The following is a 114,210-nucleotide window of genomic DNA, read 5'->3' as shown; positions in this document are numbered from 1 at the left end:
CTGGCGCCGCGCAAGCACTGACCGCTTTGTGAGAATCGACAGCATGTACAAACTCGAAGTCCAAGACCTGCACAAGCGCTACGGCAGCCATGAAGTGCTCAAGGGCGTGTCCCTGTCGGCCAAGGCAGGCGATGTCATCAGCATCATCGGCTCCAGCGGTTCGGGCAAGTCGACCTTCCTGCGCTGCATCAATCTGCTGGAGCAGCCGCACGCGGGCAAGATCCTGCTCAACAGCGAAGAACTCAAGCTGGTACCGGGCAAGGACGGTGCGCTCAAGGCCGCCGACCCGCGTCAGTTGCAGCGCATGCGCTCGCGCCTGTCGATGGTGTTCCAGCATTTCAACCTGTGGTCGCACATGACTGCGCTGGAGAACATCATCGAAGCGCCGGTGCACGTGCTGGGGGTGAACCGCAAGGAAGCCCTGGAAAAGGCCGAGCACTACCTGGCCAAGGTCGGTGTCGCGCACCGCAAGGACGCCTTCCCCGGGCACATGTCCGGCGGCGAGCAGCAGCGTGTGGCCATTGCCCGGGCGCTGGCGATGGAGCCGGAAGTGATGCTGTTCGATGAGCCGACGTCGGCACTCGACCCGGAGCTGGTGGGTGATGTGCTCAAGGTCATGCAGGCGCTGGCCCAGGAAGGCCGGACCATGGTGGTGGTAACCCATGAAATGGGCTTTGCCCGCGAGGTGTCGAACCAGCTGGTGTTCCTGCACAAGGGCCTGGTCGAAGAAACCGGCTGCCCGCGCCAGGTGCTGGCCAATCCGCAGTCGGAGCGGCTCAAGCAGTTCCTCTCCGGTAGCCTGAAGTAAAAGCTGCATTTTTGCACCATAATAGGGCATGCTGCGCGGCGAGCGCAGCCTGACCCGGCGCACAGACTCGAACGACCTCAGGTTTCGGACCGTACCCTATGACCACCCAGCGAATCGGTTTTCTCATCTGGCCCACTACCAGGCCATTGACCCTGGCGCTGGCCGAGGAGGTGTTGCAGGTGGCGCAGCGGGTGCACCCGGAGGTGGTCTACGAGCTGCAGTTCCTGCAGGCAGAGCCGGCGCAGGAAGGCAGTTGGCGCCTGCCGGGCGAGCCGTGGAACGGTCGTCTTGACGGTTGCCAGAAGCTGTTCCTGGTGGCTGACGAGCCGCCGGCGACGGTGGCGGGCCCCCTGGTGGCCGCACTCAAGCAGCTGGCGCGCAGCGGCTGCATGATCGGCGGGCTGTCGGCCGGGGTCTATCCCCTGGCGATGCTGGGCCTGCTCGATGGATACCGGGCGGCGGTGCATTGGCGTTGGCAGGATGATTTTGCCGAGCGTTTCCCCAAGGTCATCGCCACCAGCCACCTGTTCGACTGGGACCGTGATCGCCTGACCGCCTGTGGGGGCATGGCGGTGACCGACCTGCTGTTGGCGGTGCTGGCACGTGATCACGGTGCCGAGTTGGCCGGGGCGGTGTCGGAGGAACTGGTGGTCGAGCGCATCCGCGAGGGGGGGGAGCGCCAGCGCATTCCGTTGCAGAATCGCCTGGGCTCCAGCCACCCCAAGCTGACCCAGGCGGTGCTGCTGATGGAAGCGAATATCGAAGAGCCGCTGACCACCGACGAAATTGCCCAGCATGTGTGCGTGTCACGCCGGCAGCTGGAGCGCATCTTCAAGCAGTACCTCAACCGCGTGCCGAGCCAGTACTACCTGGAACTGCGGCTGAACAAGGCGCGGCAAATGCTGATGCAGACCAGCAAGTCGATCATTCAGATCGGCCTGTCCTGCGGCTTCTCCTCGGGCCCGCACTTCTCCAGTGCGTATCGCAATTTCTTTGGTGCGACACCGCGGGAAGACCGTAACCAGCGGCGCAACAGCAGCCCGTTCGAATTGAGCTCGGCGCCTGCCGAAAAAGGCTGATTTCTCCTCCGTCTGTATCGGCCTCGCGGGTAAACCCGCTCCCACAGGATCTCCACCGGCCTTGAGAGCCGTGCATGCCTGTGGGAGCGGGTTTACCCGCGAAGAGGTCGGTACAGGCGCCATCCCTTCTTATGTGAACACCCGTTCACCCAGCCCCCTCTCTCCCGTACACTGCGCGATTGCGACAGTGTTTGTCGCATTGCCGAAAACCTTGTGCAAACAGGGTTTTGCGCTGTAACAAGTTGTCGCTTGGCCGCAAGGACAGGCGTGGATCAGTCCTTACAATCCCCCCATCGCTCGCCACTTCCAGGCCAGCGTTCCTCATCAGGAGACTCAGATGTCCGTTGAGCAAGCCCCGGTGCAACGTGCCGATTTCGACCAGGTCATGGTCCCCAACTATTCCCCGGCGGCCTTCATTCCTGTGCGAGGCGAGGGCTCCCGTGTCTGGGACCAGTCGGGTCGCGAGCTGATCGACTTTGCCGGTGGCATCGCGGTCAACGCCCTGGGCCACTGCCACCCGGCACTGGTCAAGGCCCTGACCGAGCAGGCCAACACCCTCTGGCACGTATCCAACGTATTCACCAACGAGCCGGCCCTGCGCCTGGCCCACAAGCTGGTGGATGCCACCTTTGCCGACCGTGCATTCTTCTGCAACTCCGGCGCCGAGGCCAACGAGGCTGCCTTCAAGCTGGCCCGGCGCGTTGCCCATGACCGCTTCGGCCCGGACAAGCACGAAATCATTGCCACCGTGAACAGCTTCCACGGCCGTACCCTGTTTACCGTCAGCGTCGGCGGCCAGCCGAAGTATTCCGACGGCTTCGGCCCGAAGATCACCGGTATCAGCCATGTGCCCTACAACAACCTGGAAGCACTGAAGGCACAGATCTCCGACAAGACCTGCGCCGTGGTGATCGAGCCGATCCAGGGCGAGAGCGGCGTGGTGCCGGCCGACCAGGCCTACCTGGAAGGCGCACGCAAACTGTGCGACGAGCACAACGCCCTGCTGATCTTCGACGAAGTGCAGACAGGCGTGGGCCGTACCGGTTCGCTGTATGCGTACCAGCACTACGGTGTGACCCCGGACATCCTGACCAGCGCCAAGAGCCTGGGCGGTGGCTTCCCGATCGGCGCCATGCTGACCACCACCGAGCTGGCCAAGCACCTGGCCGTCGGCACCCACGGCACCACCTACGGCGGCAACCCGCTGGGTTGCGCGGTGGCCTGCGCGGTGCTGGACGTGGTCAACACCCCGGCAACCCTGGCCGGCATCAAGGCCAAGCACGAGCGCTTCAAGGTGCGCCTGGAACAGATCGGCCAGAAGTACCAGCTGTTCACCCAGGTGCGTGGCGTTGGCCTGTTGCTGGGCTGCGTGCTGGCTGATGCCTGGAAAGGCAAGGCCAAGGACGTGCTCAACGCCGCCGAGAAGGAAGGCGTGATGGTGCTTCAGGCCGGCCCGGATGTGGTCCGCTTTGCCCCAAGCCTGGTGGTTGAAGACGCCGACATCGATGAAGGCCTGGATCGCTTCGAGCGCGCCGTGGCCACCCTGACCCAGGGCTGAGCAGCCTGAGGTCCTATCGCCGGCAACGATGACTGAGCCGCGCCGGCGATACCCGATTCCCGTGCAGGTGCCGGTGCACCTGCCGTTTTTTCGTGCCGCCATGAGCGGCCCGTATTCCAAAGGAGTGACACCATGCTGGTGATGCGCCCCGCGCAAATGGCTGATCTGAACGAAGTGCAGCGCATGGCTGCAGACAGCCCCATTGGTGTCACCTCGCTGCCGGACGACACTGCTCGCCTGGGCGACAAGATCGCCGCTTCCGAGACTTCCTTCGCCGCGGAGGTCAGCTTCAACGGTGAAGAAAGCTACTTCTTCGTCCTTGAAGACAGCGAAACCGGCAAGCTGGCAGGCTGCTCGGCGATCGTCGCTTCGGCCGGCTACTCCGAGCCTTTCTACAGCTTTCGTAATGAAACCTTCGTGCACGCTTCGCGCGAGCTGAAGATCCACAACAAGATCCACGTGCTGTCGTTGTGCCATGACCTGACCGGCAACAGCCTGCTGACCAGCTTCTATGTCCTGCCGGAGCTGGTGAACAGTGGTTGGGCCGAGCTCAATTCGCGTGGTCGCCTGTTGTTCATGGCCTCGCACCCGGAGCGTTTCGCCGATTCGGTGGTGACCGAGATCGTCGGCTACAGCGACGAGCAGGGTGAATCGCCGTTCTGGGATGCCATCGGTCGCAATTTCTTCGACCTCAACTACGCCGACGCCGAGCGCCTGTGCGGCCTGAAGAGCCGTACCTTCCTCGCCGAGCTGATGCCGCACTACCCGATCTACGTGCCGCTGCTGCCTGACCTGGCGCAGGAAGCGATGGGCCAGGTGCATCCGCGGGCACAGATCACCTTCGACATCCTCATGCGCGAAGGCTTCGAAACCGAGCACTACATCGACATCTTCGATGGTGGCCCGACCCTGCATGCGCGTACTTCGGGCATCCGTTCGATCGCCCAGAGCCGGGTGGTGCCGGTGAAGCTCGAGGACGCCCCGGTCAAGGGCGGGCGCCCGTACCTGGTGTGCAACGGCCTGCTGCAGGACTACCGCGCGGTGCTGCTGGACCTGGACTGGGTGCCCGGCAAACCGGTCAGCCTGAGCCTGGCAGCCGCCGATGCGCTGGGGGTGGGCGAGGGGGCCAGCGTGCGTCTGGTTGCGGTCTGAGGTCTGGCAACAGACGTTTGCGGATTGATGCGTTAGCAGAGTTTCGCGCCGGCCGCCGCCGTCGCACAAGGAGATAGCATGATCGTTCGTCCTGTACGCAGCAGCGATTTGCCTGCGTTGATCGAATTGGCACGCAGCACCGGAACCACCGGGCTGACCACGCTGCCGGCCAACGAAGAGCGCCTGGGGCATCGCGTTGGCTGGGCGGAAAAAAGCTTCCGTGGCGAAGCCGAGCGCGCCGACACCGACTACCTGTTCGTGCTGGAAAACGACGAAGGCCTGGTGGTGGGCATCAGTGCCATTGCCGGTGCCGTCGGCCTGCGCGAGCCCTGGTACAACTACCGGGTCGGGTTGACCGTCAGCGCCTCGCAGGAGCTGAAGATCTACCGCGAAATCCCCACCCTGTTCCTGGCCAACGACCTGACCGGCAATTCCGAGCTGTGCTCGCTGTTCCTGCGCAGCGACTACCGCTCGGGCCTCAATGGCCGCCTGCTGTCGCGGGCGCGCATGCTGTTCATGGCCGAATTCCCCGAGCTGTTCGGCAAGAAGATCATCGCCGAAATGCGCGGCATGTCCGACGAGCAGGGGCGTTCGCCGTTCTGGGAAAGCTTGGGCCGGCACTTCTTCAAGATGGAGTTCAGCCAGGCTGACTACCTCACCGGCGTGGGCAACAAGTCGTTCATCGCCGAGCTGATGCCGAAGTTCCCGCTGTACACCTGCTTCCTGTCCGAGGCGGCACGCAACGTGATCGGCCGCGTGCACAAGGACACCGAGCCGGCGCTGGCGATGCTCAAGCAGGAAGGTTTCAACTACCAGGGCTACGTCGACATTTTCGACGCCGGCCCTGCTATCGAATGCGATACCGACAAGATCCGCGCCGTGCGCGAAAGCCAGACCCTGGTGCTGGCCGTGGGTACGCCGGGCGATGACGCCACCCCTTACATCATTCACAACCGCAAGCGCGACGACTGCCGCATCACGGCCGCACCTGCGCGGCTGGCCGCCGGTACCCTGGTGGTCGACCCCTTGACGGCCAAGCGCCTGCGCATGGGTGCCGGCGACAATGTACGCGCGGTGCCGCTGTCGGCAAGCCGGGAGGCCAAATAAATGACCACGCATTACATCGCCGGCAACTGGCAGGCCGGCCAGGGCGAAACCCTGCAGTCGCTCAACCCGGTCACGCAGTCCGTCATCTGGCAAGGCCAGGGCGCTGACGCCAGCCAGGTGGATGCCGCCGTACAGGCCGCCCGCCAGGCCTTTCCGGCCTGGGCACAACTGAGCCTGGAAGCGCGTATCGACGTGCTGGAGAAATTTGCCGAGCAGCTCAGGACGCATGCCGAAGCGCTGGCCCAGTGCATCGGCGAGGAAACCGGCAAGCCCCTGTGGGAGTCGGCCACCGAAGTCACCAGCATGGTCAACAAGGTGGCGATCTCGGTGCAGAGCTACCGCGAGCGCACCGGTGAGAAGAGTGGCCCGCTGGCCGATGCCACGGCAGTGCTGCGGCACAAGCCCCACGGTGTGGTGGCGGTGTTCGGCCCATACAACTTCCCCGGCCACCTGCCCAACGGTCATATCGTGCCAGCACTGCTGGCGGGTAACTGCGTGGTGTTCAAGCCTAGCGAGCTGACCCCCAAGGTCGCCGAGCTGACCGTCAACTGCTGGATCGCCGCCGGGCTGCCGGCGGGTGTGCTGAACCTGGTGCAGGGTGCGCGTGAAACCGGCGTGGCGCTGGCCGCCAACCCGGGTATCGACGGCCTGTTCTTCACCGGCTCCAGCCGTACCGGCAACCTGCTGCACCAGCAGTTCGCCGGCCGCCCGGACAAGATCCTGGCCCTGGAAATGGGGGGCAACAACCCGCTGCTGGTAGACGAGGTCAAGGACCTTGACGCAGCGGTGTACACCATCATCCAGTCGGCGTTCATTTCCGCCGGCCAGCGCTGCACCTGTGCCCGCCGCCTGCTGGTGCCGCAAGGCGCCTGGGGGGACAGGTTGATCGCGCGCCTGGTCGAGGTGTGCAAGACCATCACGGTGGGTGCGTTCGACCAGCAGCCGGCGCCGTTCATGGGCTCGGTCATTTCGCTACAGGCGGCGCGGGCGTTGCTGGCGGCCCAGGCCGAGCTGGTTGCCAAGGGCGCCGTGCAGCTGCTGGAAATGACCCAGCCGCAGGCCGATGCCGCGCTGCTGACCCCGGGTATCCTCGACGTCAGTGCCGTCAGCGAGCGGCCGGACGAAGAATTCTTCGGCCCGCTGCTGCAGGTGATTCGCTACGCCGACTTCGATGCCGCCATCGAAGAAGCCAACAACACCCAGTACGGCCTGGCCGCCGGGTTGCTGTCCGACTCCCGCGCCCGCTACCAGTACTTCTGGCTGCGCAGCCGCGCCGGCATCGTCAACTGGAACAAACAGCTGACCGGCGCCGCCAGCAGCGCGCCGTTCGGTGGTGTCGGCGCCAGTGGCAACCATCGCGCCAGCGCCTATTACGCCGCTGATTACTGCGCCTACCCCGTGGCCTCGCTGGAGACCGCCAGCCTTGCCCTGCCGGCGACCCTCACGCCGGGCGTCACCCTATAACAACAGGTCTCGGAGCCTAGCCGATGAAATCCTATGAAGTGAATTTTGATGGCCTGGTGGGGCCTACCCACAATTACGGCGGCCTGTCCTACGGTAACGTGGCTTCGCAGAGCAACAGCCAGCAGGGGTCCAACCCGCGCGAAGCCGCGCGCCAGGGCTTGGCGAAGATGAAAGCGCTGGCCGACATGGGCTTCAAGCAGGGCGTGCTCGCGCCGCAGGAGCGCCCCGATGTGGCGGCGCTGCGCCGCCTGGGCTTCAGCGGCAGCGATGCCGAAGTGATCCAGCGCGCTGCCAGGGAAGCCATGCCACTGCTGGTGGCCAGTTGCTCGGCCTCGAGCATGTGGGTGGCCAACGCCGCCACGGTCAGTCCCAGTGCCGACACCGCCGATGGCCGCGTGCACTTCACCGCCGCCAACCTCAACTGCAAGTACCACCGCAGCATCGAGCACCCGACCACCAGCCGCGTGCTGGGGGCCATGTTCAGCGATGAGCAGCATTTTGCCCACCATGCGGCGTTGCCTGCCGTGGCCCAGTTCGGCGACGAAGGCGCGGCCAACCACACGCGTTTCTGCCGTAGCTATGGCGAGGCTGGCGTGGAGTTCTTCGTCTATGGCCGCAGTGCGTTCGACAGCCGCTACCCGGCACCGCAGAAATACCCGGCCCGGCAAACCCTGGAAGCCTCGCAGGCGGTGGCCAGGCTGCATGGCCTGAGCGACGATGGCGTGGTCTACGCTCAACAGAACCCGGCCGTGATCGACCAAGGCGTGTTCCACAACGATGTGATCTCGGTGGGCAACGGCGAAGTGCTGTTCTATCACGAGGATGCTTTCCTCCAGACCGACACGGTACTTGGCCAACTGCGAGCTAAACTGGCCAGCAAGGGGGGCAACTTCCAGGCCATCTGCGTGCCACGCGCAGCGGTGACGGTGGAGGACGCGGTGCGTTCCTACCTGTTCAACAGCCAGCTGCTCAGCCGTGAGGACGGCTCCATGCTGCTGGTGGTGCCGGAAGAGTGCCGCAACAATGAGCGGGTCTGGGCCTACCTGGGCCAGCTGACCAGCCAGGGTGGCCCGGTGAAGGAGGTCAAGGTGTTCGACCTCAAGCAGAGCATGCAGAACGGTGGTGGCCCGGCTTGCCTGCGTTTGCGCGTGGCGTTGAAGGAATCGGAACTGGCAGCGGTCAACCAAGGCGTTATCATGACCGCCCCGCTGTACGACACCCTGGTGCAGTGGGTCGACAAGCACTACCGCGACCGCCTTGGCGAAGCGGACCTGGCCGACCCGCAGCTGTTGCTGGAATGTCGTACGGCACTGGACGAACTGACCCAGATCCTGAAGTTGGGCTCGGTGTATCCGTTCCAACGCCAACCTTGAAGAGAGACTTTGCAATGACCGACGCCCTGCGCCTGATCCTCGAAGATGAAGACGGCACCCAGCTGGAGACTTCCTGCACCCGCTTTGCCGTGGTCTGGCAAGGCAAGGAAGTGTGGATTCAGCAGGATGGCCGTGGCCAGCTGCTGATCGGCGTGGATGTCGAGGAAGACGACACCGAGTATGCCAACCTGTTGCTGCGGCCGATGGCCACCAACCTGGTCAGCCTGCAACTGGAAATGGAGCCGGCGGAGCTTGGCGAAGACGACGATCACGTCCATGGCCCCGACTGCGGCCACCACCACTAAGGAAGTCCCTATGCTCGCCCTTGGCAAATTGCTTGAGCTGACCCTCACCGATCACGAACCGGCCGAGAAGACCCAAGTGACTCCCAAGGGCGTGCGTTTGCGCTGGCTAGGGGAGGGCGCGCTGGAAGTGCGCCCGGCCGAAAGCGACGATTGCGGGCTCGACTTGCTGTTGTCCGCCGGTATCCATGGCAACGAGACGGCGCCGATCGAGCTGCTCGAGCGCCTGCTGCACGGCGTGGCCAACGGCAAGATCATTCCCAGGGCGCGGGTGCTGTTCCTGTTCGGTAATCCTGCAGCGATCCGCAAGGGTGAGCGCTTCATCGAGCAGGACATCAACCGCCTGTTCAACGGCCGTCACGAGCTGTCCAGTGGCTTCGAGGCCTTGCGTGCAGCGGAGCTGGAGCAGTTCGCCCGGGTGTTTTTCAGCAAGCCGGGGCGCAGCCGCCTGCATTACGACCTGCATACGGCCATCCGCGGCTCGAAGATCGAGCAGTTCGCCTTGTATCCCTTCAAGGAGGGACGCAAGCATTCCCGCCGCGAGCTGGCACGCCTGGCGGCAGCGGGCATGCAGGCCGTGCTGTTGCAGAGCAAGTCGTCCATCACCTTCAGTGCCTTCACCTATGAGCAACTGGAGGCCGAAGCCTTTACCCTGGAGTTGGGCAAGGCCCGCCCGTTCGGCCAGAACGAGCTGGTCAACCTCGACAAGCTGGAACAGCGCCTGATCCAGATCATCGAAGACGCCGAGCCGGAAGGCGAAGGTTCGCTGGATGGCTTGCAGCTGTTCAGCGTTTCCCGCGAGATCATCAAGCACAGCGACAGCTTCCACCTGCATCTGCCGGCGGATATCGAAAACTTCTCCGAGCTGAGCAAGGGCTACCTGTTGGCCGAGGACCTGGCGGAAACCCGCTGGGTGGTGGAAGAGGAGGGGGCGCGGATCATCTTCCCCAACCCCAAGGTCAGGAACGGCTTGCGCGCCGGCATCCTGATCGTGCCCGATTCAGGGCAGCGGTTGGGGTGATTGGCAGTCAGCCTGTCCCGGCGTCAACGCCGGGACAGGCTGAAATCGTCCGCGGTTTGCCCATGAAACGCCTTTAATTCACCGCCTGTTCCATTTTCCCTCCCCCTGAGCGGTAATTGGCTTGCCAGTGGCGAAAGGCAGGCTTTAGCATCCGGCCATGTCGTTTTCGTTTGCATAACCCGAAAAACCGTCCAAACGATGGTTTCTATCGTATAAACACACTGCATCGAGACCGCAGGACCGATATAATGCGGCCCTTTGCCGTCGTTTCGTCGACGCGTTTGCCCAACAGGGCTGCCGTTTCCGTGGAAGAACCTATGAAAAGCGCAGAAATCCGTGAAGCCTTCCTTCGCTTCTTCGAAGAGCAGGGACATACCCGAGTCGCCTCCAGTTCGCTGATCCCGAACAACGACCCGACCCTGCTGTTCACCAATGCCGGCATGAACCAGTTCAAGGACTGCTTCCTCGGTGCGGAGAAGCGTGCCTACACCCGTGCCGTCAGCAGCCAGAAGTGCGTGCGCGCCGGTGGCAAGCACAACGACCTGGAAAACGTCGGTTACACCGCGCGTCACCACACCTTCTTCGAAATGCTGGGCAACTTCAGCTTCGGCGACTATTTCAAGCGCGACGCCATCACCTTCGCCTGGACCTTCCTGACCTCGGAAAAGTGGCTGAACCTGCCCAAGGAAAAGCTCTGGGTAACGGTCTACGCCACTGACGACGAAGCCTACGACATCTGGACCAAGGAAGTCGGCGTGCCAGCCGAGCGCATGGTGCGCATCGGCGACAATAAAGGCGCCCCGTACGCCTCCGACAACTTCTGGACCATGGGCGACACCGGCCCGTGTGGCCCGTGCACCGAGATCTTCTACGACCACGGCCCGGACATCTGGGGTGGCCCACCCGGCTCGCCGGAAGAAGACGGCGACCGCTACATCGAGATCTGGAACAACGTCTTCATGCAGTTCAACCGCACCGCCGATGGCGTGCTGCACCCGCTGCCAGCGCCGTCGGTGGACACCGGCATGGGCCTGGAGCGTGTCAGCGCCGTGTTGCAGCACGTGCATTCGAACTACGAGATCGACCTGTTCCAGAACCTGCTGGCCGCCGCGGCCAAGGCCATCGGCTGCAGCAATGACGGCCAGGCTTCGCTGAAAGTGGTGGCCGACCATATCCGTTCGTGCGGCTTCCTGATCGCCGACGGCGTGCTGCCGTCCAACGAAGGCCGTGGCTACGTGCTGCGCCGCATCATTCGCCGCGCCTGCCGCCACGGCAACAAGCTGGGTGCCAAGGGCAGCTTCTTCTACCAGATCGTGGCCGCGCTGGTCGCCGAAATGGGCGCAGCCTTCCCGGAACTGAACAGCCAGCAGGCGCACATCGAGCGCGTGCTCAAGGCCGAAGAAGAGCAGTTCGCCAAGACCCTGGAGCAGGGCCTGCGTATCCTCGAGCAGGACCTGGCGCAGTTGAAAGGCGACGTGGTACCGGGCGACGTGGTGTTCAAGCTGTACGACACCTATGGCTTCCCGATGGACCTGACTGCCGACATCGCCCGCGAGCGCGAACTGACCATCGACGAAGCCGGCTTCGAGCGTGAAATGGACGCCCAGCGTGAGCGTGCCCGCTCGGCCAGCGCCTTTGGCATGGACTACAACAGCCTGGTCAAGGTCGACAGCGCCACCGAGTTCCTCGGCTACGACGCTACCGAAGGCCAGGGCAAGGTCATTGCCCTGTACAAGGACGGCCAGGCCGTCGACCAGCTGGGTGAAGGTGAGCAGGGCGTGGTCGTGCTCGACCGCACGCCGTTCTACGCCGAATCCGGTGGCCAGGTGGGCGACACCGGCTACCTGCAGGCTGGCGCTGCACGTTTCGACGTGCGCGACACCACCAAGACTGGCGGCGCCTTCCTGCACCACGGCGTGGTCGCCAGCGGTGCGCTGCTGATCGGTTCGTCGGTCGAGGCCAAGGTCGATGCCGAGGTGCAGCACGCCACCTCGCTGAACCACTCGGCCACCCACCTGCTGCACGAAGCACTGCGCCAGGTGCTGGGCGAGCACGTACAGCAGAAGGGCTCGCTGGTCGACAGCCAGCGCCTGCGTTTCGACTTCAGCCACTTCGAGGCGGTGAAACCGGAGCAGATCAAGGCCCTGGAAGACATCGTCAACCGCGAAGTGCGCAAGAACACTGCGGTGGAAACCGAGCTGACCGACATCGAAACCGCCAAGGCCAAGGGTGCCATGGCGCTGTTCGGTGAGAAGTACGGCGACACCGTGCGTGTGCTGAGCATGGGCGGCGATTTCTCGGTGGAGCTGTGTGGCGGTATCCACGCCAAGCGCACCGGTGACATCAGCCTGTTCAAGATCATCAGCGAAGGCGGCGTAGCCTCTGGCGTGCGCCGTATCGAAGCGGTCACCGGCGCTGCGGCGCTGGCCTACCTGAACGCTGCCGAAGAGCAGGTCAAGGAAGCCGCGCAACTGGTGAAAGGCAACCGTGACAACCTGATCGACAAGCTGTCGGCTGTGCTCGAGCGCAACCGCCAGCTGGAGAAGCAGCTGGAACAGCTGCAGGCCAAGGCCGCCAGCGCCGCCGGGGATGATCTCTCCAACGCGGCCGTTGAGGTCAAGGGCGCCAAGGTGCTCGCCGCCCGCCTCGACGGGCAGGACGGCAAGGCCTTGCTGGCGCTGGTCGATCAACTGAAGAACAAGCTCGGCCACGCAGTGATCCTGCTGGGCAGCGAGCATGAGGGCAAGGTCGTGCTGGTGGCCGGTGTGACCAAGGACCTCTCCAGCCAACTCAAGGCTGGCGATCTGATGAAACAAGCCGCTGCGGCGGTGGGTGGCAAGGGCGGTGGCCGTCCGGACATGGCCCAGGGTGGCGGCGTCGACGTCGCTGCGCTGGACCAGGCCCTGGCGCTGGCCGTGCCATTCGCAGAGCAGGGACTTTGAGATGGGTCGGCCAGTGGTCTAGTCACTGGCCGACCCATGTTGGATTGTTTTTTGGGGCCCTGTATGGGCTGAGGCACCATTGAAATGGCGTTGATCGTACAGAAATTTGGCGGCACCTCTGTCGGTTCCATCGAGCGGATCGAGCAGGTAGCCGATAAGGTCAAGAAACACCGTGAGGCGGGCGATGACCTGGTGGTTGTGTTGTCGGCCATGAGCGGTGAAACCAATCGCCTGATCGACCTGGCCAAGCAGATCAGCGATCAGCCGGTTCCACGCGAGCTGGACGTGATCGTGTCGACCGGCGAGCAGGTCACCATTGCCCTGCTGGCCATGGCTCTGATCAAGCGCGGTGTGCCAGCGGTGTCCTACACCGGCAACCAGGTGCGCATCCTCACCGACAGTGCGCACAACAAGGCGCGCATCCTGCAGATCGACGACCAGAAGATCCGTGCCGACCTCAAGCAAGGCCGCGTGGTCGTGGTAGCGGGCTTCCAGGGCGTCGACGAGCACGGCAACATCACCACCCTGGGCCGTGGCGGCTCCGACACCACCGGCGTTGCCCTGGCGGCAGCGCTGAAGGCCGACGAGTGCCAGATCTACACCGACGTCGATGGCGTCTACACCACCGACCCGCGCGTCGTGCCACAGGCCCGGCGCCTGGAGAAGATCACCTTCGAAGAGATGCTGGAAATGGCCAGCCTCGGTTCCAAGGTGCTGCAGATCCGTTCGGTGGAGTTCGCCGGCAAGTACAACGTTCCGCTGCGCGTGCTGCACAGCTTCAAGGAGGGTCCGGGTACCCTCATTACCATTGATGAAGAGGAATCCATGGAACAGCCGATCATTTCCGGTATCGCCTTCAACCGTGATGAAGCCAAGCTGACCATTCGCGGCGTGCCGGACACCCCGGGCGTGGCTTTCAAGATCCTCGGCCCGATCAGCGCCTCGAACATCGAGGTCGACATGATCGTGCAGAACGTTGCCCACGATAACACCACCGACTTCACCTTCACCGTGCACCGCAACGAGTACGAGAAGGCGCAGAGCGTGCTGGAGAACACCGCGCGTGAAATCGGTGCCCGTGAAGTGATCGGCGACACCAAGATCGCCAAGGTCTCGATCGTTGGCGTCGGCATGCGTTCGCACGCCGGTGTTGCCAGCCGCATGTTCGAAGCCCTGGCCAAGGAGGGCATCAACATCCAGATGATCTCCACCTCCGAGATCAAGGTTTCGGTCGTGATCGAAGAGAAGTACCTGGAGCTGGCCGTACGCGCGCTGCACACCGCGTTCGAGCTCGACGCTCCGGCACGACAGAGCGAGTAAATCGCTGCCTGGAAGGGCGCGGCTTGCCGCGCCCTTCGCGTTTCTGCTTGCCACGCAGGTCCTGTCCAACCCTGCGTGGCGGGCAACCGAGGCCCGAGTCGTCGTCCACGGCCTGGCCGCGATACCCAAGACTGTTACCCCTGTATGTTTCGCGTAAGGAGAAAGCTATGTTGATTCTGACTCGTCGGTGCGCCGAGAGCCTGATCATTGGAGACGGCGAGATCACCGTGACGGTGCTCGGTGTCAAAGGCAACCAGGTGCGTATTGGCGTCAGCGCCCCGAAAGAAGTGGCCGTTCACCGCGAGGAAATCTACCTGCGGATCAAGAAGGAGAAGGACGAGGAGCCAAGCCTTTAATTTTTTTGAAGTTTTTTTCAAAAAAAGGGTTGCAAACGAGGAAGGCTGTGTTTAATATTCGCCTCGTGTTGCGGTGAGGTGGCCGAGTGGCCGAAGGCGCTCCCCTGCTAAGGGAGTATACCTCATAAGGGTATCGGGGGTTCGAATCCCCCCTTCACCGCCATTATTCGCTTAGGGCGCTGTAAACAGTAAGAACGCTAAGTAGTTGATTTTAAACGAAAAAGTTCTTGCAAAAATGTTTCAGCGACCTATAATGCGCGGCAAGACACGGACTCATAGCTCAGCTGGATAGAGTACTCGGCTACGAACCGAGCGGTCGGAGGTTCGAATCCTCCTGAGTCCGCCACTTTTGAAGTGGCTTTGTTTGCAAGGCTGCTTCAAACCACCAGTGGTAACCTGGTCTAAAAATACCAACCACGGACTCATAGCTCAGCTGGATAGAGTACTCGGCTACGAACCGAGCGGTCGGAGGTTCGAATCCTCCTGAGTCCGCCACTTTTGAAGTGGCTCTGCTTGCAAAGCGACTTCAACCAACCAGTGGTAACCTGGTCTAAAAATACCACCACGGACTCATAGCTCAGCTGGATAGAGTACTCGGCTACGAACCGAGCGGTCGGAGGTTCGAATCCTCCTGAGTCCGCCATACCCCATCAAGAAGCCCGCTCGATTGAGCGGGCTTTTTGTTTTCTTCGCCAATGAATTGTTGGTGATGTCGATCTAAGCTCTCCTGTAGATGTGGCGTTTGGCTTTGGGGCCGGGGCAGGGCCCGAGACCAACCCCCTCAGGCATGCACATCCAGGCACAACACATGTGCTTTAACCGCCAGACCCGCCGTCGCACTGATAGCTTCGAGCGTTGTCCCAGCTTTATCACGCAAACGATTGTTCTGGCCAAAATTTTCAGCGATCTGACAGCTTTAGCAGTGTATGATTGCGCCCGTCAGCCCCGCCGGGGCTTGTGGAAAACCACCATGGACTTACCCAGTAGTTACTCGCTAACAAGATTCGTACAGAAAGATCTGACCGATTGATTCTCCTGGCGTGCTCCGCTGCTGGGAGTGGAGTTCGCCTATGACTGAAGTAGAAGTAAAAAAAGCGCAGGAAAGCCTGCAAGACCGCCTGGCCCAGGTAGTCGAGCTGCTGCAACGCCAGCGCGTGGTCGAAGACCTGACGCACCGTCAGGAAGGTGCCCACCACGACCTGGTGGAAAACCTGGTCCACCGCCAGAACCTTGTCGAGCTGCAGCGCAAGCTCGATGACCTGCACCCTGCCGACATCGCCTACATCCTCGAAGCCTTGCCGCTGGAAGACCGCCTGACGGTCTGGCAGCTGGTGCGCTCGGATCGCGACGGCGACATCCTCCTGGAAGTTTCCGACGCCGTGCGGCAGTCGCTGATCGCCGACATGGACGATCACGAGCTGCTCGCCGCCGCCAAGGAAATGGACGCCGACGAGCTCGCCGACCTGGCGCCCGAGCTGCCGCGTGACGTTATCCACGAGTTGATGGAAACCCTCGATGCCCAGCAGCGCGAGCGCGTGCGTTCGGCGTTGAGCTACGACGAGGAACAGGTCGGTGCGTTGATGGACTTCGAGATGGTCACCATCCGCGAAGACGTCAGCCTGGAAGTGGTGCTGCGCTACCTGCGCCGCCTGAAAGAACTGCCGAACCACACCGACAAGCTGTTCGTGGTCGACTATGACGGCATTCTCAAGGGCGTGTTGCCGATCAAGCGGCTGCTGGTCAACGACCCGGAGAAGAAGGTGGCGGAGGTCATGGCGACCGACCCCGTGTCCTTCCACCCCGAGGAAGATGCCTATGATGCGGCGCAAGCCTTCGAACGTTATGACCTGGTGTCTGCGCCGGTGGTGGACAAGAACGAGCGCCTGATTGGCCGTCTGACCATCGACGAGATGGTCGACCTGATTCGTGAAGAAAGCGAAAGCGAAGTGCTGAACATGGCCGGTCTGCGCGAGGAGGAGGACATCTTTGCCTCGGTCTGGCGTTCGCTGCGCAACCGCTGGGCCTGGCTGGCCATCAACCTGATTACCGCTTTTGTCGCTTCGCGGGTGATCGGCCTGTTCGAAGGCTCGATCGAGAAGCTGGTGGCCCTGGCGGCCCTGATGCCGATCGTGGCAGGTATCGGTGGTAACTCCGGCAACCAGACCATCACCATGATCGTGCGCGCCATGGCGCTGGACCAGGTATCGCCAGGCAACACCAGCCGGCTGATGCGCAAGGAGCTGGCGGTATCGCTGCTCAACGGCCTGATCTGGGGCGGGGTGATCGGGGTGGTGGCGTTCTGGCTGTATGGCAGCTGGTCGCTGGGCCTGGTGATGACTGCGGCAATGACCTTGAACCTGCTGCTAGCGGCCTTGATGGGTGTGCTGATTCCGATGACCTTGACGCGCCTGGGCCGCGACCCGGCAATGGGCTCCAGTGTGATGATCACTGCGGTTACCGACAGTGGCGGCTTCTTCATCTTCCTCGGCCTGGCCACGCTGTTCCTGCTGTAACCCGGCTTCTTGCGCCTACGCGATCCCCGTGGGAGCGCGTTTGTTGCAGGATTATCCGCCCATAAAAAAAGCCAGCTTGCGCTGGCTTTTTCATGTTCGCTGAACGCCTCAGGAGGCGTCGGCGGCCATTTCCACATCGTGAGCGATGAGGGCGACCAGTGCGTTCTGCTGGCGGTGGGACAGCTGGCGGAAGCGTTGCAGCAGCTCGCGCTCATGCAGGGACAGTTCAGGGCTGTCCATGCGCATGCTCAGCTCGTCGCCCAACGCACCTTCCTGGATGAGGCTCTGCTCCAGGCGGGCGATGATCTCGGAGTTCATGCTGCGGTGATGGTTGCGCGCTACCTCGGCAATGCGCTCACGCATCCCGTCTGGCAGGCGGACGACGAACTTGTCAGCAGTGCGGCTCGAATAAATAGCCTGTTTCATTGGGCGCATATAAATTGACCGGATTTTGGTTCAGGGGAAGCGGTTCTCAAATTGGCCGCACGGGGTGGTAGTACGACCGTGGCGACGACAAAATGTTCAACCGCCAGTGAAAAATGGATGTTCATCTTGCCTCATGGTCGCCGTTTCCTTGGCGTCAATTCTGTGACAAATAGTGATCTGGATAAAGGCTTTGTGCCAGTACCAATTATCAGAAATGAGCACTGGTTTGAAAAGTTTTACATGCGCCGGCTGATGAAACTGTCAGTCTTTTTCCGTCAAAAACTGGTAAAACGCAACAAAAGTCCGAGAAAAGCCCTAAAATGCGCCGGTTTCCTTCCATAGAGCATAGTGGCTATGCAACATGACGCAAGCGACCGCCGATCAGGGACAGGCCGGTTGATATACCTGGTAGGACCGTCGGGCTCAGGGAAAGATTCCCTGATCGACGCTTCACGTGAGCGACTTGCAGCCGCCGGGGTGGAAATTGCCCGCCGCGTGATTACCCGCTCGGCCGAAGCCAAGGGCGAAGCTGCCCATGGCGTCACGGCCGAACAGTTCGAGGCGCTGCGTGCGCACGGTGCGTTTGCCATGCACTGGTGCGCCAATGGCCTGGATTACGGTATTCCCCGGCAGGTTGACCACTGGCTGGCGGAGGGCAGGGCAGTACTGGTGAATGGCTCGCGGGCTTATCTGGCCGAAGCGCGCAAGCGCTACCCCAATCTTCTGGCGGTGCGGGTCCAGGTCAGGCCCGAAGTACTGCGCCAACGCTTGCACGCACGTGGCCGGGAAACCGCGGACGAAATCGAGCAGCGCCTGGCCCGTAATGAGTACTTGCAGGCGATGGCCGACCCGACGGTGCACGTGCTGGACAACTCCACGACCCTGGAGACAGCGGTCGAAAGCCTGTTCGCGCTGCTGCGTGATGAAGGTGTGCTGGCGCGGGTGTAGCATTGGTAGAAAAGGATTACGCGAAAAAGCCTGGTTGAGGCATGACAAACGCCAGCATGCTGGTTAACATGCTGGCCGTCCCGCTGTGCAGCGCTCGCTGCCGGTGCCAGCGTCTCAGTAGCTCAATTGGATAGAGCATCCCCCTCCTAAGGGGAAGGTTGCAGGTTCAATTCCTGCCTGGGACGCCATTTCACCTTCCCCCTTTCCATGTCTCCAGGCCCGACTTCGGCTGAGTTGGCACGCCAGTTGTCAATATCGAAAAAATGAGCCTGGCCGCTATTCCGATGGCGGCACGCTGGGCATATGCTTGCCCGTCAGGAAATGATCTTGCCACCTGCGGCATTTACCACCTTGTCGGCAGCCCCTTGATCGGAGCGCAGTTGCTGGGCATCAGGGAGAGGGCCATGAGTCAGCAAACCGCGCCGGTACCTGCCGGCTTCAGTGACCAGCAACTGCATACCTTGTTCGATCTGATCAGCGACGGTATCTGGGACTGGAATGCCAACACCGGCTACGTCTACCGCAACCCCGGCTGGTACGCCATGCTCGGCTACCCCAGCCATTCGCTGGCCAATTCGGTGCTCACCTGGGAAAGCGTGATTCACCCGGAAGACTACCCTCGGGTAATGGCGCATTTCGAGGCATACCTCAACCAGCGCAACGAGCGTTATCTGGTTGAATACCGCTGCCGCTGTCACGACGGCAGCTACCTGTGGGTCGAAGACAGTGGCTACATCATTGCCCGTAACGAAGATGGCTCGGTGGCGCGCATGCTTGGCGCCCACCGCAACATCGATGCCGGCAAGCGCCTGGTGGCGCAGCTGGAGCAGAAGAATCTGTCGCTGGAAGGCCTGGTGGCCGAACGCACCCGCGAGCTGTCCTGGGTGAACGAGCAGTTGCAGCGCCAGTTGGAGGAAAACCGCGAGTTGGCAGAGCGCGATGCGTTGACGCGCATTGCCAACCGTTATCGGCTGGAGAAGGCCTTGAACCGGGAATGCGAGCGCGCGCAGCGTTTCCGCCAGCCATTGGCGCTGATTGCCATGGACCTGGACGACTTCAAGCCGATCAATGACCGCTACGGCCATGCTCAGGGCGATGCGGCACTGGTGCGGGTGGCCGACAGCCTGCGCACCTGCCTGCGTGAGCCGGACGTGCTGGCGCGTCTGGGCGGTGACGAGTTCATCCTGGTGCTGCCGCAGACCTCGCTGGATGAAGCGCTGGAGGTGGCGGCGCGATTGCGCCAGGTGATGGCTGCGGTGGAGCCGGTGGGCGAGTGCCGGCTGACCATGAGCTATGGCGTGGTGCAATGGCAGCCGGGGGAAGACCAGCATGCCCTGCTGACGCGTGCCGACCAGGCGTTGTACCGGGCCAAGGATGCCGGCAAGAACGCCATAGCCGGCTAGGCAGGCGCTCCCGCACCGACCGCGCCGGGCTCCGGATTGTCGCCAGGATGAAAAAGGGCCCGCGGCGCTTTGGGCGCAGCGGGCCAAGTCGGCCTTGGCCGCTTCAGTATCAGATGTGCAGGGCGTGGCCCAGGGCGCGCAGCGCCGCTTCCTGTACTGCTTCGCCCAGCGTCGGGTGGGCATGGATGGTACCGGCCACATCTTCCAGGCAGGCGCCCATCTCCAGCGACTGGGCAAACGCCGTCGACAGCTCGGATACTGCCACGCCAACGGCCTGCCAACCGAGGATCAGGTGGTTGTCACGGCGCGCTACCACACGCACGAAACCGCTTTTCGCTTCCAGGCTCATGGCCCGGCCGTTGGCGGCGAACGGGAACTGCGCGACGATGCAGTCCAGCCCTTGCTGGCTGGCCTGTTCCGGGGTCTTGCCGACCACCACCACTTCCGGGTCGGTGAAGCACACCGCAGCAATCGCGCTGGGCTCGAAGCGGCGGGCCTTGCCGGCAATGATCTCGGCGACCATCTCGCCCTGGGCCATGGCCCGGTGCGCCAGCATCGGTTCGCCCGCCACGTCGCCGATGGCCCAGACATTACGCATGCTGGTCTGGCAGCGCTCGTCGATGGCGATCGCCGCGCCGTTCATCTTCAGGTCCAGGCATTCCAGGTTGAAGCCTTGCGTGCGCGGTCGGCGGCCGACGGCCACCAGCACCTGGTCGGCCTCCAGGCGCAGTTGCCCGCCCTGGCCATCCCGGGCCAGCAGGCAGCCACCTTCGTAGCCTTCAACGCTATGGCCCAGGTGCAACGCGATGCCCAGCTTCTTCAGCGACTCGGCAACCGGTGCAGTCAATTCGCTGTCGTAGGTTGGCAGGATACGCTCACGCGCTTCCACCACGCTGACCCGTACGCCCAGCTTGCGGTAGGCAATGCCCAGTTCCAGGCCGATATAGCCACCGCCTACCACCACCAGGTGCTGCGGCAGGGTTTTCGGTGCCAGGGCCTCGGTCGAGGAAATGATCGGCCCGCCCAGCGGCAGCATCGGCAGTTCGACGCTGCTGGAGCCGGTGGCCAGCAGCAGGTGCTCGCACTGGATACGCTGGCCATCGACCTCCACCTGCTTGCCGTCGAGGATCTTCGCCCAGCCATGGATCACCTTGACGCCGTGCTTCTTCAGCAGGGCGGCCACACCCGTGGTCAGGCGGTCGACGATGCCGTCCTTCCAGGCCACGCTCTGGCCGATGTCCAGGCGTGGCGATGTGACGCTGATGCCCAGTTCCGAAGGCCCGGCGAAGCGTGAGGTCTGGTGAAACTGTTCAGCTACATGAATCAACGCCTTGGACGGGATGCAGCCGATGTTCAGGCAGGTACCGCCCAACGCCTGGCCTTCCACCAGCACGGTGGGGATGCCCAGTTGCCCGGCGCGGATGGCAGCCACGTAGCCGCCAGGGCCGCCGCCGATGATCAACAGGGTAGTCTGGATAGTCTGTTGCATGCTCACTCCACGAACAGGCAGGCGGGTTGTTCGAGCAGGCCGCGCACGGCCTGGATGAACAGCGCGGCGTCCATGCCATCGACCACGCGGTGGTCGAACGAGCTGGACAGGTTCATCATCTTGCGCACGACGATCTGGCCGTCGATCACCACCGGCCGCTCGACCATGCGGTTGACGCCGACAATCGCCACTTCCGGGGTGTTCACCACCGGCGTGCTGACGATGCCGCCGAGGGCGCCCAGGCTGGTCAGGGTGATGGTCGAACCGGACAGTTCCTCGCGGCTGGCCTTGTTGTTGCGCGCAGCGTTGGCCAGGCGCGCAATCTCGCTGGCATTGGCCCACAGGCTGCCCGCTTCGGCATGGCGCAATACCGGGACCATCAGGCCGTTGTCGCCTTGGGTGGCAATGCCCACATGCACCGCGCCATGGCGGGTGATGACCTGGGCTTCGTCGTCATAGGTGGCGTTGATCTGCGGGAAGTCGCGCAGTGCCACGACCAGCGCGCGCACCAGGAACGGCAGCAGGGTCAGCTTGCCACGGCTGTCGCCATGCTTGCTGTTGAGTTGCTGGCGCAGGGCTTCCAGCGCGGTGACGTCGATTTCTTCCACATAGCTGAAGTGCGCGACGCGGCGCTTGGCGTCCTGCATGCGCTGGGCGATCTTGCGGCGCAGGCCGATCACCGGCACCTGTTCGCTGTCGGTGCGCTTGGCATAGCCATTCGGCGCTTGCCCGGCAGCGCTCTGCGGCTTGCTCATGAAGGCATCGAGGTCTTCGTGCAGAATGCGCCCGGCCGGGCCGCTGCCATGCACATAACGCAGTTCGATACCGGCATCCAGGGCGCGCTTGCGCACTGCCGGCGAGGCCAGCGGCTTGTCGCCTGGCTGGCGCGGCACGATCGGGGCTGCCTCGTGATGGACAGGCGCCTGGTACGCTGCCGGCCTGGTTTCCTGCTGCGGTTCCGGCTTGCTGCACACCGGGGCGGCGGGGGCTTCGAGCGGTTTTGCCTGTGGCACATCCACATGGTTGCCACTACCTTCCACCTCGATGCGGATCAGCTCGCTGCCGACCGCCATCACTTCGCCCGGCTGGCCGCCCAGGGCCAGCACCTTGCCGCTGACCGGCGAGGGAATTTCCACCGTGGCCTTGTCGGTCATGACGTCGGCCACCACCTGGTCCTCGGTGATCATGTCACCGACTTTCACGAACCATTCCACCAACTCGACCTGCGCGATGCCTTCGCCAATGTCCGGCATCTTGATGACGTGCGTGCCCATTCAGACCTCCATGACCTTTTTCAATGCCGCACCTACCCGCGATGGCCCTGGGAAGTAGGCCCATTCCTGCGCGTGAGGGTAGGGGGTGTCCCAACCGGTGACGCGCTCGATCGGCGCCTCCAGGTGGTGGAAGCAGTGTTCCTGCACCAGCGACACCAGTTCGGCACCGAAGCCACAGGTGCGGGTGGCCTCGTGTACCACCACGCAGCGGCCAGTCTTCTTGACCGACTCGACGATGGTATCGAGGTCCAGCGGCCACAGGCTGCGCAGGTCGATCACTTCGGCATCGACGCCGGTTTCTTCGGCGGCCACCTGGGCCACGTATACCGTGGTGCCATAGGTCAGCACGGTCACGTCGTTGCCGGGGCGGGTAATGGCGGCCTTGTCCAGCGGCACGCTGTAGTAACCATCGGGCACGGCGCTTTGCGGGTGTTTCGACCAAGGGGTGACAGGGCGGTCGTGGTGGCCGTCGAACGGGCCGTTGTACAGGCGCTTGGGCTCGAGGAAGATGACCGGATCGTCGCATTCGATCGAGGCGATCAGCAGGCCTTTGGCGTCATAGGGGTTGGACGGCATCACGGTGCGCAGGCCGCACACCTGGGTGAACATCGCTTCAGGGCTCTGGCTGTGGGTCTGGCCGCCATAGATACCGCCACCGCAGGGCATGCGCAGGGTCAGCGGGGCGATGAACTCGCCGGCCGAACGGTAACGCAGGCGCGCCATTTCCGAGACGATCTGGTCGGAGGCCGGGTAGAAATAGTCGGCGAACTGGATTTCCACCACCGGGCGCAGGCCGTAGGCACCCATGCCCACGGCGGTGCCGACGATACCGCTCTCGGAGATCGGCGCGTCGAACACGCGGGACTTGCCGTACTTGTTCTGCAGCCCTTCGGTGCAGCGGAACACCCCGCCGAAATAACCGACATCCTGGCCGTAGATCACCACATTGTCGTCGCGCTCGAGCATGACATCCATGGCCGAGCGCAGGGCCTGGATCATGGTCATGGTAGTGGTGGCCATGGCGGTTTCCGGTTTGATGCTGTTGTTATGGTCGTTCATCTCAAACCCCCAGTTCCTGGCGCTGGCGGCGCAGGTGGTCGGGCATTTCCTTGTACACGTCCTCGAACATCGAGGCGGCACTCGGGATATGGCCGTTGGCCAGGGTGCCGTACTGCTCGGCTTCTTTCTGCGCAGCTATGACTGCGGCTTCGAGTTCGGCAGTGGTGGCCTGGTGTTCTTCCTCGGACCAGTGGCCGATCTTGATCAGGTGCTGCTTCAGGCGGGCGATCGGGTCACCCAGCGGGAAGTGGCTCCAGTCATCGGCAGGGCGGTACTTGGACGGGTCGTCCGAGGTCGAGTGCGGGCCGGCGCGGTAGGTGACCCACTCGATCAGGCTCGGGCCCAGGCCACGGCGGGCGCGCTCGGCGGCCCAGCGCGAGGCGGCGTAGACAGCGACGAAGTCGTTGCCGTCAACCCGCAGCGAGGCGATGCCGCAGCCTACGCCACGGCCGGCAAAGGTGGTCGACTCGCCACCGGCAATGGCCTGGAAGGTGGAGATCGCCCACTGGTTGTTGACCACGTTGAGGATCACCGGGGCGCGGTATACGTGGGCGAAGGTCAGGGCGGTGTGGAAGTCCGATTCGGCAGTGGCGCCGTCGCCGATCCATGCCGAGGCGATCTTGGTGTCGCCTTTGATCGCCGAGGCCATGGCCCAGCCGACCGCCTGCACGAACTGAGTCGCCAGGTTGCCGCTGATGGTGAAGAAGCCGGCATCGCGCACCGAGTACATGATCGGCAGTTGGCGGCCCTTGAGCGGGTCGCGTTCGTTGGACAGCAACTGGCAGATCATGTCGACCAGCGATACGTCGCGGGCCATCAGGATGCTTTGCTGGCGGTAGGTAGGGAAGCACATGTCGGAGCGGTGCAGCGCCAGGGCCTGGGCGCTGCCGATGGCTTCTTCACCCAGGCTCTGCATGTAGAAAGACATTTTCTTCTGGCGCTGGGCAACCACCATGCGGCTGTCGAAGATCCGTGTCTTGAGCATGGCGCGCATGCCCTGACGAAGGACTTGCGGGTCGATGTCTTCAGCCCATGGGCCTTGCGCGTTGCCTTGCTCATCGAGCACGCGGATCAGGCTGTAGGAAAGATCGGCGGTGTCGGCAGCGTCGACATCGACAGGTGGTTTACGGACTTGGCCTGCATCGTTCAGGCGCAGGTAGGAAAAATCGGTCTGGCAGCCTGGCCGGCCGGTAGGCTCGGGCACATGCAAACGCAGGGGGGCGTACTCGTTCATGCTTTTTACGCTCGCTCGGGTATTTGTTTTTGTGAGCTCTGAAGCGGCCGCCGCTGAGTACCGGCTTGTGACTGGTAAGTCAGCGTCCCCTACATCTTAGTGGTCCCGCAGGAGAATTTTTCTCTCATGTTGGTTGCCTTTGCCAGGCAGGGGAGATAAACATTCCGCATAAACACAAAAAACCGGTGATTTTGTCTCATGCGCAAACTCGATCGTACCGATATCGGCATTCTCAACAGCCTGCAGGAAAACGCCCGCATCACCAACGCCGAACTGGCACGCTCGGTGAACCTGTCGCCGACGCCCTGTTTCAACCGGGTGCGGGCCATGGAAGAACTGGGGGTGATCCGCCAGCAGGTGACGTTGCTGTCGCCCGAGGTGTTGGGGCTGGACGTCAACGTGTTCATCCATGTGAGCCTGGAAAAGCAGGTAGAGCAGGCGTTGCACCGCTTCGAGGAAGAAATTGCCGAACGGCCCGAGGTGATGGAGTGCTACCTGATGACCGGTGACCCGGACTACCTGCTGCGCGTGCTGTTGCCCAGTATCCAGGCGCTGGAGCGGTTTCTCGATTACCTGACGCGGTTGCCGGGGGTGGCGAACATCCGTTCCAGCTTTGCCTTGAAACAGGTTCGCTACAAGACAGCTCTGCCATTGCCCGCCAATGGTCTGACGCTACGCGAGTAGCAGGGGGCGCTGATATTTGCTGAGCGGCACGCAAGTGCGATGCCGTCAGCAATCATCAGGCCCAAGGCGATGCGCGTGTCAGTCCAGCTGAATGTTGCGCAGCCGGAACTTCAGCACCTCGCCCGGCAGCTCGCCGGCATTGAGGAAATGGCCGTAACTGAGGGCGAAGGTATCCACTGGCGGCCGGGTGTGCGCTACCCGATGTCCGTACTTGTCGCGCAGGTAAAAGGCAATGCTTTCGGCGCTCTGCAGCTCGCCATCCCAAGGCGACAGCGTTTGTATCTTCCAGTATTGCCTGGCACTGAACAGGTTCACCGGGTTCACGCTGTCGATAACCCTTCCGAGCACATGTGTTCCATAGAGCCCCAGCCACCCATCGCTGTTGCGTTCGAGTCGCGCGCCCGCGTAATCCCAGTGTTCAGCGCTGCTGATGTAGTAATGCGTACGCTTTTCGTCATGCTTGATGAACGAAAAATGGAATCGCACCGGTTTGAACTCGTTTCGCCCATCACGGCTACGCGCAGCCTCGGTGCTCAACCAACCGTCCTCGTCGGCACTGGTGAAAGGGTGCGTGGAAAACGATGTGTCTGCGATGACGACCTGGCCATGGCGGCAATGCAGTTCCGCAGTGAAATTGGCGTGAATCATGAAAGCTCCAGCTCGAAGGAATGAGCTGCCACCCTAAGCCGGCGATCGCTGGAAAAGCGTCTGGAAGCGCTTGCTTAAGGCCTGGTTGTTTCTGCCAGCCCCGGCTGGGCACCTGCATGTGCGGTGGTGGTCGGCCGCGGGTGCGACAAGCAATGTGCTTGATATTTTAAACACCCGCAGCCAATGTGGGTGCCAGCCTGTTACAACAAGGACAAGCGTCATGAGTACCGCCTCCCACCACTCGGCTGCCGAACGCCTTCAAGGCATCGAGCAGATCGAATGCGTCACCCCCGACCTCAATGGCGTTCCGCGCGGCAAGGTGATGACCGCTGCGGGCTTTCGCGAAGGCCGTCGCCTGCAGATGGCCCGGGGGGTACTGTTGCAATGCATCATGGGTGGCTACCCGCCGGCCAGGTACTATGGCAGTGACGATGGCGACCTGGTGCTGGTGGCCGACCCCAGCCAGGTCCACCGCCTGCCGTGGAGCGACGATGGCCACGCCCTGGCCATTTGCGATGCCAACGAACTGGACGGTCGGCCTTCGGCATTGTCCACTCGCGGCCAGCTCAAGGCAGTGCTCGCCCGCTATGCAGCGCTGGGTCTGGCGCCAGTGGTGGCGACCGAGCTTGAATTCTTCGTCTTCGCGCCCAACCCCGATCCGCAGCAGCCGTTCCAGCCACCGATCGGCAGCGATGGCCGCCGCGAACTTGGCCATTCGGCATTCAGTGTCAGTTCCAGCAACGGCCTGCGGCCGTTCTTCAAGGAGGTTGACCAGTGCATGGTCGCGCTGGGCCTGCCGCGTGACACCTTCATGCACGAAATGGGCGTCAGCCAGTTCGAGATCAACCTGCTGCACGGCGACCCGCTGCTGCTGGCCGACCAGACCATGCTGTTCAAGCACCTGCTCAAGGAGGTGGCGCTCAAGCACGGCCTGACCGTGGTGTGCATGGCCAAGCCGCTGGCGCGCACGCCGGGCAGTTCCATGCATATTCACCAGAGCCTGGTGGAAGTGGCCAGCGGGCGTAACGTGTTCAGCGATGAGCAAGGCCTGCCGAGCGAGACCTTCCAGCACTTCATCGCTGGCCTGCAGGCGTGCATGGCCGACTTCACCGCGCTGTTCGCGCCCAACGTCAATTCCTACCAGCGTCTGTGTCACCCCTACGCTTCGCCGAACAATGCCTGCTGGTCCGAAGACAACCGCGCCGCAGGCCTGCGCATTCCGGCCAGCGCACCGGCAGCGCGGCGGGTGGAAAACCGCCTGCCCGGCGCCGATGCCAACCCGTACCTGGCCATCGCCGCCAGCCTGGCCGCCGGGCTGCATGGCATCCAGCAGCGCCTGCAACCAGCGCCAGCTATCCAGGGCGAGTTCGAGGTGCCGGAGCACCTGGCCCTGCCGTGCACCTTGCATGCCGCACTGGAGCGGCTCAAGCGCAGTGCGTTGGCGCGGGAACTGTTCGGCAGCGAGTTCATCGAAGGCTACATTGCCAGCAAAGCACTGGAGCTGGCTGATTTCCTCGATGAGATCACCCCGTGGGAACGCCGCGTGCTGGCGGCACAGGCCTGAGCGCGACACAACCTGCTCCGGGTACGCCCTTCGCGCCCTGAATCGCTAACGGGGGGCCTGCATCCGAACTTGTTTGCCCTTATGCTGCTAGTACCCCGCCACCTGATCAGGGAGCTTCACGGGACGTATGCGAAATATATGGAAGCCGTTTCAGTCGTTGTATTTCGCCGCGCTGATGATGTTGATCGGCTCGGGCCTGCTCAGTACCTACCTGGCCTTGCGCCTGGCGGCTGACCATGTCGACAGTTTGTGGGTAGGTGCGTTGATGGCGGCCAACTACTTTGGCCTGGCGGTCGGCGGCAAGGTCGGCCACCGCCTGATTGGCCGGGTTGGGCACATCCGTGCCTATGCCACCTGCGCCGGTATTGTCGGCGCGGCAGTGCTCGGCCACGGCCTGACCAACTGGTTGCCGGCCTGGGTCGGGCTGCGGATGATCGTCGGCCTGGGCATGATGTGCCAGTACATGGTCATCGAAAGCTGGCTCAACGAACAGGCCGATGTGAAGCACCGCGGCGCGGTCTTCAGCGGCTACATGATCGCTTCGTACCTGGGGTTGGTGCTCGGCCAACTGATCCTGGTGGTGCACCCGCAGTTGGGCCCCGAACTGCTGATGCTGGTGGCCATGTGTTTCGCCCTGTGCCTGGTGCCGGTGGCAATGACCCGGCGTATCCACCCGGCGCCCTTGCGCCCGGCACCGATGGAGCCGAAGTTCTTCCTCAAGCGGGTGCCGCAGTCGCTCAGCACGGTGCTGGGCTCGGGCCTGATCGTCGGTTCGTTCTATGGCCTGGCGCCTTTGTATGCTTCGAGCCAGGGGCTGAGCACCGAGCAGATCGGCCTGTTCATGGGTAGCTGCATATTCGCCGGCCTGCTGGTGCAGTGGCCGCTGGGCTGGCTGTCGGACCGTTACGACCGGGCGGTACTGATCCGTAGCGTGGCAGTGGGCCTGGCGCTGGCTTCGGCGCCGCTGGCGATATTGCCCAGCGTGCCGCTGGAGTTGCTGTTTGGCGTGGGCTTCCTGATCTCGTTGCTGCAGTTCTGCCTGTATCCCCTGGCGGTGGCGTTTTCCAACGACCATGTGGAGAGCGAGCGGCGGGTGTCGCTGACCGCGATGCTGCTGGTGACCTATGGCGTGGGCGCGTGCATCGGCCCGTTGGCGGCGGGTGTACTGATGAAGGTGCTGGGGGCGCAGATGCTGTACGCCTTCTTCGTGTTCTTCGCGCTGGTACTGGTATGGCGCATCCGGCCTAAAGCGGTGACCGGGCTGCACCAGGTGCAGGACGCGCCGTTGGGCCACGTGGCGATGCCGGCGGCCGGTTCGCCGTTGTCGGCGGCACTCGACCCACGGGTGGATGAGCAGACCGTGCAGGACGTGATGCAGGCACCGGTGGCCGCGGAGGACACCGAGGCGGAAGAGAAGGGGACCGGGCAACCGGCGGCTGAGCCGCAAGAGGTCAGCAAGTCGGTGTAAGCCTGTGCCGGCCTCTTCGCGGGCATGCCCGCTCCCACAAGGACCGCATCAAGCCTGAGGGCTGCGCCTTCCCGGTGGGAGCGGGCGCGCCCGCGAAGAGGCCGGCACTGTAAGAACACAAATGAAAACGCCACCTCGAAAGGTGGCGTTGTCTTGCAGCCGACGATCAATAGTCGTCCTTGTCGAACCGCCGCGCTTCACGCTGCAACTGGTACACGAAGCTTTCGACCTTGCGCTGCGCCTGGCCGCTGAGGTTATGGAAGCGCACGCCGGCGAACGTGGTATTGATCCGCTCTTCATAATGCAGGTGGCGCAGCTCGACCATGGTATCGACCAGGCCCAGTGGGTTGCCTGCCTTGAAGCGCTCGTATACCTGACCCAGTTGCAGGCGATCCTCGACATTGCCGTCGAAGCGCAGTTTGCAGCCGGTGGCAGAAATATCCAGCAGCTTGCCGCGCAGGGCGCCATTGCCCTTGAGGTGGGCGCCATCGAGGATGATGTCGACCAGCTGCGACAGTTTCAGCGCTGCGCGGAAAGCATTGCGGCGTTGGTGATAGGTCATTTCCAGGGGCATGGCGCCGCGGTAGCAGCGGTGGCCATCGACCTCGCTGATCCGCAGCGCGTGGTTGCACTCCCAGGCAATGCGCACGCCATCGTGAAAACCTTCGACGCGGAAGTGCTCGCCGTTCTCGATGTACTTCTCACCGTCGCGGGGGATCATTTCGTCCAGCGCCAGAGTATTGCTCTCACGGTCCACATGCACCACATAGCTCTGGAAGCGCTGGCTGCGGTCATGGAAGGTGATGATCAGAGGGTCATGGCTTTCCTGCAGCTGCCGCAAGTTGGCCGCAATCTCCAAAGGGGTGTTCAGTACCTTTGGCGGCTGCGGGGCATCGGATTCATTGAACACGGCTTTATGATTCTCCAGGCAAAAGCGACACACGCAATTAACGGCATTTTGCCAGTATGTTCCGTGCCTTGATAGAAAAAATCAAACCTGGCTGAGCGCCCGTGGCTTGACCAGCGGCGACGTGCTGCCGCGGCTGTCGTAGAGCGACGGCGAGTCGCCACCCATGAGGATGCGGATCTGGTTGTTGGTGACGTTTTGCTGCACCTGGATGATCCGCCCGTTGGTCTCGTTGAGCTGCTGGCAGGCTTGCATCAACTGGCTGATGACGTCGAGTTGCTGCAGCAGCAGTTCACCGTTCGGTGATTGTGCCGCCACCGCCTCCACCCCGGCGCGATTGGCGCTCAGGCCCAGGCTGGTGAGCAGGTTGTTGCGCCGCGTGCCTTGCTGCTCCAGCAGCACGATCAAGGACTGCTTGCGGGCCAGGATGGTTTCCAGCAGCGCCATGTCACGCCCATGCAGAGCAACGGCCTCCTTCTGCAAGAGGTCGAGCAATTCCTGCATCGGTGCGATGTCGTCTTCGATCAGTTGCAGCAAGGTGGTGTCGTGCATGGCTAACTCTTGGCTGTTTGGGCGTCCGTGAAGTCAGCGCGCCGAACGGTCAGCGCTGGGCTTCGAAATCGAGCAGTTTGCTGGCGACCCGGCCTGCATCGACCTGGTAGCTGCCGTCGGCGATCGCCTGTTTCAACTGGGCCACACGGGCGCTGTTGACCACCGGCTCGTCGCGCAGCTTGTCGCTGATCTTCTGCAACTGCTGTGCCTCCTGGCTGAGGTGTACCGCTTCTCCGCTGGCGCTGGTGGTGGCTTCCTGGCTGGCTGCCGGTTTTTCGGCGCTGCCGGATGCGCTGTTGCCGCGCACGCCGCCCGTAACGGACGGAGAATTATTTACACGACTGAAGTCGATGACCATGATCAGAAACCTCTGGGTATTTGGACGCTTGCCTTGTTTTCGGCCAATCCGAAAGAAACTTTAGGCACAAATGCGTAGCCGCCTGTCGGCAAGCTTGCGAACCCGTTTTCTGACACAGTTTAAGAGCAGCGGTTCCTCACCGCCAGCGCAATGTCGGCTGGCTACATGCTCACCTCGACCTGGCCCGGGCCGGTGACCCTGGCCTTGACCACCCGTTTGGAATTGAGGTTACGCACCCGGATCTGCTCGCTCAGGCCACCCTTGCCCAGCGCTTCGCCGGGCATGCGTACGCTCAGGCTGCCGCTGCGGGCGATGATCACCACGTGGTCGCCCTTGCGCACCACCTCGGCCTGTTCCAGGTGCTGCGGGGTGAGCACCTGGTCGATCACCGTGGGGCGCAGCATCTTCATGCCGACCGCTTGCTCCAGTTCGGTCAGGAAGCCTTGCCCCAGGGTGCCGACATCGCGCTCGCGCAGGGCCACGTCGCCTTCGCCCACCACGTTGTCGCGCTTCAGCGGGCGGGTCGCCACCACTACTTCGCGGAACAGCCGCACGGTGGCCGGTACGAACACGGTCCACGGCGCTGCGCTGTCGCAACGCACCTTCACCGTAACCCGGCCCAGCGGTTGCGCCGGGCTTTCCAGCGAGGCGTCCAGCTGCTGGCTGCACAGCGGCATGCGCAGGCGTGGGTCCAGCGGGTTGACCTGGATTTCGTAGCGGCCGGCGGTCTGGGTGGTGGCCAGGTAATCTTCCACGCTGAATTCAAGAAACCCTTGGGTGACACCGATAAGCTGTTCAGGCAAGGTAAACGCGTCCGCTACCGTGCGAACGCCAGGCGTCAGCAGGCACAGCACGGTCAGCGAGCCAGTCAGCAGGCGCGTCAATCGTCGGAAAAATGTCGTTTTCGTGTACATGACGCTCAAAAAAGCAAAGCCCGTGCCGACTTGCTAGGTGAGTGGCACCGAAAGGCTCAAAGGTAGAGGAGACTGGCATGGCAGGTGTTATGGATTCGGTCAACCAGCGCACGCAGCTGGTCGGGCAGAACCGCCTGGAATTGCTGCTGTTCCGCCTCAATGGCGAACAGCTATACGGCATCAACGTGTTCAAGGTCAGGGAAGTGCTGCAATGCCCTGCACTGACCTTGCTGCCCAAGGCGCACCCGGTGGTGCGCGGCGTTGCCAACATTCGCGGGGCGACCATCCCGATCCTCGACCTGTCGATGGCCACCGGGCTGCGGCCGCTGCAGGAAGACACGCGCAACAGCTTCGTGATCATTACCGAGTACAACACCAAGACCCAGGGCTTCCTGGTGCATTCGGTGGAACGTATCGTCAACATGAACTGGGAAGAAATCCATCCGCCACCCAAGGGCACCGGCCGCGACCACTACCTGACCGCAGTCACCCGGGTGGACAACCGCATGGTCGAGATCATCGACGTGGAGAAGGTGCTGGCCGAAGTGGCGCCATCGTCCGAGTCGGTGTCGGCCGGGGTTGTCGATGCCGAGGTGCAGGACAAGGCCGTGCTGCTGCGGGTGCTCACCGTCGACGATTCGTCGGTGGCGCGCAAGCAGGTCAGCCGCTGCCTGCAGACGGTAGGGGTCGAGGTGGTGGCGCTCAATGACGGTCGCCAGGCCCTGAACTACCTGCGTCAGCTGGTGGACGAGGGCAAGAAGCCGGAAGAAGAGTTCCTGATGATGATCTCGGACATTGAAATGCCGGAAATGGATGGCTACACGCTGACCGCGGAGATCCGCAGTGATCCACGCATGCAAAAACTGCATATCTGCCTGCATACTTCGCTTTCCGGGGTGTTCAACCAGGCAATGGTGAAGAAAGTCGGGGCGGATGACTTCCTGGCCAAGTTCAAGCCGGACGACCTTGCCCAGCGGGTGGTCGACCGGATCAAGGCAGCACATTGAAAGCGCCGGGGGCAAGCCCCCGGCACCAGTGATTGAAAAGAGGCGGCAGAAGTGTCTACGGGTAATTTGGATTTCGAACAGTTCCGGGTCTTCCTGGAGAAAGCCTGTGGCATCCTGCTGGGGGATAACAAGCAGTACCTGGTTTCCAGCCGTCTCAACAAGCTGATGGAACAACAGGGCATCAAGAACCTGGGTGAGCTGGTACAGCGCATCCAGGCCCAGCCGCGAGGTGGCTTGCGCGAGCAGGTGGTCGATGCCATGACCACCAACGAGACCCTGTGGTTTCGCGACACCTACCCGTTCGAAGTGCTGAAGAACAAGGTGATTCCGGAGTTCATCCGCAACAACCCCGGGCAGCGCCTGCGCATGTGGTCGGCGGCCTGTTCATCGGGGCAGGAGCCGTACTCCATCTCGATGGCCATCGACGAGTTCGAACGCAGCAACCTGGGGCAGTTGAAGATGGGCGCGCAGATCGTCGCCACCGATTTGTCCGGCAGCATGCTGACCAACTGCAAGACTGGCGAGTACGACAGCCTGGCGATTGCCCGCGGCTTGTCCCAGGAGCGCCTGCAGCGCTACTTCGATACCAAGGGGCCGGGGCGCTGGGCGGTCAAGCCGGCGATTCGCAGCCGTGTCGAGTTCCGCTCGTTCAACCTGCTCGACAGCTATGCCAGCCTGGGCAAGTTCGACGTGGTGTTCTGCCGTAACGTGCTGATCTACTTCTCGGCGCAGGTGAAGAAGGACATCCTGATGCGCATCCATGGCACCCTGAAACCGGGTGGCTACCTGTTCCTTGGCGCTTCCGAGGCGCTGAACGGACTGCCGGACCATTACCAGATGGTGCAGTGCAGCCCGGGGATCATCTACCAGGCCAAGTAAGCACAGAAGGCCGGCAGCGAAAGTTGCCGGCCTTTTTGTTTGTCTGCTCTGGCCGCTTCGCGGGCGCGTCGGCGAGAAGCCAGCGCAGGAAAAGCTGACGTCAATTTTTTGTTTTGCCGCTTTTGCCGCCTGGCAATTGCCGCTTTCGCCGCTCCGGGCGGAAGGCCTTTGCCGCTTTTCTGGCATCACTCTGACAGCACTTCGCCGTGGAAGCCCGTATTTGCAGGCTTTCAGTTGGTTGGCACAGCCCTTGCTATAGCTTGGCCAACGATATTCCGGTCAACCTTCGAAGGTTTCCCCGACATGAGCATCAGTTTCGACAAGGCGCTTGGCATCCATGAAAAGGCCCTGGGCTTCCGCGCCCAGCGCGCCGAAGTGCTGGCCAACAACATCGCCAACGCCGACACGCCCAACTACAAGGCGCGCGACATGGACTTCGCTTCGGTGCTCGCCGCCGAAAGCGACAAGCAGCAGAGCGGCCGTTTCAGCCTCGACCGCACCAACAGCCGGCACATCGAGGCCGAAGGCCTGGCCATGGCCGACGATACCCTGAAGTACCGCACCCCGCTGCAGCCGTCGATCGACCAGAACACCGTGGACGCGCAGATCGAGCAATCGAACTACACCGAAAACGCGGTCGGCTTCCAGGCCAGCTTCACCTTGCTCAACAGTAAATTCAAAGGGCTGGTATCGGCCCTGCGGGGAGAATGACCATGTCCCTTTCCAGTGTCTTCAACATTGCCGGTAGCGGCATGAGTGCGCAGAACACGCGCCTGAACACCGTTGCTTCGAACATTGCCAACGCCGAGACCGTTTCCTCGAGCATCGACCAGACCTACCGCGCTCGCCACCCGGTGTTCGCCACGACCTTCCAGGATGCCCAGGCCGGCAGCAGCCAGTCGCTGTTCGAAGACCAGGGCGAAGCCGGGCAAGGCGTGCAGGTAAAAGGCATCGTCGAGGACCAGAGCAACCTCGAAGCCCGCTACGAGCCGAACCACCCGGCGGCGAACAAGGACGGCTATGTCTACTACCCGAACGTCAACGTGGTCGAGGAAATGGCCGACATGATTTCCGCCAGCCGGGCGTTCCAGACCAACGCCGAGCTGATGAACACGGCCAAGAGCATGATGCAGAAGGTCCTGACCCTGGGTCAGTGATAAGGAAACCAGACCATGGCAATCGATACTACCGGCGTGAATCTCAACGAAGTGCTTGCGGCGTCGGGTGTGGGTACCAACACCAAGAAGACCGTGGACACCGCATCCAAGACCGGCACCGACTCGCTCGGCAAGGATGCCTTCCTGCAGTTGCTGGTGACCCAGATGCAGCACCAGAACCCGCTGGACCCGCAGGACAACGGTGAATTCGTTGCCCAGTTGGCGCAGTTCAGCAGCCTCGAAGGTATCACCTCGCTGAACGAGTCGGTCAGTGCCATTACCAGTGCCATGGCCTCGTCCCAGGCACTGCAGGCGTCGTCGCTGGTCGGTCGCTCGGTGGTGGTGCAGAACGACAAGGCTATCGTCGATACCAGCGAAAGCTTCAACGCGCAGTTCGTGGTGCCGCAAGCCATCGGCGAAGCGAAGATCACCATCAAGGACAAGGACGGCAACACCGTCAAGACCATCGAACTGGGTGAGCAGAAGGCCGGTTACGCCGACTTCATCTGGGACGGTACCAACAATAGCGGCGCGAAAGTCGACCCGGGTACGTACACCTTCACCGCCAGCACCACGGTGGATGGCAAGGCCGTGCAGATGAACACGCTGTTGCCGGCCAAGGTGACCAGCGTCAGCTTCAGTTCCGCCGGCGAAATGGTGCTCAACCTCGCTGGCGTTGGCAAAGTGTCCCTCTCCGACGTGCAAACCATCGGTATCTAAGGCCCATTAGTGCGGCAAAAGGAGCGAATTCATGTCTTTCAATATCGGCCTTAGCGGTCTGTACGCAGCAAACAAGCAGCTGGATGTCACCGGCAACAACATTGCCAACGTCAACACCACCGGTTTCAAGTCGTCGCGCGCCGAGTTCGCGGATGTCTATGCCGGTGCCAACCGCCTGGGCGTGGGCAAGAACCAGGTCGGTAATGGTGTGCGTCTGGCGGCCGTTTCCCAGCAGTTTACCCAGGGTGATGTCAACAACACCGGCAACGTGCTGGACATGGGTATCCAGGGGCAGGGCTTCTTCGTGCTGTCCGATAACGGCTCGCGCGTCTATACCCGTGCCGGTGCCTTCCAGGCCAGCAAGGACAACTTCGTGGTGACCTCGGACGGCCTGCGCCTGCAGGGTTATGCCGCTGACTCGACCGGCAAGATCCAGAAGGGCATACTGACCGACCTGCAGATCGATACCTCGGCACTGCAGCCCAAGGCCACTTCCCTGATTGACCAGGGCATCAACCTGAACTCTTCGGCCGCTGACATCCCGCTGGAAGTCGACGATGGTACCGGTGCGATGGTGCCGAACCTGCCGTTCGACCCTGCTGACCAGAAGACCTACACCAAGTCCTTCCCGACCAAGGTGTACGACAGCCAGGGCAACGAGCACACCATGGAGCAGTTCTATCGCAAGACCGGCACCAATGAGTGGACCATGTACACCCTGGTTGACGGGCGCAACCCGTTCGACCCGTCCTCCACTGCACCGCTGACCGGCACCATCAGCTTCAACAGCGACGGCTCGGTCAAGGGCATGACGGCTGACAACACCGGCCACCCGGCGGGCTCGTCGTTCACCGTGACCAACAACACCTTCACCATGACCGGTTGGGTGCCAGCGGTGGAAGATTCGGCGGGTAACTGGATCGCCAATGGTGCGGCGGGCAATGCCGACGGCATGCGCCTGTCGATGAACAGCACCACCTCGTACAACACCGAGACCGCGCGCATGTCGCAGTCCCAGGATGGTTATGCGACCGGCATCCTGTCGAGCCTGAGCATCGACTCGACCGGCGTACTGTTCGCCAGCTTCAGCAACCAGCAGTCGCGTGCCATCGGCCAGGTCGCGCTGGCCAGCTTCGCCAACGAGCAGGGCCTGCAGCAGATCGGCGGTACCCGCTGGACCGAGACCTACACCTCCGGCATTCCGGGCATCGATGCGCCGAAGACCGGTACCCTGGGTAGCGTCGAATCCAACTCGCTGGAAGCCTCCAACGTCAACCTGACCCAGGAACTGGTCGAGCTGATCAAGGCGCAGAGCAATTACCAGGCGAACGCCAAGACCATCTCCACCGAAAGCACCATCATGCAGACCGTCATCCAGATGGCCTGATGGTTGCTGGTTGAGCGTGTCAGGACGAACCCCTTTGTCGTGAAGGGGTTCGTCGTTTTTGAGGGGGGCGTCATGAAAAAACTGCTTGTCGCACTGGTTGCTGCAGCGTGCCTGTACCAGGCTCAGGCCGGCACCGCGCCGTGGTGGCGCTGGGAAAGCCAGGTGGATGGGCGCCTGGTCTGTTCGCAATGGCCGCCGGGGGAGGGCTGGAAGAAGTTTGCCGGGCCCTTCACCAATGGCGCTTGCCGCGAGCCTTGAACGAGCCCGCGAAGAGCCCGGTACAGTTTTCCGTCACCGGCAAGCAAGCGCCGGATAACCGGCGTTCAATACACCGGCGGCACCCTTGAAAGCCCGTATTCACGGGCTTTTTCCTGATTCTGAAAAGTTGGTTCGGAACTTGCTTTAGAGCCTGTACAGCAACGGCGAGCGGCAAGCGATCGCCAGTGCAGCGGAGGATGACTGTGGACAAGATGCTTTACGTGGCCATGACCGGCGCCAGCCAGAACGCGCTGGCGCAGAAGGCCCACGCCAACAACCTGGCGAACATTTCCACCAACGGTTTTCAGCGTGACCTGGAGCAGGCGCGCTCGATGCCGGTGTTCGGCGACAGCTTTCCGGCGCGGGCCTTTGCCATGACCGAGCGCCCGGCCACCGACTTCAGCGAAGGCCCGATGATCGAAACCGGGCGCGACCTGGATGTGACGGTGACCGGCAAAGGTTTCATCGCCGTACAGGCGCCCGATGGCAGCGAAGCCTATGTGCGTACCGGCAGCCTGAACATCGACGCCCTGGGCGTGCTGCGTGCCGGCAACGGCATGCCGGTGATCGGCAATGGCGGCCCCATCGCCATTCCGCCAGAGCAGAAGGTTGAAGTCGGCGCCGACGGCACCATCAGCATCCGTTCCATGGGTGAAGACCCGCGGGTAATGGCCGAGGTCGACCGTATCAAGCTGGTCAACCCGGACAGCAAAGGCCTGACCAAAGGCCTGGATGGGCTGATCCATACCCGGGACGGCCAGCCAGCCGCCGCCGATGTCAATGTGCGGGTGGTGTCAGGCTTCCTGGAGGGCAGCAACGTCAACGCCGTGGAAGAAATGACGTCGGTGCTGGCGCTGTCCCGTCAATTCGAACTGCACGTCAAGATGATGAACGCGGCCAAGGAAGGCGACGAAGCCATGGCGCGTGTTTTGCAAATCGGCTAATCACATTTGAACGGGTGCCGTAAAACAGGCGCACGAGGAGAACTTACATGCTTCCGGCTCTTTGGGTCGCTAAAACCGGCCTGTCCGCCCAGGACACCAACCTGACGGTCATCTCCAACAACCTGGCCAACGTCTCGACCACCGGCTTCAAGCGTGATCGCGCCGAGTTCCAGGACTTGCTGTACCAGATCAAGCGCCAGCCAGGTGCGCAGTCCACCCAGGACAGCGAACTGCCTTCCGGCCTGCAGGTCGGTACCGGTGTGCGCATTGTCGGCACGCAGAAGAACTTCCAGACCGGCAGCCTGCAGACCACGGAAAACCCGCTGGACATGGCGGTCAACGGCCGTGGCTTCTTCCAGGTGTTGCAGCCCGATGGCACGGTTTCGTACACCCGTGACGGTACCTTCCACCTGAACTCCGACGGCCAGATCGTCACCGCCCAGGGTTTTGCCCTGGAGCCTGCGATCGTGGTGCCGAATGACGCCCAGACCTTCACCGTCGGCCAGGACGGCACCGTGTCGATCACCACCGCCGGCAACCCGGCAGCGCAGGTGATCGGCAATATCCAGACCGCCGATTTCATCAACCCGGCCGGCCTGCAGGCGATCGGCGACAACCTGTTCCTGGAGACCGCAGCCAGCGGCGCGCCGCAAGTTGGCACCCCGGGCCTGAACGGTTTCGGTACCACGCTGCAACAGACCTTGGAGAACTCCAACGTCAGCACCGTGGAAGAACTGGTGAACATGATCACCACCCAGCGTGCCTACGAGATGAACTCCAAGGTCATCTCCACCGCCGACCAGATGCTGTCCTTCGTTACCCAGCAGCTCTAAGCCCTAGTGCAGGTTCCACTCCCGTTACACCGTGAGGTAAGTGTCATGAAGCGTTTGTTGTCTGTGTTCGCCCTGGGGGGGGCGGTCGTGCTGGCAGGTTGCGTCGCGCCGACGCCCAAGCCGAACGACCCGTATTATGCGCCGGTCCTGCCGCGCACCCCGCTGCCGGCTGCAGCCAACAACGGTTCGATCTACCAGGCCGGTTTCGAGCAGAGCCTGTACACCGACCGCAAGGCGTTCCGCGTGGGTGACATCATCACCATCACCCTCAACGAGCGCACTTCGGCAAGCAAAAACGCAGGGTCGCAGATCCAGAAGAACAGCAACGCCAACATCGGCCTTACCTCGTTGTTCGGCAGCACGCCGAACACCAATAACCCGTTTGGCGGCGGAGACCTGTCGCTGGAAGCCGGCTATAACGGCGAGCGCACCACCAAGGGCGACAGCAAGGCCACCCAGGGCAACACCCTGACCGGCTCCATCACCGTGACCGTGGCCGAGGTGCTGCCCAACGGCATCGTCGCCGTGCGCGGCGAGAAGTGGATGACCCTGAACACCGGCGAGGAGCTGGTGCGTATCGCCGGCCTGATCCGGGCGGACGACATCGCTACCGACAACACCGTACCGTCCACCCGCGTGGCCGATGCGCGCATCACCTATTCGGGCACCGGCTCGTTCGCCGATGCCAGCCAGCCCGGTTGGCTGGATCGCTTCTTCATGAGCCCGCTTTGGCCCTTCTGAGTACGGATGAACATGTTCAACGTAAGGCAGCTGATTGCCGCGACCCTGCTCCTGTCCTGCGCGTTCGGTGCCCAAGCCGAGCGCCTGAAGGACATCGCCAGCATTTCTGGCGTGCGTTCCAACCAGTTGATCGGTTATGGCCTGGTGGTGGGGCTCAACGGTACGGGTGACCAGACCACCCAGACACCGTTCACCCTGCAGACTTTCAACAACATGCTGTCGCAGTTCGGCATCAAGGTACCGGCCGGCTCCGGCAACGTGCAGTTGAAGAATGTCGCGGCGGTGTCGGTGCATGCCGACCTGCCAGCGTTCGCCAAGCCGGGCCAGGTGGTGGACATTACCGTGTCCTCCATCGGTAACTCCAAGAGCCTGCGCGGTGGCAGCCTGCTGATGACGCCACTCAAGGGTATCGACGGTAACGTCTATGCCGTGGCCCAGGGCAACCTGGTGGTGGGTGGCTTCGATGCCGAAGGCCGTGACGGTTCCAAGATCACCGTCAACGTTCCGTCGGCCGGGCGCATCCCGGGCGGTGCCACGGTCGAACGGGCGGTGCCGAGCGGCTTCAACCAGGGCAACAGCCTGACCCTGAACCTCAACCGCCCCGACTTCACCACTGCCAAGCGCATCGTCGACAAGGTCAACGACCTGCTCGGCCCTGGCGTGGCCCAGGCCGTGGACGGTGGTTCGGTACGGGTCACCGCGCCAATGGACCCGAGCCAGCGTGTGGATTACCTGTCGATCCTGGAGAACCTCGAGATCGACCCGGGCCAGGCCGTGGCCAAGGTCATCATCAACTCGCGTACCGGTACCATCGTCATCGGCCAGAACGTCAAGGTGTCGCCGGCGGCGGTGACCCATGGCAGCCTGACCGTGACCATCACCGAAGACCCGATCGTCAGCCAGCCGGGGCCGTTCTCCAATGGCCAGACCGCCGTGGTGCCGCGCTCGCGGGTCAATGCCGAGCAGGAAGCCAAGCCGATGTTCAAGTTCGGCCCGGGCACCACGTTGGATGAAATCGTCCGTGCGGTCAACCAGGTGGGGGCCGCGCCCAGCGACCTGATGGCGATCCTCGAAGCCCTGAAACAGGCCGGCGCCTTGCAGGCCGACCTGATCGTGATCTGAGGACGGCGCGGATGAACAGTAAAAGCCTGGTTTCCGGCAGCGCCGACAGTGGTGCCTACACCGACCTCAACCGTCTGAGTTCGCTCAAGCACGGCGACCGCGACAGCGACGCCAATGTGCGCAAGGTGGCCCAGGAATTCGAGTCGCTGTTCATCAGCGAAATGCTCAAGGCCTCGCGCAAGGCCAGCGACGTGCTGGCCGACGACAACCCGATGAACACCGAGACGGTGAAGCAGTACTGTGACATGTACGACCAGCAGCTGGCCGTGAGCATGTCCCGCGAAGGCGGCGGTATCGGCCTGCAGGACGTGCTGGTACGCCAGCTGTCCAAGAACAAGAGCGCGCCGGCCAACACCAGCCCGTTCCCGCGCATCGAGGGCAGCGCCCCGGCGCTGTGGGGCAGCAAGGTGGCCGAGCCGGTGCATGCCACCCAGGCGAGCGCCAGCCGCAGTGACGTGGCCGCGCTCAATTCGCGGCGTCTGGCGCTGCCGAGCAGGCTCACCGATCGCCTGCTGGCCGGCATCGTGCCGTCGGCCGCCACCACCAACAACGCTGCCGTGCCGGCCCGCGACGGCCAACAGGTGGCCAAGACCTTTGCCGTGCCGGACAACGGCCTGCGCATCCTCGGGCGCGCTGTGGCCCAGCCACCGCTGGCACCGAAAAAGGCCTTCGCCGACAGCGACGAATTCGTTGCCACCATGCTGCCGATGGCCGAACAGGCGGCCAAGCGCATCGGCATCGACCCGCGCTACCTAGTGGCACAGGCGGCGCTGGAAACCGGCTGGGGCAAGTCGGTCATGCGCAACAGCGATGGCAGCAGCAGCCACAACCTGTTCGGCATCAAGGCCAGCGGCAACTGGGAAGGCGACTCGGCGCGGGCGATCACCAGCGAGTTCCGCGATGGCCAGTTCGTCAAGGAGACGGCGGCGTTCCGTTCCTACGACTCGTACCAGGACAGCTTCCACGACCTGGTCAGCCTGTTGCAGAACAATGCCCGCTATCAAGATGCGGTGAAATCTGCCGATAACCCAGAACAATTCGCGCGCGAACTGCAGAAGGCCGGGTACGCCACCGACCCGAACTACGCCAGCAAGATCTCGCAGATCGCAAAACAGATGAAGTCGTACGAGCACTACGCAATGCTCGGTACTGCAACGAAACTTTAAGGGCATGGAACCATGGCGAGTCTGATCAACATTGGTATGTCGGGGCTTGGCGCCGCGCAATCGGGGATGTACACCCTCGGTAACAACATTGCCAACGCCGATGTCGAAAGCTACTCACGCCAGCAGAACGTGCAGAAGACCAAGGGCGGGCAGCAAGTCGGCCAGGTCTTCATCGGAAGCGGCACCACGTTGGCCGATGTGCGCCGGGTGTACAACGCGTTTCTGGAAAACCAGCTGCGCAGCACCACTTCCTTGAGCAGCGATGCCTCCACGTACCTGAACCAGATCACGCCGCTGGATACCGCCCTGTCCAGCAGCGATACCGGCATCACCGCTGCGCTGCAAAGCTTCTTCGGTGCCCTGCAGGATGCCGCGGCCAAGCCGACCGAGGACGCCTCGCGGCAACTGCTGCTGACCAGCGCGCAGTCGCTGGCCAAGCGCTTCAACACCCTGTCGGCGCAGTTCAACCAGCAGAACAGCGACATCAACGCCAACATGGCGTCGCTCGCCGATCAGGTGAACAACCTGACCAAGAGCATCGCAGACCTCAACGACCAGATTTCTCGCGTCGCGTCCATCTCCGGCCAGCCCAACGACCTGCTCGACCAGCGCGATGGCGCGGTGCGCGAGCTGAGCAAACTGGTCGGTGCCGATGTGGTGGAGCGCGACGGCAACTACGACGTCTACCTGAAAAATGGCCAGGCCCTGGTCCTCGGCAAGACCACCCAGACCCTGGGCGTGGAACCGAGCGCGACCGACCCGACCCGGATGAGCCTGATTCTCAACCGTGGCTCGACCAAGATGGACATCACCGGCACCACCAGCGGTGGCGAGCTGGGTGGCCTGATCCGCTACCGCAAGGAAACCCTCGATCCTGCCGTCAACGAGCTGGGCCGCGTGGCCCTGGTGGTGGCGGATGCAATCAACAGCCAGCTGGCCCAGGGTATCGACAAGAACGGTAACTTCGGCGCCACCCTGTTCGGCGACATCAACAGCGCCGCGGCCGTCAGCCAGCGCAGTATTGCCAAGGCCGGCAACAGCGCCGGCTCCGGCAACCTTGACGTGACCATCAAGGACACCGGCAAACTGTCCACCAGCGATTACCAGGTGACCTTCACCAGCGCCACCGGCTACAGCGTGCGCAAGCTGCCGGAAGGCACCGACATGGGCAGTTTCGACCTCGGCGACACGCCGCCGCCGGTCATCGACGGCTTCACCCTGTCGCTCAACGGTGGCGGCCTGAGTGCCGGCGACAGCTTCAAGATCACCCCGACCCGCAACGCTGCGGCCGGCATCGACACCGTGCTCACCGACCCCAAGCGCCTGGCCCTGGCCGCGCCGCTGACCGCTACCAGCGGGGCGGGTAACAAGGGCACCGGCGTGATCACCCAGCCGACTTTGACCTCCGAGCTGGACATCTACGATGCCGCTCAGCGTTCGCAGCTGCAGGCCGGCCTGAAGTACTCCACCCCGGTCAAGCTGGTATTCGGTGACGACACCACCTCGCCCCAGGCCTACAAGATGTACGACGCCAAGGGCACCGAGATCGGCAGCGGCACCATTCTGCCGGGCCAGGAGAACAAGCTGCAGCTGTCGGTGCCGATGGTCGATGGCAACGGCAATTCGCTGGGCGCCAGCTTCAACTTCGAGATGAGTGTTTCCGGCGCCCCGAAAAACGGTGACAGCTACACCGTGGCGCTGACTGGCGCGGGCTCGGCGGACAACCGCAATGGCCAGTCGGTGCTCGACCTGCAGACCCGGTCCACGGTCGAGGTCGGCGCCAACGGCAAGGGCATCAGCTTCACCGATGCCTATGCCAAGCTGGTTTCCAACGTCGGCGGCAAGGCCGGCCAGGCGCAGATGGACAGCGATGCCACCTCGGCCCTGCATACATCTGCGCTGGACAGCCGCAACGGCCTGTCGGGGGTGTCGGTCGACGAAGAGACCGGCAACCTGATCAAGTTCCAGCAGTACTACACCGCGTCGTCGCAGATCATCAAGGCGGCCCAGGAAACCTTCGCCACCCTGATCAACAGTCTTTAAGGAGCCGTAGATCGTGAGCGTACGCATCTCCACTTCGCAGTTCTACAACACCAACCAGGCCAACTACCAGCGCAACTTCGCCAACACGGTGAAGACCCAGCAGGAAGCCTCCGATGGCATCCGCGTGCGTTCGGCCAAGGACGACCCGGTTGGCGCGGCTCGCCTGCTGCAGCTGGAGCAGCAGCAGAACCTGCTGAAGCAGTACTCGGGCAACATCACCAGCGTGCGCAACGCGCTGGGCACTGCCGAAAGCACGCTGAACTCGATCGGCACCATCCTGCAGCGGGTCAACGAGCTGGCGGTAAGCTCCGGCAACGGTTCGATGACCGACGCCGATCGCAAGGCCAATGCCGACGAACTCGCCTCGCTCGAAGACCAGCTGTTCACCCTGATGAACAGTAGGGACGAAAATGGCAAGTACATCTTCTCCGGCTCCAAGGGCGATACGCCGCCTTATGTGCGCAACGCAGATGGCACCTACAGCTACCAGGGCGACCAGGGCAAGCTGAGCCTGCAGGTTGGCGACATGCTCACCCTGGCGGCCAACGAGACCGGCTACGATGCCTTCGAGCAGGCGCTCAATACCAGCCGCAGCCAGACCGCGCTGACTGCACCCGCCACCGATGATGGCCGGGTCAGCCTGTCCAACGGCCAGGTATCGGGCAGCGCGACCTACAACGACCGGTTCCGTGGCGGCGAGCCGTACACCATCGAGTTCATCAGCAGCACTGAATACAAGATCACTGACGCCAACAACAATGACGTCACGCTCGAAGCCAGCCAGGGCGGCAAGTTCGACCCCAACGGCGACAACACCACCATCAGTTTCCGTGGCGTCGACCTGCGCCTGGACATCAGTTTCCAGGCTGGCGACAAGGGCAACGAAGACGCGGTCATCGCCGGCCACACCTTTACCCTTAGCTCCCGTGCGGATGAAGTGTCCGGGACCCGCAGCCCGGGTAACAGCTCTTCGGAGCAGGTTACCGGTGCGACCATCACCGATCAGGCTGCCTACGATGCAGCATTCCCTTCCGGTGGTGCGGTGCTCAAGTTCACCGGCAGCAACAGCTTCGAGTTGTATGCGGCACCCGTGACTGCCGATAGCCGGCCGGTGGCCTCCGGTGTCCTCGGCGGCGCAGGCGGCACCACTGCGACAGCGGCAGGTGTCAGCTTCGAGTTGTCGGGCGCCCCGAACGCCGGTGATTCGTTCGCGATCAAGGTCGACACCCATCAGACCCAGAATGTGCTGGATACCATCGGCAAGCTGCGCGCCGCGCTGAACAGCCCGGTGGATGGCGACCCGGTGGCCCGGCAGCAGTTCCGGGCATCCCTGGATGCAGCCATCGGCAACATTGCCAGTGCCACCAACCAGGTGTCGGCGTCGGTCAGCGCCATTGGTGGCCGCGGTCAGGCACTGGACGTGCAGTCCGAGACCAACGAAGCGCTGAATACCGAAAATGCCAAGACCCAGAGCTCGATTCGCGAAAGCGACCCGGCCGAGGTGATGCTGCGCCTGCAAATGCAGACCAACATGCTGCAGGCTTCGTTGCAGGCCTATGCCAAGGTCGCCGGGCTGTCCTTGGTCAACTACATCTGATACCTCTCCTGGCGTCATTTGCGGGCCAGCCCAGGCGGTGCTGGCCACGCCGTTCTTCAAGGTCATTACCGTGAGCCAACAGCCTCTCGTCAGCATCGCCATCCCGGCCTTCAACCCCGAGTTCTTTCGCGCCACCCTGCTCAGTGCGCTGGAACAGGATTACCCGATGCTCGAGGTGCTGGTCTGCGACGACAGCCGCGGCCCGGAAATTGCGGCAATCGTCGATGCGGTGATGAGCGAAACCGGCAAGCCGGTGCGCTACGTACGCAACCCGCAGACCCTGGGGTTCGCCCGTAACCTGATGGTGTGCCTGGAGCATGCCCGGGGGCCGTTGCTCAAGTTTCTCTGTGATGATGACCGCCTGTTCCCCGAATGCGTCGGCTTGCAGGCCAGGCTCATGGCGCAGCATGCCGATGTCAGCATGACCATCTGCCAGCGCATGCTGTGCGCGGCAGACGACGCCTTGTTGCCGCCGCGCATGCTCAACGCGGTGATGTGCCCGGAGGACGCGGTGGTCAAGGGCAGTGACCTGCTCGAAGCGCTGGAGACCAACGCGCCCAACCTGTTCGGCGGGCTGAGCCACGCGCTGCTGCGCCGCGACCTGGTGGCCGAGTTCCTGCCAGCGCTGGTGCAGGACGGTAGTGGCTTCGTCGCGCGCCTGGACATGGCGCTGTACATCTGCCTCATGCGTCGTGGCAACCTCGGCCACCTGTCACGCTTCCTCAGCATGGAGCGCCTGCACCCTGCGCGCCTCAGTCACCAGGCCGGCATGACCATGGCGTTCCCCATCGAGACCGACTGGCTCAAGGCGATGCTGGCGGCACGGGCGAGCGAGGCCGCGCCGGCCAGTGGCTGGGTACGCTACCTGCCGCTGGAGCGTTACCAGGGTGAGGCTGGGGCGCAATGGGAAGAATACGAGCTGAACCGGCTGTATAGCGCGCAGCAGGCGCGCCAGGGGCAGCAGGTGGGCACCGATTGCCTGTCTTTCGAAGAGGTGTATGCCCAATGGCTGGAATGCCGCAGCTTGTCCGAGGCCCAGCAGCGGGCGCTGCCCAAGCGCATCGAACAATGGGGCTGGCAGCCGCGCATCGTCCCGGTGATCTGGGCTGAAGCGGGGGAAGAACAGGCTTTGCGCGCGACCCTCGACAGCCTGGCCGCGCAGTCCTATGGCGCGGCCCGCTGCTGGCTGCTGGCGCCTGCGGCGCTGGAGCTGGCCGACGCGGTCGGGGTCGAGCGCATGCTCGTGCAGGGTAATGGCCTGGCCCAGGTGCAGGCGCGCCTGGCGCGGGCCGATGATGCCGACTGGGTCTTGCTGTTGCGCGCTGGTGACCGCCTGGTGCCACATGCCCTGGCGATCATGGGTGAGCGCATGGCGCTGCGCGAACGGGCCTGTATCTATGTCGACGAAGGCAGCCACGACAGCCTGCGCCCGACAACGCCGATCTTCAAGCCAGACTTCAACCTCGACCTGATGCGCAGCCTGCCCTATGTCGGGCGTGTCCTGGCCTTCAACTGTGAAGCGCTGCGCCAGGTCGGTGGCTTCGACCCGGATTTCGACCTGCTCGCGCCTCACGATCTGCTCTGGCGCTTGGCCGAAAGCCAGGGTTTGCAGGCAATCGAACATATCGACGAACTGCTGGTGCACTGCCAATGGGACTATGGCCAGTGGTTGCACGACCCGCGCTGCGTGCAGCAGGCGCCACGCGTGGTGCGCGCCCACCTGCAGCGGCTGGGTGTCGACGCCGAGGTGGTCGGTGCCGAAGGCGTGCCATTGTGCCGGGTGGCGTACCAGCACCCGGCGCCAGCCAGGGTTTCGATCCTGTTGGCGCTCGGTGACCACCTTGGCACGGCAATGCGTTGTGTCGAGTCGCTGTTCGAACACACCCAGTATGGCCACTTCGAGGTGCTGCTGATTGCCTCGCCGGAAACACCGGCCGACCTGCGCCAGTGGCTGGAGGCCATGCAGGGGCTTGGCAGCGATCAGTTGCGTGTCGTCGAGGTCGCCAGCGGCAGCCAGGTGCTGCAGCTGAACCAGGCCAGCGAGGCTGCCCGTGGCGAGTACTTGCTGATGCTCGACAGTGCCTGCCTCGCCTTCGACCGGCCATGGCTGGGCGAGATGATGGCCCACGCCCAGCGCCCGGAGGTCGGTGTGGTTGCGCCCAAGCTGTGTACCCACACCGGCGAGGTCTTTGGCGCCGGGCTGGTGCTGGGGCTGCATGGTGGCGTCAGCAGCCCGTTCGTCGGCATGCCGGCTGACAGCGGTGGCTACATGCTCCGGCTCAAAGCCGTGCAGAACTGGAGTGCGCTGAGCCTCGACTGCCTGCTGGTGCGCCGCGACCTGTTCGCTACGCTGGGTGGTTTCGATGTGCAGGGCCTGAAGGGGGGGCTGCAGGACGCCGACCTCTGCCTGCGCATCCGCGAACAAGGTTACCTGGCGGTGTGGACGCCCCATGCGCTACTCGGCCGCTTCGCTTCGACCCGCGATGTAGCGGTGGACAGCCAGCGCAAGCTGCTGGACAAAGACATCTTCCATGAACGCTGGCTGGCCAAGGTTGCCCGAGACCCGGCCTACAACCGTAACCTGAGCCTGAAAATGGCCAGCTTCAACCTCGACGCCGGGCAACGCCGTGGCTGGGACCCGTTCATCAGCCGTGTGCTGCCGTCGGTGCTGGCATTGCCGATCAATACATCCGCGGTCGGACACTACCGGGTGGCGCAGCCGTTTACCGAACTGGAGCGCGCCGGCTGGATCCAGGGGCGGCTTGATTTCAGTACGCCCGAGATGATCGAGATCGAGCGTGAGAAGCCCGACGTGATGATCTTGCAGTGCCGCTACACGAGCAACTCGATCGATGAAATGACGCGCTTCAAGCGCCTGTCGAGCGCCCGGCGCATCTACGAGATCGATGACTACATCATCGACGTGCCGAAAAAGAACGCCCACTCACGCAACATGCCGGCCAACATGCGTGAGCTGGTCACCCAGGGTATTGCCCTGTGTGACCGGGTGGTGGTGTCGACCCAGCCGCTGGCCGATGCCTTGTCGGGCATGCACCACGATATCCGGGTAGTGCCCAACATGCTCGCCGCAAAGCTGTGGGCCGGGCTTGCCAGCGAGCGCCAGAGCAGCGCGCGGCCGCGCGTGGGCTGGGCAGGCGGGACCAGCCATCGGGGCGATCTGGAGCTATTGCTGGACGTGGTCAGGGCACTGGCCGACGAGGTCGACTGGGTGTTCTTCGGCATGTGCCCGGATGTCCTGCAGCCCTACGTGAAGGAGTTCCACAAAGGCGTGCCCTTGGCGTTGTACCCGCAGAAGCTGGCCAGCCTCAACCTCGACCTGGCATTGGCACCGCTCGAGCAGAACCTGTTCAACGACTGCAAGAGCAACCTGCGCCTGCTTGAGTATGGCGCCTGCGGCTTCCCGGTGATCTGCACCGATACCAAGGCCTATGACGGCTACCTGCCGTGCACTCGGGTGCGCAACAACACCTCCGAACAGTGGCTGGAGGCGATCCGCATGCACCTGGCCGACCCCCAGGCCAGCTACCGCCAGGGCGACGCCCTGCGCGAAGCGGTACTGCGTGACTACGTGCTGATGCCACAGCACTTGCAACAATGGGCCAATGCCTGGCTCGCGGACTGAACAACCTGTCGCTTGCCATTGGTGGGCTTCAGACCAACAACATGAACAGGTGCCCTATGGCCGAAACCGCAATCGGGTCGCACGACCAAGTGACCGTCGTCCTGCTCGGGCATGAACAGCCGGACCATCGTGCCCGTGCCGTCTACTACTATCGCCAGGCTGGCATTCCCTGCCTGGTCCTGGAGCCGCTGCGGGCAGGTACGTCGGGTGAGCAGTGCAGCGCGCGCCTGGCCCAGGCCCTGCAGCAGGTTGCCACGCCGTTCGTGACCTTGGCCCTGGATGCCGATTTCGTGTTGGCGTCGGCCTTGCAGCAGGCCGCTGCCTGCTTGCACGCGCAACCCCAGGCTCAAGGGGCTCAGGGTTATGCGTTAGCCTATGCGCCGGGTAATGCGCAGATGGCCTACCACAAGATCGGCTCGGCTTTCGAAGCTGCAGCCGATTCCCACCCACGTGCACGCTTGCGCCAGTACGCCATGGCCGGGCAGCAGGCGTGGCGCGCGGTGCTGCGGGTCGGGGCGTTGCAGGCAGCGCTCGATACCTTGCCCGGCGGACTGGACTTCGCTGCCTGGCGCGTGGCCTTGTCCTATGCCCTGGTCGCTGCTGGCGACATCGCGCAATTGGCCCAGACCGATGTGGTCTGTGAGTTCGCACCGAGCGCGCTGACCCCGGTGGCCCGCGACGAGCAGTTGACCCGTACCGTGCGCCTGCTGCGTGAATGGAATGGCGAGCTGAGCAATGACGATGCCGGTTTTGCCGTGCTCAATCGCTTTGTGCGGGCGACTTACGACCAGGGCGAGGCCCCTTTGCTGTTCACCTCGCCATGGGGCACCGTGATCGGCGAGCCGGAGCGCGTCTTCGAGCCGCGACAGTATGTCGAGCTGCCTTACTACAATGGCGCGCTGTTCACGTGCCTGACCGCGCTGGAATTCCTTTGCCATGCCTGGCCAACCGGGCAAACCCACCGCGAGGCATTGGAGGGCACCTGGGTACGCCAGCGTGAATTGTTGCAGGTACACCCCAATGACACCGCCGAAACCTTGCAGCAGCGTTACTGGAAAGCCTTGGCACTGGGCCTGTTCAACCTGGAGGTCTGCCAGCGCCTGGTGCCGACCCTTACCGGCAAGGACGATGGCGAGCGCGCCCGCGAACTGGGCGCCTGGCTCGCGCGCCTGGAGGCGGTACCGGGTATCGATGGCGCCGGCTGGCTGCGCAGTACGGTTTCTGGCCAGGTGCTTGAGGCACTGGCCGCTGCCACACCGGACAAGGCTACCCAACAGCGCCTGTCGGCTCAGCTGAACAAGCGTGCGAAGGCGCAGATCACCTTCATGGTGACCGACCTCGCCGACGACGACCTGGCGTTGCAGGCCACCTTCGACAGCCTGCTGGCCAGTGGCCTGCGCCAATTCAAGCTGGTGGTGCTCAAGGGCGGCAAGCCGCCGGCAATCACGACCGCACGCGACACCTTGCATTTCGTGCAGGTCAACGAAAGCAACTGGGTCACGCACCTCAACCAGCAAGTGCGGCAGCTCGACAGCGATTGGCTGATGTTGCTGCAAGCGGGCGATGCCTTGGTCAGCGGTGGCTTGTTGCGTCTGCAGCAGGAGTTGGCCGAGGCGGCGGGCTGTCAGGCGGTGTGTGCCAACGAAGTGCAGCGTGACAGCGAGGGCCGCCTGCATGGCGTGGTCCGCCCAGGCAGCAACCTGGACCTGCTGCGTGCACAGCCAGGGCTGATGTCACGGCATTGGTGCCTGCGCCGCGAGACTGTGGTGGAGTTGGGTGGTTACAGCGAAACCTGCCGCCATGCGCTGGAATTCGACTTGCTGTTGCGCCTGGTCGAGCAGCATGGACAGGGCGGTCTGGCACACATGGACGAGTACCTGGTGGTGGGCAGCCAGGCGACAGCGGCACTGCAAGCCGACGCGCTGTTGACGCTCAAGCGGCACCTGACACTGCTGGGTTATCGCGGCGAAGTGCATGACCAGGGCGAGGCTGGCCTGGTGGTGGATTTCCGCCACTCGGCAACACCACTGGTGAGCATCCTGGTGGCCGCCGAAGGTGACCTGCAGCGCCTGCAGGCGTGCCTGACCAGCGTCCTGCAGCGCACCCGTTACCCGCGCTACGAGTTGCGGGTTGCCTGCAATTCCGAGCACGCCGAAACCACCGCTGCCGCGCTGCAAGGGTTTGGCCAGCGGGTCGTGTTGCTGGCAGGCGCTGTGAGCGGGCGTGACGCGTTGCTCAACCTGGCGGCGGAGCAGGCTGGCGGTGAGTACCTGCTGCTGCTCGGCGAGCATTGCGAAGTGATTTCGCCAGCCTGGATCGAAGGCTTGCTCAACGAGGGGCTCAGGCCGGAAGTAGGGGTAGTCGGTGCGCGGCTACTCGCCCGTGAGGGTACGGTCGTGCATGCGGGCTTTGACCTGTTGCGGGGGCCAGTGGCGTACCAGCCTTGGCAGGGCTTGTCGGCAGGTGAGTGCATCAAGGCGCGTTGGCCGATGGCTGTGCGCAGTTGCGCCGCAGTGTCCGCTGACTGCATGTTGCTGCGTCGTGAGCTGTTCGACCACTGCGGCGGTCTGCAGCAACTGCAAGCGTTCGATCTGGACATATGTCTGTCGGCAGCGACAGCGGGCTTGATGGTGCTCTGGACACCGGTGGCGCAGTTGTTTGTCGATCCACCTCGTGTAGTCGATCAGGCTGCCCTCGAGGTGTTGCAGGCGCGTTGGCCGACTGCATTCAGCAGTAGATGGGCCAGTGATGCGTTGAGCCCTGCCCGTGGCTAGATGCGCCAGCATGCACCGGGCATAGAGCGACAGCCATTTGAACCCTGTGCTCGGTTAAGTTCGCTACCCCCCATACGCAAGCGAAGCCTGTGCTTCGCTTTGCCACGTTCAACCGAAGATTCCTTTGGCCTCCAGCATCAACGGAAGGAAAGGAAAATGCGCAAAATATGCATAAATGCATTGAAAACATATTCATTGATGCATAGAATGGTCATGTCCACGGCTTAAACGGTATACGTGGACAGTGGCTGGTCGGTTTTTGCGGCAAGCCCAATCGGCAATTGCACAAGGTTGCCTTCATAGGTAGTGCGCAGCGTGTGTCCTCTCATCACGGAACTCGCGCGAAAAAGAAAGGACTGGAAAATGCACAAAATATCTTCGCAACATTACTCTTGGCACTTGGGGCCTTGACACTTCCTGCCGTGGCAGAAGAAACCCCATTGGGCTTGTGGAAGCTATCCACCTACAAAGTGCCCAGCGGGGCTGCGGCAACCGTCCAGGTCGTATGCTTCAAGTCTGACAGGACTTGGTATTCGACGACCGAGGCAAACTGGAACGGAGCCTGGTTCATGAATGGAAGTGAACTGCAGTGGTATGGCAGCGTGCCGATCAGTGGGGTGGGTAACGTGGCTACTATCGGCATGGGCGAAATACTGGCCGATCAAAGTATGTCTGGTAAATATGCGGAATGGGTGGCCCCGGGAAGCGCACCTTTCAGTTTCGACAGGCACTACACGTACACGCTGAAGTACCAGCAGGCCGACTGTCCTCCACCGAAACGTTGATACCTGACGCCAGATGGGTGCACCCGATGCCATATTCGGCATCGGGTGCACAGCTTCGTCTGATCTCTGGTTCCTCAGCATCGCTGAGCTGTATCAACCTTCAGGAGCGCGGCCGTCAGGGTAACCAGCTGGCGAGACAGGTATCTCGGTAATCGGCATCCATGAAGCTTGAGCTCTGTGCCTGTTCACGTAACCGATGACCTTTTACCGCCGCGCTTTGGACGCTAGCGAGGCAATCGTCCAGGGCTGTAAGCCAATGGTCAGGTGTGTCGTCCACCATCGTCATTGGCCATTCTTCGAAGCGAACCTGATGGTCGTTGCTGATGACAGCATAACCACATGCGGCATAGCGCATTGGCGCAAGGCCGTCGCTCGTATGCCCCGCCGTGCTTGCCGGATGCAGCGCAATGTCCAGGCCAAGCCCCGATAGCACATCGGGCGCTGAGCCGAGGTCACGGCAGTAGACTTCCGTGGCCAGCGCCGCGAGGTGTGCGGGTACCTCTCCCCACAACACCCAGTCAGCCTGATTGGCACGCGCGCGCAGCAGCGGATCGATGATGTGCAGGGTCTCGAGACTGAGGTGGCAGCCGATGCGCGGTTTGACATTCGCCGTTACCGGTGTCGGTAGCGCTTGCCAATCCATGCTCAGTCGGGATTCTCTGACCCGGATGTCGCCATGCAGCCCGTCTAGCGCTGCTGCCAATTCCGCGCTAGCGACGACGACCCGGTCGACGCAGGCGATGGCGTCATGCAGCAGTTCCCATGCCCTTTGGCCAACGGGCAGGTCAACTACCTCAAGCACCTTGAAGGCTTGGCTGAGGTGATAGTGCTGGGCCATGGCCTGAATGCGCAGCGGGTCGGCTACGTGCTGGAAGATGATCGCATCGGGTTGCAAGCGATTGAGTTCCACAGGCGTGAGCAAGGCGTTGCTCAAGTAGCCGTCGATCTGTGCGTGTTCCAGCAATTGCTGGAAGGCGGCCGTGCAGCGCTCGGGGTTTTCCCGATCGGGATGGACCAGCACGACCGGCAGCGGGCGCCAGTTCAACGGGCGCCAGGTCAGGCCATGCAGTGCTGGCAGCTCATGACCGCGGCCGCGCAGCGAAAGGTTCTTGTTGTAAGCGGGATCGCGGGTCAGGGCGGCGAGCCATTTGCTGTAGAGGTTCTGCTCATCCTGCTGGGCGCGTTGCTGTTGGGCGGGGGCACGCATTACATTGCCCCAGCCTTTGCCATGCTCGTTGGCCACCAGCGCATGAGCAGTCCAGACGTTCAGCAGGCCTTCGGCAGAGACGCGCAGGCACAAGTCGATGTCGGCGTGACGCAACGCGAATGCATCTTCATCCAACCCACCCAGCCCTAGATAAAGCTCCCTGCGGATCATCAGGCAGGAACTGCTGATGGCGCTTACGTCACGGTCCACGCGCAAGCATTGCAGGTAACCCGAATCGCTGTTTGGCAACCCTGCCGCCGGGCTCGCTGCTGTGCCAGCGAGGCCCAGCACCCAGCCAGCGTGGGCGATGTTGCCGTTGATATCCAGTTGCTTTGCGCCTACAACGCCTACCTCGGGTCGCTGGGCGTGGTTGAGCAGGCGCTGGAGCCAATCCTCCTGGAAAATCACTGTGTCGTTGTCGAGCAGCACGAGGAAGTCGCCAATAGCCTGAGCGGTAGCCAGGTTATACATGGCACTCAGGTTCAATGGGCGGTCGTCGCGCAGGACTTTGATCGTCCCTTCGCCCGCGATTACCAACTGCTCCAGCCATTCCAGCAAGGCCGGGTTGCTGCTGGCGTGATCGACCAGCAGCAACTCGAAGAACGCGTAGCTGGTTTTGGAAAGCACACTTTCGACACAGCGCTGCACCAACTCCAATTGATCGTGCACCGGAATCACGATGGAAACAGAAGGTTGCTGCTGATGGCCATAGTCGATCTGGTAATGCCGGGCCGGCTCCTCACGTACCACTGCTTGGGTATAGCCGCGCACTGACAGGTGGCGTTCGATAACGGCCAGCTCGTCGGGGTTGCTGGCCATGTCCGGGCTGTCGCAGATCACCAGGGGTTCGTCCAGATGGCCGATGCCATCGAGGCCTTCCGCTTCGATCAGGCGCAAGATCATGTCCAGTTCGAGCGCCTCGGGGAATTGACTGTCGAAACCGCCCGCGGCGAGTACCAGCTCGCGACGCAATAACCAGTGGCGCCCCATTATCACGGGGAGCGACAACAGGTAGTCGAGGTTCATATCGGGGCGGAAGATCGGGCTCGAGCCTGACGCGGCGCGATAATACTCGTCACAGTAGAGCATTCGGCATGCTTGGGCACCCGGTAGCTCCAGATCGACCATCAGGCTGCCGCTGGGCAGGATCTCATCACCGGCAGCAAGCAGCAGCAGCCAGTCGCTGTCGTCCTGCTGGATGATCTGGTTGAGTATCGCTGTGCCAGGGGTGGAGTTCAGCCAGTATACGTTGCTGGGCAGACTGGCCTGGGGCGGTTGTTGGCTGACAACGTGGGTACGTAGCCCAAGCGGGCTGTTCGCACTCCACAGCAACAGGCTTTCAAGCGTGAAGGACAATGCCTGTGCATCGCCTTCGTGGTCGGTTACCACAATGGCCAGGCGGGTTTGGTTGCGCAATGCCATGCGGCGTTCCTCGGCCAACCTTTGCTGGACCGGCGTCAACATGCGGTTCAACAGCCAGTCGCGCACACTGGGATGTCGATTGGCGTCGAGATAGTCGGCGGCGCTGCGCTGAGTGCGTTGGATGAAATGCTCCAGCTGCGGCCAGAATTCATCTTCCATGTGCAGTAGGCGTTGACGAGCCAGCCCGACCGACTGCCGAGCCCGTTCGAGGCCGCCCGGTTCTTCAAGCATGGTCGTGCCGGCATTGCCGATGTGCTCGGTGAAGGGCAGTGTCTTTACGTGCCCGCCACTCAGGTATACCACCGGGCAGCCGCACAGCAGCGCCATGGTGCAGGTTGCCGAAATCTCGTAGGAGTACAGCGCCTCTGCGGTCTGGAAGAGTTCGGCCAGTTGCGGTAGCGTGCGTGGATTGCTCAGGCTCAGTACCTGAATATCGGGCGGTAGCAGGCCGTAGTCCACCTGGTCGGCGTCGAAACGATGCAGGTAGAGATAATTGCCGCGGCGGACCACCGGCTCCGGGCGCGGAGCAAACAGGCTGGAGTCGATCATCGGCAGCGTGAGCATGTCTTTCTGGCGTTTGCCCTCACCGAAGTCGTGAGCGTAGTAGAAGAACAAGTCGCTTTCTTGCGCAGCCACGTGCAGGCCGTTGATGAAACCGTCCCGGTTGAGCATGTAACGGACCACAACCGGGCAGTTCAGCGGGTTGCCGCTGAGCACTTCCGGGTATACCGCGATCGGTGCTGCCCCGATAGTCTTGTGCAGCTGGATGACGGCATCTGTCAGCACTGGTGTGCGCAGTTTCGGATTGGTTATCTTGCAGCCGATGACATAGGCTTCTTGGCCGCTGATATTGAGGGCATGGCAGAGGTAGTGCATGACGCATACACCTGACGAGGTGTCGCGGTAATCGGGCGCATAGAGGTAGTAAGGGTTGCTTGTCTTCCCATGCAGCGATGACATCTTCATGTGTATTTCCCGGGTGCGGCCCGCCTGCATGTGATAGTCGGTGCCGTGCAAGGTGAATGTTCGGGTCTTCAGGTTGTGGCCAGGAGAGTGCTCACTCGGTCGGCGAGCCGTTCCATGTGCGTTGCGTCGTAGCGTTGATCGATCGGCAAGGGCAGCAGGCAGCTCGCCAGTTGCTTCTCTACGTTCGGGCTGTCTGGCTCACCAACCACTTCCTGCCAGTAGCAGGGGATAAAAATTCTCTCGGCCAACAGGCGTTGACGGATGGCCTGGGCCTGAGCGGGTGTATGCAGGAGCAAGGGGTAGCAGAGCGCTGCTGTCGGCATGGCTGGCAGGATATCCAGCTGGTTGCGCGAGCCCAGCGATTGTTCCAGCAAGGCCAGGTTGGCCTCGCGGCGGGCGCTGATCGCGGGATAATCCAGGCTGTCGAGCACGCGCCGTGTGCTGTTCGACATGGCGGTTGCAGGGGCTTGATCAAGCTGCGTTTCAACATTCTGGAACGCAGCGTAATACTGCTCGGGTGCGCCTTCGAGCCGCCCCAGCAGGGCACCGAAATGCGCCGTCGACTGACTCTGCGGCAACTGCCACTCGCCGGGCGGTGCGTTGGCCAGCCAACCGCCGTCGGGCACTCCGACGAACTTGCGTGGTGAGTAGAGGGTCTTGATGCCAGGGAGCGGCGCGCTGAACAGCCCTTGTGAGTTGTCGACCACCAGTCGGTCACGGTAATGCGGTGCCAGCACATCACTTATGTAGCGATCCTTCAGGCCGAAGTAGTTCACGTACAGCAACAGCTCGTCAGGTTGCAGTTCCGGAAGTTGTTCCAGCTCGAGCTGCAGGTTGATTGCATAACGAGCTACGTGCGCGCCAGCGGCGTGCGCGGCGTCAGGTACTGCACGGCAAATGTAATGAGGCAGGTGCAGGCGCCGCGCGCCGATGTTGCGCAGCAGGACCTTGAGCGCGGAGCGCGCGGAGTTGAAGCCCAGTGCCTGCTCATACAGGCTGTAGCCCTGGCGCAGCTCCAGTTCGAAGTAGCCGCCAATAGCGTCAGGCATGCATCACTCTCCCTTGTCTGGCCCACTCGCCGAGCACTTCGGGCGGGTTGAACATCAGCGCATCGAGCAGCGACAACCCTGGCACGAATTCTGGCCCTTGCTGAGGGTAGGGCGTTAACTCGGCGTGCAGCAGCTCCAGCTCGATACCGGCTTTGGCGAATTCCCCGGCCTCGTACAGAAAAGCGCCTGCGGCCGGATTCAGGTAGTGGGTCGCCCCTGTGGCCGCCATCAGTTCAAGCACTCGTGCCTGCCCGCCGACGCCTGCGCCCGCGGGAAGTGCGCTGGCTGCGATGATGGGGGTGTCGAGCCCGATCAATGCACAACTTGCCCGCAATACCCTGAGGTTGAGCTCGGCGATGCTGGCTGCTGGCTGCTCCAGCAGTTGTGCCAGCCATGGCAGCACCCGGTGTGCATACGGTGCTGTGCGGTAGGCGTGCTTGAGCTTTCCAATCACCTGCTGGTACTGAAAGCCCTGACTGATCCGTTTTTCATGAATAGGCAGCTTATGGCTGCTCTTCTCCAAGGCAACGCCGAACCACTTCGGTTCGCCATCAAGCAGGTAGCGGTTGCGCTCGATCCAGCCGTTCTTGATGAACTGGGCGGTGTCGTAGCTGATGAACAGGTCCGCTGCGCCCAATAGCTGGTAGTAACCCAGATAAGGCAGGAAGTAGGGCTGCATGAGCACCACCCGCTTGCCGTGCGGGCGGCCCGTGCGAGAGGGTGTCGTCAGCACGTGTGATAGACCCCCAGCCAGGAACTGGTAGCCCCCAGTTGGCCATCGGTAAGCCGCCAGGCGAGGTCGAAGCCTTTGTTCAGCACACGGGTGAACGGGGAGAGCGGGGTATCCTGAACATAGAAGGAACGCCACAAGCGTGTGCGCCAAGGGTCGCGGAAAAAGTAAATGTCCTTGAGCACGATGCGCTCATTGGCGCCGAATGACAGAGGCGAACTGGACTGGCCGAAGGCATGCCGAATGCTTTGCGGGTAGTAGGGGCGCACATGGGAGAAATCGTGAAAGAAGCGTTCGCCCAGGACCGGGCTGATCATGACCAGCCGGCCCTGCGGTGCGAGCAGGGCGATCAGGCGGTCGAGCAGGTGCAGCAGTTGGTTGGGGTCCAGGTGTTCGATCAGGTGACTGAGGAAAATGACGTCGAATCGTTTGCCCAGCGCTTCCAGCTCTGACTCGTGCAAGGCCTCGAAGCCGGCGGCCCGGGCTTGTTCGATGTATTGCGGGTTGATATCCACGCCGGTGGCTTGCAACCCTAGCTCACGAAATATGCGCAAGTATTTGCCATGGCCCATGCCATAGTCCAGGACCGAAACAGGTGCTGCGCTGCCAGCACTCCATTGCTCGAATAGTTGTTTCACTTTCCGCGTTTCGAGGGTCTGGTAATGGGCCGGGAAGCGTTCGGCATGCAGCAGTTCAAACATGGCTCGCCTCGGTCAGCTTGAGCATGACAGCGTGGCCATTGAGGTTTCGCAACAGGAAGTACTCTGGGTGGTCAGCCAGGTCTTCCACCAGCCTGGCCACGCCTTCGCAGCCCCAGAAACCGTAGTCATCGAAGACGATGACGCCATGTCGGTTCAGGCGCGGCGTAACCCACTCGAAGATGTCCTTGGCCGATTGGTAGGTGTCCACGTCGATATGGCAGAACGAGAAACGACGCGCCTCGGCCTCGCTGCCGGTCTGCTCTGGGAAAATCCCTTGCAGCAGTGTGGCGCGGTCCTTCAGTTGTTCACCTTCGAGCAGTGCGGCCACGCTCTCCAGGCTGGTGTCAGCGTGCTCGCCGCCTTGGTAAAGCGTGTCGTTGGCGCCGGCTTTCACCACGCCACAGAAAGTGTCACAGAGGAGCAGATGCTTGGTGCTTTCAAGTTGCGCCAGGCGCTTGGCGGCGAGCAGCCCGGTGCCACCTTTCCACACGCCGACTTCGATGACATCGCCTGCGACGTTGGCGGTTTGCCGAAGCAGATCCCACAACTCATGGCAACGGTAGATATCGACCAAAGTAAGGCCCTGAATGCGTTCGAACACCTCCATGAATGCGGCATCGGCATACCATGGCGAATAGGTCGCCCGGGAAATAAGTGCCGAATGCGGAAAATCCTTGTCCAGCGGCTCGATCCTGGTGTCCCGCAGGTGGCGCATGACCAGGCGGCGGTTATGGTCGGACTTGACGGTTTTCACGAAAGAAACTCCAGAGCATCAACATCGAAGACGGGTATGGCGCAATGGGTGGCGACATCCAGGCGCTCAGGGAAATGGTTGTCAATGAAGATCGAATTGCCACGAATGAATTCGGATTTCGCTCGACCGTCAGTGATATGAATGATCTCGTCGAACAATTCGACGGCAATGCGGGCCTTGCGCAAGGTATCGCGTGGGTCGCTCGCGTGCCGGGTAAGCAGGATCAGGCGCTTGCCTTTGCACTGCATGCGATAGAGGAAGTACAGCGTTGAGGGTATGGCGCGGCCGTCGCGGATGACGGTTTCGTCGAAGTCGATGTAGACCGTGTCGAAGGGCCAGTCCAGCTGCGCAACAGTCAGGATGCGCCGTTCGATCAGGTTGACTGCGGCTTGCGGCAAGGGCGTGACGCGGCGTTGCAGGTGGTCATGGATAGCCATCAGTGGCAGGTTCACACCCAGGGCACGCTGGGCCACCATTGACCCCGCCACCCGGCAACTTATTTCCAGCAGCTTCCAGCGTTGCTGGCGGTCGCGCTTGAGCTGGAAGAACCAGGGGCCGCGAAGGCGCAGGCGCTTGTTCAGGGTTGCAGCGATGGCATCTATGGACGGGTCCGGGGCAGGAAATGTGCTGCGCATGGAAATACCGGCACGCACCCGCTCGCGGTTGCGCGGCCCCACCCAGCGCAGTTCGTGTTGGAAATCGCTGAAGCAATCAACCGTGATTTCCTCCCCTGGTAGGTATTCGACCAACAACGGCAGGTGAGTTCGCTCAAGCGCGGCGCGTGCATGCTGTGCGTTGGCTACCCGCTCGAACCCCTGGCCGCCCTGGCCGAGATCTGGCTTTACCACTGCGGGCCACTGCTCAACGTCTTCCGGGCTTGCATAGACGGCAGGTACCCAAGGCTGGTCGGCGAACGCTGCGTAGGTCGATGACTTGCGCCTGGCAAGCGCACAGGTTTCTGGGTCGCCATTGACCAGTGCCACACCGAAGCGCTCGATGCGTTCGCTGAGGTAGGCCTGGATAGTGTCATGCGTGGCAAACACCAGTTCGATCTGCCATTCATCGAGCAAGGCGGAAAATGCCTGATCGAAGCGCTCGTCATCAATGCGCGGCAACTGGCCGTTGTAAGTGTCGAAAAGCTGGCGGCCATGGTCGTCGACGCTGGAGGCGCCGAACAGCTTGACGTGGACAGAGTGCATCAGTGCCTGGTGTATCTCTGAAGCATTTTCCGAACCGCAGGGAAATACCAATACATTGATGGCCATTGATCAGGCACCTTGTCCTTCGATGATGATGGACAAGATGCGATCTTGGGTCGCGTCGTCCAGATCTGGATAGATCGGCAGGCAAAGCACCTGACGCGAGACTTGCTGGGCAATGCGCAGCTTGTCCAGATTGGCGCTTTCCAGCCCGCGATACATGGGGAACTCGCAGATCAGCGGATAGAAATAACGACGTACCAGAATGTCGACAGCGCGGAAGCGCTCGTACAGTTCGTCGCGGCTGATGCCAAAGCGCTCGCCGTTGACCATGATCGGGCAGTAGGCGTAATTCCACTCGACATTGGCGGGCGGGCTCATCAGGCTTATGCCTGGTACCGCTGCCAGGCGATCGTAGTAGCGTTCGTAGATCGTGCGGCGGCGAGATAACGCACCCTCTATATGACGCAGCTGCAGCAGGCCGAATGCTGCCTGCAATTCATTCATCTTGCCGTTGATGCCCGGGGCTATGACCGTGACCTCGTCGGCGAAACCGAAGTTCTTCAGGTAATCGATGCGCCGCTTGGTCTTCTCGTCCTGACAGACGATCGCACCACCCTCGAAGGTGTTGAATACCTTGGTTGCGTGGAAACTCAGTACCGAAAGGTCACCATGGTTGAGGAGGCTCTGCCCGTTGAGGCGTACGCCAAACGAATGGGCGGCATCGTAGATGACCTTCAGGCCATAGGTGTCGGCCACCGACTGTATGCCCTCCACATCGCAAGGGATGCCATAGCAATGCACCGGCATGATTGCGGTGGTTGCCGGGGTGATCGCCTCTACAATGCGTTGCGGATCGAGGTTGTTGCTGTGTGGGTCGATATCGACGAACACAGGTTTGAGGCTGTTCCAAAGCAGTGAGTGGGCGGTGGCGACAAACGAATACGGCGTGGTGATCACCTCGCCGGTTATGCGCAAGGCCTGCAGCGCGGTGACCAGCGCTAGCGTGCCATTGGAAAACAGCGAGATGTATTTGACCCCAAGGTGTTCAGCCAGCGCTTCCTCCAGTTGCTGGTGGAACTGACCGCAGTTGGTCAGGAACCGGCTGTCCCAGATCTGCTCCAGATAAGGCAGAAAGGATTCCAAAGGCGGCATCAGAGGACTGGTGACGGTTATAGGCTTTGCCATATGAGACGGTGCTCGCGCTGACTATGGGGCTGCCACGCTTGACGGCGCAAATCCGGTAGCGTCGATCGAACCGCTGCCGCGTCAGTTAAACGGCAGCGAAGGCATTGATACAGGTGGATTAGCAAAAAGCTGGCCAACAGTTCGCCATCAGCATTTGGCGGATTGTCGGTATAGTCGTGACTTGGCAGTCGAAACGTGCATCTTTAATCTATTGAGTCTGTGGGTAGTCCCGTCGGCGTGGGGTGCAGGTTTTGCATTCAGGGTCACGGCACCTGCGAATTTTTGCCATTTCCATCGGGAAGCCACAATGATTGGCATCAAAAGCATCGCCAGTTACGTACCTGTAGAAGGCGTGGATAACTACGCTCAGGGTGCGAAATTCGGCAAGGATCAGGATTTCATCTTCGGCAAGATCGGTTCGACCTTCCTGCCGCGCAAGGATGCGACCCAGGAAACCTCCGACCTGTGCGTCGAGGCGGCCCGGACGTTGTTCGCTGCCAATCCCTCGCTTGACCCGGCGACCATCGAGGTGGTGATCGTGGTCACCCAGAACGGCGATGCCGAAGGCCTGCCGCACACGGCTGCGATCGTCCAGCACAAGCTGGGGCTGACCACCCAGGTCGCGGCGTTCGATATTTCCCTGGGTTGCTCCGGCTACGTCTATGGCCTGTATGCGATGAAGGGCTTCATGGAGGCGGCAGGCTTGAAGAATGGCCTGCTGATTACCGCCGACCCGTACTCGAAGATCGTCGACCCTGAGGATCGCAACACCACCATGTTGTTCGGTGATGCGGCCACCGCGACCTGGATGGGCGAGGGTGCTGCCTGGCAGCTCGGCAAGTCGCTGTTCGGCAGCGATGGTGCGGGTGCCGAGCACCTGCGCACGACGGACGGCAAATTCTTCATGAACGGCCGTCAGGTCTACAACTTCGCCTTGGTCAAAGTGCCAGCGCACCTGCAGCAGTTGCTCGAGGCCAGCCAGTTGCGCGCCGAGGACATCGACCTGTACTGCCTGCATCAGGGCAGTGCGGCGATCGTCGATGCAGTGGCCCAGCGCTTCGATGAGGGCGAGCATCGCGAGAAATTCGTCAAGGACATGGTCGAGACCGGCAACACCGTGTCCTCGAGCATCCCGCTGCTGCTGGAGAAACACGTGCTCAACTCGCAGCACAAGCGCGTGGCGCTCAGTGGCTTCGGTGTAGGCCTGTCGTGGGGCTCGGCGATCATCGAGCGCAACGGCTGACCGAGCACTGTGGTCACAAGGAAGCGCGGCCCCTCCCCGGGTCGCGCTTCTTTCGTTTTCAATGATGGATTTCTGGCGTCAAACCCTTGATTTCATTGGGGTGGCAGGATGCCAGTAAAAAAAGTGAGAAATCGCCCTAAAGCAACCCGCCCTGACGACGATAACCATTACGAAGGTTCTCTGTGCCACACCCGGCGAATTGCCAAGGCCGGAAGCCGTAGTACCCAATCCAACGAGGAATTCGTCATGGCTTTGACTGTTAACACCAACACCACCTCTCTGGGCGTTCAGAAAAACCTGAACCGTGCTTCCGATGCTCTGAGCACTTCGATGACCCGTCTGTCCTCCGGCCTGAAAATCAACAGCGCCAAAGACGACGCCGCCGGCCTGCAGATCGCTACCCGCATGACCTCGCAGATCCGTGGTCAGACCATGGCGATCAAAAACGCCAACGACGGTATCTCCATCGCCCAGACCGCTGAAGGCGCGATGCAAGAGCAGACCAACATCCTGCAGCGTATGCGTGAACTGGCCGTTCAGTCGCGAAACGACTCGAACAGCACCAACGACCGCGTCGCACTGGACAAAGAGTTCCAGTCGATGGCTTCGGAACTGACCCGTATCGCCAACAGCACCCAGCTGAACGGCAAGAACCTGCTGGACGGTTCGGCTTCGGTCATGACCTTCCAGGTAGGCTCCAACACCGGTTCGGCCAACCAGATCACCATCGACCTGAGCGCCAAGTTCACCGCTTCCGACCTGGGCGTTACCAGCGCCATCAACATCCAGGGTTCGGACACCACCACCGCCGAAGCCAACTTCAGCGCCGCTGTTTCGGCTATCGACGCCGCTCTGCAGACCATCAACAGCAACCGTGCTGACCTGGGTGCCGCTCAGAACCGTCTGACCAGCACCATCAACAACCTGCAGAACATCAACGAGAACGCCGAAGCTGCCCGTGGCCGTGTACAGGACACCGACTTCGCTGCTGAAACTGCCCAGCTGACCAAGCAGCAGACTCTGCAGCAAGCTTCCACCTCGGTTCTGGCCCAGGCCAACCAGCTGCCGTCGGCAGTTCTGAAGCTGCTGGGCTAATCTGCCTGGTTGCTGGCGGGGGAGTGCCTGGCACTTCCCCGCCTTTTCATTGCGAGGTGGTAGACCATGGACATGAGCGTCAAGCTGAACCTGTCTCATGCGGCGGCACGTCCGGCCGAGCAGGGTGCTGAAAAGCCGGTCGTCCGGCCAGCGGAGCCTGATAAGGCAGGCGACGAGAAGAAACACCTGCGCGAGGTCCAGGAAGTGCAGGATGCCGAAAAGGTCAAAAGCGCCGTTGCGGAAATCGAGAAGTTTCTCAAAGCATCGCAGCGCAACCTGGAATTTTCCACGGATGAAGAATCCGGCAAGATAGTAGTCAAGGTCATCGCGACCGACAGCGGTCAGGTCATTCGCCAGTTACCCTCTGAAGAGGCCTTGCGGATCGCCCAGAGCTTGAGCGATGCCAACAGTGTTCTGTTCGACGCCAAGGCTTGACCGGCGGCGGACACTAATGACGTAATGCATGTCTGCCCTGCAGGAGCGGGGTGACACGTTGACGAGAGGGACAACAGCATGGCAAGCCCGATTACCTCCAGTACAGGCCTGGGCTCCGGTCTCAACATCACCGAGATCGTGAGTGCGCTGGTCAAGGCCGATACCACTGCAAAACAGTCGCAGATTACCCGGCAGACCAGCAACAACAGCGCAATGATCTCGGGTATCGGCTCGCTGCGCAGTGCCCTGACAGCGTTCCAGGACGCCATGAAGGCGCTCAACAACAAGGACGCGCCCTCGTTCAACGCCTATGCGGCCACCTCTGCCAACGAAGCGGTGGTCAAGGTCAAGTCGAGCAACTCCGCCGTGGCGGGTAGCTATGACATCGTGGTCGACAAGCTGGCCACCAGTTCGAAAGTGGCCAGCCAGCAGTTCGCCGGCGGTGCGACCAGCGCGATCAGCGCCGGCCAGCTGACCATCAGCCAGGGCGGCAAGACCTACAACCTGGACGTGGCCAGTGGCGCGACCCTGCAAAGTGTGCGCGACCAGATCAACAAGGAAATGAGCGCCAACGGTATCAGCGCCAACATCGTCAACGAGGAGGGTGGCTCGCGCCTGGTGCTCAGCTCGACCACCACCGGCGCCGGCAGCGATATTTCCCTGAGCGGCATTGCCGAGCTGACCATCGACGGCACCACGCAGATGTCGGGTACCGGAGCGGGCTATATCAACGCCCTGGCCCAGGACGCCGAGCTGACCATCGATGGCCTGAAGGTCAAGAGTGCTTCCAATACCGTCGACAATGCCATCAGCGGCATGACCCTGGAGCTGACCGGTGTCAGTGCCAAACCCAGCGGCGCGACGAGCGGTACCCCTACTGCCGTGAAGGTGGCGGCGGATAACGACGGCTTGAAGAAGTCGGTGCAGAGCTTCGTCGATGCCTACAACACGCTGCAGAAGGCGATCACTTCGTTGACCTCCACCAGCCGCGACGCGGATGACAAGCTGGTGCTCGGCCCGCTCACCAACGACCCCACCACGCGTTCGTTGCTGGGCGACATTCGCAAGGTGTTGAGCGAGGTCGGGGCAGGTGACAACCTGACCACCCTCAGCCAGCTGGGTATCAATACCCAGAAGGACGGCACGCTGGAGTTCAACAGCACCAAGTTCACCTCGGCGATGAACGACAAGAAGCTGGGTGTCGAAGTGCAGACGCTGTTTACCGGAACCAACGGTATCTTCGAGCGGATGAACAAGGCCATCGACCCGTACAACAAGACCGATGGCAGCCTTGCCACGCGCAAGGCCAACCTCGACAAGGCGGCTTCGCAGCTGGCCGCCCAGCAGGCAGCCCTGGACCGCCGCACCGAGTCGCTGACCGAGTCGCTGACCAGGCAATACGTGGCGCTCGACACTGCGCTAGGCAAGATGAAGGCACAAGCCGACCAGATCACTTCGATCTTCGAGGCCATCAACGCCCAGGCCAAGAAGTCCTGATATCCTGAACCTGGCAAAAGCCCGGCGACGCCCTCCAAGGTGTCCCGGGCTTTTGGCTTTTCCGCTAAAGTTTTTTGACGTCCCGGCGATACACAGGGTACAAGCAACCTTTTCCGCAGCAACGAGGTAGATCCATGAACCCGATGTTGGCCCTTCGGCAGTATCAGAAAGTCAACGGCGTGGCGCAGACATCCGAAGCGAGCCCGCACCGTCTGGTGCAGATGCTCATGCAGGGTGGCCTTGACCGCATGGCGCAGGCCAAGGGCGCCATAGCGCGCAATGACATCGCACAACGGGGCATTCTCATTGGCAAGGCCATCGACATCATCGGTGGCTTGCGCGAAGGCCTGGACCTGGAAAACCACGCCGACAGCCTGGCCGACCTGGACAGCCTGTACACCTACATGAGCCGTCGGCTGATCGAAGCCAACGCCAAGGGTGACCCCGACATCATCGATGAGGTGGCGCGCCTGCTGATCACTGTGAAGGAAGGTTGGGACGCAATCGGCGATCAGTCGCCGACGCCCTGACAAGGATTGACATGAGCGAAGTTATCGCCCGAATCGAGCAAACCCGGGAGCTGCTGCTGGCGGCGCTGGCCAACCGTGACTGGGAGGCAGTAGGGGAGTTGGACTTGGAGTGCCGCCTGCGCATCAGCGACTTGCTGGCCGAGGCAAAGGGCAACGAGGCCGACATCAGTGCCAGCCTTGAGCAGTTATTGAGCGTTTACCGCCAACTAATTGAAGTTGCAAGTGGTGAACGTCAATCCCTGGTCGATGAAATGACGAAAATCCGTCAGGCGAAAAACGCCGCGAAGGTATACCATCTGTTCTCGTGACCACAGACTTTGCCAAAAGCCATGCGCCATTAATTTGACTGGCTGGTGATTTTTGACTTTACTAGTGGCTGTTTTCGAATTTCAGACGTCCGAACACTGACCATTCAGTCGGAATGATGTCGAACACGCCCCTGCTGGGCGCCGATATGACTAGGGAAGTTGCTATTGCATGTGGCGTGAAACCAAGATTCTGCTGATCGATGACGACAGCGCACGCCGCCGCGATCTCGCGGTGGTGCTTAACTTCCTGGGTGAAGAAAACCTCGCTTGCTCCAGCCATGACTGGCAGCAAATGGTCGAGCCGTTGTCTTCCAGTCGTGAAGTGCTGTGCGTGCTCATCGGTGCTGTAAATGCTCCGGGCAATCTCCTTGGGCTCGTTAAGACAGTGGCAGGGTGGGATGAGTTCCTTCCCGTTCTGCTTTTAGGTGAAATTTCTTCTGCGGAGCTGCCGGAAGACCTTCGCCGCCGGGTGCTTTCCAATCTGGAAATGCCGCCAAGCTACAGCCAGTTGCTGGATTCGCTGCACCGTGCCCAGGTCTACCGCGAGATGTACGACCAGGCGCGCGAGCGTGGGCGCCAGCGCGAACCGAACCTGTTCCGCAGCCTGGTCGGCACCAGCCGTGCCATCCAGCATGTACGGCAGATGATGCAGCAGGTGGCCGATACCGATGCCAGCGTGCTGATCCTCGGCGAGTCCGGCACCGGCAAGGAAGTGGTGGCGCGCAACCTTCACTACCACTCCAAGCGCCGCGAAGCGCCGTTCGTGCCGGTCAACTGCGGGGCGATCCCGGCCGAGCTGCTGGAAAGCGAACTGTTCGGCCACGAGAAGGGCGCCTTCACCGGGGCCATCACCAGCCGTGCCGGGCGTTTCGAATTGGCCAACGGCGGTACCCTGTTCCTCGACGAAATCGGCGACATGCCGTTGCCGATGCAGGTCAAGCTGTTGCGCGTACTGCAGGAACGTACATTCGAACGAGTGGGTAGCAACAAGACCCAGAGCATCGATGTGCGCATCATCGCCGCGACCCACAAGAACCTCGAAACCATGATCGAGGAGGGCACGTTCCGCGAAGACCTGTACTATCGCCTCAACGTGTTCCCCATCGAGATGGCGCCGCTGCGCGAGCGGGTGGAGGACATCCCGCTGCTGATGAACGAGCTGATCTCGCGCATGGAACACGAGAAGCGTGGTTCCATCCGTTTCAACTCTGCCTCGATCATGTCGCTGTGCCGGCATGGCTGGCCGGGTAACGTGCGGGAGCTGGCCAACCTGGTCGAGCGCATGGCGATCATGCATCCATATGGGGTGATCGGCGTATCCGAGCTGCCGAAGAAATTCCGTTACGTCGATGACGAAGACGAACAGATGGTCGACAGCCTGCGCAGCGACCTCGAAGAGCGCGTGGCAATCAATGGCCACACGCCGAGCTTCAGCAACCACGCGATGCTGCCCCCTGAAGGCCTGGACCTCAAGGATTACCTCGGCAGCCTGGAGCAGGGGCTGATCCAGCAGGCCCTGGACGATGCCAACGGTATCGTCGCGCGTGCCGCTGAGCGGTTGCGCATTCGTCGCACTACCCTGGTCGAGAAAATGCGCAAGTACGGCATGAGCCGCCAGGGTGGCGAGGAGCAGGCGGAGGATTGACGCCTGACGGTCGCCTGTACCGGCCCCCTTCGCGGGTACAGGCGGCACCAATCCACAGCTTCGGCACGGCTATTGCTACACCGCTGGCAACATACCGTTTTTATGACGGTCAGCCACGCGAGAGAGCACGATGCCCCAGGCCGCCCACGTATCCCGAGCCCCCTTTGCGCAGGGGCAATCCCTGGTCGAACAGGAAAGCCGCCAGGGCGTCGAACAGGCATTTGCCCTGTTCAATCAGGTGTCCAGCCAGCTGAGCCAGTCCTACAGCCTGCTCGAGGCGCGGGTCAGCGAGCTGAAGGGTGAGCTGGCGGTAGTCAGTGCCCAGCGCATCGCCGAGCTGAGCGAAAAGGAGCGCCTGGCCATCCGCCTGCAGAACCTGCTCGACCTGCTGCCAGGCGGGGTGATCGTGATCGATGGCCAGGGCCTGGTGCGTGAAGCCAACCCGGCGGCCTGCGAACTGCTTGGTGAGCCGCTGATCGGCCAGCTGTGGCGCCAGGTAATTGCCCGCAGCTTTGCCCCACGCAAGGACGACGGCCACGAAGTCTCGCTGCGCGATGGCCGCCGCCTGTCCATTGCCACCCGCTCGCTGGATGCCGAGCCCGGCCAGCTGGTGCTGCTCAACGACCTGACTGAAACCCGTCGCCTGCAGGACCAGCTGGCCCGTCATGAACGGCTGTCGTCGCTGGGGCGCATGGTCGCCTCGCTGGCCCACCAGATCCGCACGCCGCTGTCGGCGGCCATGCTCTATGCCAGCCACCTGGCCGATCCCGAACAAGACCTGAGTCTGGAAACCCGCCAGCGGTTTGCCGGTACCCTGAAGGAGCGCCTGCACGAGCTGGAGCACCAGGTGCGCGACATGCTGGTATTTGCCCGTGGCGAATTGCCGCTGGGTGACAGGATTACGCCGAAGGCATTGTTCCAGGCGCTGCAGCAGGCAGCCCAGGTGCATGTACAGGGGCACGCCGTGCGCTGGCAGTGCGACAGCCACCTCGGTGAGCTGCTATGCAACCGCGATACCTTGGTCGGTGCCTTGCTCAACCTGATCGAGAATGCCCTGCAGGCCAGCGACAGCCCGGCGCGGCTGAAAGTGCATCTGTTCCGCCGCCAGCGTACCTTGCACCTGTGCGTGAGCGACGCTGGCAGTGGCATCGCGGCAGACCTGCTCGGGCGCCTGGGCGAACCATTCCTCACCACCAGGCCCACCGGCACAGGCCTGGGTCTGGCCGTGGTCAAGGCCGTGGTGCGCGCGCATCAGGGCTCGCTCAGCCTGCGCTCGAAGGTTGGTCGTGGTACCTGCGTGCGGGTGGAACTGCCATTGATCGATGGGCAGTTGGCGGAGGGCGCGTAATGGCCATCAAGGTGCTGCTGGTGGAAGACGACCGGGTATTGCGCCAGGCGTTGGGTGATACCCTGGACATCGGCGGTTTCATTTACCAGGCGGTAGGCAGTGCCGAGGAAGCCCTGGAGGCGGTGCAGCAACAAGCCTTCAGCCTGGTGGTCAGCGATGTCAACATGCCCGGCATGGACGGGCACCAGCTGTTGGCCCAGTTGCGCCGCCAGCAGCCGCAGTTGCCGGTATTGCTGATGACCGCACATGCCGCCGTGGAGCGCGCTGTCGAGGCCATGCGCCAGGGGGCTGCTGATTACCTGGTCAAGCCATTCGAGCCCAAGGCCCTGCTCAGCCTGGTCGAGCGCCATGCTGCCGGGCGACTGGGGGCTGCCGACGAAGAGGGTCCGGTCGCTTGCGAGCCGGCCAGCCGGCAATTGCTGGAGCTGGCCGCGCGCGTGGCGCGCAGCGACTCGACCGTGCTGATTTCCGGTGAGTCCGGCACCGGCAAGGAAGTGCTGGCGCGCTACATCCACCAGCAGTCGCCGCGGGCCGCGCAACCGTTCGTGGCAATTAATTGCGCGGCCATCCCCGACAACATGCTCGAGGCCACCTTGTTCGGCCATGAGAAGGGTGCCTTCACCGGTGCCATCGCCGCCCAGGCCGGTAAGTTCGAGCAGGCCGACGGCGGTACCTTGCTGCTCGACGAGATTTCGGAAATGCCGCTGGCCCTGCAGGCCAAGTTGCTGCGGGTGCTGCAGGAGCGTGAAGTAGAGCGGGTAGGCGGGCGTAAACCGATCAGCCTGGATATCCGCGTGCTGGCTACCACCAACCGTGACCTGGCCGGCGAAGTGGCGGCCGGGCGCTTCCGCGAAGACCTGTTCTACCGACTGTCGGTGTTCCCTCTGGCCTGGCGCCCGCTGCGCGAACGCCCGGGCGACATCCTGCAACTGGCCGAGCGGCTGCTGGCCCGCCATGTGGCCAAGATGAAGCATGCGCCGGTGCGCCTGTCGCCTGAGGCCCGCGCCTGCCTGCAGGCGCATGCCTGGCCGGGCAACGTGCGCGAACTGGACAACGCCCTGCAGCGCGCGTTGATCCTGCAGCAGGGCGGCGTGATCGAGGCGGCGGATTTTTGTCTGGCGGGCGCCATTCCATTGTCAGCTGGCAGCGAGTCCCCCCCTGAAGTCGCCGTTGAGGCGGGCGGATTGGGCGATGACATGCGCCGCCACGAGTACCAGATGATCATCGACACCCTGCGCGCCGAGCGTGGCCGCCGCAAAGAAGCGGCTGAACGGCTCGGGATAAGCCCACGCACCCTGCGCTACAAGCTGGCGCAGATGCGCGATGCCGGGTTCGACGTCGAAGCCAGCCTGTTCGGCTGACAACCCCTTACAGAACCGCACGGGGCCACCCGTGCAGGGGCGGGTAAAAAACCGGGCTGATCACAGGCTGGCACCTTTGTTGCTTTAGGTAGGCTATCCGCCGCATCACGTCAAAAAAATGCGGCCGCAGGAGAGAGAAGGGTCATGAGCCAAGGTGTTGAATTCAATCGTCTGATGTTGGACATGCGGGCCATGCAGGCCGACGCCATGTCGCTGCCCAAGGTGGCTGCAGCCCCCGAGCTGGCACCGGGGCAAAGTACCTTTGCCGACATGCTCGGCCAGGCCATCGGCAAGGTGCATGAGACGCAGCAGGCTTCGACCCAGCTGGCCAACGCCTTCGAGATCGGCAAGAGCGGCGTCGACCTGACTGACGTCATGATCGCTTCGCAAAAGGCCAGCGTATCGATGCAGGCCCTGACCCAGGTACGCAACAAGCTGGTCCAGGCGTACCAGGACATCATGCAGATGCCGGTTTGAGGACGGACATAATCCATGGCTGAAGCAGTCGTCGACAACGCCCCCGTGAAAAGCGGCCCGCCAGCGGCCAAGCCGCCGCTGTTCGGCATGGCGTTTCTGGAAAACATCGCGCAGATGCCCATGCTGCGTCAGGTCGGCCTGTTGGTCGGCCTGGCCGCCAGCGTGGCGATCGGCTTTGCCGTGGTGCTGTGGTCGCAACAACCGGACTACCGCCCGCTGTATGGCAGCCTGGCGGGCATGGACACCAAGCAGGTCATGGATACCCTGGCTGCTGCCGACATCCCCTACAACGTCGAGCCCAATTCCGGCGCTCTGCTGGTCAAGGCCGACGACCTCTCCCGTGCGCGCCTGAAACTGGCCGCGGCCGGCGTGGCGCCGAGCGATGGCAATGTCGGCTTCGAGCTGCTCGACAAGGAGCAGGGCCTGGGCACCAGCCAGTTCATGGAAGCCACCCGTTATCGTCGCAGCCTGGAAGGCGAACTGGCGCGTACCGTGTCCAGCCTGAACAATGTCAAGGGCGCACGCGTGCACCTGGCGATTCCGAAGAGCTCGGTGTTCGTCCGTGACGAGCGCAAGCCCAGCGCCTCGGTGCTGGTCGAGCTGTACCCGGGCCGTGCCCTGGAAGCCGGGCAGGTGATGGCCATCGTCAACCTGGTCGCGACCAGCGTGCCGGAACTGGACAAGTCCCAGGTCACCGTGGTCGACCAGAAAGGCAACCTGCTGTCCGAGCAGATCCAGGACACCGCCCTGACCCAGGCCGGCAAGCAGTTCGACTACAGCCGCCGGGTGGAAAGCATGCTCACCCAGCGCGTGCACAACATCCTGCAGCCGGTGCTGGGTAATGACCGCTACAAGGCCGAAGTGTCTGCCGACCTTGACTTCAGCGCGGTCGAGTCCACCTCCGAGCAGTTCAACCCCGACCAGCCGGCATTGCGCAGCGAGCAGTCGGTCGACGAACAACGTGCCAGCAGCCAAGGCCCGCAGGGCGTGCCTGGTGCGCTGAGCAACCAACCGCCAGGCCCGGCCTCGGCACCGCAGACCACTGGTGGCGCTGCCACGCCGGCGGCGGCTATCCAGCCCGGCCAGCCGCTGGTAGACGCCAATGGCCAGCAGATCATGGACCCGGCCACCGGCCAGCCGATGCTGGCGCCGTATCCGTCGGACAAGCGTCAGCAGAGCACCAAGAACTTCGAGCTGGACCGTTCCATCAGCCACACCCGCCAGCAGCAGGGGCGCATGACCCGTCTGTCGGTGGCGGTGGTCGTGGATGACCAGGTCAAGGTCGATCCGGCCACTGGCGACACCACCCGTGCGCCGTGGGGCGCCGAGGACCTGGCGCGCTTCACCCGGCTGGTGCAGGATGCGGTCGGTTTCGATGCCAGCCGTGGCGACAGCGTGACGGTGATCAACGTGCCGTTCGCCGCCGACCGTGGCGAGGAAGTCGCCGACATCGCCTTCTACCAGCAGCCGTGGTTCTGGGACATCGTCAAGCAGGTGCTGGGCGTGGTGTTCATCCTGGTGTTGGTATTCGGTGTACTGCGGCCGGTGCTGAACAATATTACCGGGGGCGGCAAGCAGGCTGCCCAGGATAGCGACATGGAGCTGGGCGGCATGGTGGGGTTGGATGGCGAACTGGCCAGCGACCGCGTCACTCTGGGTGGCCCGACAAGCATTCTGCTGCCTAGCCCGACCGAGGGCTACGAGGCGCAGCTCAACGCAATCAAAGGCCTGGTGGCCGAAGACCCGGGCCGTGTGGCCCAGGTCGTGAAAGAGTGGATCAACGCCGATGAGTGATAACCGAGCCGTTACCGCCAAGCTGAGCCGCGTCGACAAAGCGGCGATCCTCCTGCTCTCGCTGGGCGAGACCGATGCGGCCCAGGTGCTGCGCCACATGGGGCCCAAGGAAGTGCAGCGGGTCGGTGTGGCGATGGCGCAGATGGGCAATGTGCACCGCGACCAGGTCGAGCAGGTGATGAGCGAGTTCGTCGAGGTTGTCGGCGAGCAGACCAGCCTGGGTGTCGGTTCCGATGCCTACATCCGCAAGATGCTCAACCAGGCCTTGGGCGAGGACAAGGCCAACGGCCTGGTCGACCGCATCCTGCTCGGTGGCAACACCAGCGGCCTGGACAGCCTCAAGTGGATGGAGCCGCGTGCCGTGGCCGACGTGATCCGCTACGAACACCCGCAGATCCAGGCTATCGTGGTGGCCTACCTCGACCCCGACCAGGCTGGCGAAGTGCTGAGCAACTTCGACCACAAGGTGCGCCTGGACATCGTCTTGCGCGTTTCCTCGCTGAACACCGTGCAACCGGCTGCGCTGAAGGAGCTGAACCAGATCCTCGAGAAGCAGTTCTCGGGCAACTCCAACGCTGCGCGGACGACCTTGGGTGGCATCAAGCGTGCGGCTGACATCATGAACTTCCTCGACAGTTCGGTCGAAGGTGCACTGATGGACGCGATCCGCGAAATCGACAGCGACCTGTCGGAGCAGATCGAGGACCTGATGTTCGTCTTCAACAACCTGGCCGACGTCGACGACCGTGGCATCCAGGCGCTGCTGCGCGAAGTGTCGTCGGACGTGCTGGTGGTGTCGCTCAAGGGCGCCGACGAGCGGGTCAAGGACAAGATATTCAAGAACATGTCCAAGCGTGCTTCCGAGCTGCTGCGCGACGACCTGGAAGCCAAGGGGCCAGTGCGGGTCAGCGACGTGGAAACGGCGCAGAAGGAAATCCTCACCATCGCCCGACGCATGGCCGAGGCCGGCGAGATCGTGCTCGGCGGCAAGGGCGCCGAGGAAATGATCTGATCCACCCGGCGCCGCGCTCCGCTGTCGATCAGGCGCCGCGCGCCCTGCACGGGCGCGTTGGTTGCTGATGGCTATTGAGTACTTGAAAACATGCCCACCAAAGAACGTCACCCCAGCGACCTGATCCGCGCCCACGACCTCGAGGGCGTGGACGTGTGGGCGCTGCCCAGCTTCGACCCGCAGCCGGAGCCCAAACCTGAGCCGGAGCCCGAGGTCATCGAGGAAGAGGTCGAGGAAGTGCCGCTGGAGGAAGTCCAGCCGCTGACCCTGGAAGAACTCGAGGCCATCCGCCAGGAGGCTTACAACGAAGGCTTCGCCACCGGCGAGCGCGAGGGCTTCCACAGCACCCAGCTGAAGGTGCGCCAGGAAGCCGAAGAGGCCCTGAAGGCCAAGCTGGAAAGCCTTGAGCGCCTGATGAGCAACCTGATGGAGCCGATCGCCGAACAGGATACGCAGATCGAGAAATCGGTGATCCACCTGGTGGCGCACATGACGCGCCAGGTCATCGGTCGCGAACTGCGCGGCGATTCCAGCCACATCACCCAGGTGCTGCGCGAGGCACTCAAACTGCTGCCCATGGGGGCGGACAACATCCGGATCCACCTCAACCCCCAGGACTTCGAGCTGGTCAAGGCGCTGCGCGAACGCCATGAGGAGAACTGGCGGTTGCTGGAAGACAGCGCCCTGCTGCCGGGCGGCTGTCGCATCGAGACCGCTCACAGCCGTATCGATGCAACCATGGAAACCCGCATCGAGAAAGCCGTGGCGCAACTGTTCGACCGCTTGCATGACCATTCCCTGCATCCGGCGGCACCCGATATCGCTGTCGACCTGGCCCGCTCCGATGAAGCTTGAGCGCACCAGCTTCGGCAAACGCCTGGGCAGCTATGCCGAGGCTGTCGACCTGCCGGCCCAGCCCGTCGTGGAAGGCCGCCTGCTGCGCATGGTCGGCCTTACCCTGGAGGCCGAAGGCCTGCGCGCGGCGGTCGGTACCCGCTGCCTGGTGATCAACGACGACAGCTACCACCCGGTGCAGGTCGAGGCCGAAGTCATGGGCTTTGCCGGCTCCAAGGTGTTCCTCATGCCGGTGGGCAGCATCGTCGGCATCGCCCCCGGTGCCCGGGTGGTACCGCTGGATGACAGCGGCCGTCTGCCGATGGGCATGAGCATGCTTGGCCGGGTGCTCGACGGTGCCGGCCGGCCGCTGGATGGCAAGGGCGGAATGAAGGCCGAGGACTGGGTGCCGATGGACGGGCCGGTGATCAACCCGCTCAACCGCGACCCGATCAGCAAGCCGCTGGACGTGGGTATTCGCAGTATCAATGGGTTGCTGACGGTGGGCCGTGGCCAGCGCCTGGGCCTGTTCGCGGGTACCGGCGTGGGTAAGTCGGTGCTGCTGGGCATGATGACCCGCTTCACCGAAGCCGAGATCATCGTGGTCGGCCTGATCGGCGAGCGTGGCCGCGAGGTGAAGGAGTTCATCGAGCATATCCTGGGTGAAGAAGGCCTCAAGCGTTCGGTGGTGGTCGCTTCGCCGGCTGACGATGCGCCGCTGATGCGCCTGCGCGCCGCCATGTACTGCACGCGCATTGCCGAGTACTTTCGCGACAAGGGCAAGAACGTGCTGTTGCTGATGGACTCGCTGACCCGTTTCGCCCAGGCCCAGCGGGAAATCGCCCTGGCCATTGGCGAGCCGCCGGCCACCCGGGGTTACCCGCCGTCGGTGTTCGCCAAGCTGCCCAAGCTGGTGGAGCGGGCAGGTAACGGCGAGCCGGGCGGGGGTTCGATCACTGCGTTCTACACCGTGCTGTCCGAAGGTGACGACCAGCAGGACCCGATCGCCGACTCCGCGCGCGGCGTGCTCGACGGCCACTTCGTGCTGTCGCGCCGGCTGGCCGAGGAGGGGCATTACCCGGCCATCGACATCGAGGCCTCGATCAGCCGGGTCATGCCCCAGGTGGTCGATGCCGACCATTTGCGCCAGGCGCAGAAACTCAAGCAGTTGTGGTCACGCCTCTCGCAAAGCCGCGACCTGATCAGCGTCGGGGCCTACGTCGCCGGCGGCGACCCGGAAACCGACCTGGCTATCGCCCTGCAATCGCAGATGGTCGAATTCCTGCGCCAGGGCCTGGACGAGAACGTGGGCATGGCGCAAAGCCGCGAACAGTTGGGGGCGATCTTCACGCCCCCGGCGAGCTGATAGGCCATGGCCCTGCCCGGACGTGCCGCGCGCCTGGCGCCGGTGGTGGACATGGCCGAGGAGGCCGAGCGCAAGGCGGCCCAGCGCCTCGGGCATTTTCAGCAACAGGTGGCGACGGCCCAGGCCAAGCTGGCTGAACTCGAACGGTTCCGTGAGGATTACCAGCTGCAGTGGATCAACCGTGGCGGGCAGGGGGTCAATGGCAGTTGGCTGGTCAATTACCAGCGTTTCCTCGGGCAACTGGAAACGGCCATGACCCAGCAGCGGCAAAGCCTGGCCTGGCACCAGAACAACCTGAACAACGCGCGTGGCGCCTGGCAGCAGGCCTATGCCCGGGTGGAGGGCTTGCGCAAGCTGGTGCAGCGCTATCAGGAAGAAGCCCGGCGCGCGGAAGACAAGCGCGAACAGCGCCTGCTGGATGAACTGTCCCAGCGCCTGCCACGGCAGCACCCGCTTTGACGATCCGCTGGCAGCGGTAGCCACAAGCCGCATCGCTTGCAGCCCCCGCCGTTGCCTGCTAAACCTTTAAGGAGCTGTATCCGCCATCATCGAAGGAATCGCTAGCATGGCAGTCGAGACTGATTTTTCGCAGGACGGGAAAAAGCTGACGATCAAGATCAAGGGGCGCTTCGATTTCGGCAAGCACCAGGAATTTCGAGACGCCTACGAGCGTCAGCCCAGCCGGCCCGATTCGGTGGTCGTCGACCTCAAGGAAACCACCTACCTCGACAGTTCCGCACTCGGCATGCTGCTGTTGCTGCGCGACCATGCCGGTGGTGATGATTCGGATGTGCGTGTGGTGCATGCCAGCTCCGATGTGCGCAAGATCCTCGCCATCTCCAATTTTGAAAAACTCTTCGATATCAGTTGAGCGCCGACATGCCGGCCGAACAGGCATTGACCGTGTTGGTCGCCGAGGACGGGGCCGCCGACCGCCTGCTGCTGGCGCAGATCGTCCGCCGTCAGGGCCATCAGGTATTCACTGCGGAAAACGGTGAACAGGCGGTTGCGCTGTTCATCGAGCAGCGCCCGCAGCTGGTGCTGCTGGATGCGCTGATGCCGGTCATGGATGGTTTCGAGGCGGCGCGGCAGATCAAGGCCCTGGCCGGCGAGGCACTGGTGCCGATCATTTTCCTGACCTCGCTGAACGAGGAAGAGGGCCTGGTGCGTTGCCTGGAGGCCGGTGGCGATGACTTCATGGCCAAACCCTACAGCGCAGTGATACTCGGCGCCAAGATCCGCGCCATGGACCGTTTGCGCCGCCTCCAGGCCACCGTGCTGGAGCAGCGCGACCAGATCGCCCGGCACCATGATCATCTGCTGAATGAACAGCGGGTGGCCAAGGCGGTGTTCGACAAGGTGGCCCACTCCGGCTGCCTGGCCGCGCCCAATATCCGCTACCTGCAATCGCCTTACGCGCTGTTCAATGGCGACCTGATGCTGGCTGCCTTCACCCCGTCCGGCGACATGCGTGTGCTGCTCGGTGATTTCACCGGCCACGGCCTGCCGGCGGCGGTAGGGGCGATGCCGCTGGCCGAAGTGTTCTATGGCATGACCGCCAAGGGCTACGGTATCGCGCAGATCCTGCGCGAGATGAATGCCAAGCTCAAGCGCATCCTGCCAGTGGACATGTTCTGTTGCGCGCTGTTGCTCGACCTCAATGCGCAGCGCGGTTCGGTGGAAGTGTGGAACGGCGGCATGCCTGATGGCTATCGCCTGTCGGTGGAGGGGCAGGTGCTGTCGGTCTTGCGTTCGCAACACCTGCCACTGGGCATTCTGGCGGCCGAGCGCTTCGATGACAGTACCGAGGTGCTGCCGCTGGCGCCGGGCGAGCGCTTGCTGCTGCTGTCGGACGGCGTGATCGATACCGCTGACGACCAGGAGCGTCTGTTCGGTGTTCAGCGCCTGCGCAAGGTGCTGGCCGACAACCGTGACCCGGCGCAGTTGTTCGATGAAGTGATGCAGGCCCTGGAGCGCTTCGGCGGGCGCCCGCGCGATGACATCAGCCTGTGCGACATTCGAATGTCCAGTGCCGAGGAGCGGGTGCCGGCGCCGGTGATCTACTCGGACAGTGGTCGCTCCAGCCCGCTGCACTGGTCGCTGCAGTTCGAAGTGCGCGGCGAGAGCCTCGAGCGCTTCAACCCGGTACCTTACCTGGTGCAGTTATTGCAAGAAATCCATGGCCTGCGCGCGCGGACCGGCAACCTGCACAGTGTGCTCAGCGAGCTGTATTCCAACGCGCTGGAACATGGTGTGCTGGGCCTGGACTCGCAGCTAAAGCGCGATGTGCAGGGCTTTGCCGCCTACTACCAGGAACGCGCCCGGCGCCTGATGCAGCTGACCGACGGTTACGTGCGCATCGACTTCAAGGTTGAACCGGACGGCGACGGCGGGCGTCTCATGATCAAGGTCCGCGACAGTGGTGCCGGGTTCGATGTGCAGCAGGTGCTGGCGCGGCCAGCAATGGAGCAGGGGCTGAGCGGACGTGGCCTGAACCTGGTCCGGCGGCTGGCCAGCAGCGCGCGCTGGAGCGAGGGCGGGCGTTGCGCAGAGGTGGAGTTCGTCTGGTGAGCCATGGGCTGGCTCGGGCATAATCTGGCTTGATCAAGGGAGTGAGCAAGTGACTGACATGCATATTGACCAAAAGGTACTCAGCGACCTGCGTGAAGTCATGGAAGATGGCTACCTGCAACTGGTGCAGACATTTCTCGAAGACTCCGAACGGCGCCTGGGCCAGTTGCACGCGGCCAAAAGTGCCGAGGAGCTCGGTTCGGCCGCGCACAGCTTCAAAGGCAGCAGCAGTAACATGGGGGCTGTGGCCCTGGCCAGCCTTTGCCAGCAACTGGAGGAGCGCGCACGGCGACGCCCGCTGTATGGCATCGAAGACCTGATCACCCGCATCGATCAAGAGTTCGCCGAAGTGCAGCACTTCTACCGGGGTGAGCAGCAGCGTATTTTGACCGGTTGATAGGTGACTTGGCGCGAGTCTTGCTTTGTCCAAGCGGATGTCTTTTTTGTTCCTGGCGCGGAGACCGCTCGATGCCTGTCGCACCCAACCCGTTGTTGCAAGCCAACGCCATTGCCAACCCCGCGCGGTCGGCCTCCGCACAGGTCGACAAACCGCAGCAGGCGCCGGCGGACAAAGGCGCCGGTTTCGACCAGGTAATGGCCAGGCAGGGGCAGGACAAGCCGGTTGGGCAGAACGACAAGGTCGCCCAGGCCAGGCCCAAGGACAAACCTGACCCGGCGCAGGGCGGCAAGGCCGATCCTGCCGACACGTCCGCTGTTGCCGATGACGGCAAACCATTGCCAGCCGACGCCCAGGTCGATACGCGGGCCGACACTCAAGCCGACACCGACATGCGCGATGCCAGCCTGGTCGCTGGCCAGGTCACCGACGCCCAGCCTGGCGCACAACTGATCCAGGCCCAGGCCGAGACCGTGGCACCGGTGCTGCAGGCTGCCACGGCGCAGGTCCCGGCCGCGCTGCCCGAGGCGCCGGCAGCCGAGGAAAACTTTGACCCTGACGCCGACCCGCTGGCCAACCTGCCGACCTTGCGCCTGGCGCTGGAGCACAGTGCCCAGGCCAAGGGAGCAACCTCGGCACATGCCTTGGACCCGGCGCAAACCCAGGCGGAAGAGGGCGCTGTGGCCGTCAATAGCTTGGCGAACCTGGTGGAAAATGCCGGTGATGCAGCAGGTGACAGCGGCGAGCCTGGCGACAAGGCCTTCGGCGCCTTGCTCGAAGATGGCCTGAAGGACACCAAGAGCGCCAGCAGCGACACCCGCGTCGACGATTTCGCCAACCGTCTGGCCAACCTGACCCAGGCCGCCACGGCCAAGACCACCAACGCCGTGCCGGCGAATGCCAGCCCGCTGCACCAGCCGCTGCCGATGAACCAGAACGCCTGGGCCGAGGGCCTGGTCAACCGGGTCATGTACCTGTCCAGCCAGAACCTCAAGTCGGCGGATATCCAGCTGGAGCCGGCCGAGCTTGGTCGCCTGGACATTCGCGTCAATGTTGCGACGGACCAGTCGACCCAGATCACCTTCATCAGTGGCCACGCCGGCGTGCGTGATGCCCTCGACAGCCAGGTACACCGCCTGCGCGAACTGTTTAGCCAGCAGGGGCTGGCCCAGCCGGATGTCAACGTGGCCGACCAGTCACGCGGGCAGCATCAGCATCAGCAGCAGGCGCAGGCCCAGGGCAGCCAGTTGTCCGGGGTGGCGGCGCGCCAGGCGGAGCAGGGCGGTACCGAGCTGGCCGACAGCAGCCGCGCTGTGGAACAGCAGCTGGTTGTCGGTGACAGTGCGGTTGACTACTACGCCTGATGTCGGGGTGTATGCCTGGGGTTTCGCGGCGCTTTTGAGGGCCAGCGCCGCCCGCGCTCGTTTTCTCAGGCCCAAGATCCCTCAATCGCAAATCTGGCATAACACTTGCTCAAGCCAAGCCATCCTCCCTTGAACCCCCGATGGACGACGGATTATTGGCATGGCGAAAAGCGAAGCAGTCAAAGACCCCGCCACTAAAGGCAAACTCAAGCTGATCCTGCTGGCCGTCGTCGGCCTGTTGCTGGCGATTGGCCTTTCGGTGGGCGCTACCTGGTTCATCATGCACAAGAGCGAGCCGGCCCCGGCCGCCGAGGCAACAGCCGGTAACGTCAAGCCTGCGGCAATCTACGAACCGCTGGCCCCGGCCTTCGTGGTCAACTTCAACCAGAATGGTCGCCAGCGCTACATGCAGGTGAGCATTACCATGCAGGCGCGCAGCCAGGCCGACCTCGACGCCCTCAAGGTGCACATGCCGGTGATCCGCAACAACCTGGTGATGATGTTCTCCGGGCAGGGCTTCGATACCCTGGCCGGCAGCCCGGTCGGGCAGGAGATGCTGCGCCAGAAGGCTACCGCGGTGGTCCAGGAAGTAGCGCAGAAGGAAGTCGGCAAGCCGGTCGTCGACCAGTTGCTGTTCACCAATTTCGTATTGCAGTAGGAGTCCGCAATGGCCGTACAGGACCTGCTGTCCCAGGATGAAATCGATGCCTTGTTGCATGGCGTCGACGACGGTCTGGTGCAGACCGAGAGTGCCACCGAGCCTGGCAGCATCAAAAGCTATGACCTGACCAGTCAGGACCGTATCGTGCGGGGTCGCATGCCGACCCTGGAAATGATCAACGAGCGCTTCGCCCGTTACACCCGGATCAGCATGTTCAACCTGCTGCGTCGCTCCGCCGACGTGGCGGTGGGCGGCGTGCAGGTGATGAAGTTTGGCGAATACGTGCATTCGCTGTACGTGCCGACCAGCCTCAACCTGGTCAAGATCAAGCCGCTGCGCGGCACCGCGCTGTTCATCCTCGACGCCAAGCTAGTGTTCAAGCTGGTGGACAACTTCTTTGGCGGTGACGGCCGTCACGCCAAGATCGAAGGGCGTGAGTTCACCCCTACCGAGCTGCGCGTGGTGCGCATGGTGCTGGACCAGTGCTTCGTCGACCTGCGGGAAGCCTGGCAGGCGATCATGCCGGTCACCTTCGAATACATGAACTCGGAGGTCAACCCGGCCATGGCCAACATCGTCGGCCCCAGCGAGGCGGTGGTGGTATCGACCTTCCACATCGAGCTGGACGGCGGTGGCGGCGACCTGCACGTGACCATGCCCTACTCGATGATCGAGCCGGTGCGGGAAATGCTCGATGCCGGCTTCCAGTCCGACCTGGACGACCAGGACGAGCGCTGGATCAAGGCCTTGCGCGAGGACGTGCTGGACGTGGCCGTGCCGGTGAGTGCCACGGTCGCCCGGCGCCAGCTGAAGCTGCGCGACATCCTGCACATGCAGCCAGGCGACGTGATTCCGGTGGAGCTGCCTGAACACCTGGTGTTGCGCGCCAACGGCGTGCCTTCGTTCAAGGCGCGCCTGGGTTCGCACAAGGGCAACCTGGCGCTGCAGATCATCGACCCGATCGAACGCCGCTGACGGCGAGCCGGTCGCTCATAACGTATTGAATGCCTGTCGAGGAAATCATGGCTAACGAAAACGAGATCACCTCCCCAGAGGACCAGGCGCTGGCCGATGAATGGGCTGCGGCACTGGAGGAAACCGGTGCAGCCGGCCAGGCCGACATCGATGCACTGCTGGGTGGCGACACGGGTAGCAGCGCTGGCGGGCCGGGCCGCTTGCCGATGGAAGAGTTCGCCAGCTCGCCGAAGCCGAGCGAGAACGTCAGCCTGGAAGGCCCGAACCTGGACGTGATCCTGGACATCCCGGTGAACATTTCCATGGAAGTGGGCAGCACCGAGATCAATATCCGCAACCTGCTGCAGCTCAACCAGGGTTCGGTCATCGAGCTGGATCGCCTGGCCGGTGAGCCGCTCGATGTCCTGGTCAACGGCACGCTGATCGCCCATGGCGAAGTGGTGGTGGTCAACGAGAAGTTCGGCATCCGCCTGACCGACGTGATCAGCCCCAGCGAACGTATCAAGAAGCTGCGCTGAGTGAAGGGCACGATGCGCGCCTGCCTGGCATTCGCCGCGCTGCTTGCCAGCCAGGCCTGTTTGGCCGCGGCCACGCCGACGGCAACCCCTGCGGCTGCCCCTGGCAGCCTGGGCGGGCAGCTGGCGCAGATGGTCTTCGGCCTGCTGCTGGTGGTCGGCCTGATTTTCTTCCTGGCCTGGCTGTTGCGACGCATGCAGGGGAGCGCCGTGAAGGGCGGGCAGGTGATCGAGATCGTCGGCAGCCGGGCCATCGGTCCGCGTGACCGCCTGCTGCTGGTGCAGGTGGGCAAGGCGCAGATCCTGATCGGCCATACCCCGGGCAGCATCGAGGCCCTGCATGTACTGGCCGAGCCCGTGGACGTACCGGAAAGCGCCCGTCAGGCGACGCCGGAGTTCGCCCAGCGGCTGATGGAGCTGATGGGCAAGGACCCTAAGGACAAGAAGTGATGAGCGGCGCGCTGCGTTTGTTGTTGATTCTGGCGCTGCTGCTGGCGGCGCCGCTGGCCCTGGCCGCCGACCCGCTGTCGATCCCGGCCATCACCCTGTCCAATACGGCGGACGGGCAGCAGGAGTATTCGGTCAGCCTGCAGATCCTGCTGATCATGACGGCGCTCAGCTTCATTCCCGCGTTCGTCATCCTGATGACCAGCTTCACCCGCATCATCATCGTGTTCTCGATCCTGCGCCAGGCCCTTGGCCTGCAGCAGACGCCGTCGAACCAGCTGCTCACCGGCATGGCGCTGTTCCTCACCATGTTCATCATGGCGCCGGTGTTCGACCGGGTGAACCAGGACGCGCTGCAGCCGTACCTGAAGGAGCAGATGACCGCCCAGCAGGCCATCGACAAGGCCCAGGGACCGCTGAAGGACTTCATGCTGGCGCAAACCCGGCAAAGCGACCTCGACCTGTTCATGCGCTTGTCCAAGCGCACCGACATCGCCGGCCCGGACCAGGTCCCGCTGACCATCCTGGTGCCGGCGTTCGTCACCTCCGAGCTGAAGACCGCGTTCCAGATCGGTTTCATGATCTTCATCCCGTTCCTGATCATCGACATGGTGGTGGCCAGTGTGCTGATGGCCATGGGTATGATGATGCTGTCGCCGCTGATCATTTCGTTGCCGTTCAAGATCATGCTGTTCGTCCTGGTCGATGGCTGGGCGCTGATCATGGGCACCCTGGCCAGCAGTTTCGGCGGCGTCTGACGCCGTCAAGGAGAGCCGCCGATGACCCCGGAAGTAGCTGTCGACCTGTTTCGCGATGCCTTGTGGCTGACCACCCTGATGGTGGCCGTGCTGGTGGTGCCGAGCCTGCTGGTGGGCCTGGTGGTGGCGATGTTCCAGGCCGCCACGCAGATCAACGAACAGACCCTGAGCTTTCTGCCGCGCCTGCTGGTGATGCTGGTCACGCTGATCATCGCCGGGCCGTGGCTGGTGCAGAAGTTCATGGAGTACATCACCGGCCTGTACACCAACATCCCGCACCTGATCGGTTGAGGCGACGATGCTGGAGCTGACCGACACGCAGATCGGCACCTGGGTCGCCACCTTCATCCTGCCGTTGTTCAGGGTGACTGCGGTGCTGATGACCATGCCCATTCTCGGTACCCGCATGCTGCCGGCGCGGGTGCGCCTGTATGTGGCGCTGGCGATTACCGTGGTGATTGTTCCGGCGCTGCCGCCGCTGCCCGAGTTCGACCCGTTGAGCCTGCGCGGCCTGCTGTTGTGCGCCGAGCAGATCATCGTCGGGACGCTGTTCGGCTTCGCCCTGCAGCTGCTGTTCCAGGCGTTCGTGATCGCCGGCCAGGTGGTGGCGGTGCAGATGGGCATGGCCTTCGCGTCGATGGTCGACCCGGCCAACGGCGTCAACGTCGCGGTCATCAGCCAGTTCATGACCATGCTGGTGAGCGTGCTGTTCCTGTTGATGAACGGCCACCTGGTGGTGTTCGAAGTGCTGACCGAAAGCTTCACCACCTTGCCGGTGGGCAGCGCACTGGCGGTCAACCAGTTCTGGGAAATGGCCGGGCGCCTGGGGTGGGTGTTCGGCGCCGGGCTGCTGTTGATCCTGCCGGTGATCGCGGCGTTGCTGGTGGTGAACATCGCCTTTGGCGTGATGACCCGTGCGGCGCCGCAATTGAACATCTTCTCCATCGGTTTCCCGCTGACCCTGGTGCTTGGCATGGGCATTTTCTGGATTGGCCTGGCCGATATCCTGTCCCACTACCAGGCATTGGCCAGCGAAGCGCTGCAATGGCTGCGTGAACTGGCAAGGGCGCGCTGAACATGGCGGAAAGCGAGAGCGGTCAGGACAAGACAGAAGACCCCACCGACAAGCGCAAGCGCGATGCCCGCGAGAAAGGCGAGGTAGCGCGCTCCAAGGAACTGAACACGGTGGCGGTGACCCTGGCTGGCGCCGGTGGCCTGCTGGCATTCGGTGGCTACATGGCGGAAACGCTGCTGGCGATCATGCGCATGAACTTCAGCCTGAGCCGCGACGCCATCGTCGACGAGCGGGCCATGACCGCCCTGCTGCTGGCCTCGGGCAAGATGGCGCTGTGGGCGACGCAGCCGGTGCTGATCCTGCTGTTCGTGATCTCGTTCGTGGCGCCTATCGCCCTGAGCGGCTTCCTGTTTTCCGGCAGCCTGCTGCAGCCAAAGTTCAGTCGCATGAACCCCCTGGCGGGGATCAAGCGGATGTTCTCGATGAATGCCTTGACCGAGCTGATCAAGGCGCTGGCCAAGTTCTTCGTCATCCTGGTGATTGCGGTGGTGGTGTTGATGAACGACCGCCAGGCTTTGCTGGCGATTGCCAACGAGCCGCTGGAGCAGGCCATCATCCACAGCCTGCAGGTGGTGGGCTGGAGCGCGTTGTGGATGGCGGCCGGGTTGCTGCTGATTGCCGCGGCGGACGTGCCGTACCAGCTGTGGCAGGCGCACAACAAGCTGAAGATGACCAAGCAGGAAGTCAAGGACGAGTACAAGGACAGCGAAGGCAAGCCCGAGGTCAAGCAGCGGATCCGCCAGCTGCAGCGGGAAGTTTCGCAGCGGCGGATGATGGCAGCGGTGCCGCAGGCCGACGTGATCATCACCAACCCGACGCACTATGCGGTGGCCTTGCAGTATGACCCGGAGAAGGGCGGGGCGGCGCCGTTGCTGCTGGCCAAGGGCACCGATTTCATTGCCTTGAAGATTCGCGAAATCGGCGTGGAGCACAAGGTTCAGATTCTTGAGTCGCCGGCTTTGGCGCGGGCGATCTATTACTCCACCGAGCTGGAGCAGGAAATTCCTGCCGGCTTGTACCTGGCGGTGGCGCAGGTGCTGGCCTATGTGTTCCAGATTCGCCAGTACCGGGCTGGCAAGGGTAAGCGGCCGGAGCCGTTGAAGGAAGATCTGCCGATTCCACCGGACCTGCGGCGTGACAGCTGACAGGTGCCCGCCTTGAGGCATTTGGCGCCTGTGAGACCGAGCGCCGCCCGGTCTCACTGCCTCTAAATCCCTCAAGCCGGCCAAAGTTGGAAAGCTTCTTGCAAAGCCACGCCCAGGCGCCCCCGGGGCGTCAAAGTTTTGCATCAAGAGGACTCGCGGTGGATCGCACTCAGTTAATCAGCAACGCCCGTCACAACCTGGCCGGCCTCGGTCGGGGCAACCTGGGTGTGCCGCTGTTGTTGCTGGTCATGTTGGCAATGATGATGTTGCCGATACCACCGTTCCTGCTCGACGTGTTCTTCACTTTCAACATCGCCTTGTCGATCGTGGTGCTGCTGGTGTGCGTATACGCCCTGCGCCCGCTTGATTTCGCCGCGTTCCCCACCATCCTGCTGGTGGCCACGCTGTTGCGCCTGGCCCTGAACGTGGCCTCCACCCGCGTGGTAATGCTGCATGGCCAGGAAGGCCACGGCGCTGCCGGCAAGGTGATCCAGGCCTTCGGCGAGGTGGTGATCGGTGGTAACTACGTGGTCGGTGCCGTGGTGTTCGCCATCCTCATGATCATCAACTTCGTGGTGGTGACCAAGGGCGCCGGGCGAATCTCGGAAGTGAGCGCGCGGTTCACCCTGGATGCCATGCCCGGCAAGCAGATGGCAATCGACGCCGACCTCAATGCCGGCCTGATCGACCAGGCCCAGGCCAAGCACCGCCGTGCCGAAGTGGCGCAGGAAGCCGAGTTCTACGGTTCGATGGACGGTGCCAGCAAGTTCGTCCGCGGTGATGCCATCGCCGGCCTGCTGATCCTGTTCATCAACCTGATCGGCGGCATGCTGATCGGCATGCTGCAGCACGGCATGAGCTTCGGCGATGCCGGCAAGGTGTACGCCTTGCTGACCATCGGTGACGGTTTGGTGGCGCAGTTGCCTTCGCTGCTGTTGTCCACCGCCGCCGCGATCATGGTCACCCGCGCCTCGGGTTCCGAGGACATGGGCAAGCTGATCAACCGGCAGATGTTCGATTCGCCCAAGGCCCTGGCAGTGTCCGGCGCGCTGATGATCGTCATGGGCCTGGTGCCGGGCATGCCGCATATCGCCTTCCTCAGCCTTGGCCTGCTGGCCGGCGGCGGCGCCTACCTGGTGTGGAAGAAGCAGCAGAAGGCCAAGCTCGAGGCGCAACGAGAGGCGCAGCGCCAGCAGGACCTGCTGCCTTCGCCGCAGCGCGCGCTGGAGACCAAGGAGCTGGGCTGGGACGACGTCACGCCCATCGACATGATCGGCCTGGAGGTCGGCTACCGGCTGATCCCGCTGGTCGACCGCAACCAGGGTGGCCAGTTGCTGGCGCGGATCAAGGGGGTGCGCAAGAAGCTCTCGCAAGACCTCGGCTTCCTCATGCCGACCGTGCACATCCGCGACAACCTCGACCTGCAGCCCAGCGCCTATCGCCTGACCCTGATGGGGGTGATCCTGGCCGAGGCGGAGATCTACCCGGACCGCGAACTGGCCATCAACCCGGGGCAGGTGTTCGGCACCCTCAACGGGATTGCCGCGCGTGACCCGGCGTTTGGCCTGGAAGCGGTGTGGATCGACGTCGGCCAGCGCGCCCAGGCGCAGTCGCTGGGTTACACCGTGGTCGACGCCAGCACCGTAGTGGCCACCCACCTCAACCAGATCCTGCAGAAGCACTGCCACGAACTGATCGGCCACGAAGAGGTCCAGCAGTTGCTGCAGGTGCTGGCCAAGGCATCGCCTAAACTTGCAGAAGAGCTGGTGCCGGGTGTCATTTCCTTGTCGGGCTTGCTGAAGGTGCTGCAGGCATTGTTGTCGGAGCAGGTGCCGGTGCGCGACATTCGCAGTATTGCCGAGGCGATCGCGAACAACGCCAGCAAGAGTCAAGATACCGCCGCACTGGTGGCGGCAGTGCGCGTCGGATTGTGTCGCGCCATCGTGCAAAGCATTGTCGGCATTGAGTCGGAGCTGCCAGTGATTACCCTGGAGCCAAGGTTGGAACAGATCTTGCTCAATAGTCTGCAGAGGGCCGGGCAAGGTCAGGAAGACGGTGTTCTTCTGGAGCCGAGCATGGCCGAGAAGCTGCAGCGTTCGTTGATCGAAGCGGCCCAGCGCCAGGAAATGCAGGGCCAGCCGGCCATCCTCCTGGTTGCCGGCCCGATCCGCGCCATGCTGTCGCGTTTCGGTCGCCTGGCCGTACCGAATTTGCATGTGTTGGCGTATCAGGAAATACCGGACAACAAGCAAGTCACCATCGTTGCCACCGTGGGCCCTAACGGCTGAGGTAGTGGATAATGCAAGTTAAGCGATTTTTCGCCGCCGATATGCGTCAGGCCATGAAGCTGGTCCGCGATGAACTGGGCGCTGACGCCGCCATCATTGGCAACCGCCGCATCGCCGGGGGTGTCGAGCTGACGGCTGCGCTGGACTACAAGCTGTCCGCCCTGGCCCCGCGCGTGCCGAATGCCGAGCTGGAAGAAGAACTGCGCAAGACCCATACGCGCATTGCCACTGCCCGCGCCGAACTTGACCCGCGCCCGGACAGCAGCGACAACAACCGCCAATTGTTCGCCGGGCAGTCGCTGACTGCTGCCGAACCGTTGATCGAACCGCACGTCGACGCCCCCGAGCCCGCTGCTGCAGCCCCGGCTGCGGCGCCGGTCGATGCGCGCCTGGTCGATGCCATGCGCTCCGAGTTGTCCGGCCTGCGCGAGCTGCTGGAAGTGCAGCTCGGCTCGTTGGCCTGGAACCAGCTGCAGGGCAGCAAGCCGCAGCAGGCCACCGTCTGGCGCCGCCTGCAGCGCATCGGCCTGTCCGGCCCGATCGCCCGCGAACTGCTGGACCTGACCGCTGGCATCGATGAGCCACGCCAGGCCTGGCGCATGCTGCTGGCACACCTGGCGCGCATGATCGAAATCCCCGAAATCGAGCCGATCGAAGAGGGTGGGGTGATCGCCATGGTCGGCCCGGCCGGCATGGGCAAGACCACCACCCTGGCCAAGCTGGCCGCCCGTTACGTGCTCAAGTACGGCGCGCAGAACCTGGCCTTGGTGAGCATGGACAGCTTCCGCATCGGTGCGCAGGAGCAGCTCAAGACGCTGGGCCGCATCCTCAACGTGCCGGTGACCTACGTTGACCCGGGCCAGTCGCTGGCTGCGGCGCTGGAGCCGCTGCTGCGCAAGCGCGTGGTGCTGATCGATACCGCCGGCCTGCAGGCCAGCGACCCGGCCCTGCGCATGCAACTGGAAACCCTGGCCGGGCGCGGCATCGCCGCAAAGAACTACCTGGTCCTGGCCACCACCAGCCAGAAGCAGGTGCTGACCGCCGCCTACCACAGCTACAAGCGCTGTGGCCTGGCCGGCTGCATCCTGACCAAACTCGATGAAACGGCAAGCCTTGGTGACGTCTTGAGCCTTGCCATCAGTCATGAACTGCCAGTGGCCTACCTGACCGATGGGCCGCGCATTCCTGACGACCTGCACCTGCCGCGCGGGCACCAGTTGGTCACTCGCGCGGTCAATGTGCAGCAGCAGGACGAGCCCAGCGAAGAGGCCATGGCCGAAATGTTCGCTGATCTCTATCACAACCCACGGCGAGCGGGTTGATGAAGCGTGTGCAAGGTAGCTATGCCAAGGGGTACGCAGAATTGCCCCACGTGTGGCCTGGGCCCCAGCGAGACAAGGTAAATAACAGACATGGGTAGCATGCATCCCGTACAGGTGATCGCCGTGACCGGTGGCAAAGGTGGCGTCGGCAAGACTAATGTTTCAGTGAACCTGTCCCTGGCACTGGCCGAGCTTGGCCGCAGGGTCATGCTGCTTGACGCCGACCTGGGCCTGGCCAACGTCGACGTGCTGCTTGGCCTCACCCCCAAGCGGACCCTGGCCGATGTCATCGAAGGGCGCTGCGAGCTGCGCGACGTGATGCTGCAGGGCCCTGGCGGCGTGCGCATCGTGCCGGCGGCCTCGGGCACGCAGAGCATGGTGCACCTGGCGCCGGCCCAGCATGCCGGGCTGATCCAGGCCTTCAGCGAAATTGGCGACAACCTCGACGTGCTGGTAATCGACACCGCTGCCGGTATTGGTGACTCGGTAGTCAGCTTCGTCCGCGCCGCCCAGGAAGTGCTGCTGGTGGTCTGCGACGAACCCACCTCCATCACCGATGCCTACGCCCTGATCAAGCTGCTCAACCGCGACTACGGCATGAACCGCTTCCGGGTGCTGGCAAACATGGCGCAGAGCCCGCAGGAAGGGCGCAACCTGTTCGCCAAGCTGACCAAGGTCACCGACCGCTTCCTCGATGTCGCCCTGCAGTACGTAGGCGCCGTGCCGTATGACGAATGCGTGCGCAAGGCCGTGCAGAAGCAGCGCGCCGTCTACGAAGCCTTCCCTCGCTCCAAGTGCGCCCTGGCATTCAAGGCGATTGCGCAGAAGGTTGACAGCTGGCCGCTGCCGGCCAACCCGCGCGGTCACCTGGAATTCTTTGTCGAGCGCCTGATACAGCCCACCAGCGCGGGACCCGTGTTATGAATGCGAGTGGTTTCAAGATGTACAGCCGAGCATCGAAAGACGCCCAGTACGAACTGATCGAACGCTACGCCCCGCTGGTCAAGCGCATCGCCTACCACCTGTTGGCGCGTTTGCCGGCCAATGTGCAGGTCGAGGACCTGATTCAGGCTGGCATGATCGGCCTGCTCGAAGTGGCCAACAAGTACGACGCCAGCAAGGGCGCCAGCTTCGAGACCTACGCCGGCATCCGTATTCGCGGGGCCATGCTCGACGAGGTGCGCAAGGGTGACTGGGCACCGCGTTCGGTGCACCGCAACACACGCATGGTCAGCGACGCGATGCGTGCCGTGGAGGCCAGAACCGGGCGTGACGCTAAAGATCATGAAGTTGCTGCCGAACTCCAGTTGAGTCTCGATGATTACTACGGGATCTTGAACGACACCTTGGGCAGCCGCCTGTTCAGCTTTGACGACCTGTTGCAGGACGGCGAGCACGAAGGGCTGCATGAAGATGGCGCCAGTGGCCATGTCGAGCCTGCGCGTGGCCTGGAGGACGAACGCTTCCAGGCTGCCCTGACCGAGGCCATCGCCAACCTGCCGGAGCGTGAGCGCCTGGTGCTGGCGCTGTACTACGACGAAGAGCTGAACCTCAAGGAAATCGGTGAGGTGCTTGGGGTCAGCGAGTCGCGGGTCAGCCAGTTGCACAGCCAGTGTGCCGCGCGCCTGCGCAGCCGCCTGGGGGAATGGCGGGCGCGTTGAACCCGGTGTCGTTGCAGTCGTTTTCCACGTGCGTTTTCCATGTTGCACCGATTTGATTGAATGCGCGCTCGCAGCCGGGCGCGTTTGAGACTGCTTGGAGGTCTACTTGAACAAAGACATGAAAATCCTCATCGTTGACGACTTTTCGACGATGCGGCGGATCATCAAGAACCTGTTGCGTGATCTGGGCTTCACCAACACCGAAGAAGCCGATGACGGCACCACGGCGCTGCCGATGCTGGAAAACGGCCACTACGACTTCCTGGTAACCGACTGGAACATGCCCGGCATGTCCGGTATCGACCTGCTGCGTAAAGTCCGAGCCAGCGACAAGCTCAAAGCCATGCCGGTACTGATGGTGACCGCCGAGGCCAAGCGCGACCAGATCATTGAAGCGGCCCAGGCAGGCGTCAATGGCTATGTGGTCAAGCCGTTCACCGCCCAGGTTCTCAAAGAAAAGATCGAGAAGATCTTCGAACGCGTCAACGGCTGAGTCACGTCAGGGGGGCGCCATGGATTCATCACAAACGTCTTTGGGCGAGTTCGAATCGACCCTGAAGAAGCATGCCCAGGAATTGGTCGCGAGCCTCGAGCACGGCCGTTTCGGCGAAGCGGTACAGCTGATCCACGAACTGAACCAGACCCGCGACCGTGGCCTGTACCAGGAAGTCGGCAAGCTGACCCGCGAGCTGCACAGCGCCATCGTCAGTTTCCAGATCGACCCGACCATGCCGCAGGCCGAGGAGGTGTCGCAGATAACCGACGCCACCGAGCGCCTGTCCTATGTGGTCAGGCTTACCGAGGGCGCGGCCAACCGCACCATGGACCTGGTCGAGGAGAGCACCCCTGTGCTCAACGACCTGGCCAGCGAGGCCGCGGCCCTGAGCAGCGACTGGCAACGCTTCATGCGTCGCGAGGTCGCCGCGCCGGAGTTCCGTGACCTGGTGAAACGCGTTGACAGTTTCCTGACGCACAGCGCTGAAGGTAACCGCAAGGTCGCCGGCCACCTCAACGACATTCTGCTGGCCCAGGACTATCAGGACCTGACCGGCCAGGTGATCAAGCGCGTCACCGCGCTGGTGACCGAGGTGGAAAGTAACCTGCTGAAACTGGTGTTGATGGCCAGCCAGGTCGACCGCTTTGCCGGCATCCAGCATGACCACGATCAGCTGCGCGCAGAAAAAGATCGAGAAAAACATCCGACTCGGGGTGAAGGTCCGCAGATTCATGCCGATAAGCGTGAAGACGTCGTGTCCGGTCAGGACGATGTCGATGATCTGCTGTCCAGCCTGGGTTTTTAAGGAGCACCTTTGATGAGCTTCGGCGCCGATGAAGAAATCCTCCAGGATTTCCTGGTAGAAGCCGGCGAAATTCTTGAGCAACTGTCCGAGCAACTGGTCGAGCTGGAAAGCCGACCCGACGATGCCGACCTGCTCAATGCGATCTTTCGCGGTTTCCACACTGTAAAAGGGGGCGCCGGCTTCCTCCAGCTGAACGAGCTGGTGGAGTGCTGCCATATCGCCGAGAACGTCTTCGATATCCTGCGCAAGGGTGAGCGCCGGGTCGATGCGGAGTTGATGGACGTGGTGCTCGAGGCACTGGACACGGTCAACAGCATGTTTGGCCAGGTGCGCGAGCGCAGCGAAGTGACCCCGGCCACCCCCGATCTGCTGGCGGCGTTGTCGCGTCTGGCCGAGCCGGGCGCTGCTCAGGAAGCCCAAGCGCCTGCCGCTGCCGCGCCGGAGCCGGTTGTCGAGGCTGCCGGGGAGCCGGATATCACCGACAGCGAGTTCGAGCAGTTGCTCGATTCGCTCGATGCGGTCAAGGCCCAGGCAGCGGCCGACGACCCACTGCACGGCGAGGCCGTCAGCGCTGAAGGTGACGAAATCACCGATGCCGAGTTCGAATCGCTGCTCGACCAGTTGCACGGCAAAGGCCAGTTCAGCGCCGAGCTTGCCGCGCCAGCGGTTGCCAGCGCGCCGGAAGTGGCCAGCGACGAAATTACCGACGCCGAATTCGAATCGCTGCTCGACCAGTTGCATGGCAAGGGCACGTTCCAGGCCGATGCCTTGCCAGCGGCCAAGGCCCCGGCGCCTGCCGCTGCCGAGCCCGCTGCCGGTGGCGACGAAATCAGCGAGCACGAGTTCGAGGCGCTGCTGGACCAGTTGCACGGCAAGGGCAAGTTCAGTGGCGAAGTGGCCGCTGCCGAAGCCCCTGCCGCAGCCAAGGTGCAGGCGCCGGTTGCGCCCAAGGCCGACAGCCAGCCGGTGGCCAAACCTGCTGCAGCTGCTGCGCCTGCGCCGGCACCTGCCAGCAAGCCTGCGGCAGCGCCACGCGCGCCGGCCCCGGCTGCCGACAAGCACGCTGCCAGCGAAGCGGAAACCACCGTGCGGGTCGACACCGCGCGCCTGGACGAGATCATGAACATGGTCGGCGAACTGGTGCTGGTGCGTAACCGCCTGGTGCGCCTGGGCCTGAACAGCGGCGACGAGGCCATGTCCAAGGCCGTGTCCAACCTCGACGTGGTCACTGCCGACCTGCAGACCGCGGTGATGAAAACCCGCATGCAGCCGATCAAGAAAGTCTTCGGCCGCTTCCCGCGCCTGGTGCGTGACCTGGCTCGGCAGTTGAAGAAAGAGATCAACCTGGAGCTGGTCGGGGAAGACACCGACCTCGACAAGAACCTGGTCGAAGCCTTGGCCGACCCGCTGGTGCACCTGGTGCGCAACGCGGTCGACCACGGTGTGGAAATGCCCGAGGAGCGCGAGGCCGCTGGCAAGCCGCGTACCGGCCGGGTGGTGCTGTCGGCCGAACAGGAAGGCGACCACATCCTGTTGTCGATCTCTGACGACGGCAAGGGCATGGACCCCAACATCCTGCGCGCCAAGGCCGTGGAAAAGGGCCTGATGGACAAGGACGCCGCCGAGCGCCTCAGCGAGTCGGATTGCTACAACCTGATCTTCGCCCCGGGCTTCTCGACCAAGACGGAGATTTCCGACGTGTCTGGCCGTGGTGTCGGCATGGACGTGGTGAAGACCAAGATCTCCCAGCTCAACGGCTCGATCAACATCTTCTCGGCCAAGGGCCAGGGCTCGAAGATCGTCATCAAGGTGCCGCTGACCCTGGCGATCATGCCGACCCTGATGGTGATGCTGGGCAACCAGGCGTTCGCCTTCCCGCTGGTCAACGTCAACGAAATCTTCCACCTCGACCTGTCGCGCACCAACGTGGTCGACGGCCAGGAAGTGGTGATCGTGCGCGACAAGGCATTGCCGCTGTTCTACCTCAAGCGCTGGCTGGTCCAGGGCCAGGTGCACGAAGAGCAGCACGAGGGGCATGTGGTGATCCTGTCGGTCGGCACCCAGCGCATCGGCTTTGTCGTCGATCAACTGGTTGGCCAGGAAGAAGTGGTAATCAAGCCGCTGGGCAAGATGCTGCAGGGCACCCCGGGGATGTCCGGGGCCACCATCACCGGCGACGGTCGCATCGCGTTGATTCTCGACGTCCCGAGCATGCTCAAGCGTTACGCCGCACGGCGTATTTGATTTCGGTGGCGCACCCTGGCGGGTTGCGCCGCCTAATGGAGTGTTTATGGCAGTCAAGGTCCTGGTGGTGGATGATTCCGGTTTCTTCCGCCGCCGCGTCTCGGAAATCCTCTCGGCGGATCCAACGATCCAGGTGGTGGGTACCGCGACCAACGGCAGGGAAGCAATCGACCAGGCGCTGGCGCTCAAGCCCGATGTCATCACCATGGACTACGAAATGCCCATGATGGACGGCATCACGGCGGTGCGGCACATCATGCAGCGCTGCCCGACGCCGGTGTTGATGTTCTCGTCGCTGACCCATGAAGGTGCCCGTGTCACCCTTGATGCGTTGGATGCCGGCGCGGTGGACTACCTGCCGAAAAACTTCGAGGACATCTCGCGCAACCCCGACAAGGTCAAGCAGCTGTTGTGCGAGAAGGTGCATACCATTTCCCGCAGCAACCGCCGCTTTGGCAGCTACGCCAGCCCGGCGCCAGTAGCCACGCCGACGCCTGCCAGCACCTTCGCCAGCCCGGCCCCGGCGCGCACTGCCGTGCCTGCCCGGGTGACGGCCCCGGCCGCAGCGACAGCACATTCACCGGCGCCCAAGCGCAAGCCTTACAAGCTGGTGGCCATTGGCACTTCTACCGGTGGCCCGGTTGCCCTGCAGCGTGTGCTGACCCAGCTGCCCGCCAACTTCCCGGCACCGATCGTGCTGATCCAGCACATGCCTGCGGCGTTCACCAAGGCCTTTGCCGAACGCCTGGACAAACTGTGCCGCATCAGCGTCAAGGAAGCCGAGGATGGCGACCAGCTGCGCCCTGGCCTGGCGCTGCTGGCGCCGGGTGGCAAGCAGATGATGATCGACGGCCGTGGCGCGGTGAAGATCCTGCCCGGCGACGAGCGCCTGAACTACAAGCCGTGCGTGGACATCACCTTCGGCTCGGCGGCCAAATCGTATGGCGACAAGGTGCTGTCGGTGGTGCTCACCGGCATGGGCGCCGATGGTCGTGAAGGCGCACGCCTGCTCAAACAGGGCGGCAGCACGGTGTGGGCCCAGGATGAAGCCAGCTGCGTGATCTATGGCATGCCCATGGCCATCGTCAAGGCCAACCTTGCCGACGCGGTGTACAGCCTGGACGAAATCGGCAAGCACCTGGTGGAGGCGTGCGTCTGATGGACGTGCTGAGCCTGATCGGCCTGATCCTCGCTTTTGTTGCCATCGTCGGTGGCAACTTCCTCGAAGGCGGCCATGTCGGCGCGCTGATCAATGGCCCTGCGGCGCTGATCGTGCTGGGCGGCACCCTGGCGGCGGCTTTGCTGCAGTCGCCGTTGGCGTCGTTCAAGCGCGCCTTGCAGATCCTGCGCTGGATCCTGTTTCCGCCACGGGTCGACCTGGCCGGTGGCATCGACCGCGTGGTCAACTGGAGCCTGACCGCACGCAAGGAAGGCCTGCTGGGGCTGGAAGGGGTGGCCGATGCCGAACCCGACCCGTATGCCCGCAAGGGCCTGCAACTGCTGGTGGACGGTGCTGAGCCGGAGGCCATCCGCAGCATTCTCGAAGTCGATTTCCTGACCCAGGAAAGCCGCGATATCCAGGCCGCCAAGGTATTCGAGAGCATGGGCGGCTACGCACCCACCATCGGCATCATCGGTGCGGTGATGGGCCTGATCCACGTGATGGGCAACCTGGCCGACCCGTCGCAACTGGGCAACGGCATTGCCGTGGCCTTTGTCGCCACCATCTACGGCGTGGCCAGCGCCAACCTGGTGTTGCTGCCGGTCGCCAGCAAGCTGAAGGCTACCGTCATGCGCCAGTCGCGCTACCGCGAGATGCTGCTCGAAGGCTTGTTGTCGATTGCCGAAGGCGAGAACCCACGCTCTATCGAGCTGAAGCTGCAAGGCTTCATGGAGTAACCCATGCGTCGCCGTCGTCATGCCGAGGAACACGAAAACCACGAACGCTGGCTGGTGTCGTACGCCGACTTCATCACCTTGCTGTTCGCCTTCTTCGTGGTGATGTACTCGATTTCCTCGATCAACGAGGGCAAGTACAAGGTCATTTCCCAGGCCTTGCTCGGCGTCTTCAACGACCCCGAGCGCAGCATGAAGCCGATCCCCATCGGCGACGAGCGGCCGCTGAGCGTGCGCCCGGCCGAGCCGTTGGTCAAGGACAGCGAACAGACCGAAGCGGGCCTGGCGGCGACCAGCAGCGACCCGCTGAAGACCATCAGCGATGACGTGCGCGATGCCTTCGGCGACCTGATCAGCAGCGACCAGATGACCGTACGCGGCAATGAATTGTGGATCGAGATCGAGCTCAATTCCTCGTTGCTGTTCGGCAGCGGCGATGCCATGCCCAGCGACCAGGCGTTCGCCATCATCGAGAAGGTGGCCGGCATTCTCAAACCGTTCGCCAACCCTGTGCACGTCGAAGGCTTTACCGACAATCTGCCGATCCGCACCGCGCAGTACCCGACCAACTGGGAGCTGTCCTCGGCGCGGGCGGCGAGCATCGTGCGCCTGCTGGCCATGGAAGGCGTCGACCCGGCGCGCATGGCTTCGGTGGGCTACGGCGAGTACCAGCCGGTGGCCAGCAACGACACGGCTGAAGGCCGCGCGCGCAACCGTCGGGTGGTGCTGGTGATTTCCCGCAACCTCGAAGTACGCCGCAGCCTGACCGGCTCGGGTAGCGCCAATGCCAAGCCGGATGCGGCATTGCGCCGGGCTGGCACACAAAGTGCACCGGCAACCCCAGCAACGGTGGCGGGGCAGTAACTCGTCAATTCTCTGTCACTGTAAACAGGTTCGCGAAATTGCCGCCGCTCCCTCAGCGGCGTGCAAAATCAACGAGATAGAAGTTGTCCTATGAGAGTCTGGGCAGTAGCCAATCAAAAAGGTGGCGTCGGCAAGACCACCACTACCATCGCCCTGGCCGGCCTGCTGGCCGAGGCCGGCAAGCGTGTGGTCGTCGTCGACCTCGACCCGCACGGCTCGATGACCAGTTACTTCGGGCACGACCCGGATGCCCTGGAGCACAGCTGCTACGACCTGTTCCTGCACAAGGGCGCGGTACCCGAAGGCCTGCCCGGGCAATTGCTGCTGCCCACCAGTGACGAGCGCATTTCGCTGTTGCCGTCGAGCACCGCGCTGGCCGTGCTGGAGCGTCAGTCGCCGGGGCAGAACGGCCTCGGCCTGGTCATAGCCAAGAGTCTGGCGCAGCTGTGGCAGGATTTCGACTTCGCCCTGATCGACAGCCCGCCCTTGCTCGGCGTGCTGATGGTCAACGCCCTGGCCGCCAGCCAGCAGCTGGTGATCCCGGTGCAAACCGAGTTTCTTGCAGTCAAGGGCCTGGAGCGGATGGTCGGCACCCTGGCCATGGTCAATCGCTCCCGCAAGCAGGCGTTGCCATACCAGATCGTGCCGACCCTGTTCGACCGCCGTACCCAGGCCTCGCTGGGTACGCTCAAGCAACTGCGTGACAGCTACGGCCAGCATGTGTGGCCGGGCTATATCCCGGTGGACACGCGCCTGCGCGATGCCAGCCGCAAGGGCGTCACGCCCTCGCAATTCGACAGCAAGAGTCGCGGCCTGGTGGCCTACCGGGCGCTGCTCAAGCACCTGCTTACCTACAAGACTGCGGCGCAGGTGGCCTGATGACCGAGACCCGGCAAACCAGCAGCCGGCCACAGATGGCCCTGCAATCCTACCTTGACGGCCTGCTGCAGGACGCCACCGAGGCCGAAGCGTTGTTCGCTGCACCAGCCGCGGCAGACGAGTTCGCCGCAGCGGTGCGTGAAGAACAGGCGCACGATGCCCGGCAGCAGGCCAGGCCAGCGTTGGTCGCGACTGCCGCAAGCCCCGCGCAGCGGCCATTCGCCGAGCCTGCGCCAGTGGTGTTGCCCAGCGTGATACCGGTGGAGCCCCCGGTGGTGTCGGTGGTCGAGCACGAGGTCATGGCCGAGGCCAGCATCCCGGTACTGGTCGAAGCGCATCCCGTGGTGGCGATGCCACTGGTGGATGTGCACCTGCCGGCAGCCAGCCCGCCCGTGCCGCCGACCCGCGTTGATGGTCGCCCGGCCTGGGCCGCCGAGCCATTCGAATGCCTGTTGTTCGACGTCGCCGGCCTGACCCTGGCGGTACCACTGGTGTGCCTGGGCTCGATCTACTCGCTGGCCGGCCAGGAACTGACGCCCTTGTTCGGCCAGCCTGACTGGTTCCTCGGCATCCTGACCTGCCAGGCCGGCAACCTGAAGGTGCTGGACACGGCGCGCTGGGTCATGCCTGACCGCTACCGCGATGATTTTCGCCAGGGCCTGCAGTACGTGATTTCCGTTCAGGGTTATGAATGGGGGCTGGCCGTGCACCAGGTCAGCCGCTCGCTGCGCCTGGACCCTTCCGAGATCAAGTGGCGCAGCCAGCGGGGACAGCGCCCATGGCTGGCCGGCACCGTTATCGAACACATGTGTGCACTACTTGACGTTGCCGCACTGGCAGAGTTGATCGCCAGCGGGGCGGTCAAGCAACTGCACACCAAACAGCAATGACACCGAACACACCGCCAGTGGCGGATTTTGAGGGTAGGGGAATGAAAAAGTCGTCTGCACAAGGTTCCGAAGATCCGATCCTGCAGTGGGTTACCTTCCGTCTGGACAATGAGTCCTACGGCATCAACGTGATGCAGGTGCAGGAAGTGTTGCGCTACACCGAGATCGCCCCGGTGCCGGGTGCGCCAAGCTACGTGCTGGGTATCATCAACCTGCGCGGCAACGTGGTGACGGTGATCGATACCCGTCAGCGCTTTGGCCTGATGCCAACCGAAGTCACCGACAACACCCGCATCGTCATCATCGAGGCCGACAAGCAGGTGGTCGGTATCCTGGTCGACAGCGTGGCCGAGGTGGTGTACCTGCGCCAGTCCGAGATCGAGACCGCGCCGAACGTGGGCAACGAGGAGTCGGCCAAGTTCATCCAGGGCGTGTGCAACAAGAACGGTGAACTGCTGATTCTGGTGGAACTGGACAAGATGATGACCGAGGAAGAGTGGTCCGAGCTGGAGAATATCTGAGGTGATCCTGGAGGTTGCTGTCATCTTCCTGGCGCTGGCCTGGGCTGTGAGCCTGTGGTTTTTCCTCAACTACAGCAAGCGCCAGCGCGAGCTCGCCGCGCAGCAGGCCATGGGTGATGCGTTGCGTGACCAACGCATCAAGGACCTGGCCAAGCGCCTCGACGACTACCAGAACGGTACCGTGCGGATGGGCGAGGCGCTGCATGCATTGAGCGTGTCGGTTGCCCCGCTGCCGGACCGGATCCAGCAGCTGGAGCAGCGCGACCCCGGTAACGTCACCTTCACCCAGGCCGCCAAGCTGGTCGGCATGGGCGCCAGCGTGGCCGAGCTGACCGAAAGCTGCGGCCTGACCCAAGCCGAGGCGGAGCTGATGAGGAAGCTGCACCAGGCGCATTGAATCACTGCACACGTCGCGCCCTCCTGCCCCAATCAGCCGAGAGGGCGTGTGTCAGCTCACTGTACCCACGACTGGTTGCAGCCGATCTTGGCGATACGGTCCAGTGGCAACAGCGCTCGCATCGCTGCATGGTATCGGGGCAGGTCGACGAACGCGCGTAACCCACGCTGATTCATGGCGTTGGCATTGGCTATCTCCCGCAACAGGCGCAGGTACGGCAAGCGACGCGTGACTACGTCGGTCAGCAGGCGTGGCCCTGATATTTTTGAAAGCTGCCTGGCATAAGCATCGAAAGCAACCTGGTCAATGCTGGCAGCTGGCAAGGTGTCGTAGAAATCGGGCGTTTGCCTGAAACGGGCCAGCATTTCATCGGAGATCGCGTCGAGCGTCGGGTTGCCTGGATGGCTGCCGATCAGGCTGTTGTTGAAAATATTTCCGTTCGCCATCTTCTCGTTGCACACCGGTGGGAACAACAGGATGCCTTCCTGCTGCGTGGCCAGTACCACCTCGTCCAGGGCTTCACCTGGATTGCCCAGGCCTTTGCCGTCGCGCATCTCGGCATACTCGCCAGGCGCCAGCAAGGTATCGTCGATGTCCATGTACAACCCGCCTTCGGCATGCAGCAACCGGTAACGCAGCACATCAGCTGCGGATGCGTAGTGCGCGGGGCCCTGGCCGTTACCGGTCAAGGCTGCCTGGTACTGCTCGTAGTAGGGTGACTGACGGAATGTTTCGAAAGCGGGCTGTTGCTCCAGTGGCAGCACGCGTAGCCCCGGCGCTTTCTCCCCTAGCAGCCGCAAGTTTTCGGCGTAGGCCTGGGAGTTTGCGTTTGACAGGAACAGCTTGAAGGTATACCGGCTGTCGGCGAGCCGTGACGTATTGTGGGCGATGTTTTCCAGGAGTGAGCTACTCAATACCTGGTCGCCAATCCATATACTCAGGATATTCGCGGGAATGGCGGTGGCGTTTTCCAGCGGCATTGTGGGGATTTGCAGCGGCAGTGACAGGTCCACACCCAGCGCACGCAGGGTCGCTTCGCGCATCGAGTTGCTCACTGTACGGCGACCCGCCTCGATCGGCACCATATCGCGTCCGCTGCCGGGTTCCGGCGCCCGGTAATAAGTTGGGTTGACCTCGTTCTCGTCCGACCTCAGCAGGAACGCGTCCATTTCGACGTCATAGGTCAGCTCCATCAGGTAGCCGCTGATTTGCCCCTGAAGCGAGTCGGGTATGGGCCGGTAGGTGGGCTGGCGGACAACAGCTGCAGCCACCGCCGGGTCGGCACCCGGTAGCGGTGCGAGGCTGTCAGGGTCGTGAAAGAATTCAACGACTTCGTCTGCCGGCAGTCTGGGCGGCACGACGGGACTGAGTGGGTAGCCGAGCTGGCCATTGATGTCGCTTGGCATGACGAAACCGTCACGGCAGTAGCGGAACAACCGTGGGCTGGCTTTCACCAGTTCGCTGGCCAGCGGCGCGGCGTTGAGCAGACCGAAGATGGCCCCGTCCACCCCGTCGGCTTTTTCTTCCAGGGAGCGCCCTTCGAGGGCTTGATCCAGGCCCAGGGCGAACTGGGCGACTCCGCCGATGGCGAACAGCGGTGCCAGGGCCGGGACCACCAGTGCCAGCGGTGCCAAGTAGTTGATTGCGCTACTGATGTAGTTGAGCCAGCGCGCCCTGGTGACCTCGCCGTCACTGGTTATCAGTTGCTGTGCGTCGCGATAGCTGCGTCGTTGCTGGCGTCGGGTAAAGGCATCGAATAGGTCACCGCTGATAAGCGGGCTATAGGTCTCGACCCGGTAATTCACATATTCGCGCGCGGGCCAATGCCCCTCTGCGGTGAAGCCTGGTCGGTTGGCATCGAGGTGGTTACGCTCAGGATAAACCGCCAGACCCTCCATGGCGGTGGCCAGGCCACTATAGCTAAGGCCATCGGGGACATCTGCAACACTGAAATGCGCCATCAATGCAGCACGTTTATGCGTGTCTTTGCATTGTTGCGCGACCCAGTCCTGCAGTTGGCCACGGTCGGCGAATTCATGCAGGGGGGAGGAGTTGCCCGGTATGAACAGTACGGTCCGGCGCCGCTTGGCGCTTTTGAACCATATGATATCGGCGGCGACATAACCGTAAATGTTCAACGGCCTCACTTGCAGCGACTTGGCAGGCTTGCGCAGCCCAGCCACCTGCCAGGCCAGCCGGACAGCCTCGTCGCTCAAGCTGCCATCTGCCGCCTGACGGTTACAGGCCGCGATGAAATTGAGGCGGGCGCTGCTACGGTAGCTGTCGAAATGGCCCGACCAGTAGTCATCGAGCATGGCCTGGTAGCGTTGCCGGAAGTCCAGGTTCCAGATGAATGTCTGAAGCTGCTCTGCGGGCAAGTCGATCCGCGTGCTGTCGTCATACACCTGCGGGGTGGTGCGGCGGAACAGGCCATTGAAAATCTTGTAGCTGGACGCGTTGCCCAGGAAGGGGGTATTGCGGAGCTGGTCCACCAGATGCATCGGACCGGGCCACTCACCGGCCCACGGGGCTTGGAACAGCGCCCCGGCAAGATTGTTGGCCGATTCCCCTTGCCAGTTTGCCAGTAGCGCCTGGGTGAGGCTCTGCCGATGCGTGACCACCGCGTCGACAGGAAACTGCGTACCGGGCTGGTAATGCAGCGTCACAACCTCGACCTGATCGGGATCCAGTATGACACCGCGCCGGGCTGCCCAATCGCGCAGCGCATTGGCGGCGGCGCGGTCGGGTCGAGGGAAGTGCGCCAGATGATCGAGCACATGGCGAACGCCTTGCTGGTTGAGATGAGGAATGCGCATGGGGCACCTTGCTGTGGTTGGAAAGGCTGCAAGATGCCGTGGCGGCGCACAACGGGTGCGTTAGATGTATAGGGGGGTCAGTCCGAGCCGCTTTCGGCTGGCGGCAGCGCAGCAAGCACTGGCGTCACGTCTCGGGGTTGCCTGGGGGCGTTGTCGAAGCCCGCAGGTACCCGGCCGCTCAGTTGCCAGGCGAAAGCGATGATCTCGGCGATGGTCAGGTACAGCGCTTCGGGAATCTGTTCGCCCAGTTCCAGTCGGGCCAGTAGGCGTACCAGTTCAGCATTTTCATAGATTGGCACCTCATGCTCACGGCCTAACGCCAAGATGGCCTCGGCCAGCGCGTCGTCGCCCTTGGCGCTGAGGGTAGGGGCTTGCTCGCCGTCGTAGCTCAGGGCAATGGCCTGGCGGGTATATTTGTGCGTCATGCGTTCTCATCCACCCAGCGTTGTTCGACCCGGGTACGCGGCCCTTGTGGCGGCGTGCCGGGGTGGCAGGCCAGGTCGCCGACATCCAGTCCTCGCGCCAGCAGCCGTTCGCGCAGGCTGGCGAGTTCCGTCGCGATCAGCCGCGCGGTTTGCTCGCGCTCCGCCCACAGCTGACCGCTCAGGCGCCCCTGGCTCAATTGAGCCTGCACCTGCAGTGGGCCCAGAGGCGCCAGGTCGAAGGCCAGTTCGATGCGCCACAGCGCCTGCAACGGGTCTGGTGCCGAATGCTGGCGGTCGTCTTGCTGCTGCGGGGTTTCCTCGCGCTGCAAGCGGACCTGCAAGGGAATGAACTCCTGGCCATGGCGGATGGTTACCTCGGTTTGCCAGGTGGTCTGCAGATTGCCATTTTCCAGCGTGCCGGTCTGCTGCAGGCTGCTCATGGCGTGGCTCTGCAGGCGCGATACCGCCGCTGCAGCCAGGCGCAGGAGTTGCTGCAGGCCGCCCTCGTTGTCCATGGCCTCGAGCAACCTGGAGGGTAGCGGGAACGCCCCGGGTTGCGGCTTGGGGCTGACCCGCTCAAGCATGCCCAGGGCATTGCGGGCCAGCACCGGCATGGTCACGGCCAGGCTGGCCAGGTTCAGGCCAGGCGCGCCGGGCAGGCTGGCCGGGGCCTGGCTGATCAGGCGCAGCAAGTGCGCCTTGAGGTCGGTGGCGACACTGGGGGTGAAGCCGCCTAACAGTTTCGCTTCAAGAAACGCACCGCTATTGTTCAGGGCTTGGGCCAGTGCCTTGGCATCGCCCAGTTGCCGTGCCTCCGGCAGGCTGGCCAGGAGGCGCTCGGCGCTGGCCCGCAGCGCGCCATCGGCGCCCGGGTCGCTGGTCAGCTGTTGCAGGGCATTGAGCAGGCCGGGCAGCGAAGCCTGACGGTTCTGCTGGGCTTGCAGCTGCTGGGCGATGCTGAGCTGGTACTGCCGGCCACTGAGCGGTACGAAGCGCAGCGACTGGTCGCCCTGCACCTGGGCGCTGAGCAGGCTGCCGATGGCCAGTGGCCGCGGGCTGTCGACGGCCAGGGTCGCCCCGGCCTGGGCGCTGTTGACCAGGCTGACCAATGCCCGGTAGACGGGCGCTTGGCCGGCTGCCTGGGGCAACAGCTGGTTGGTCAGCACCTTGCCCTGCAGCAGCGTGCCGATCGGTACCTTGCTGGTGTCCAGGCGGGTAAGGGTGGCGATCTGGCTGGCGCTGGCCTGCTGCAGCATGATCGCCAGGCGGTTGCTTTCGGTCTGGCTGACCGTCACTTGGCTGCCTTGAGGCAAGGGTTGGCTGGCACTGGCCTGAAGCTGCGTCTGGTTGCCGTTGGCTTGCACCAGGCGCAGTACCAGCTGGAACTCGCTGCCTGTCTGGCGCAACGAAATGACTTCGGCCTGTGCCGTCTGCCCGGGGGGGATCAGGCCCGGCTGTGGTTGGGTCAGGCGCAGCAGTTCACCGGTCATGCCCGCCTTGATGGCCTGGGTGCTGATTGCGCTTTGTGCACCGAGACTATTGATTTCAGTCATGATTGTATACAACCTGTCGAACCCGACCTCTTGGCAGCGCGGCGGCGCGTGTAATAATGCCCGGCGCTCGTGGTAGCCAGTATAACGGCAGCGCGGCGGGCGACTTGAGACACAAGGGCTTCAGGCCGATGTCGCCCGCGAAGCAGGCAGCCCCGACCTGAACCCTACACAGATAAGGCGAAACCGTGACCCTTCACCTCCAAGCCGCGGGCCTGGCCTGCGAGCGCGACTGGCGCCTGCTGTTCGAACACCTTGCTTTCGAACTGCGGCCTGGCGACATGCTGCAGATCAGCGGCCCCAACGGCAGCGGCAAGACCAGCCTGCTACGCCTGCTGGCCGGGTTGATGCAACCCACGGCCGGGCAGATCCTGCTGGACGGCCAGCCGCTGTCCGAGCAGCGCCATGCCCTGGCCAGCATCCTGCTGTGGATCGGTCACGCCGCTGGTATCAAGGACCTGCTCAGCGCCGAGGAGAACCTCACCTGGCTGTGTGCGCTGCACCGGCCGGCCACCCGCGAGGCGATCTGGGCGGCGCTGCAGGCCGTGGGCCTGCGCGGTTTCGAAGATGTGCCGTGCCACACCCTGTCCGCCGGCCAGCAGCGTCGTGTGGCGTTGGCCCGGCTGTACCTGGCCAGCCCGCCGCTGTGGATCCTCGATGAACCCTTTACCGCCCTGGACAAGCAAGGTGTGGCGCAGCTTGAAGCGCACCTGGCGGCGCACTGCGAGCAGGGCGGTACGGTGGTGCTGACCACCCACCACACCCTGGCACGCAAGCCCTCCGGTTACCGTGAACTGAACCTGGGGCAATGGGCGGCATGAGCGTATTCATCCTGTTGTTGCGCCGCGAAGCGCGCTTGCTGTTCCGCCGTCCGGCCGAGCTGGCCAACCCGCTGGTGTTCTTTGCCATCGTGGTGGCGTTGTTCCCGCTGGCGGTCGGCCCGGAAAGCCAATTGTTGCAAACCTTGTCACCAGGCCTGGTCTGGGTGGCAGCACTGCTCGCGGTGTTGCTGTCGCTGGACGGCCTGTTCCGCAGTGATTTCGAGGACGGCTCGCTGGAACAATGGGTGCTGTCGCCGCATCCGTTGGCGTTGCTGGTGCTGGCCAAGGTACTGGCGCACTGGATCTTTTCCGGGCTGGCGCTGGTATTGTTGGCGCCGCTGCTGGCGCTGATGCTGGGCCTGCCGAGCCATTGCCTGCCGGTGCTGCTCGGCTCGTTGTTGCTGGGCACGCCGGTACTGAGCTTGCTGGGTGCGGTAGGCGCGGCGCTGACGGTAGGGCTGAAGCGGGGCGGTTTGCTGCTGGCGTTGCTGATTCTGCCGTTGTATATCCCTGTATTGATCCTGGGCAGTGGTGCGTTGCAAGCGGCGTTGCAGAATATGCCGGCAACCGGCCACCTGCTCTGGCTGGCCAGCCTCACGGCACTTGCCGTGACCCTGGCACCCTTTGCGATAGCGGCCGGCCTGAAGATCAGCGTCGGCGAATAACGAGTCCCGGGCTTTCAAGCCCGGCCAATACCCTGGATGTACCCTGATGAAAATAAGCTGGACGTGGTTCCACAAGCTGGGCTCCCCGAAATGGTTCTATGCCATCAGCGGCCGCATGCTGCCGTGGCTTGCCGGCGCTGCCGTGCTGCTGCTGCTGGTCGGCATCACCTGGGGCCTGGCCTTCGCCCCCCAGGACTACCAGCAGGGCAACAGCTTCCGCATCATCTACATCCACGTGCCGGCGGCAATGCTGGCGCAATCCTGCTACGTGCTGCTGGCCGTGGCCGGGGTGGTGGGGCTGGTGTGGAAGATGAAACTGGCCGACGTCGCCCTGCAGTGCGCTGCGCCCATCGGTGCCTGGATGACCGCCGTGGCGCTGGTCACCGGTGCCATCTGGGGCAAGCCGACCTGGGGCAGCTGGTGGGTCTGGGACGCCCGCCTCACGTCCATGCTCATCCTGTTGTTCCTGTACTTCGGCATTATTGCGTTGGGCCAGGCGATCAGTAATCGTGACAGTGCAGCCAAGGCCTGTGCGGTGCTGGCGATTGTCGGCGTGGTGAACATCCCGATCATCAAGTATTCGGTGGAGTGGTGGAACACCCTGCATCAGGGCGCCACTTTCACCCTCACGGAAAAACCGGCGATGCCCGCCGAAATGTGGCTGCCGCTGCTGTGCACGGCGCTGGGCTTCTACTGCTTCTTCGGTGCGGTGCTGTTGCTGCGCATGCGCCTTGAAGTGCTCAAGCGCGAGGCGCGCGCCAGTTGGGTCAAGGAGGAAGTATTGAACAGCCTGGGGCGGAGGGTCGCACCATGAGTTTTGCCACTTTCGGTGACTTTCTCGCCATGGGCCACCATGGCCTGTACGTGTGGACGGCCTATGGCATCTGCCTGGCAGTGTTGGCGCTGAATGTTGCCGCGCCCGTGCTGGCCCGCCGTCGCTACCTGCAAGATGAGGCGCGCCGTTTGCGCCGGGAGAACAACCAGTGAATCCGCAGCGCAAGAAACGCCTGTTGCTCATCGTCGGCCTGCTGGTCGGCGTCGGGGTTGCCGTCGGCTTTGCCTTGAGCGCATTGCAGCAGAACATCAACCTGTTCTACACCCCGACCCAGATCGCCAACGGCGAGGCACCGCTGGATACGCGCATTCGTGCTGGCGGCATGGTCGAGAAGGGCTCGGTGCAGCGTTCTGCCGACTCGCTCGACGTGCGCTTCGTGGTTACCGACTTCAACAAGTCCGTGCCGATCACCTACCGCGGCATCCTGCCGGACCTGTTCCGTGAAGGGCAGGGCATCGTCGCCCTCGGCAAGCTCAACGGCGACGGCGTGGTGGTCGCCGACGAAGTGCTGGCCAAGCACGACGAGAAGTACATGCCGCCCGAGGTCACCAAGGCGCTGAAGGAAAGCGGCCAGGCGGCTGGCGGCGCGGAGGCCAGGCCATGAACGCGGCGTTGGTGATACCCGAACTCGGCCAGCTGGCCATGATCCTGGCGATCTGCTTCGCCGCCGTGCAGGCCACGCTGCCGCTGCTGGGCGCCTGGCGTAACGACAGCCTGTGGATGAGCCTGGCGCGCCCGGCGGCCTGGGGCCAGTTCGCCTTCCTGGCCTTTGCCTTCGCCTGCCTGACCCACGCGTTCATGACCGACAACTTCTCGGTCGCCTACGTGGCCAGCAACTCCAACAGCGCCTTGCCGTGGTATTACAAGTTCAGCGCCGTGTGGGGCGCCCATGAAGGCTCGCTGCTGCTCTGGGCGCTGATCCTCGGCGGTTGGACCTTCGCCGTGTCGATCTTCTCGCGCCAGCTGCCACAGCTGATGCTGGCCCGCGTGCTGGCGGTGATGGGCATGATCAGCGTCGGCTTCCTGAGCTTCCTGATCATCACCTCCAACCCGTTCCAGCGCCTGTTGCCGCAGGTGCCGAGCGATGGTCGCGACCTCAACCCGCTGCTGCAGGACTTCGGCCTGATCGTCCACCCGCCGATGCTGTACATGGGCTACGTCGGTTTCTCGGTGGCCTTTGCCTTCGCCATTGCCGCGCTGCTCGGCGGGCGCCTGGACGCCGCCTGGGCGCGCTGGTCGCGGCCGTGGACCATCGTCGCCTGGGCTTTCCTCGGTGTCGGTATCACCCTGGGGTCGTGGTGGGCCTATTACGAACTGGGCTGGGGCGGCTGGTGGTTCTGGGACCCGGTCGAGAACGCCTCGTTCATGCCTTGGCTGGTGGGCACCGCGTTGATCCACTCGCTGGCGGTGACGGAAAAGCGCGGGGTGTTCAAGAGCTGGACCGTGCTGCTGGCAATTGCCGCTTTCTCGCTGAGCCTGCTGGGTACGTTCCTGGTCCGCTCCGGTGTGTTGACCTCGGTGCACGCGTTCGCCGCCGACCCGGCGCGTGGAGTGTTCATCCTGATCTTCCTGCTGTTCGTGGTCGGCGGTTCGCTGACCTTGTTTGCCGTGCGTGCGCCGGTGGTCAAGAGCCAGGTCGGGTTTGCCCTGTGGTCGCGGGAAACGTTGCTGCTGGCCAACAACCTGATCCTGGTGGTGGCTGCTTCGATGATCCTGCTCGGCACCTTGTACCCGTTGGTGCTCGACGCCCTGACCGGGGCCAAGCTGTCGGTCGGCCCGCCGTATTTCGATGCCTTGTTCCTGCCGCTGATGGCGCTGCTGATGGTGGTGCTGGGCGTGGGCGTGGTGGTGCGCTGGAAAGACACCCCCGGCAAGTGGCTGGCGAGTATGTTGACTCCGGTGCTGGTCGGCAGCGCGGTACTGGCGCCGGTCGCCGGCTTCCTCGTCGATGATTTCGACTGGCCAGCGCTGAGCGCCTTCGCCCTGGCTGCCTGGGTGGTGCTCGGCGGGTTGCGAGACATCTTCGACAAGACCCGCCACAAGGGCCTGGTCAAAGGCGTGCTGGGCCTCTCGCGCAGCTACTGGGGCATGCAGCTGGCGCACCTGGGCCTGGCAGTGTGTGCACTGGGCGTGGTGCTGTCGAGCAACAACAGCGCCGAACGTGACCTGCGCATGGCCCCGGGCGAAAGCGTCGAGCTGGGCGGTTATCACTTCCTGTTCGAAGGCGCCAGGCACTTCGAAGGGCCGAACTTCATCTCCGACAAGGGCACCATCGTGGTCAGCCGCGATGGCCGTGAAGTGACCACCCTGTACCCGGAAAAGCGCCTGTACACCGTGCAGCAGTCGATGATGACCGAAGCCGGCATCGACGCTGGCTTCACCCGCGACCTGTACGTCGCCCTCGGTGAGCCGCTGGAAAACGGCGCCTGGGCAGTGCGCGTGCATATCAAGCCTTATGTCCGCTGGATCTGGCTGGGCGGTCTGCTGACCGGCCTGGGCGGGTTGCTAGCGGCCCTCGACCGGCGCTACCGCGTCAAGGTCAAGACCCGGGTGCGTGAGGCCCTGGGCGTGTCTGGAGCAGCTGCATGAAGCGTTGGATCATGGTGGTGCCATTGGTGGTGTTCCTGCTGATGGCGGTTGTCCTCTACAAGGGGCTGTTTCTCAAGCCCGACGAGCTGCCATCGGCAATGATCGGCAAGCCGTTCCCGGCGTTTTCCCTGGCCTCGACCCAGGGCGACCGCACCCTGACCCAGGCCGACTTGCAGGGCCGCCCGGCGCTGGTCAACGTGTGGGCGACCTGGTGCCCGTCGTGCAAGGTCGAGCACCCGTACCTCAACCAGTTGGCCGAGCAGGGCGTGGTGATCCACGGCATCAACTACAAGGACGACAACGCTGCGGCGCAGAAGTGGCTGGCCGAATTCCACAACCCGTACCAGCTGGATATCCGTGACGAACAGGGCAGCCTGGGCCTGGACCTGGGTGTGTACGGCGCGCCGGAAACCTTCCTGATCGACGCCAAGGGCATCATCCGCTACAAGCACGTTGGCATTGTCGACGCCAATGTCTGGCGTGAGCAGTTGGCGCCGCTGTACCAGGGGCTGGTCGACGAGGCCAGGCCATGAAGCGGTGGTTGGCAGCAGCCGTGCTGGGCATCAGCCTGACCGGTGTGGCCAAGGCGGCCATCGATACCTACCAGTTCCGCGATGACGCCGAGCGTGAGCGTTATCAGCAACTGACCAAGGAACTGCGCTGCCCCAAGTGCCAGAACCAGGACATCGCCGACTCCAACGCACCGATCGCCGCCGACCTGCGCCGCGAAATCTTCCGCATGCTCGGTGAAGGCAAGAGCAACCAGCAGATCATCGACTTCATGGTCGACCGCTATGGCGACTTCGTGCGCTACAAGCCGGCACTCAGTGGCCGCACCTGGTTGCTCTGGTTCGGCCCGGGGATCCTGCTGGTCGGCGGTTTCGTGGTGCTGGCGGTGATCGTGCGCCGTCGCCGTGGTTCGGCCACCCAGGCTACCCAGGAGCTGTCCTTCGAAGAACGCGAGCGTCTCGCCAAACTGCTGGAAAAAGAACAGACCCATGACTGAATTCTGGCTGAGTGCGGGCCTGCTGCTGCTCGCTGCCCTTGGTTTCCTGCTGATCCCGATCCTGCGTGGCCGGCGCCAGCAGCAGGAAGAAGACCGCACTGCCCTGAACGTGGCGCTGTACCAGGAGCGTATCGACGAACTGGCGGCGCAGCAGGCTGCTGGCGTACTCGACGATGCGCAGATGGCCAAGGGCCGCGACGAAGCCGCCCGCGAGCTGCTGGCGGACACCGAAGGTGCCGAGCCTGCGCGTCAGGGCCACCTGGGCAAGGCTTTGCCCGTGCTGGCGGCGCTACTGGTGCCGCTGATGGCGCTGGGGCTGTACTTGCATTTTGGCGCGGCAGACAAGGTGGCGCTGACCCAGGAATTCGCCGAGGCGCCCAAGTCGATGGAGGAGATGACGACACGCCTGGAGCGGGTAGTGCAGGCCCAGCCGGATTCGGCCGAGGCGGTGTATTTCCTGGGCCGTGCCTACATGGCCGAACAGCGCCCGGCCGACGCCGCGCGCACCTTCGAGCGCGCGGTGGCCTTGGCCGGGCGCCAGCCTGAGTTGCTCGGGCAGTGGGCCCAGGCGTTGTACTTCGCTGCTGGCAAGCAATGGAGCGCGCAGTTGCAGGCGCTGACGGACGAAGCACTGAAAGCCGACCCCAACGAAGTGACCAGCCTGGGGCTGCGTGGTATCGCTGCGTTCGAGGGCGAGCGTTACCAGGAGGCTATCGATTACTGGAAGCGCTTGCTGGCCCAGTTGCCGGAGGGCGACGCATCGCGTGATGCACTGCAGGGCGGCATCGACCGCGCTGCCGAGCGCTTGGGTGGCTCGCCGAACCAGGCCGCGCAAGCCGCGCCGGTGGCGGCGCGTCTGAAGGTGCGGGTGGAGTTGGCTGCGGCGGTGAAAGACAAGGTTCGCGCGAACGACACGGTGTTCATCTTCGCCCGCGCCAGCAATGGGCCGCCGATGCCGTTGGCGGCCAAGCGGGTGACGGTGGCGCAGTTGCCGATCGAGGTGGAATTGTCCGATGCTGACGCGATGATGCCGCAGATGAAACTGTCGCAGTTTGCCGAAGTCCAACTGGTTGCACGTGTCTCGCGCGCTGGCCAGCCTACCCATGGCGAGTGGATTGGCCAGGGCGCGCCACTGCCCAGCACCACGCAGGCCATCCAGCACCTGACCATTGACAGCCCCGACCCGTAAGAGAGCAATGCCATGCACAGCACCGTCCGCCTGACCCTGATCACCCTGGCCCTGGGTTTGTCTGCGTGTACGGTGCATGAGCCGTACGAGCGGCCGGAGCCGCCGATCGAGCGGTTGCCGCAGCAGGGCCCGGTGGTCAAGCCGGTGCCGGGTGGGCAACCGTCCACTGCGCCGAGCAAGCCGGCGGCCATTCCCAAGCCGATGCCGCGTACTTCGGCCAGCTTCGCGCCACCGCCTGGCGGGGCGAGCCACTGGGACCCGAAACTGGGTGTATACGTACTTGAGAAGCAACCCAATACCTTCTACCGCCAGCGTACCTACTACCGGTTCGATAACGGCTGGAGCTGGTCGCTGAGCCCGAATGGGCCTTGGCAGGAAACGGACAGCAGTGGCGTACCGGGTGGCTTGGGACGTGCATTCGCCCAGTAGTTGCAGCATTAACGTTGCTTTTTGCTTTTTGCTTTTGCTTTTGCTTTTGCTTTTAAGCGCGCGATAGTTCAGGCGCCGCCGAATGCGACTTCAGGAGGCCGAGCGAAGGGCATGCGGAGGGAGGTGACGGGCATGGATGCCCGTCAAGCGCTGAGGCCCCATGGATGGGGCCTGCAGCGCGTCCTCCCGGGAGCATGCCCGTACCGAGGGGACCCCGGAGCGTAGCGTAGGGGCCGGATGATGGGAGCCAGCGTTTTTTGGTGGGCCTGCCCCGTGACAACGGACGCCAAGAAGCGATACTTACATCGCTATCTTGGAGGTTGTCATGTACCCAACCACTCGCCGCAATTACACCGATGAGTTCAAGATTCAGGCCGTTGCGCTGGCTGAAACGCTTGGCAGGACGGAAGCTGCTCGCCAGCTGGAGATGTCTGTGAAGACGTTGGACAACTGGGTCAACGCTTCCCGCAACGGCCAGCCATTGAGCTCTCCTGACCGTCGCGCAATCACCAGAGAGGACAGCGAGTTAGCACGATTGCGAGCCGAGAACGCCGAGCTGAAACTGGAGCGTGAA

108 protein-coding genes and 5 tRNA genes (1 of these 113 only partly in view) are annotated in these 114,210 nt (G+C 63.1%); 93 read left to right on the top strand and 20 right to left on the bottom strand.

Annotated features, from left to right (window positions below; genetic code table 11):
- The 18 genes from QSV36_RS07145 to mgtE form a co-directional block, all read left to right on the top strand.
- Positions 1 to 21, top strand: partial view of an ABC transporter permease gene (locus QSV36_RS07145; protein WP_289130976.1) — the 3' portion only. It extends 678 nt beyond the left edge of the window; only the last 21 of its 699 coding nucleotides appear in the window; the start codon falls outside the window, past its left edge; it ends in the stop codon at positions 19 to 21.
- A 22-nt stretch (positions 22 to 43) separates the two neighbouring features.
- Positions 44 to 808: an ABC transporter ATP-binding protein gene (locus QSV36_RS07140; RefSeq protein WP_225778729.1), complete on the top strand. Its 765-nt coding sequence runs from the start codon at positions 44 to 46 to the stop codon at positions 806 to 808.
- A 98-nt stretch (positions 809 to 906) separates the two neighbouring features.
- Positions 907 to 1,887 (top strand): transcriptional regulator ArgR, encoded by a 981-nt coding sequence (argR, locus tag QSV36_RS07135; protein ID WP_289130975.1) that lies wholly within the window; start codon positions 907 to 909, stop codon positions 1,885 to 1,887.
- A 337-nt stretch (positions 1,888 to 2,224) separates the two neighbouring features.
- On the top strand, positions 2,225 to 3,445 hold the full coding sequence (locus tag QSV36_RS07130) for an aspartate aminotransferase family protein (RefSeq protein WP_289130974.1): 1,221 nt from the start codon (positions 2,225 to 2,227) through the stop codon (positions 3,443 to 3,445).
- Positions 3,446 to 3,577: 132 nt separating this feature from the next.
- Positions 3,578 to 4,597 carry an arginine/ornithine succinyltransferase subunit alpha gene (aruF, locus tag QSV36_RS07125; RefSeq protein WP_225778726.1) on the top strand — a complete coding sequence of 340 codons (1,020 nt, stop codon included), beginning with the start codon at positions 3,578 to 3,580 and terminating at the stop codon, positions 4,595 to 4,597.
- Between the two features lie 78 nt (positions 4,598 to 4,675).
- Positions 4,676 to 5,704, top strand: coding sequence for an arginine N-succinyltransferase (astA, locus tag QSV36_RS07120; protein WP_063912885.1), 1,029 nt, complete (start codon positions 4,676 to 4,678; stop codon positions 5,702 to 5,704).
- Positions 5,705 to 7,168, top strand: coding sequence for a succinylglutamate-semialdehyde dehydrogenase (gene astD, locus QSV36_RS07115; protein ID WP_289130973.1), 1,464 nt, complete (start codon positions 5,705 to 5,707; stop codon positions 7,166 to 7,168).
- Between the two features lie 23 nt (positions 7,169 to 7,191).
- Positions 7,192 to 8,541, top strand: coding sequence for an N-succinylarginine dihydrolase (gene astB, locus QSV36_RS07110; RefSeq protein WP_289130972.1), 1,350 nt, complete (start codon positions 7,192 to 7,194; stop codon positions 8,539 to 8,541).
- 14 nt (positions 8,542 to 8,555) lie between these two features.
- Positions 8,556 to 8,846, top strand: coding sequence for a topoisomerase II (locus QSV36_RS07105; RefSeq protein ID WP_003254508.1), 291 nt, complete (start codon positions 8,556 to 8,558; stop codon positions 8,844 to 8,846).
- A 10-nt stretch (positions 8,847 to 8,856) separates the two neighbouring features.
- A complete protein-coding gene (astE, locus tag QSV36_RS07100; protein ID WP_289130971.1) occupies positions 8,857 to 9,864 on the top strand; it encodes a succinylglutamate desuccinylase in 1,008 nt (335 codons plus the stop codon).
- Positions 9,865 to 10,181: 317 nt separating this feature from the next.
- Complete coding sequence (gene alaS, locus QSV36_RS07095) at positions 10,182 to 12,806, top strand: alanine--tRNA ligase (protein ID WP_170031211.1); 2,625 nt, start codon at positions 10,182 to 10,184, stop codon at positions 12,804 to 12,806.
- An 84-nt stretch (positions 12,807 to 12,890) separates the two neighbouring features.
- Positions 12,891 to 14,126, top strand: coding sequence for an aspartate kinase (locus tag QSV36_RS07090; protein WP_170031209.1), 1,236 nt, complete (start codon positions 12,891 to 12,893; stop codon positions 14,124 to 14,126).
- A gap of 167 nt (positions 14,127 to 14,293) precedes the next feature.
- Positions 14,294 to 14,482, top strand: a complete 189-nt coding sequence (gene csrA, locus QSV36_RS07085) for a carbon storage regulator CsrA (RefSeq protein WP_003254503.1) — start codon at positions 14,294 to 14,296, stop codon at positions 14,480 to 14,482.
- Positions 14,483 to 14,554: 72 nt separating this feature from the next.
- Positions 14,555 to 14,645, top strand: a tRNA-Ser gene (locus QSV36_RS07080).
- A gap of 106 nt (positions 14,646 to 14,751) precedes the next feature.
- Positions 14,752 to 14,828, top strand: a tRNA-Arg gene (locus tag QSV36_RS07075).
- A 72-nt stretch (positions 14,829 to 14,900) separates the two neighbouring features.
- Positions 14,901 to 14,977: transfer RNA gene (locus QSV36_RS07070), tRNA-Arg, on the top strand.
- Between the two features lie 71 nt (positions 14,978 to 15,048).
- Positions 15,049 to 15,125, top strand: a tRNA-Arg gene (locus tag QSV36_RS07065).
- A 427-nt stretch (positions 15,126 to 15,552) separates the two neighbouring features.
- Positions 15,553 to 16,995 carry a magnesium transporter gene (mgtE, locus tag QSV36_RS07060; RefSeq protein WP_170031207.1) on the top strand — a complete coding sequence of 481 codons (1,443 nt, stop codon included), beginning with the start codon at positions 15,553 to 15,555 and terminating at the stop codon, positions 16,993 to 16,995.
- A 108-nt stretch (positions 16,996 to 17,103) separates the two neighbouring features.
- Here mgtE and QSV36_RS07055 read toward each other — a convergent pair whose 3' ends face one another.
- Positions 17,104 to 17,430 (bottom strand): Arc family DNA-binding protein, encoded by a 327-nt coding sequence (locus tag QSV36_RS07055; protein WP_060480503.1) that lies wholly within the window; start codon positions 17,428 to 17,430, stop codon positions 17,104 to 17,106.
- A 345-nt stretch (positions 17,431 to 17,775) separates the two neighbouring features.
- On the opposite strand from QSV36_RS07055, the gene phnN reads away from it, so the two are divergent.
- The 3 genes from phnN to QSV36_RS07040 all read left to right on the top strand — a co-directional run bounded on the left by phnN (position 17,776) and on the right by QSV36_RS07040 (position 19,772).
- Entirely contained in the window at positions 17,776 to 18,369 is a 594-nt protein-coding gene (gene phnN, locus QSV36_RS07050; RefSeq protein ID WP_289130970.1) for a phosphonate metabolism protein/1,5-bisphosphokinase (PRPP-forming) PhnN, read from the top strand.
- Positions 18,370 to 18,480: 111 nt separating this feature from the next.
- Positions 18,481 to 18,557, top strand: a tRNA-Arg gene (locus QSV36_RS07045).
- Positions 18,558 to 18,773: 216 nt separating this feature from the next.
- Positions 18,774 to 19,772, top strand: coding sequence for a sensor domain-containing diguanylate cyclase (locus QSV36_RS07040; RefSeq protein ID WP_289130969.1), 999 nt, complete (start codon positions 18,774 to 18,776; stop codon positions 19,770 to 19,772).
- 109 nt (positions 19,773 to 19,881) lie between these two features.
- Here QSV36_RS07040 and lpdA read toward each other — a convergent pair whose 3' ends face one another.
- The 4 genes from lpdA to QSV36_RS07020 are packed head-to-tail and all read right to left on the bottom strand — an operon-like array spanning position 19,882 to position 24,828.
- Positions 19,882 to 21,261 carry a dihydrolipoyl dehydrogenase gene (gene lpdA, locus QSV36_RS07035; protein ID WP_289130968.1) on the bottom strand — a complete coding sequence of 460 codons (1,380 nt, stop codon included), beginning with the start codon at positions 21,259 to 21,261 and terminating at the stop codon, positions 19,882 to 19,884.
- A gap of 2 nt (positions 21,262 to 21,263) precedes the next feature.
- Complete coding sequence (locus QSV36_RS07030) at positions 21,264 to 22,535, bottom strand: dihydrolipoamide acetyltransferase family protein (protein WP_289130967.1); 1,272 nt, start codon at positions 22,533 to 22,535, stop codon at positions 21,264 to 21,266.
- Entirely contained in the window at positions 22,536 to 23,594 is a 1,059-nt protein-coding gene (locus tag QSV36_RS07025) for an alpha-ketoacid dehydrogenase subunit beta (protein WP_170031188.1), read from the bottom strand. It lies immediately after the preceding gene.
- Position 23,595: 1 nt separating this feature from the next.
- Positions 23,596 to 24,828, bottom strand: a complete 1,233-nt coding sequence (locus tag QSV36_RS07020; protein ID WP_289130966.1) for a 3-methyl-2-oxobutanoate dehydrogenase (2-methylpropanoyl-transferring) subunit alpha — start codon at positions 24,826 to 24,828, stop codon at positions 23,596 to 23,598.
- A gap of 198 nt (positions 24,829 to 25,026) precedes the next feature.
- Between QSV36_RS07020 and bkdR the strand changes: the two genes are divergently transcribed.
- Positions 25,027 to 25,512, top strand: coding sequence for a Bkd operon transcriptional regulator BkdR (bkdR, locus tag QSV36_RS07015; RefSeq protein ID WP_186688672.1), 486 nt, complete (start codon positions 25,027 to 25,029; stop codon positions 25,510 to 25,512).
- A 78-nt stretch (positions 25,513 to 25,590) separates the two neighbouring features.
- Here the strand turns inward: bkdR and QSV36_RS07010 are convergent, their stop codons facing one another.
- Positions 25,591 to 26,160 (bottom strand): hypothetical protein, encoded by a 570-nt coding sequence (locus tag QSV36_RS07010; RefSeq protein WP_289130965.1) that lies wholly within the window; start codon positions 26,158 to 26,160, stop codon positions 25,591 to 25,593.
- A 322-nt stretch (positions 26,161 to 26,482) separates the two neighbouring features.
- On the opposite strand from QSV36_RS07010, the gene QSV36_RS07005 reads away from it, so the two are divergent.
- Both QSV36_RS07005 and QSV36_RS07000 read left to right on the top strand, forming a co-directional pair.
- Positions 26,483 to 27,724 carry a glutamine synthetase family protein gene (locus QSV36_RS07005; protein ID WP_289131181.1) on the top strand — a complete coding sequence of 414 codons (1,242 nt, stop codon included), beginning with the start codon at positions 26,483 to 26,485 and terminating at the stop codon, positions 27,722 to 27,724.
- 127 nt (positions 27,725 to 27,851) lie between these two features.
- The gene (locus QSV36_RS07000) at positions 27,852 to 29,192 is read left to right on the top strand and encodes an MFS transporter (RefSeq protein ID WP_289130964.1); all 1,341 of its coding nucleotides are present in this window, start codon (positions 27,852 to 27,854) and stop codon (positions 29,190 to 29,192) included.
- 166 nt (positions 29,193 to 29,358) lie between these two features.
- Here the strand turns inward: QSV36_RS07000 and QSV36_RS06995 are convergent, their stop codons facing one another.
- The 4 genes from QSV36_RS06995 to flgA form a co-directional block, all read right to left on the bottom strand.
- Positions 29,359 to 30,102 (bottom strand): flagellar brake protein, encoded by a 744-nt coding sequence (locus QSV36_RS06995; RefSeq protein ID WP_289130963.1) that lies wholly within the window; start codon positions 30,100 to 30,102, stop codon positions 29,359 to 29,361.
- Positions 30,103 to 30,183: 81 nt separating this feature from the next.
- On the bottom strand, positions 30,184 to 30,651 hold the full coding sequence (locus tag QSV36_RS06990; RefSeq protein WP_289130962.1) for a flagella synthesis protein FlgN: 468 nt from the start codon (positions 30,649 to 30,651) through the stop codon (positions 30,184 to 30,186).
- A gap of 49 nt (positions 30,652 to 30,700) precedes the next feature.
- Positions 30,701 to 31,009, bottom strand: coding sequence for a flagellar biosynthesis anti-sigma factor FlgM (gene flgM, locus QSV36_RS06985; protein ID WP_225778710.1), 309 nt, complete (start codon positions 31,007 to 31,009; stop codon positions 30,701 to 30,703).
- 161 nt (positions 31,010 to 31,170) lie between these two features.
- Positions 31,171 to 31,923, bottom strand: coding sequence for a flagellar basal body P-ring formation chaperone FlgA (gene flgA, locus QSV36_RS06980; protein WP_289130961.1), 753 nt, complete (start codon positions 31,921 to 31,923; stop codon positions 31,171 to 31,173).
- A gap of 77 nt (positions 31,924 to 32,000) precedes the next feature.
- Here flgA and QSV36_RS06975 point away from each other — a divergent pair, with 77 nt between their 5' ends.
- The 17 genes from QSV36_RS06975 (at position 32,001) to QSV36_RS06895 (ending at position 52,979) form a co-directional block, all read left to right on the top strand.
- Positions 32,001 to 32,930 (top strand): chemotaxis protein CheV, encoded by a 930-nt coding sequence (locus QSV36_RS06975; RefSeq protein WP_170031172.1) that lies wholly within the window; start codon positions 32,001 to 32,003, stop codon positions 32,928 to 32,930.
- A 51-nt stretch (positions 32,931 to 32,981) separates the two neighbouring features.
- A complete protein-coding gene (gene cheR, locus QSV36_RS06970) occupies positions 32,982 to 33,809 on the top strand; it encodes a protein-glutamate O-methyltransferase CheR (protein ID WP_289130960.1) in 828 nt (275 codons plus the stop codon).
- 303 nt (positions 33,810 to 34,112) lie between these two features.
- Positions 34,113 to 34,520 (top strand): flagellar basal body rod protein FlgB, encoded by a 408-nt coding sequence (gene flgB / locus QSV36_RS06965; protein ID WP_225778706.1) that lies wholly within the window; start codon positions 34,113 to 34,115, stop codon positions 34,518 to 34,520.
- Between the two features lie 2 nt (positions 34,521 to 34,522).
- On the top strand, positions 34,523 to 34,966 hold the full coding sequence (gene flgC / locus QSV36_RS06960) for a flagellar basal body rod protein FlgC (protein WP_085623112.1): 444 nt from the start codon (positions 34,523 to 34,525) through the stop codon (positions 34,964 to 34,966).
- Positions 34,967 to 34,981: 15 nt separating this feature from the next.
- Positions 34,982 to 35,686 carry a flagellar hook assembly protein FlgD gene (gene flgD / locus QSV36_RS06955; protein WP_289130959.1) on the top strand — a complete coding sequence of 235 codons (705 nt, stop codon included), beginning with the start codon at positions 34,982 to 34,984 and terminating at the stop codon, positions 35,684 to 35,686.
- A gap of 31 nt (positions 35,687 to 35,717) precedes the next feature.
- Entirely contained in the window at positions 35,718 to 37,073 is a 1,356-nt protein-coding gene (gene flgE / locus QSV36_RS06950; RefSeq protein WP_289130958.1) for a flagellar hook protein FlgE, read from the top strand.
- A gap of 72 nt (positions 37,074 to 37,145) precedes the next feature.
- Positions 37,146 to 37,331, top strand: a complete 186-nt coding sequence (locus tag QSV36_RS06945) for a hypothetical protein (RefSeq protein ID WP_289130957.1) — start codon at positions 37,146 to 37,148, stop codon at positions 37,329 to 37,331.
- 203 nt (positions 37,332 to 37,534) lie between these two features.
- Positions 37,535 to 38,275 carry a flagellar basal body rod protein FlgF gene (locus QSV36_RS06940; protein ID WP_225778703.1) on the top strand — a complete coding sequence of 247 codons (741 nt, stop codon included), beginning with the start codon at positions 37,535 to 37,537 and terminating at the stop codon, positions 38,273 to 38,275.
- A gap of 47 nt (positions 38,276 to 38,322) precedes the next feature.
- Positions 38,323 to 39,108, top strand: a complete 786-nt coding sequence (gene flgG, locus QSV36_RS06935; protein ID WP_170031158.1) for a flagellar basal-body rod protein FlgG — start codon at positions 38,323 to 38,325, stop codon at positions 39,106 to 39,108.
- A 45-nt stretch (positions 39,109 to 39,153) separates the two neighbouring features.
- Complete coding sequence (flgH, locus tag QSV36_RS06930) at positions 39,154 to 39,849, top strand: flagellar basal body L-ring protein FlgH (RefSeq protein ID WP_289130956.1); 696 nt, start codon at positions 39,154 to 39,156, stop codon at positions 39,847 to 39,849.
- Positions 39,850 to 39,861: 12 nt separating this feature from the next.
- Positions 39,862 to 40,971 (top strand): flagellar basal body P-ring protein FlgI, encoded by a 1,110-nt coding sequence (locus QSV36_RS06925; protein ID WP_015271237.1) that lies wholly within the window; start codon positions 39,862 to 39,864, stop codon positions 40,969 to 40,971.
- Between the two features lie 11 nt (positions 40,972 to 40,982).
- A complete protein-coding gene (gene flgJ / locus QSV36_RS06920) occupies positions 40,983 to 42,137 on the top strand; it encodes a flagellar assembly peptidoglycan hydrolase FlgJ (RefSeq protein WP_289130955.1) in 1,155 nt (384 codons plus the stop codon).
- A 12-nt stretch (positions 42,138 to 42,149) separates the two neighbouring features.
- The gene (flgK, locus tag QSV36_RS06915) at positions 42,150 to 44,180 is read left to right on the top strand and encodes a flagellar hook-associated protein FlgK (RefSeq protein ID WP_289130954.1); all 2,031 of its coding nucleotides are present in this window, start codon (positions 42,150 to 42,152) and stop codon (positions 44,178 to 44,180) included.
- A 13-nt stretch (positions 44,181 to 44,193) separates the two neighbouring features.
- Positions 44,194 to 45,777 (top strand): flagellar hook-associated protein 3, encoded by a 1,584-nt coding sequence (locus QSV36_RS06910; protein ID WP_289130953.1) that lies wholly within the window; start codon positions 44,194 to 44,196, stop codon positions 45,775 to 45,777.
- Between the two features lie 70 nt (positions 45,778 to 45,847).
- Positions 45,848 to 49,420 carry a glycosyltransferase gene (locus QSV36_RS06905; protein ID WP_289130952.1) on the top strand — a complete coding sequence of 1,191 codons (3,573 nt, stop codon included), beginning with the start codon at positions 45,848 to 45,850 and terminating at the stop codon, positions 49,418 to 49,420.
- Between the two features lie 56 nt (positions 49,421 to 49,476).
- Positions 49,477 to 52,194 (top strand): glycosyltransferase, encoded by a 2,718-nt coding sequence (locus tag QSV36_RS06900; RefSeq protein ID WP_289130951.1) that lies wholly within the window; start codon positions 49,477 to 49,479, stop codon positions 52,192 to 52,194.
- A gap of 317 nt (positions 52,195 to 52,511) precedes the next feature.
- Positions 52,512 to 52,979 (top strand): hypothetical protein, encoded by a 468-nt coding sequence (locus QSV36_RS06895; protein ID WP_289130950.1) that lies wholly within the window; start codon positions 52,512 to 52,514, stop codon positions 52,977 to 52,979.
- Between the two features lie 115 nt (positions 52,980 to 53,094).
- Here QSV36_RS06895 and QSV36_RS06890 read toward each other — a convergent pair whose 3' ends face one another.
- The 7 genes from QSV36_RS06890 to vioA all read right to left on the bottom strand — a co-directional run bounded on the left by QSV36_RS06890 (position 53,095) and on the right by vioA (position 62,195).
- Positions 53,095 to 56,574 (bottom strand): glycosyltransferase, encoded by a 3,480-nt coding sequence (locus QSV36_RS06890; RefSeq protein ID WP_289130949.1) that lies wholly within the window; start codon positions 56,572 to 56,574, stop codon positions 53,095 to 53,097.
- Positions 56,575 to 56,642: 68 nt separating this feature from the next.
- The gene (locus tag QSV36_RS06885; RefSeq protein WP_289130948.1) at positions 56,643 to 57,623 is read right to left on the bottom strand and encodes a hypothetical protein; all 981 of its coding nucleotides are present in this window, start codon (positions 57,621 to 57,623) and stop codon (positions 56,643 to 56,645) included.
- On the bottom strand, positions 57,616 to 58,302 hold the full coding sequence (locus QSV36_RS06880) for a WbqC family protein (RefSeq protein ID WP_289130947.1): 687 nt from the start codon (positions 58,300 to 58,302) through the stop codon (positions 57,616 to 57,618). The genes QSV36_RS06885 and QSV36_RS06880 overlap by 8 nt, the downstream gene beginning before the upstream one ends.
- 47 nt (positions 58,303 to 58,349) lie before the next feature.
- Positions 58,350 to 59,054, bottom strand: coding sequence for a class I SAM-dependent methyltransferase (locus QSV36_RS06875; RefSeq protein WP_289130946.1), 705 nt, complete (start codon positions 59,052 to 59,054; stop codon positions 58,350 to 58,352).
- Positions 59,047 to 59,808: a TylF/MycF/NovP-related O-methyltransferase gene (locus tag QSV36_RS06870; RefSeq protein ID WP_289130945.1), complete on the bottom strand. Its 762-nt coding sequence runs from the start codon at positions 59,806 to 59,808 to the stop codon at positions 59,047 to 59,049. The genes QSV36_RS06875 and QSV36_RS06870 overlap by 8 nt, the downstream gene beginning before the upstream one ends.
- A complete protein-coding gene (locus QSV36_RS06865) occupies positions 59,805 to 61,007 on the bottom strand; it encodes an ATP-grasp domain-containing protein (protein ID WP_289130944.1) in 1,203 nt (400 codons plus the stop codon). Before QSV36_RS06865 ends, QSV36_RS06870 begins: the two co-directional genes overlap by 4 nt.
- Before the next feature lie 69 nt (positions 61,008 to 61,076).
- Complete coding sequence (gene vioA, locus QSV36_RS06860; protein WP_289130943.1) at positions 61,077 to 62,195, bottom strand: dTDP-4-amino-4,6-dideoxy-D-glucose aminotransferase VioA; 1,119 nt, start codon at positions 62,193 to 62,195, stop codon at positions 61,077 to 61,079.
- A gap of 307 nt (positions 62,196 to 62,502) precedes the next feature.
- Here vioA and QSV36_RS06855 point away from each other — a divergent pair, with 307 nt between their 5' ends.
- The 41 genes from QSV36_RS06855 to QSV36_RS06655 all read left to right on the top strand — a co-directional run bounded on the left by QSV36_RS06855 (position 62,503) and on the right by QSV36_RS06655 (position 101,311).
- A complete protein-coding gene (locus QSV36_RS06855) occupies positions 62,503 to 63,438 on the top strand; it encodes a ketoacyl-ACP synthase III (protein ID WP_289130942.1) in 936 nt (311 codons plus the stop codon).
- Between the two features lie 246 nt (positions 63,439 to 63,684).
- Positions 63,685 to 64,533, top strand: a complete 849-nt coding sequence (locus QSV36_RS06850) for a flagellin domain-containing protein (RefSeq protein WP_289130941.1) — start codon at positions 63,685 to 63,687, stop codon at positions 64,531 to 64,533.
- 66 nt (positions 64,534 to 64,599) lie between these two features.
- On the top strand, positions 64,600 to 64,968 hold the full coding sequence (locus QSV36_RS06845) for a flagellar protein FlaG (RefSeq protein ID WP_289130940.1): 369 nt from the start codon (positions 64,600 to 64,602) through the stop codon (positions 64,966 to 64,968).
- A gap of 78 nt (positions 64,969 to 65,046) precedes the next feature.
- On the top strand, positions 65,047 to 66,465 hold the full coding sequence (gene fliD / locus QSV36_RS06840; RefSeq protein ID WP_289130939.1) for a flagellar filament capping protein FliD: 1,419 nt from the start codon (positions 65,047 to 65,049) through the stop codon (positions 66,463 to 66,465).
- 134 nt (positions 66,466 to 66,599) lie between these two features.
- Positions 66,600 to 66,995 carry a flagellar export chaperone FliS gene (gene fliS / locus QSV36_RS06835; RefSeq protein WP_289130938.1) on the top strand — a complete coding sequence of 132 codons (396 nt, stop codon included), beginning with the start codon at positions 66,600 to 66,602 and terminating at the stop codon, positions 66,993 to 66,995.
- Positions 66,996 to 67,006: 11 nt separating this feature from the next.
- The gene (fliT, locus tag QSV36_RS06830) at positions 67,007 to 67,303 is read left to right on the top strand and encodes a flagellar protein FliT (protein ID WP_289130937.1); all 297 of its coding nucleotides are present in this window, start codon (positions 67,007 to 67,009) and stop codon (positions 67,301 to 67,303) included.
- Between the two features lie 169 nt (positions 67,304 to 67,472).
- On the top strand, positions 67,473 to 68,948 hold the full coding sequence (gene fleQ / locus QSV36_RS06825) for a transcriptional regulator FleQ (RefSeq protein ID WP_289130936.1): 1,476 nt from the start codon (positions 67,473 to 67,475) through the stop codon (positions 68,946 to 68,948).
- Positions 68,949 to 69,078: 130 nt separating this feature from the next.
- Complete coding sequence (locus QSV36_RS06820; RefSeq protein WP_289130935.1) at positions 69,079 to 70,296, top strand: sensor histidine kinase; 1,218 nt, start codon at positions 69,079 to 69,081, stop codon at positions 70,294 to 70,296.
- Complete coding sequence (locus tag QSV36_RS06815) at positions 70,296 to 71,657, top strand: sigma-54-dependent transcriptional regulator (RefSeq protein ID WP_289130934.1); 1,362 nt, start codon at positions 70,296 to 70,298, stop codon at positions 71,655 to 71,657. The genes QSV36_RS06820 and QSV36_RS06815 overlap by 1 nt, the downstream gene beginning before the upstream one ends.
- A gap of 144 nt (positions 71,658 to 71,801) precedes the next feature.
- The gene (gene fliE, locus QSV36_RS06810) at positions 71,802 to 72,134 is read left to right on the top strand and encodes a flagellar hook-basal body complex protein FliE (protein WP_013973606.1); all 333 of its coding nucleotides are present in this window, start codon (positions 71,802 to 71,804) and stop codon (positions 72,132 to 72,134) included.
- Positions 72,135 to 72,149: 15 nt separating this feature from the next.
- Positions 72,150 to 73,928 (top strand): flagellar basal-body MS-ring/collar protein FliF, encoded by a 1,779-nt coding sequence (gene fliF / locus QSV36_RS06805; RefSeq protein ID WP_289130933.1) that lies wholly within the window; start codon positions 72,150 to 72,152, stop codon positions 73,926 to 73,928.
- The gene (fliG, locus tag QSV36_RS06800) at positions 73,921 to 74,940 is read left to right on the top strand and encodes a flagellar motor switch protein FliG (RefSeq protein WP_289130932.1); all 1,020 of its coding nucleotides are present in this window, start codon (positions 73,921 to 73,923) and stop codon (positions 74,938 to 74,940) included. Before fliF ends, fliG begins: the two co-directional genes overlap by 8 nt.
- A 90-nt stretch (positions 74,941 to 75,030) precedes the next feature.
- Positions 75,031 to 75,795 carry a flagellar assembly protein FliH gene (gene fliH / locus QSV36_RS06795; protein WP_289130931.1) on the top strand — a complete coding sequence of 255 codons (765 nt, stop codon included), beginning with the start codon at positions 75,031 to 75,033 and terminating at the stop codon, positions 75,793 to 75,795.
- Positions 75,785 to 77,140, top strand: a complete 1,356-nt coding sequence (fliI, locus tag QSV36_RS06790) for a flagellar protein export ATPase FliI (RefSeq protein ID WP_289130930.1) — start codon at positions 75,785 to 75,787, stop codon at positions 77,138 to 77,140. The genes fliH and fliI overlap by 11 nt, the downstream gene beginning before the upstream one ends.
- Positions 77,141 to 77,146: 6 nt before the next feature.
- Complete coding sequence (gene fliJ / locus QSV36_RS06785) at positions 77,147 to 77,599, top strand: flagellar export protein FliJ (protein ID WP_289130929.1); 453 nt, start codon at positions 77,147 to 77,149, stop codon at positions 77,597 to 77,599.
- Between the two features lie 106 nt (positions 77,600 to 77,705).
- Positions 77,706 to 78,011, top strand: a complete 306-nt coding sequence (locus QSV36_RS06780; RefSeq protein WP_186688767.1) for an STAS domain-containing protein — start codon at positions 77,706 to 77,708, stop codon at positions 78,009 to 78,011.
- 8 nt (positions 78,012 to 78,019) lie between these two features.
- Complete coding sequence (locus QSV36_RS06775; protein ID WP_289130928.1) at positions 78,020 to 79,711, top strand: fused response regulator/phosphatase; 1,692 nt, start codon at positions 78,020 to 78,022, stop codon at positions 79,709 to 79,711.
- A 49-nt stretch (positions 79,712 to 79,760) separates the two neighbouring features.
- A complete protein-coding gene (locus tag QSV36_RS06770; RefSeq protein WP_225778677.1) occupies positions 79,761 to 80,108 on the top strand; it encodes an Hpt domain-containing protein in 348 nt (115 codons plus the stop codon).
- 71 nt (positions 80,109 to 80,179) lie between these two features.
- Positions 80,180 to 81,472: a flagellar hook-length control protein FliK gene (locus tag QSV36_RS06765; RefSeq protein ID WP_289130927.1), complete on the top strand. Its 1,293-nt coding sequence runs from the start codon at positions 80,180 to 80,182 to the stop codon at positions 81,470 to 81,472.
- A 160-nt stretch (positions 81,473 to 81,632) separates the two neighbouring features.
- On the top strand, positions 81,633 to 82,130 hold the full coding sequence (fliL, locus tag QSV36_RS06760; RefSeq protein WP_225778675.1) for a flagellar basal body-associated protein FliL: 498 nt from the start codon (positions 81,633 to 81,635) through the stop codon (positions 82,128 to 82,130).
- Between the two features lie 9 nt (positions 82,131 to 82,139).
- Positions 82,140 to 83,108 carry a flagellar motor switch protein FliM gene (gene fliM, locus QSV36_RS06755; protein WP_225778674.1) on the top strand — a complete coding sequence of 323 codons (969 nt, stop codon included), beginning with the start codon at positions 82,140 to 82,142 and terminating at the stop codon, positions 83,106 to 83,108.
- Between the two features lie 47 nt (positions 83,109 to 83,155).
- Positions 83,156 to 83,626, top strand: coding sequence for a flagellar motor switch protein FliN (gene fliN / locus QSV36_RS06750; RefSeq protein WP_289130926.1), 471 nt, complete (start codon positions 83,156 to 83,158; stop codon positions 83,624 to 83,626).
- Positions 83,627 to 83,638: 12 nt separating this feature from the next.
- Complete coding sequence (gene fliO / locus QSV36_RS06745; protein WP_289131180.1) at positions 83,639 to 84,073, top strand: flagellar biosynthetic protein FliO; 435 nt, start codon at positions 83,639 to 83,641, stop codon at positions 84,071 to 84,073.
- Positions 84,073 to 84,828 carry a flagellar type III secretion system pore protein FliP gene (gene fliP, locus QSV36_RS06740; protein WP_170031094.1) on the top strand — a complete coding sequence of 252 codons (756 nt, stop codon included), beginning with the start codon at positions 84,073 to 84,075 and terminating at the stop codon, positions 84,826 to 84,828. Before fliO ends, fliP begins: the two co-directional genes overlap by 1 nt.
- 21 nt (positions 84,829 to 84,849) lie before the next feature.
- A complete protein-coding gene (gene fliQ, locus QSV36_RS06735) occupies positions 84,850 to 85,119 on the top strand; it encodes a flagellar biosynthesis protein FliQ (RefSeq protein WP_289130925.1) in 270 nt (89 codons plus the stop codon).
- Between the two features lie 7 nt (positions 85,120 to 85,126).
- Complete coding sequence (gene fliR / locus QSV36_RS06730; protein WP_289130924.1) at positions 85,127 to 85,903, top strand: flagellar biosynthetic protein FliR; 777 nt, start codon at positions 85,127 to 85,129, stop codon at positions 85,901 to 85,903.
- 2 nt (positions 85,904 to 85,905) lie between these two features.
- The gene (gene flhB, locus QSV36_RS06725; protein WP_289130923.1) at positions 85,906 to 87,048 is read left to right on the top strand and encodes a flagellar biosynthesis protein FlhB; all 1,143 of its coding nucleotides are present in this window, start codon (positions 85,906 to 85,908) and stop codon (positions 87,046 to 87,048) included.
- A gap of 158 nt (positions 87,049 to 87,206) precedes the next feature.
- Complete coding sequence (gene flhA, locus QSV36_RS06720) at positions 87,207 to 89,336, top strand: flagellar biosynthesis protein FlhA (RefSeq protein WP_289130922.1); 2,130 nt, start codon at positions 87,207 to 87,209, stop codon at positions 89,334 to 89,336.
- An 11-nt stretch (positions 89,337 to 89,347) separates the two neighbouring features.
- Complete coding sequence (gene flhF, locus QSV36_RS06715) at positions 89,348 to 90,658, top strand: flagellar biosynthesis GTPase FlhF (RefSeq protein ID WP_225778668.1); 1,311 nt, start codon at positions 89,348 to 89,350, stop codon at positions 90,656 to 90,658.
- A gap of 81 nt (positions 90,659 to 90,739) precedes the next feature.
- Positions 90,740 to 91,582 (top strand): flagellar synthesis regulator FleN, encoded by an 843-nt coding sequence (gene fleN / locus QSV36_RS06710; protein ID WP_289131179.1) that lies wholly within the window; start codon positions 90,740 to 90,742, stop codon positions 91,580 to 91,582.
- Positions 91,579 to 92,319, top strand: a complete 741-nt coding sequence (gene fliA / locus QSV36_RS06705) for an RNA polymerase sigma factor FliA (protein WP_225778667.1) — start codon at positions 91,579 to 91,581, stop codon at positions 92,317 to 92,319. Before fleN ends, fliA begins: the two co-directional genes overlap by 4 nt.
- 118 nt (positions 92,320 to 92,437) lie before the next feature.
- Complete coding sequence (locus QSV36_RS06700; RefSeq protein ID WP_225778666.1) at positions 92,438 to 92,812, top strand: chemotaxis response regulator CheY; 375 nt, start codon at positions 92,438 to 92,440, stop codon at positions 92,810 to 92,812.
- A gap of 19 nt (positions 92,813 to 92,831) precedes the next feature.
- On the top strand, positions 92,832 to 93,620 hold the full coding sequence (locus tag QSV36_RS06695; RefSeq protein ID WP_170031087.1) for a protein phosphatase CheZ: 789 nt from the start codon (positions 92,832 to 92,834) through the stop codon (positions 93,618 to 93,620).
- A gap of 12 nt (positions 93,621 to 93,632) precedes the next feature.
- Positions 93,633 to 95,864, top strand: a complete 2,232-nt coding sequence (locus QSV36_RS06690) for a chemotaxis protein CheA (RefSeq protein ID WP_289130921.1) — start codon at positions 93,633 to 93,635, stop codon at positions 95,862 to 95,864.
- A 46-nt stretch (positions 95,865 to 95,910) separates the two neighbouring features.
- On the top strand, positions 95,911 to 97,023 hold the full coding sequence (locus tag QSV36_RS06685; protein WP_289130920.1) for a protein-glutamate methylesterase/protein-glutamine glutaminase: 1,113 nt from the start codon (positions 95,911 to 95,913) through the stop codon (positions 97,021 to 97,023).
- A complete protein-coding gene (locus QSV36_RS06680) occupies positions 97,023 to 97,763 on the top strand; it encodes a flagellar motor protein (RefSeq protein ID WP_225778662.1) in 741 nt (246 codons plus the stop codon). The genes QSV36_RS06685 and QSV36_RS06680 overlap by 1 nt, the downstream gene beginning before the upstream one ends.
- 3 nt (positions 97,764 to 97,766) lie before the next feature.
- A complete protein-coding gene (gene motD / locus QSV36_RS06675; RefSeq protein WP_225778661.1) occupies positions 97,767 to 98,624 on the top strand; it encodes a flagellar motor protein MotD in 858 nt (285 codons plus the stop codon).
- A gap of 90 nt (positions 98,625 to 98,714) precedes the next feature.
- Entirely contained in the window at positions 98,715 to 99,503 is a 789-nt protein-coding gene (locus QSV36_RS06670) for a ParA family protein (RefSeq protein ID WP_289130919.1), read from the top strand.
- The gene (locus tag QSV36_RS06665) at positions 99,503 to 100,393 is read left to right on the top strand and encodes a CheW domain-containing protein (protein WP_289130918.1); all 891 of its coding nucleotides are present in this window, start codon (positions 99,503 to 99,505) and stop codon (positions 100,391 to 100,393) included. Before QSV36_RS06670 ends, QSV36_RS06665 begins: the two co-directional genes overlap by 1 nt.
- Before the next feature lie 41 nt (positions 100,394 to 100,434).
- Positions 100,435 to 100,914 (top strand): chemotaxis protein CheW, encoded by a 480-nt coding sequence (locus QSV36_RS06660; RefSeq protein ID WP_003254393.1) that lies wholly within the window; start codon positions 100,435 to 100,437, stop codon positions 100,912 to 100,914.
- 1 nt (position 100,915) lies between these two features.
- Positions 100,916 to 101,311 carry a DUF2802 domain-containing protein gene (locus tag QSV36_RS06655; protein WP_289130917.1) on the top strand — a complete coding sequence of 132 codons (396 nt, stop codon included), beginning with the start codon at positions 100,916 to 100,918 and terminating at the stop codon, positions 101,309 to 101,311.
- A gap of 56 nt (positions 101,312 to 101,367) precedes the next feature.
- Here the strand turns inward: QSV36_RS06655 and QSV36_RS06650 are convergent, their stop codons facing one another.
- From QSV36_RS06650 to fliK, 3 genes are all read right to left on the bottom strand, one after another.
- Entirely contained in the window at positions 101,368 to 104,127 is a 2,760-nt protein-coding gene (locus tag QSV36_RS06650) for a dermonecrotic toxin domain-containing protein (protein ID WP_289130916.1), read from the bottom strand.
- Positions 104,128 to 104,204: 77 nt separating this feature from the next.
- Positions 104,205 to 104,552: an EscU/YscU/HrcU family type III secretion system export apparatus switch protein gene (locus tag QSV36_RS06645; protein ID WP_289130915.1), complete on the bottom strand. Its 348-nt coding sequence runs from the start codon at positions 104,550 to 104,552 to the stop codon at positions 104,205 to 104,207.
- Positions 104,549 to 106,105 (bottom strand): flagellar hook-length control protein FliK, encoded by a 1,557-nt coding sequence (gene fliK / locus QSV36_RS06640; RefSeq protein ID WP_289130914.1) that lies wholly within the window; start codon positions 106,103 to 106,105, stop codon positions 104,549 to 104,551. The genes QSV36_RS06645 and fliK overlap by 4 nt, the downstream gene beginning before the upstream one ends.
- Before the next feature lie 185 nt (positions 106,106 to 106,290).
- Here fliK and ccmA point away from each other — a divergent pair, with 185 nt between their 5' ends.
- From ccmA to QSV36_RS06585, 11 genes are all read left to right on the top strand, one after another.
- Positions 106,291 to 106,923 (top strand): cytochrome c biogenesis heme-transporting ATPase CcmA, encoded by a 633-nt coding sequence (gene ccmA, locus QSV36_RS06635; protein WP_289130913.1) that lies wholly within the window; start codon positions 106,291 to 106,293, stop codon positions 106,921 to 106,923.
- Positions 106,911 to 107,588 (top strand): heme exporter protein CcmB, encoded by a 678-nt coding sequence (ccmB, locus tag QSV36_RS06630; RefSeq protein ID WP_013973563.1) that lies wholly within the window; start codon positions 106,911 to 106,913, stop codon positions 107,586 to 107,588. The genes ccmA and ccmB overlap by 13 nt, the downstream gene beginning before the upstream one ends.
- A 46-nt stretch (positions 107,589 to 107,634) precedes the next feature.
- A complete protein-coding gene (locus tag QSV36_RS06625) occupies positions 107,635 to 108,402 on the top strand; it encodes a heme ABC transporter permease (RefSeq protein ID WP_289130912.1) in 768 nt (255 codons plus the stop codon).
- On the top strand, positions 108,399 to 108,575 hold the full coding sequence (gene ccmD, locus QSV36_RS06620; RefSeq protein ID WP_013973562.1) for a heme exporter protein CcmD: 177 nt from the start codon (positions 108,399 to 108,401) through the stop codon (positions 108,573 to 108,575). Before QSV36_RS06625 ends, ccmD begins: the two co-directional genes overlap by 4 nt.
- Positions 108,572 to 109,027, top strand: a complete 456-nt coding sequence (gene ccmE, locus QSV36_RS06615; RefSeq protein ID WP_225778652.1) for a cytochrome c maturation protein CcmE — start codon at positions 108,572 to 108,574, stop codon at positions 109,025 to 109,027. Before ccmD ends, ccmE begins: the two co-directional genes overlap by 4 nt.
- A gap of 11 nt (positions 109,028 to 109,038) precedes the next feature.
- The gene (locus QSV36_RS06610; protein ID WP_289131178.1) at positions 109,039 to 111,012 is read left to right on the top strand and encodes a heme lyase CcmF/NrfE family subunit; all 1,974 of its coding nucleotides are present in this window, start codon (positions 109,039 to 109,041) and stop codon (positions 111,010 to 111,012) included.
- Complete coding sequence (locus QSV36_RS06605) at positions 111,009 to 111,545, top strand: DsbE family thiol:disulfide interchange protein (protein WP_225778651.1); 537 nt, start codon at positions 111,009 to 111,011, stop codon at positions 111,543 to 111,545. Before QSV36_RS06610 ends, QSV36_RS06605 begins: the two co-directional genes overlap by 4 nt.
- Complete coding sequence (locus QSV36_RS06600; RefSeq protein WP_289130911.1) at positions 111,542 to 112,018, top strand: cytochrome c-type biogenesis protein; 477 nt, start codon at positions 111,542 to 111,544, stop codon at positions 112,016 to 112,018. Before QSV36_RS06605 ends, QSV36_RS06600 begins: the two co-directional genes overlap by 4 nt.
- Entirely contained in the window at positions 112,011 to 113,207 is a 1,197-nt protein-coding gene (ccmI, locus tag QSV36_RS06595; protein WP_289130910.1) for a c-type cytochrome biogenesis protein CcmI, read from the top strand. Before QSV36_RS06600 ends, ccmI begins: the two co-directional genes overlap by 8 nt.
- Before the next feature lie 12 nt (positions 113,208 to 113,219).
- Positions 113,220 to 113,636: a hypothetical protein gene (locus tag QSV36_RS06590; protein WP_186688855.1), complete on the top strand. Its 417-nt coding sequence runs from the start codon at positions 113,220 to 113,222 to the stop codon at positions 113,634 to 113,636.
- 325 nt (positions 113,637 to 113,961) lie between these two features.
- Positions 113,962 to 114,210 (top strand): transposase (locus tag QSV36_RS06585; RefSeq protein WP_289129682.1); only part of this gene is annotated, 249 nt, incomplete at its 3' end.

It is taken from the genome of Pseudomonas sp. BCRC 81390 (assembly GCF_030341915.1).
In the GTDB taxonomy this organism is placed as follows: Bacteria; Pseudomonadota; Gammaproteobacteria; order Pseudomonadales; family Pseudomonadaceae; genus Aquipseudomonas.
Note: the sequence above shows the minus strand (reverse complement) of the source record. Positions and strands in the feature narration are given on the sequence as shown.

Coding starts and splice junctions, on each gene's coding strand:
- QSV36_RS07140 (WP_225778729.1), top strand. CDS start 44: ATGTACAAACTCGAAGTCCAAGACCTGCACAAGCGCTACGGCAGCCAT.
- argR (WP_289130975.1), top strand. CDS start 907: ATGACCACCCAGCGAATCGGTTTTCTCATCTGGCCCACTACCAGGCCA.
- QSV36_RS07130 (WP_289130974.1), top strand. CDS start 2,225: ATGTCCGTTGAGCAAGCCCCGGTGCAACGTGCCGATTTCGACCAGGTC.
- aruF (WP_225778726.1), top strand. CDS start 3,578: ATGCTGGTGATGCGCCCCGCGCAAATGGCTGATCTGAACGAAGTGCAG.
- astA (WP_063912885.1), top strand. CDS start 4,676: ATGATCGTTCGTCCTGTACGCAGCAGCGATTTGCCTGCGTTGATCGAA.
- astD (WP_289130973.1), top strand. CDS start 5,705: ATGACCACGCATTACATCGCCGGCAACTGGCAGGCCGGCCAGGGCGAA.
- astB (WP_289130972.1), top strand. CDS start 7,192: ATGAAATCCTATGAAGTGAATTTTGATGGCCTGGTGGGGCCTACCCAC.
- QSV36_RS07105 (WP_003254508.1), top strand. CDS start 8,556: ATGACCGACGCCCTGCGCCTGATCCTCGAAGATGAAGACGGCACCCAG.
- astE (WP_289130971.1), top strand. CDS start 8,857: ATGCTCGCCCTTGGCAAATTGCTTGAGCTGACCCTCACCGATCACGAA.
- alaS (WP_170031211.1), top strand. CDS start 10,182: ATGAAAAGCGCAGAAATCCGTGAAGCCTTCCTTCGCTTCTTCGAAGAG.
- QSV36_RS07090 (WP_170031209.1), top strand. CDS start 12,891: ATGGCGTTGATCGTACAGAAATTTGGCGGCACCTCTGTCGGTTCCATC.
- csrA (WP_003254503.1), top strand. CDS start 14,294: ATGTTGATTCTGACTCGTCGGTGCGCCGAGAGCCTGATCATTGGAGAC.
- mgtE (WP_170031207.1), top strand. CDS start 15,553: ATGACTGAAGTAGAAGTAAAAAAAGCGCAGGAAAGCCTGCAAGACCGC.
- QSV36_RS07055 (WP_060480503.1), bottom strand. CDS start 17,430: ATGCGCCCAATGAAACAGGCTATTTATTCGAGCCGCACTGCTGACAAG.
- phnN (WP_289130970.1), top strand. CDS start 17,776: ATGCAACATGACGCAAGCGACCGCCGATCAGGGACAGGCCGGTTGATA.
- QSV36_RS07040 (WP_289130969.1), top strand. CDS start 18,774: ATGAGTCAGCAAACCGCGCCGGTACCTGCCGGCTTCAGTGACCAGCAA.
- lpdA (WP_289130968.1), bottom strand. CDS start 21,261: ATGCAACAGACTATCCAGACTACCCTGTTGATCATCGGCGGCGGCCCT.
- QSV36_RS07030 (WP_289130967.1), bottom strand. CDS start 22,535: ATGGGCACGCACGTCATCAAGATGCCGGACATTGGCGAAGGCATCGCG.
- QSV36_RS07025 (WP_170031188.1), bottom strand. CDS start 23,594: ATGAACGACCATAACAACAGCATCAAACCGGAAACCGCCATGGCCACC.
- QSV36_RS07020 (WP_289130966.1), bottom strand. CDS start 24,828: ATGAACGAGTACGCCCCCCTGCGTTTGCATGTGCCCGAGCCTACCGGC.
- bkdR (WP_186688672.1), top strand. CDS start 25,027: ATGCGCAAACTCGATCGTACCGATATCGGCATTCTCAACAGCCTGCAG.
- QSV36_RS07010 (WP_289130965.1), bottom strand. CDS start 26,160: ATGATTCACGCCAATTTCACTGCGGAACTGCATTGCCGCCATGGCCAG.
- QSV36_RS07005 (WP_289131181.1), top strand. CDS start 26,483: ATGACCGCTGCGGGCTTTCGCGAAGGCCGTCGCCTGCAGATGGCCCGG.
- QSV36_RS07000 (WP_289130964.1), top strand. CDS start 27,852: ATGCGAAATATATGGAAGCCGTTTCAGTCGTTGTATTTCGCCGCGCTG.
- QSV36_RS06990 (WP_289130962.1), bottom strand. CDS start 30,651: ATGCACGACACCACCTTGCTGCAACTGATCGAAGACGACATCGCACCG.
- flgM (WP_225778710.1), bottom strand. CDS start 31,009: ATGGTCATCGACTTCAGTCGTGTAAATAATTCTCCGTCCGTTACGGGC.
- flgA (WP_289130961.1), bottom strand. CDS start 31,923: ATGTACACGAAAACGACATTTTTCCGACGATTGACGCGCCTGCTGACT.
- QSV36_RS06975 (WP_170031172.1), top strand. CDS start 32,001: ATGGCAGGTGTTATGGATTCGGTCAACCAGCGCACGCAGCTGGTCGGG.
- flgB (WP_225778706.1), top strand. CDS start 34,113: ATGAGCATCAGTTTCGACAAGGCGCTTGGCATCCATGAAAAGGCCCTG.
- flgC (WP_085623112.1), top strand. CDS start 34,523: ATGTCCCTTTCCAGTGTCTTCAACATTGCCGGTAGCGGCATGAGTGCG.
- flgD (WP_289130959.1), top strand. CDS start 34,982: ATGGCAATCGATACTACCGGCGTGAATCTCAACGAAGTGCTTGCGGCG.
- flgE (WP_289130958.1), top strand. CDS start 35,718: ATGTCTTTCAATATCGGCCTTAGCGGTCTGTACGCAGCAAACAAGCAG.
- QSV36_RS06945 (WP_289130957.1), top strand. CDS start 37,146: ATGAAAAAACTGCTTGTCGCACTGGTTGCTGCAGCGTGCCTGTACCAG.
- flgG (WP_170031158.1), top strand. CDS start 38,323: ATGCTTCCGGCTCTTTGGGTCGCTAAAACCGGCCTGTCCGCCCAGGAC.
- flgH (WP_289130956.1), top strand. CDS start 39,154: ATGAAGCGTTTGTTGTCTGTGTTCGCCCTGGGGGGGGCGGTCGTGCTG.
- QSV36_RS06925 (WP_015271237.1), top strand. CDS start 39,862: ATGTTCAACGTAAGGCAGCTGATTGCCGCGACCCTGCTCCTGTCCTGC.
- flgJ (WP_289130955.1), top strand. CDS start 40,983: ATGAACAGTAAAAGCCTGGTTTCCGGCAGCGCCGACAGTGGTGCCTAC.
- flgK (WP_289130954.1), top strand. CDS start 42,150: ATGGCGAGTCTGATCAACATTGGTATGTCGGGGCTTGGCGCCGCGCAA.
- QSV36_RS06900 (WP_289130951.1), top strand. CDS start 49,477: ATGGCCGAAACCGCAATCGGGTCGCACGACCAAGTGACCGTCGTCCTG.
- QSV36_RS06890 (WP_289130949.1), bottom strand. CDS start 56,574: ATGAAGATGTCATCGCTGCATGGGAAGACAAGCAACCCTTACTACCTC.
- QSV36_RS06885 (WP_289130948.1), bottom strand. CDS start 57,623: ATGCCTGACGCTATTGGCGGCTACTTCGAACTGGAGCTGCGCCAGGGC.
- QSV36_RS06880 (WP_289130947.1), bottom strand. CDS start 58,302: ATGCAGCCCTACTTCCTGCCTTATCTGGGTTACTACCAGCTATTGGGC.
- QSV36_RS06875 (WP_289130946.1), bottom strand. CDS start 59,054: ATGTTTGAACTGCTGCATGCCGAACGCTTCCCGGCCCATTACCAGACC.
- QSV36_RS06865 (WP_289130944.1), bottom strand. CDS start 61,007: ATGCACTCTGTCCACGTCAAGCTGTTCGGCGCCTCCAGCGTCGACGAC.
- vioA (WP_289130943.1), bottom strand. CDS start 62,195: ATGGCAAAGCCTATAACCGTCACCAGTCCTCTGATGCCGCCTTTGGAA.
- QSV36_RS06855 (WP_289130942.1), top strand. CDS start 62,503: ATGATTGGCATCAAAAGCATCGCCAGTTACGTACCTGTAGAAGGCGTG.
- QSV36_RS06850 (WP_289130941.1), top strand. CDS start 63,685: ATGGCTTTGACTGTTAACACCAACACCACCTCTCTGGGCGTTCAGAAA.
- QSV36_RS06845 (WP_289130940.1), top strand. CDS start 64,600: ATGGACATGAGCGTCAAGCTGAACCTGTCTCATGCGGCGGCACGTCCG.
- fliD (WP_289130939.1), top strand. CDS start 65,047: ATGGCAAGCCCGATTACCTCCAGTACAGGCCTGGGCTCCGGTCTCAAC.
- fliS (WP_289130938.1), top strand. CDS start 66,600: ATGAACCCGATGTTGGCCCTTCGGCAGTATCAGAAAGTCAACGGCGTG.
- fliT (WP_289130937.1), top strand. CDS start 67,007: ATGAGCGAAGTTATCGCCCGAATCGAGCAAACCCGGGAGCTGCTGCTG.
- fleQ (WP_289130936.1), top strand. CDS start 67,473: ATGTGGCGTGAAACCAAGATTCTGCTGATCGATGACGACAGCGCACGC.
- QSV36_RS06820 (WP_289130935.1), top strand. CDS start 69,079: ATGCCCCAGGCCGCCCACGTATCCCGAGCCCCCTTTGCGCAGGGGCAA.
- QSV36_RS06815 (WP_289130934.1), top strand. CDS start 70,296: ATGGCCATCAAGGTGCTGCTGGTGGAAGACGACCGGGTATTGCGCCAG.
- fliE (WP_013973606.1), top strand. CDS start 71,802: ATGAGCCAAGGTGTTGAATTCAATCGTCTGATGTTGGACATGCGGGCC.
- fliF (WP_289130933.1), top strand. CDS start 72,150: ATGGCTGAAGCAGTCGTCGACAACGCCCCCGTGAAAAGCGGCCCGCCA.
- fliG (WP_289130932.1), top strand. CDS start 73,921: ATGAGTGATAACCGAGCCGTTACCGCCAAGCTGAGCCGCGTCGACAAA.
- fliH (WP_289130931.1), top strand. CDS start 75,031: ATGCCCACCAAAGAACGTCACCCCAGCGACCTGATCCGCGCCCACGAC.
- fliI (WP_289130930.1), top strand. CDS start 75,785: ATGAAGCTTGAGCGCACCAGCTTCGGCAAACGCCTGGGCAGCTATGCC.
- fliJ (WP_289130929.1), top strand. CDS start 77,147: ATGGCCCTGCCCGGACGTGCCGCGCGCCTGGCGCCGGTGGTGGACATG.
- QSV36_RS06780 (WP_186688767.1), top strand. CDS start 77,706: ATGGCAGTCGAGACTGATTTTTCGCAGGACGGGAAAAAGCTGACGATC.
- QSV36_RS06775 (WP_289130928.1), top strand. CDS start 78,020: ATGCCGGCCGAACAGGCATTGACCGTGTTGGTCGCCGAGGACGGGGCC.
- QSV36_RS06765 (WP_289130927.1), top strand. CDS start 80,180: ATGCCTGTCGCACCCAACCCGTTGTTGCAAGCCAACGCCATTGCCAAC.
- fliL (WP_225778675.1), top strand. CDS start 81,633: ATGGCGAAAAGCGAAGCAGTCAAAGACCCCGCCACTAAAGGCAAACTC.
- fliM (WP_225778674.1), top strand. CDS start 82,140: ATGGCCGTACAGGACCTGCTGTCCCAGGATGAAATCGATGCCTTGTTG.
- fliN (WP_289130926.1), top strand. CDS start 83,156: ATGGCTAACGAAAACGAGATCACCTCCCCAGAGGACCAGGCGCTGGCC.
- fliO (WP_289131180.1), top strand. CDS start 83,639: ATGCGCGCCTGCCTGGCATTCGCCGCGCTGCTTGCCAGCCAGGCCTGT.
- fliP (WP_170031094.1), top strand. CDS start 84,073: ATGAGCGGCGCGCTGCGTTTGTTGTTGATTCTGGCGCTGCTGCTGGCG.
- fliQ (WP_289130925.1), top strand. CDS start 84,850: ATGACCCCGGAAGTAGCTGTCGACCTGTTTCGCGATGCCTTGTGGCTG.
- fliR (WP_289130924.1), top strand. CDS start 85,127: ATGCTGGAGCTGACCGACACGCAGATCGGCACCTGGGTCGCCACCTTC.
- flhB (WP_289130923.1), top strand. CDS start 85,906: ATGGCGGAAAGCGAGAGCGGTCAGGACAAGACAGAAGACCCCACCGAC.
- flhF (WP_225778668.1), top strand. CDS start 89,348: ATGCAAGTTAAGCGATTTTTCGCCGCCGATATGCGTCAGGCCATGAAG.
- fliA (WP_225778667.1), top strand. CDS start 91,579: ATGAATGCGAGTGGTTTCAAGATGTACAGCCGAGCATCGAAAGACGCC.
- QSV36_RS06700 (WP_225778666.1), top strand. CDS start 92,438: ATGAAAATCCTCATCGTTGACGACTTTTCGACGATGCGGCGGATCATC.
- QSV36_RS06695 (WP_170031087.1), top strand. CDS start 92,832: ATGGATTCATCACAAACGTCTTTGGGCGAGTTCGAATCGACCCTGAAG.
- QSV36_RS06690 (WP_289130921.1), top strand. CDS start 93,633: ATGAGCTTCGGCGCCGATGAAGAAATCCTCCAGGATTTCCTGGTAGAA.
- QSV36_RS06685 (WP_289130920.1), top strand. CDS start 95,911: ATGGCAGTCAAGGTCCTGGTGGTGGATGATTCCGGTTTCTTCCGCCGC.
- QSV36_RS06680 (WP_225778662.1), top strand. CDS start 97,023: ATGGACGTGCTGAGCCTGATCGGCCTGATCCTCGCTTTTGTTGCCATC.
- motD (WP_225778661.1), top strand. CDS start 97,767: ATGCGTCGCCGTCGTCATGCCGAGGAACACGAAAACCACGAACGCTGG.
- QSV36_RS06670 (WP_289130919.1), top strand. CDS start 98,715: ATGAGAGTCTGGGCAGTAGCCAATCAAAAAGGTGGCGTCGGCAAGACC.
- QSV36_RS06665 (WP_289130918.1), top strand. CDS start 99,503: ATGACCGAGACCCGGCAAACCAGCAGCCGGCCACAGATGGCCCTGCAA.
- QSV36_RS06660 (WP_003254393.1), top strand. CDS start 100,435: ATGAAAAAGTCGTCTGCACAAGGTTCCGAAGATCCGATCCTGCAGTGG.
- QSV36_RS06650 (WP_289130916.1), bottom strand. CDS start 104,127: ATGCGCATTCCTCATCTCAACCAGCAAGGCGTTCGCCATGTGCTCGAT.
- QSV36_RS06645 (WP_289130915.1), bottom strand. CDS start 104,552: ATGACGCACAAATATACCCGCCAGGCCATTGCCCTGAGCTACGACGGC.
- fliK (WP_289130914.1), bottom strand. CDS start 106,105: ATGACTGAAATCAATAGTCTCGGTGCACAAAGCGCAATCAGCACCCAG.
- ccmB (WP_013973563.1), top strand. CDS start 106,911: ATGGGCGGCATGAGCGTATTCATCCTGTTGTTGCGCCGCGAAGCGCGC.
- QSV36_RS06625 (WP_289130912.1), top strand. CDS start 107,635: ATGAAAATAAGCTGGACGTGGTTCCACAAGCTGGGCTCCCCGAAATGG.
- ccmD (WP_013973562.1), top strand. CDS start 108,399: ATGAGTTTTGCCACTTTCGGTGACTTTCTCGCCATGGGCCACCATGGC.
- QSV36_RS06605 (WP_225778651.1), top strand. CDS start 111,009: ATGAAGCGTTGGATCATGGTGGTGCCATTGGTGGTGTTCCTGCTGATG.
- QSV36_RS06600 (WP_289130911.1), top strand. CDS start 111,542: ATGAAGCGGTGGTTGGCAGCAGCCGTGCTGGGCATCAGCCTGACCGGT.
- ccmI (WP_289130910.1), top strand. CDS start 112,011: ATGACTGAATTCTGGCTGAGTGCGGGCCTGCTGCTGCTCGCTGCCCTT.
- QSV36_RS06590 (WP_186688855.1), top strand. CDS start 113,220: ATGCACAGCACCGTCCGCCTGACCCTGATCACCCTGGCCCTGGGTTTG.